Consider the following 105,076-nt stretch of genomic DNA (forward strand, 5'->3'; position numbering starts at 1 on the left):
GCCTGACCCAGCGCGACAAACTGCGCTTTTTGCGGGGTTACTTCCAGCGCCCACTGCGGCAAATCCTGAAGGACGAAGCCCGTTTGCTCGCCTGGCTGGACCGCAAGGCGCAGAAACTCTATGACCGCAAGCAACGCTATGGGGATGCACTCTGATGGCGGGTTGGACACTGGCGCCAGGCTATGAACACCTGGCGGCGGACTTCGGCAGCCTCGATGCGGTATTTGCCCTCCAGGGCGAGCGCCTGACCCGCGACCCGCTCAGCGAGGTGGTGCGCATCGAGCGTGACGGGGTCAACTACTACGTCAAACGCTACACTGGGGCCGGCAAGCACATGCGCCGCTACTTGGGCCGACCACGCATCAAGGCCGAATGGCAGAACCTCAAGCAGTTCGCCAAGTGGGGTATTCCCACTGCCGAAGTGGTGGCGTGGGGGCTTGAGCGCAATGGCCTGGCTTTTGGCCGTGGGGCGATGATCACCCGCGAGCTGCCGCGCACCGAAGACCTGTCGGCGCTGGCTGAACGCAACGATGCACGCTTGGCCGACCGGGCCTGGGTCGATCACCTCAGCCGCCAGCTGGCGCGCCATACCCGGGTGATGCACGAGCACCGCTTTGCCCATAACGACCTGAAGTGGCGCAACCTGCTGGTCGATGACCAAGGCACGCTATTCTTCATCGACTGCCCTACCGGCGACTTCTGGCGCGGCTTCATGTGGCGGCACCGGATGATCAAGGACCTGGCCTGCCTGGACAAAGTGGCCAAATACCACCTGTCGGCCACCCAGCGCCTGCGCTTCTACCTGCAATACCGTGGCCGCGACCGGCTGAATGTGCGTGACAAGAAGCGCATTCGCCAGGTGCTGGGCTTTTTCGAGGGAAGGGAATGACCGATTACCTGGCCAGCGCGGACCTCGCGCTGCTCAAACGCCATGGCCTGGACGACTTCGAGGCGCTGTGGGCGCTGCAACTGGATGCCGTGGACGAACCCAACACGGGCCGTGGCGGCTGGAGCAGCGTGTTCCGCCTGGAACTCGAAGGCAAGGGCTACTACCTCAAGCGCCAGAGCGACTACCTGACCCGCACCCTGCACCGACCGTTCGGCGAGCCGACCTTCGCGCGAGAATTTCGCAACATCAGCCGCTACCAGAAGCTGCACATTCCGGCCTTGCAGGCGGTGTTCTATGGTGAGCGCAAGCAAGGCGGCAAACACCGGGCCATCCTGATGACCCGTGCCCTGGACGAATGGGCCGACCTCGACAGCCTGCTGGCCCAATGGCCGCAGCTAGGCGATGGCGAACGCACCGGCATCCTGCAGGCGTGTGGCCAGCTGGCGCGCACCCTGCACAGCGCCGGCCAGGTGCATGGCTGCTTCTACCCCAAGCACATCTTCCTGCGCCAACGCCGCGATGGCTGGGACGCGCAACTGATCGACCTGGAAAAGACCCGGCCTTTGCTGTTCGGCATGCGCGACCGCCTCAAGGACCTGGAGCCGCTGCTGCGCCGCGCCCGGGCCTGGAGCGAGGCCGATGTGCGCACGCTGCTGGCGACCTACCTGGCGCAGCCGGCTGACAGCACACTGGTCGACACCTGGCGGCAACGCCTGACGCAACGCCGTCGTGAAAAAGAGGCCCGCTGATGCGTTTGTCTGAACTGAAGGACGCCGGGCGAAGCCCGTCGTTACCCCTGAGTATCACCCTGGCCGACGCAGCCGGCAGCGCCGACCTACAACTGCTCAGCCTGTTGCGCGTGCTGCCGGGCCAGCGCTATGTGGGCGCTGGCGTCTGGCGCGGTACCCCGGTGCTGGCCAAGTTGCTGGTAGGCGGTAGCGCCGCCCGGCATTTCCAGCGTGAGCTACAAGGCGTGAAGCTGCTGGCCGAACAGGGGCTGACCACGCCGAAGCTGCTGGCTGACGGCCTCAAGGAAGGCGAGGGTGGCTGGCTGCTGTTCGAATTCCTCGACGGCGCCGAAAGCCTCGCCGATGCCTGGGCTGCGGTGGAAAACCTGCCGGTGCTATCTGACGAGCAACACCTGGTGCTGGGCGAAGCGCTAACGGCTGTCGCGCAGATGCACGCTAAGGGCCTGTGGCAGGAAGACCTGCACCTGGACAACTTGCTGCGCCACGGCGGTAAGCTGTACCTGATCGATGGCGCTGGCATCAAGGCCGAAACGCCTGGCCAGCAGCTGTCGCGCCCACGCGTGCTGGAAAACCTCGGCGTGTTCTTCGCCCAGCTACCCAAGCGCCTGGAGCCGTTCATCGAAGAACTGCTGGTGCATTACCTGCTGGCCAATGCCGAACATGCACTGCCGATGGAGGCCTTGCAGAAGCAGGTGGACAAGGTGCGCAACTGGCGCCAGAAGGATTACCTGGAAAAGGCCGGCCGCGAGTGCAGCCTGTTCAGCGTCGAGCGCACCCTGTCGGGCTTGCAGGCGATTCGCCGCAGCGAGGTCGATGCCATGCAACCTGTGCTGGCGCAGGCTGATGCGTTGATCGACCAGGGCCACCTGTACAAGACCGGAGGTGCTGCCAGCGTGGCGCGGATCGAGGTCAATGGCCGCCAGCTGGTGCTCAAGCGCTACAACATCAAGAACACGGCGCACTGGTTCAAGCGCTTCTGGCGCCCGAGCCGTGCCTGGCATTCGTGGATCGAAGGCCACCGCCTGGAATTTCTCGACATCGCCACACCCAAGCCGCTGGCGGTGCTGGAACAGCGGGTGATGGGCCTGCGCAGCCGCGCCTACCTGGTCACCGAGTATGTCGATGGCCCGGACCTGACGGCCTGCTTCGCGCCCTATGTGGAGAGCGGCGAGGCCCCCGAGGAACAGGTGGATGCCCTGGTGCACGTGATGCAGCAGCTGATTCGCGAACGCATCAGCCATGGCGACTTCAAGGGCCATAACCTGTTCTGGGACAACGGCCAGTGGTCATTGATCGACCTGGATGCCATGTGCCAGCACGCCACCCAGCTCAGCTTCGCCCCGGCCTACGCCCGGGACCGGGCGCGGCTGTTACGCAACTGGCCGAGTGGCAGCGCTTTGCATCAGCGGCTGGACCGGCTGCTGCCCAAGCTGGCCGAATAGCCCGAGGGTAACGCCAGCCAGTCGCTGCCGCGGCCGGTCTGGCGAACCCGGATGCGCCATTCACCCTCCTGGTGGCGCAGCACCGCCCAGGCAGGCACGACACCAGACAAGCCAGCGGGCAACACCAGGTGATAGTGGCCAGGCAGCAGGTGGCGGCGTACTGGCAACTGATGGTTATGCAGTTGCAGGTACTGTGTGCTGTCGTGGTTGAACAGGTGTTCGTCTTCAATCGCTACGGTGCCCTTGAGCGGTGTTGCTAGCCGGCACTGTTCGAGCAGTTGCGTGATGTCTGGCAAACCGTCATGCCAGCGTACGGGAGAGTCCACTACCCAGTTGCCATCCTGACTGCGCTTGATCGGCAGTTTCAGGTACGCATAAGGCTGGTCGGGATCGGTGGCTCGCCAACGGGTGCCGTCAAAACTGACATTGAAGTAGCGGCCCAGGTTATCCCGCACGAAGTACTGGGTCAGCCCGGGGCTGGCCGACAGTTGTTCATAGACGGCCTCACCATGTACCGAGTCGATCCGGTAGCGCAACCTGGCAAGGTCCGGCGCGGTTTCGTAGTGTTTAGGTAGCGGTATCGGCGGCGGTTTGGGCAGCCCCCGCAAAGCACGGCGCATCAAGCTGGAACCTGCCATATCGTTCAGCCCGGCGGTGGCATGGCCGAGAGCAGCCACGGCATGGTGCAAGGCGCCCGCATGGTCGTCGTGGTCGAACGCTTCGAAGCCATCCCATATGGAAATCGCCATACGGCCAAATGCCAAGGCGACCAAAGTCCGTTGCGGCAGTACGAAGGTGACAATGTCCAGCACCAGCCGCAGCACATTGACCGAGAACTCCCCTAGCAGCTCCTGATTGCTGCGGGTGACGGAGTCGGTGTGCGCGATCAGATTTCTGACCTCGGCCCGGTAGAGTGCCTGATACAGATCGCCAGTGATGGTTTGCCGTGTAATGGATGCACCACCTACCCGCCCCTTGAGCAACCGCGCCTTGAGCTTTTTGCTGCTGGCCTGCGGCAGGCGCTGGACCAGGTAGTCCTGCAACCTCAGGTCACCGCGAATAGCCCGGATCAACGCTTTGATGTCGCGGTACTCACGCCAATAGCGCCTGTCCGGGACGTCAGGGCAATGAACGACGATTCGATTCGAGTTCTCTGGCGAGACGAGCAGCAAAACCCCCATCAATGTATCGCCGTGTACGAGCAGTTGCTGAACGATCACCTGTTGCTCGTTGTAATGTGGGCGTGCATGGCTGTCGGGGTTGCGGATGAGCGTACTGGCCCAGCCATACCCCTGCGCGAAAGTGTCGGCGAGAAAATGGCCTACATAGCGCGCTTTTACCGCTTCGGCATTCAGGCGGGCGCGGTAGACCTGTGTGTATGCCGCCTGGCGCCATCGGCCCTCTGGCGAGTCGAGCAATTGCGTGTGCAGGTAAGCCTTGTAACCGCTGCCGGCATTCAGGCGCCGTACGATCTGTTTTACCCGCAATGGCGTGAGCGCGGGCAAGGGTTGATCACCGTGAAGATAGACCCGGGCAGTCAGCCAGTAGTCCACATCGAACCAGCTGATGTTCAGCAGCGCCAGTTCGTCGAGGCGGTAGGTGTGATTCACCAGTTCGACGGTACCGCCCACCTGTTGTCGGCTGACCACCGGAATGTAGCCCACTGTGCTGCCCAGCGGGAGAGGGTTCACGATCGGCCCTACCTGGCGGGCAAGGGTGACGCTGATGGTGATATCACGCGGATCGCAGTCCAGGCCCGGGTCACGTTGCAGGTACTCGCGCAGGCGCACGTTTACCCACTGCAGCAGCGAATGCTGCTGGCTGAACTGTTCCAAAGTCAGAATGCCAGGCGCACTGGCCGCTTCGATGGCCATCACCTGTTCTTGCATGGCCTGCATGATGTGAGCGACACCTTGCTGCGATGCGGTGCGCAGCCAATTGGGCATGTGCTTCTCCAGCAGCAGGCCGTAGCGGTTGGCCAGTGGGCCACGGCTACCGACGGCTCTGCGTATGTCGAGTGCTGGGGCAAGCGCGTTGTCCAGCTGCTCGATATCACGCTGCTTGCCTTGCTTCCATGCAAGTTGCCAGGCATGGCTCAAGTGCCTTGATTGGGCGTCACGCAAGGTAGAGGCCAGGTAGCCGGCCACGTCCTCGGTATACCAGTCATAACGTAAACGCGCCGCGCAACGCGCGCTTTGCTGGTCAGCAGGGGTAATCATGAGCTTGAGCAGGTGCTCGCTCTGCTGCGGATCTTCCAGGCGCTCGCATACCTCCTTGTGGAGATCGTTCAGGTTGTCGAAGGCTTCGATGCCGTGAGCGATACTGCACAATAGTGCTCGGCCAACCGGTTCAGGGTGCTCAAGCGTACGTCCTTCAGCCCCCTGCTCGGTAATCACCAGAAAACCCGGCACATGGCTGCGCCAGTTGGGGTCAGTGCTGGTTAGCAACAGGCGGTAGACCTGAGGGCGTGCGGTGACGGGCAAGTGCCGCCGCTGCCAAGGTTGTGGCAGTTCCAGGCATGTCCTGAGCAGTTGGGCATGCGCTGCAGACAGGGTCTGATCGGTAGTGCGCAAGCGAATTTCCGCATCCAGCTGGTCGCGGAACAACACTGCCAGGCTGACAGCACGCGTCAGCCCTTTGCTGTTGCGCTCCAGCCAGTACGCTGCCTGGCGCGCATGCAGTTGCTGACGAATGGTTTGGCAGAAGCTGCCGATACGGCTGCTGAAATCGGGAGGTAGGCTAAGTGCCGGGTAGTCGACATGCCTGATGCGGCTACCCGCAGGCAGACGAAAAGTGCCACCGTCGAACAGATGGAATCCCACCAGTTGCAATAGGTGATGCGTACCGAAAAACAGCGTGCGCGCACTGATGGAGAGGCCCGGGAACAGTTGGGCAAGCGTCAGATCAAGGCTGTGCTCGACGCCATGAATGGGGGGTAGCAGTGCATCAAGCTGGTTATCCAGCGTGTGAAAATGCGGCTGGGTGGTCATGGTCCGGCTCCTGTTGCGAAGGCGGACCATGCTGCGCCAGGGCGCCAGGATGGCGGTGTTAGCCGGCTACCTCAGCGGCGCCACAGGCCGCGTATCGAGAACCATGCCGGTAGGCCGAGCCCGAGCCAGGATAGCCCATCCCACCAGCCATCACCCAGCAAGGCGGCGAACAGCCCCAGGGCTCCCAGCAAGGCGATCAGCGCCGGCCAGGCAAAAATGCGCAAGGCGGGTTGCGACGAGTGGCTCATGCGCGTGCCTCCTTGGGTTTGCGTTGCTTGCCCCACCACAGGTACAGGCCGCTGCCGAGCACGATGATGGTCAGCACATCGAGCACCGCCCAGAGGAGTTGCATCGGGCGCCCGCCGTAATCGCCAAAATGCAAGGGTTGCGACAGGCCCATGGCGTCCATGTACCAGGGGCGTTCGCCGACCGCTGTAACTTCCAGGGTACGGGCATCGATCAACACGGGTGTGAACAGGTGCGAGCTTAGGTGCGTGGCACCGTTCATGAACACGGCATAGTGGTGTTCACTGGAAAAGCGTGTGCCGGGGAAGGCGATGAAGTCCGGGCGCATGCCGGGGGCAGCCTGTTCGGCAATCTCCAGCAGGCGTGTGGCGGGCGCGCGCTCGGTGAGCGGCGGGGCGTCGCGGTAAGGCGCCACCATGGCGGCCAGGCTGTCGTTGCGCCAGGCGGCGATGACCAGGTCGGACAGGGCGCTGATTACGCCGGTCACGCCTACCGTGAGTGCCCAGGCCAGGGTTACCACGCCGATCAGGTTATGCAGGTCGAGCCAGCGCAGGCGACGGGATTTTTCGTGGCGTACCGTGCCGAAGTCCAGACGGCGCATGAACGGCGCATAGAGCACGGTGCCGGAGACGATTGCGAGGATGAACAGTACGCCCATGAAGGCTAGCAGCAGCTTGCCGGGCAGGCCGGCGAACATGTCCACATGCAGGCGCAGCATCACCATCATGAAACCGCCATTGGCGGCCGGCATGGCCACGGCTTCGCCGGTGCGGGCGTCGAGCATGAAGGTGTGCGACAAGTTGGGGTCGGTGCCAGCAGTGGCGGCGGTGATGGCGACCACGCCATTGGGTTCGTCTTTGTCGTAGCCGAAGTACTGCATGACCTCGCCGGGGCGGTGCTGCTCCGCTTTCAGTACAAGCTGTTGCAGGTCGAGGTGTGGGGTACCTGCGGGCATTTCACGCAATTGCGGGGCGTCGCCAAGCAGATGTTCGAGTTCGTGGTGGAAAATCAGCGGCAGACCGGTGAGCGCCAGCAACAGCAGGAACAGGGTGCAGACCAGGCTGCTCCAGGTGTGGATCACGGACCAGCGGCGGATGGTCGGGCTTTTCATCACGGTACCGTTTTTTGTCTGTTGGAACAGGGGGCCGCAAAGCGGCCCCCGTTCACTCAGAACTTGTAATTGACGCTGGCGACCACGTTGCGTTCGTCGCCGTAGTAGCAGTAGTACCCGTCGCACGTCGACAGGTAGTCCTTGTTGAACAGGTTTTTCGCATCTACGGCCACGGTGACACCTTTGAGTGTGCTGTTCAGGCGGCCCAGGTCGTAATGTACGGAGGCGTCGTACACAGTGTACGAGCCCACATGGCCCCAGTCGGTGTTCGTGGTGTTGCCGTAGGTGTCGCCCACATAGCGCACGCCAACGCCTACGCCAAAGCCGTCCAGCGCCCCGCTGTGCCAGGTGTAGTCGGCCCAGGCAGTGGCCTGGTTACGCGGAACCTGCGCCATGCGCTTGCCTTTCTCTTCACGGGTGCCTTTGGTGATTTCGCTGTCGTTGTAGGTGTAGGAGCCCACCAGCTTGAGGTTTTCGCTCACATCCGAAGTAGCCTCAAGCTCAAGGCCTTTCACGCGCACTTCGCCAACCTGGCGGGTGACGCCACCCTCGGTCACCGACATGTTCTGCTGCGTCAGGTCGAATACCGCTGCGGTGAACAGGCTTTTGCTGCCTGGCGGTTGGTATTTGATACCCAGCTCGTACTGCTTGCCTTCGGTCGGCTTGAATGCATCGGTGCTATTGACGGTTGACCCGGTAGCGGCCTGGAACGACTCGGCATAGGAGATGTATGGCGTCAGCCCGTTATCGAATACATAACTGAGCGCTGCGTTACCACTGAACTTCTTGTCGCGCTGGGTATTGGTGGCGTCGCCCTGATTGTGGAAGGTGGTGCCGGTATGCACCCAGTCCTCACGACCACCCAGGGTCAGGCGCCAGTTGTCCAAGGCCATCTGGTCTTGGGCGTACAGGCCGGTCTGCTGGGTTTTCTGATCGTAGTCGTACATGTCGAAGTACTGAACGTTCGAGAAATCCTGGCCGTATATCGGGTTATGGATATTGCTTGATGGCACGCCGGCCGAGCCCCAACGCCAGCGAGCGTTGCTGTCCGAGCGCTGATGGTCGAGGCCCAGCAGCAGGGTATGGGAGAGTTGGCCAGTCTGGAAGTCGGCCTGGAAGTTGTTATCCACTGCGAACTGGGAGATATCTTCTTCGACGATACCGGCAGTACGTTGCACGGTGCCATCGGCGCTGACGGCCTCGTCCGGTCCGGCTGGCCAGATCGAGCCACCGGCGGTAATGCCCTTGAAGTCCAGTTCGTTGCGCGCATAGCGCAGGTTCTGGCGGAACTGCCAGGTGTCATTCAGGCGGGTTTCGAACGCATAGCCGAGGTGGTAGTAGGTGCGGTCGTAGGACTCCCAATCTGGATCACCCAAGTTCTTGTGGTGAGAAATCTTGCCCGCCGGGCTGTCCAGCTTGGTGCCTTGCAGAGGCAAGAACTGGCCAGTAATACCCGTATCATCGCGGGTGTACTGGGAGATGAAGGTCAGCTTGGTGTCGTCGTTGATGTTCCAGGTCAGGCTGGGCGCGATGTTATAGCGCTTGTCCGGTATATGGTCGATCGGCGAGCCGCTGTCACGCACGGTACCGCTCACCCGGTACAGGAACTGGCCTGCATTGTCGAGCTTGCCGGTGCTGTCAAAATTGATCTGCTTGTGATTGTTGCTGCCAACCTGGGCTTCGATTTCATGGCTGCTTTCCAGTTGCGGCCGACGGCTGGTCATGTCCAGCAACCCGCCTGGCGGGGTCTGGCCGTACACTGATGAAGCCGGGCCGCGCAGCACGGCGATGCGCTCCAGGTTCCAGGGTTCGATTTTGGGGGTGGCGTAGTTCCCCTTGGGTAATGGCAGGCCATCGAGGAACTGGGTGGGCACAAAACCACGTACCAGCAACCAGTCGCTGCGCGAGTCGGAGCCGTAGCCGCTGCTCTGCACGCCTGCCGTATAGCGCAGGGCATCATTCAGGCTGAGTACTGGCCGATCTTCCATCTGCTGCCGGGTGATCACGGTTACCGAGCGGGGTAGTTCGGCGATGGCAGTGTCTGTCTTGGTGCCTGCTGCCGTGCGGGTTGCGGTGTAACCCTCAACCGCCCCCCAGGCGCTTTCATAATTGGCTGTAGCGTTGATCGCTGTTTCTGGTAACGCCAGTGTCCCTTCCGGCGTAGCCACCAGGCTGTAGCTGCCCACGCTGCTTTGTTGCAGTTGCAGGCCAGTGCCGCGCAAGGCGGCTTGCAGGGCACCTAGGCCGTCGTACTGGCCGGTCACCGGGGCCGAGGAGCGGCCGTTGACCAACGCCGGGTCGATGGCCAGGGCGATACCGGCCTGGCTGGCGATCTGGTTCAGGGTGGTGGCCAGCGGGGCGCTGGGCAGGTCATAGGCGCGCGCAGCGGATTGCTCGGCGGCGCACAGGACAGGGCTGGCCAATGGCGCGGCTACGGCGATGGCAAGGGCCATCAGGCTAGGGCGCAAGATACGATCAACAGCACGGGACATGCAGTGGCTCCTGGACGGATAAGTGCTAACTGCTTCCTTGCCGAGCGAGATTTGAAAAGTGACAGGGCTGATCTGAAAATTATCGAGCAGTATTTTTGGCTTTCGGCCTTACTTCCGTACCACGTTCACCCACCACTGGGTATGCCGCTCGATTTTCACAGGCAAAGCCGGCACCAGTGATGCCAGCGCCAGGTCGGTGTCGGTCAGTGGGAAGCTGCCGGTCACGCGCAGGTCGGCGACCTTGGCGTCCACCCCGAGGTGGCCACTGCGGTACTGGCCCAGCGCGGCCAGCAGGTCGCCCAGGCGCACGTTGTCGACCACCAGCATGCCCCGGGTCCAGGCATCGGCACCGGCGGGCACCGTGCCGATCTGGCCAAGGCCGTTGGCGTTCATCAACACTTGCTGGCCTTCACGCAGCACCTGCTCGTCGCCACTGTTATGCGGCATGGCCGCAACCGAGGCTTGCAGCACTTCCAGGCGCGTACCGTCGGCCTCGCGGCGTACCAGGAAGCGCGTGCCCAGTGGCCGCAGGCGACCATCGTCGGTGCGTACCAGCAGCGGACGCGGGTCCTGGTGGCCGGTTTCGACCGAAATTTCGCCTTGGTGCAGCACGATCACCCGTTGCTCGCCTGCGTAGTCGATATCCACGGCGGTGTGGGTGTTCAGGCTCAGCAATGTGCCGTCTTGCAGGCGCAAGGTACGCAACTCGCCAGTCGCGGTGCGCTGGTCGGCCAGCCAGTAGCTGGGTGCCAGCGACGGGGCGCCGACCCAGGCCAGCAGTGAACCGAGCAGGAACATCCCGGCCAGTCCGCCGCCAACCTTGCCGATTCGGCGCCGCATGCTGACGCGCGACTGCAGCAGGGCCTGGCGTGCCGGGCCGGCCGCCGCGCTGACGCGTTGGTCCATGGCGCCGAGCTGGCGCCAGGCCCGCGCGTGTTCTTCACTGGCGGCATGCCATCGCGTGAATTCGTTGCGTTCATCCGGTGTGCCGCTGGCGTCGCCGAGGCTGAGTTTCCAGGCGATGGCGGCTTCAAGTACCCGGGACGAAACCGGCGCGTTGCTCACGTCGGCTCCCCGTACAGGGCCACGTAGCACTGGCGCATGCCTTGGGCGATGTACTGGCGCACCCGCGATACCGAAACGCCCAGGCGCTCGGCGATCTCCGCATGGCCCATACCGTCCAGACGGTTGTGCAGGAACGCCGCGCGGGCCTTGCTCGACAGCTTGCCCAGCAGGCGGTCGATGGCCTTGAGGTCTTCGAGGATCAGGTGCTGCACTTCGGGCGAGGGCTGTTCGGCTTCCGGGATCAGCGCCAGCTCGGCCAGGTAGGCCTGTTCCAGCGCCGCACGGCGGAAGTGGTCGAACATCAGCCCCTTGGCCACGGCGGCGAGGAAAGCGCGGGGTTCGCGGGGGGTGTCCAGCTGCTCGCGGCCGAGCAGGCGCACGAAGGTGTCCTGGCTCAAGTCTTCGGCACGTTGGCGGCAGGCCATGCTGCGTTGCAGCCAGGCGAGCAGCCAGCCGCGATGGTCGCGGTACAGCGCACCGACCAGATCGGCGTGTGGGCTCTGTGCAGAAGACAAGCAGCGTCCCCCCGGAACGTATGCATTAACTAACGATAATTATTCGCGATTGTTGCAGAGGGGAGGGGGTGGGTGCAATGGACGCTTATCGGATTGCCATCATGGAAAAGGCTGATGGCCCAATCGCCGGCAAGGCCAATACAAATCTACAGACCGTGACTGTGCACGTTGCGCCTACGCCACCCACGCAACCGCTGCTCCAGCTGCAAAGGGCTGTCCAGCTGCTGGCGCCGGGCCTGGCTGAACAAAATCAGCGCCAGTTCAGCCGTAACCTGAGCATCGGCACTGGCATGGTGGCGCTCTTCCACCTGCAAGCCAAACCGCGCGACCCAGTCATCCAGCCCGGCCTCGCGCAGCACGGTGTCGGGGTTAAGCATCGGCGCCAGTTCGGCCACATCGAGGAACGGTGACTGCAAGCGGTAACCCAGGCTTTCCTTCAGCGCCCGCGCCAGCATGCGTTGGTCGAATGGCGCGTGAAACGCCAGTACCGGGCTGCTGCCAATGAAATCGAGCAAATCCAGCAAGGCCTCGGCCGGGTCGCAACCGGCGGCCAAGGCACTAGGGCCCAGGCCGTGAATCAGCACGCTGGCGTTGATTTTCTGCAAAGGCCTGTGCAGGGTACGTTCGAACTGTTGCGCAAAGTCGATGGCACCGTCCTCGATAGCCACCGCCCCGATCGACAACACCTGATCACGGTTGGGGTTAAGCCCGCTGGTTTCCAGATCCAGCACTACCCAGCGCTGCTCACGTAAACTGCACACACCCAGCGGTGCGGGCTTGGGCAGCCGGGCCAGGCGCTGACGCATGGCGTGGTCCAGCTCGGGCGCGCTGGGGCGCAGCCAGGCAAACAGGCTCATAGCTGATACCGCAAGGCCAGGCTGCTTTGCAGGCGTTGGGCCTGGCGCAGGGACTCGCGCAGGATGCGCCGGTCCAGGTGGTTGAGGCTGTCCGGGTCGAGCCGGTTGGAGTACGGCAGGTTGTCGCGGGTCTGGCGCTGATGCTGCTGCATGCGGGTCTGCTGGATGAAGTGATAAGCCTCTTCATAGGCAGCGCCGTCCAGTGGCTCGATCACGCCATTGGCCACCAGTTGGCGCAGGCGCTCCAGGGTATTGCAGGCGCCAATGCCATTGGCCAGGGCCAGCAAGCGTGCGCCATCGACGAAGGGCGTCAGGCCCTGGACCTTGAGGTCGAGGGTGGCGGCCTTGTCGTTGCCCTGGCGGGTCAGCACGAATTCGCGCAGGCGGCCTACCGGTGGGCGCTGGCGCAGGGCGTTGTCGGCCAGCATGCGCTGGAAGAGGCGGTTGTCGGCTATTTGCTCCAGCAGGCGCTGGCGCAACTGCTCGCAGCCTTGCTCGTCGCCCCACACCACGCGCAGGTCGAAATAGATGCTGGAGCCCAGCAGGTTCTCCGGGCTGGCTTCGCGGACAAAACCGGCAAAGCGCCGTGCCCACTCGCTGCGCGACAGGCACAATTCAGGGTTGCCGGCCATGATGTTGCCCTTGCACAGGGTAAAGCCGCACTGTGCCAGGCACTGGTTGATGTACTGCGCCAGCGGCAGCAGGCGCGCACGGATGCTGTCGGCCTCGGCGCTGTCGGCGGCCTCGAAGAGGATGCCGTTGTCCTGGTCGGTGTGCAGGGTCTGCTCGCGCCGCCCTTCGCTGCCGAAGCACAGCCAACTGAATGGCACGCCCGGGTCGCCGCGCTCGGCCAATGCCAGCTCGATCACTCGGCACACGGTGTGGTCGTTGAGCAAGGTGATGATCTGGGTGATCTGCGTGGACGATGCGCCGTGGGCGAGCATGCGCTCGACCAGCTGGCTGATTTCACCGCGCAGCGAAACCAGGGTGTCCAGCCGAGGTGCATGGCGGATGGTACGCGCCAGGTGCACCAGGTCGACCCGTTGCAGTGAGAACAGGTCACGCTCGGAAACCACCCCGCACAGGCGTCGGTTTTCCACCAGGCACACGTGGGCGATATGCCGTTCGGTCATGGCCATGGCCGCGTCGAAGGCGCTGGCCTGGGGGCTGAGGTAGAACGGCTTGGCGGTCATGTGCCGCTCGATGGGGGCGCCCAGGTCCGCATCCATCGACGCCACCACCTGGCGCAGATCGCGCAGGGTGAAGATGCCGACAGGGTAGCGCTGCAGGTCGATCACCACGATGCTGCCGACCTGCTGTTCGTGCATCAGCCGCACGGCATCGCGCAACGGTGTATCGGCGCTGCACACCACCGGGTGACGCATGGCCAGCTCACCCAGCGGGGTGTTCAGTGAGTACTGGGTCCCGAGGGTTTCCACCGCGCGCTGGCGAACCTGTTGGTTGACCTGGTCGAGCAGGCTGCTGACCCCACGCAAGGCAAAATCCCGAAACACTTCAGACATCGAGAACACGCGGATGAACGCGGCTTTGTTCAACTGCAGGCAGAAGGTGTCTTCACCGGCCAGGTGCTCGGTGCGGGTCGCCCGTTCGCCCAGCAGTGCGGCCAGCGGGAAGCATTCGCCACTGGTAATTTCGAAGGTGGTCTCAACGCCCGGTTTGACCAGGTGCTGGCGCTCGCCAACCACTCGCCCCTGCTTGACGATGTAGAAGTGCTCCACCGGCCCGTCGGCAGGTTTGACGATGCTTTCGCCGCTGGCATAGAAGCGCAGCTGGCACTGTTCCACCAGGAAGGCCAGGTGGCTGTGCTCCATCTGGTTGAACGGCGGGAAGCGCTGCAGGAACTGCAGGGTGCCCTGGATGTTCTGCAGCACTGCCGTCCTGCCCGCCTGGCTGTAGGCGTCCTTTTTGCTCATGAAACTGACCGTATCGCTATGCCGAACTATATATATCTATATATAGGTGCCGGCCCTGTTGTTCTCTGCCTCCATGGTCGGCTTGCGGCGGGGTGGTGCCCATTGGACGTAAGTCTATGAGCACTCCTGTCAAAGACCCGACGAAAGGCGCACCGGGTTACGCAAGTAAAGTGGTCCTACTGCTGAAGCGGAATTTTTTTGACGAGATGACCATGCCTGAGCAAACCGACATCCTGAGCGACGCCGAGCGCGAGGCATTGGCCGTGGTGAGTGCGCCTGTGGCGCCCAGGCCATTGGTGCTGGTGGTGGATGACAACGCGGTGAACAGGGAGGCATTGATCCTCTACCTGAAAAGCCGTGGGATTGATGCGGTGGGTGCGGACGGGGCCGAGGAGGCCAGGCTATACCTGCATTATCAGCAGCGTATCAGCTTGATGATTACGGATTTGCGCATGCAGCCTGAGGATGGCCTGGACTTGATACGGACCATTCGCGAGTCGGAGCGGGCGGCGTTGTCGATCATCGTGGTGTCGGGCGACACCGATGTGAAAGAGGCGGTAGACGTGATGCACCTGGGGGTGGTGGATTTCCTGCTCAAGCCGGTGGACCTGGGCAAGCTGCTGGAGCTAGTGAAGAAAGAACTGAAACTAGAGTGATACGGAAAGGGGCCGCCAAGCGGCCCCTTACGATTTACAGCCCGTTACGCGCCTTGAACTCACGGCGACGACGGTGCAGCACCGGCTCGGTGTAGCCGTTCGGCTGCTTGCCACCTTCCACCACCAGCTCGACAGCGGCCTGGAACGCGACGTTGTCGTCGAAGTTCGGCGCCATCGGGCGGTACAGGGCGTCGCCGGCGTTCTGCTGGTCAACCACCACGGCCATGCGCTTGAGGCTTTCCAGCACTTGCTCCTGGCTGACTACGCCATGGCGCAGCCAGTTGGCCAGCAACTGGGCCGAAATACGCAGGGTGGCGCGGTCTTCCATCAGGCCGACGTTGTTGATGTCCGGCACCTTCGAGCAACCCACGCCCTGGTCGATCCAGCGCACCACGTAGCCGAGGATGCCCTGGGCGTTGTTGTCCAGCTCGTTGCGGATTTCTTCGGCAGACCAGTTGGTATCGGCAGCCAGCGGGATTGCCAGGATGTCGTCTACCGACGCTGGGGTGCGCGAAGCCAGTTCACGCTGGCGCGCCTGTACGTCCACCTTGTGGTAGTGCAGGGCGTGCAGGGTGGCGGCAGTCGGCGACGGCACCCAGGCGGTGTTGGCACCGGCCAGCGGGTGGGCGATTTTTTGCTCCAGCATGGCAGCCATCAGGTCGGGCATGGCCCACATGCCTTTGCCGATTTGCGCACGGCCTTGCAGGCCGGTGGCCAGGCCAACGTCGACGTTGTTGTTTTCGTAGGCGCCGATCCACTTCTCGTTCTTCATGGCGCCCTTGCGCACCACGGCGCCGGCTTCCATCGAGGTGTGGATTTCATCGCCCGTGCGGTCGAGGAAACCGGTGTTGATGAACGCCACGCGCTCGGCGGCTGCCTTGATGCAGGACTTGAGGTTGACCGTGGTACGGCGCTCTTCGTCCATGATGCCGACCTTGACGGTGTTGCGCGGCATGCCCAGCAGGTCTTCGACCTGGCTGAAGATCTCGGCGGCGAACGCCACTTCTTCCGGCCCGTGCATCTTCGGCTTCACGATGTACACGCTGCCGCTGCGGGTGTTCTTGCGGGTGGTGTTGCCGTTGAGGTTGTGCAGGGCGATCAGGTTGGTGAACAGGCCGTCCTGAATACCTTCAGGAATTTCGTTGCCTTGGGCATCGAGAATCGCCGGGTTGGTCATCAGGTGGCCAACGTTACGCACGAACAGCAGCGAACGGCCATGCAGGGTCACGCTGCCGCCGTTTGGCGCGGCGTACTCGCGGTCCGGGTTCATGGTGCGGGTGAAGGTTTTGCCACCCTTGCTCACGCTTTCGGCCAGGTCGCCTTTCATCAGGCCCAGCCAGTTGCGGTAGACGATCACCTTGTCGTCGGCATCGACGGCGGCAACCGAGTCTTCGCAGTCCATGATGGTGGTCAGTGCCGATTCCATCAGGATGTCTTTCACACCCGCAGCGTCGGTGCTGCCAACCGGGGTGCTGGCATCGACCTGGATTTCGAAGTGCAGGCCGTTGTGCTTGAGCAGCACGGCAGTCGGCGCGGCGGCATCGCCGTGGAAGCCGATCAGTTGCGCGTCATCACGCAGGCCGCTGTTGCTGCCGCCTTTGAGGGCCACAACCAGTTTGCCGCCTTCGATGCGGTAGCCGGTGGAGTCGACGTGCGAGCCGGCGGCCAGCGGCGCGGCTTCGTCGAGGAAGGCGCGGGCAAAGGCGATGACCTTGTCGCCACGAACCTTGTTGTAACCCTGGCCTTTTTCGGCGCCGCCTTCATCGCTGATGGCGTCGGTGCCGTACAGGGCGTCGTACAGCGAACCCCAACGGGCGTTGGCGGCGTTGAGGGCGAAGCGGGCGTTCATCACCGGAACGACCAGCTGTGGGCCAGCCATGTGGGCGATTTCTTCGTCCACGTTCTGGGTGGTGGCCTGGAAATCGTCGGCTTGTGGCAGCAGGTAGCCGATTTCCTGGAGGAATGCTTTGTAGGCTACGGCGTCGTGGGCCTGGCCTTTGCGTGCCTGGTGCCAGGCGTCGATCTTGGCTTGCAGCTCGTCGCGCTTGGCGAGCAGGGCTTTGTTCTTTGGAGCGAGGTCATTGATGATCTTCTCTGCACCCGCCCAGAACTGCTCGGCGACGATGCCGGTCCCGGGGATGGCTTCGTTGTTCACGAAGTCGTACAGGACCTTGGCGACCTGAAGGCCACCGACTTGAACGTATCCAGTCATTGCTTGCCTCACTCTGCTCAGCTATTTCGCTCTTCTGTATTAAGCCTGTAGCGCTTCTCTAAACACGGCACCAGTGCATGCCCCCGGGTTGCGCCGGACGCGGCTGGGTGCGGCCTTCCAGACTGGCTGGCGGGCAGTGTGCGTATTTTCACAGGCGCCTTGGCAGACATCCAAACGACGTTTTGTAGTCCGCGCCACGGGATACTACATGAAGCAGTAGGCGGGGCAAAATCAGACTAAAAGCGCCGTTATGCGACCCGTTGGTCGCGTATGGTCACGCTGGGAGTGGGTATGTTCGCAAAAAACAGGTGGATTGTTCCAGATAAATCTTGAAACAGTACACGATTGGTCGTGCGGATTGCCCTGCGGCAGGTTGCCGCGCCTTGCCTATACTGAGTCGATCCCCCGATTTTCTGCCGCCCGGCGCGGTCCGACACGAGGAAGGGCTTGTGGATCATCTTGTACTGACGGTAATTGCCCCTGACAAGGCCGGCCAGGTCGAACGTATTGCCCAATGCATCGCCGACCACAGTGGCAACTGGCTGGAAAGCCGCATGTCGCGTATGGCCGGGCAGTTTGCCGGCATCCTGCGGGTGGCGGTGCCGGCTGAAAACTACGATGAGCTGGTGGCGTCGCTGCAGGGGTTGGTCAGGTATGACATTCGGGTGCTGATTGCCGAGAGCGGGATTGAGCCTTCTTGCACATGGAAACCGATTGCCATGGAACTGGTGGGTAACGACCGGCCAGGGATCGTGCGCGACATTACTCGTTTGCTGGCTGAGTTGCAGGTGAACGTCGAGCGGTTTTCCACAGAGGTGCGGCCTGCACCGATGAGCAGCGAGCCGCTGTTTCATGCCGATGCGCTGCTGGCGCTGCCGTTGACCTTGCCGCTGGATGTGCTGCAGCACAAGCTGGAGAGCCTGGCGGATGACTTGATGGTGGAACTGCACTTGCGGGCCGAGGATTGATTCGAGACTGGCCCTTGCGGTTATCCCGATATCACGGGGAAGGCCCTGTGGATAACCTGGGGGTTCCCCTCTCCAGCCCAGGCCGCGCGTGCCTTGCACAGCTTTGATCAAAAAACACCCAAAAATCAGCACCTTGTGCACAAAGCACGGGGACGAGGGTGTGGATAACCTTTGGAGATGTCTCTGCAGGCCACGCATCACCTGGCCTGCAGAGATTTGATCGTTTTTTGATCAGCTGCGCTTGCGCAAACTTAACCAGGCGTCGACGCTGTAAATGGCCAAACCTGCCCAGATGAACATGAACGCCACCAGGTTGCTCGACGACAGGTGCTCATCGAACAGCAGCACTGCTTGCAGCAACACCAGCGTGGGTGCCAGGTATTGCAGGAAGCCCAGCGTGGTATACGGCAGGTGCCGCGCCGCTGCGTTGAAGCACACCAACGGTATCAGCGTCACCGGCCCGGCAGCCATCAGCCACAGCGCCTCGCTGCTGGTATAGAACGCCGCTTGGGCACTCATCGCCGCCGGGTGCAGCAGCAGCCAGCCAAGGGCCAGCGGCACCAGCATCCAGGTTTCCACTACCAGGCCCGGCAATGCCGCCACTGGCGCCTGTTTGCGAATCAGCCCATAGAAGCCGAAGCTCAGCGCCAGCACCAGCGACACCCAGGGCAGGCTACCCACTTGCCACACCTGCTGGGCCACGCCCACTGCGGCCATGCCCACCGCCAGCCACTGCAGGCGGCGCAGGCGTTCGCCAAGAATCAGCATGCCCAACAGCACATTGATCAGCGGGTTGATGTAGTAGCCCAGGCTGGCTTCGAGCATCCGGCCGTTGTTCACCGACCATACGTACGTCAGCCAGTTACCGGCGATCAGCGCACCGCTCAGGGCCAGGATGCCCAGCCGGCGCGGGTTGTCACGCAGTTCGCGCCACCAGCCGGGGTGCTTCCACACCAGTAGCAGCAGCGAGCCGAACAATGCCGACCAGAGTACCCGGTGGACAATAATCTCCACCGCCGGGACGCTCTGGATCGCCTTGAAGTACAGGGGGAACAGGCCCCAGATGATGTAGGCACTGAGGCCCAGTAGGTACCCGCGACGCGGGTTTGCGGCGTGCATGCAGAATCCTTGCTTAGGTAGCTAAATAAAGCGACGCCTATTGTAGACAGAGGCGGGCGTGCTTCTAGAACAATTTCAGCGGTGCTTCATCCAGTGCCGCCATTTGTTCGCGCAGGGCGAGAATCTGGTCGCCCCAGTAGCGGGGCTGGCCGAACCACGGAAAGCTTGGCGGGAACGCCGGGTCGTCCCAACGCCGTGCCAGCCAGGCGCTGTAATGCAGCTGGCGCAGGGCGCGCAGGGGTTCGATCAGGGCAAGCTCGCGCGGGTCGAAGTCGTGGAACTCGTTGTAGCCGTCGATCAGCTCGGCCAACTGCCCCAGGCGCTCTTCGCGGCTGCCGGCCAGCATCATCCACAGGTCCTGGACGGCCGGGCCCATGCGGCAGTCGTCCAGGTCGACCACATGGTAGACGTCGTCGCGGTGCATCAGGTTGCCGGGGTGCAGATCGCCATGCAGGCGGATCACATTGTGAGGGGTGCGTTCGTAGGCATCTTCGACCCGCTTGAGCAGGTCTCGGGCAACCGATTCGTAGGCAGGCAGCAGCTCTCGCGGTACGAAGTTGCCCTCCAGCAACGTGTTCAGTGACGCGTGGCCAAAGTTGTCCACCGCCAGCGCTTCTCGATGTTCGAACGGGCGTGTGGCACCGACCGCATGAAGCCGGCCGAGCAACTGACCAAGGCGGTAGAGCTGGTCGAGGTTGCCCGGCTCCGGGGCGTGGCCGCCGCGGCGAGGGAACAGGGTGAAGCGGAAGCCCTGGTGCTCGAACAAGGTGCGGCCGTCGTGCTGCATCGGCGCAACCACCGGCACTTCACAGTCGGCGAGCTCGGCGGTGAAGCTGTGTTCTTCAAGGATGGCCGCATCGCTCCAGCGGCCTGGGCGGTAGAACTTGGCGATCAGCGGCTGCGCGTCCTCGATGCCCACCTGATAGACGCGGTTCTCGTAGCTGTTCAGTGCCAGCACCCGTGCATCGCTGAGAAAGCCGATGCTTTCCACGGCGTCCAGGACCAGGTCGGGGGTGAGTGTGTCGAAGGGGTGGGACATGGTGACTCCGGAGGGTAAGCAGCGTGGGGCCATGGTAGCGCGTTCCGCCTGCGCCGGCCTCTTCGCGGCTATAGCCGCTCCCACAGGTTTTGTGCAAATGCCTCAGGCGGCGCAGTTTTTGTGGGAGCGGGCTCACCCGCGAACCGCGCTGAAGCGCGGCCAGGCTATGCAGGAACCCCGATCAGCACATAGGACGGATGAAACTGCGCCCGTACCGAACTACCAGCTGCCACCGATTGCCCGGCCAACCAATCCGCCTCGGCAATGGCGCACAGCGTCTGCCCGTTGCCCAGCGCCAGCCGGACCTCACCAGGCCCATCATCCTCGCTCAGCACGTCTTCCACCGTTGCGCTCAAGCAATTGCTGCCCGCTTCGACCTCTTCCCCCTCCGCCAACAACCGCACCCACCCAGCCTTGAGCAGCGCCACCACCATCGCCCCCAGTGTCAACTCCAGCCGCGCGGTACTGTCGTGCGTGATCAGCGCATCAATTTCCAGCCCACCGCCCAATGCCAGGCTGACACGGTCATACCGGCCTTCACGGCGCAGGCCGCTGACCTGGCCTTGCAGCTGGTTGCGTGCACTGGTGCGCAGCATCAGGCGGCCGAGCAGGTCGAGGTCGCTGGACTCTTCGGCGGCCTCGAGGATTTGCGCCTGCAAGGCCTGCAGCCGCTGATACAGGCGCAGCACCCGCTCGCCTTCCGGCGACAAACGCGCACCGCCACCGCCACGGCCACCTGTGCTGCGCTCCACCAAGGGCTGGCTGGCCAGGTTGTTGAGCTCATCAATGGCATCCCAGGCTGCCTTGTAGCTGATGCCCGCAGCCTTGGCGGCGCGGGTTATCGAGCCTTGCTCGGCAATGTGCTGCAGCAGCGCAATGCGCTGGGGGCGGCGGGCGATGTGCTGGGTAAGCAAAGTAGGCAGCGGCATGAGCATTGAGTCGTTGTAGGTGAAGGGCCTGAAGGTGGATTGTGTAGGACTGTGCAGTGTCATGCATACCCCGGCTTGGGCGTGCGCGCCAGGCAATACACATCCACACGCTGCGCGCCGGCCTTGCGCAGCACTTCGGCAATGGCCTGCACGGTGGCACTGGTGGTTACCACATCATCGACAATGGCGACATGCTTGCCTGTCAAATCGCCCGTGACCGCAAACGCCTGACGTAAATTGCGCTGCCGTGCCTTGGCGTCCAGCTGTTGTTGTGCAGGCGTCTCGCGCGTGCGCACCAATAACCGCTCGTCGCAAACCAGTCCAAGTTGCGAAGCCAACCAACGCCCAAGCATCCCCGCCTGGTTGAACCCTCGTTCGCGCAGTCGACGCCTGGCCAAGGGAACGGGCAACAGCAGGTCAGGGCGGGCTAACCCTTCGGCAAAGCGGTGCAGCAGCCCATGCCCCAGCAATTCAGCCATCAACCGCCCCAAGGGCCACTGTCGGTTGTGCTTGAAGCGGCTGACCAGCGTATCGACCGGAAAGCCGAATTGCCAAAGCGCAAACACCTGGTCGAAGGCCGGCAGGCGGCGACAGCACTGAGCGCAGGTCAGGCCCGCCATGGGCAGCGGCAGGGCGCAGCGCAGGCAATGATCACCTAGCCAAGGTAATTCCTGCTCGCAGGCAATACACAGGGGGTAGGCCTGCTCGGCAGGTTCATCACACAACAAACATGATTGATTAATAAATGAGCATTTGTAAACCAGTGTTTTCCAGTATGGTTGACAGTTCATAGGCCTTCCATGAGTATGCGAGCTATCCGTGATGCGCTGGCGGGCTTTCCTGTCCCGGCGCCAGCTACAGCCTAAACAAGGAAACGCCGATGAGCGCCAGCACAACTGCAACAACACGTCACGACTGGTCCCTGGCCGAGGTCAAGGCGCTGTTCCAGCAACCGTTCAATGACCTGTTGTTCCAGGCGCAGACCGTGCACCGCGCGCATTTCGACCCGAACCGCGTGCAGGTTTCGACCCTGCTGTCGATCAAGACCGGCGCCTGCCCGGAAGACTGCAAATATTGTCCGCAGTCCGGCCACTACAACACCGGGCTGGAAAAACAGAAGCTGATGGAAGTGCAGAAGGTGCTGGAAGAGGCCGCGCGCGCCAAAGCCATCGGCTCCACCCGTTTCTGCATGGGCGCGGCGTGGAAGCACCCGTCGGCCAAAGACATGCCCTATGTGCTGGAGATGGTCAAAGGTGTGAAGGCCATGGGCCTGGAAACCTGCATGACCCTCGGCAAACTCGACCAGGAGCAAACCGTGGCCTTGGCCCAGGCGGGCCTGGACTACTACAACCACAACCTCGACACCTCGCCGGAGTTCTACGGCAGCATCATCACCACCCGCACCTACAGCGAGCGCCTGCAAACCCTGGCCTACGTGCGAGATGCTGGTATGAAGATCTGCTCTGGCGGCATCCTGGGCATGGGGGAGTCGCTGGACGACCGCGCCGGCCTGCTGATCCAGTTGGCCAACCTGCCCGAGCACCCGGAGTCGGTGCCGATCAACATGCTGGTCAAGGTGGCCGGCACGCCGCTGGCCGAGGAAGAGGATGTGGACCCGTTCGACTTCATCCGCATGCTGGCCGTGGCCCGCTTGCTGATGCCCAAGTCGCACGTGCGCCTGTCCGCCGGCCGCGAGCAAATGAACGAGCAGATGCAGGCCTTGGCTTTCATGGCTGGCGCCAACTCGATCTTCTACGGCGAAAAACTGCTGACCACCGCCAACCCGCAGGCCGACAAGGACATGCAACTGTTCGCGCGCCTGGGTATCAAGCCCGAAGCGCGTGAAGAGCACGCCGACGAAGTGCACCAGGCGGCCATCGAGCAGGCGTTGGTCGAACAGCGCAGCAGCGAGATGTTCTACAACGCTGCATCGGCCTGACATGGCCTTCGACCTGGCGGCGCGCCTGGCCGAACGGCGCGCCGCAGACCTGTATCGGCAGCGGCCACTGCTGGAAAGCCCGCAGGGGCCGGAAGTGGTGGTCGACGGCCAGCGCTTGCTGGCTTTCTGCAGCAATGACTACCTGGGCCTGGCCAACCATCCTGAAGTGATCGCCGCCTGGCAGACCGGCGCCAAGCGCTGGGGTGTGGGCGGCGGCGCTTCGCACCTGGTGGTCGGCCACAGCACGCCGCACCATCAGGTTGAAGAGGCGTTGGCCGAACTGACCGGGCGCCCGCGTGCGCTGCTGTTCTCCACCGGCTACATGGCCAACCTGGGTGCTATCACCGCATTGGTGGGGCAGGGCGATACCGTGCTGCAGGACCGCTTGAATCACGCGTCCCTGTTGGATGGCGGGTTGCTCAGTGGCGCCCGCTTCAACCGCTACCTGCACAACGACCCGGCCAGCCTGGCCAGCCGCCTGGACAAGGCCGTCGGCAATACCCTGGTGGTGACCGATGGCGTGTTCAGCATGGACGGCGACCTGGCCGAACTGCCGGCACTGGCCGATGTCGCCCGGGCGCGTGGTGCCTGGCTGATGGTCGACGATGCCCATGGTCTGGGTACCTTGGGTACGCAGGGGGGCGGTATCGTCGAGCACTTCGGCCTGGGCGTGGAGGACGTGCCGGTGCTGATCGGCACGCTGGGTAAGGCCTGCGGTACTGCCGGTGCCTTTGTTGCCGGCAGCGAAGAGCTGATCGAAGCGCTGGTGCAATTCGCCCGCCCCTACATCTACACCACCAGCCAGCCACCTGCACTTGCCTGTGCCACGCTAAAGAGCCTGGAGTTGCTGCGCCGCGAAACCTGGCGGCGTGAGCATCTGACTGCGTTGATTCGCCAGTTCCGCGAAGGCGCGCAGCAGATCGGGCTGCAACTGATGGACAGCCCAACGCCGATCCAGCCCATCGTGATCGGCGACAGCGCACAGGCCCTGCGCCTGTCGCGCATGCTGCGCGAGCGCGGCTTGCTGGTGACTGCCATACGCCCACCCACCGTGCCGGCAGGCAGTGCGCGCCTGCGGGTGACCCTGAGCGCCGCGCACAGCAAAGCGCAGGTGCAGCTATTGTTGAATGCATTGGCCGAGTGTTATCCACAGTTGGAGAACGCCGATGCGTAATCGCCTTGTACTGCTGCCCGGCTGGGGCCTGGGCACTGCTTCACTGGAGCCGCTGGCCGCCAGCCTGCGCGCCCAGGACGCCCGCCTGCAGGTGGAGTTGATGCCCTTGCCGGAACTGGCCGACAGCGATGTTCAGGCCTGGGTCGACCACCTGGATCGCAAGCTGCCGAACGACGTGTGGCTGGGCGGCTGGTCGCTCGGCGGCATGCTGGCCAGCGCCTTGGCACACAAGCGCGGTGACCATTGCTGTGGCCTGCTGACCTTGGCCAGCAACCCTAGCTTCGTGGCCCGCCCGGACTGGCCCCATGGCATGGCCGAAGACACCTTCGGCACCTTCCTCGATGGCTGCCGCAGCCATACCCAGGTCACGCTCAAGCGCTTCCGCACGCTGTGCAGCGATGGCGCCCAGCAACCGCGCACGTTGCTGCGGCAACTGGGTGTCGGCGTGCCGGATACCGACCCGCTGTACCTGGCCACAGGCCTTGAAGTGCTGGCCAGGCTTGATACCCGTGAAGCCCTGCAGGCCTACGCCGGCCCGCAGTTGCACCTGTTTGCCGGTAGCGATGCACTGGTGCCGTCAGAGGCGGCAAAAGCGTTGAGCGAGTTGTTGCCCGATGTGGAAGTGGGCCTGGTCGAAGACAGTTCCCACGCATTCCTGCTGGAGTATCCGCAGGAGCTGGCGGCGGGCATCAAGAGTTTTCTGCATGAGAGTGGCGATGACTGACCTTTCCCGTCCGACTTTACCCGGCGCGCTGCCCGACAAGCGCCAGGTGGCCGCTTCGTTCTCCCGCGCTGCCGCCAGCTACGACAGCGTGGCAGCCTTGCAGCGCGCTGTAGGTTTAAGCCTGCTGGAGCAGTTGCCGACTGGCCTGCAGCCGTCGCGCTGGCTGGACCTGGGCAGCGGCACTGGCCATTTCAGCCGTATCCTGGCGCAGCGTTTTACCCTGGCCAGCGGCGTGGCGGTGGATATCGCCGAAGGCATGCTGCGCCATGCCCGTCATGAACAGGGTGGGGCGCAGTATCACGTGGCAGGTGATGCCGAGCGTTTACCGCTGCGTGACGGCAGTGTCGACCTGGTGTTTTCCAGCCTGGCTGTGCAGTGGTGCGGCCAGTTCGCCAGCGTGCTGGCAGAGGCCTCGCGTGTGCTGCGCCCCGGCGGTGTGCTGGCCTTCAGCAGCCTGTGCGTGGGCACCCTCGACGAGCTGCGGACCAGTTGGCAGGCAGTGGATGGCCTGGTGCATGTGAACCGCTTCCGCCGTTTTGAGGATTATCAGCGCCTGTGTGCTGGCAGCGGGCTGGAACAGCTTCAATTGCAGCGTTGCCCGCACGTGCTGCACTACCCGGATGTACGAAGCCTGACCCATGAACTCAAGGCGTTGGGGGCACACAACCTGAACCCCGGGCGACCTTCCGGGCTTACCGGTCGGGCGCGCATGCAGGGCCTGTTGCACGCCTATGAGGCATTTCGCCAGCCTGCGGGGCTGCCAGCCACCTATCAAGTGGTCTATGGTGTGTTGCGCAAGCCACAGGCGTAAGGGGAGCACGATGAGCCAGGCCTATTTCATCGCCGGTACCGATACCGATGTCGGCAAGACCACCATCGCCGCCGGGCTGTTGCATGCGGCGCGGTTGCAGGGCATGAGCACGCTGGGCGCCAAGCCGGTGGCCTCGGGCTGCACGATGACGCCGAAAGGGTTGCGCAACAGTGATGCCCAGGCGCTGATCGATGAAAGTACGATCAAGTTGCCGTATGAGCAGGTCAACCCGTTCGCCTTCGAGCCGGCGATTGCGCCGCATGTCGCGGCGCGCGAGGCGGGGGTGACGCTGGCCGTGCCGGCGCTGTTGGCAGCGATGCGCAATGTGCTGCAACAAAATGCCGATTTCACGTTGGTTGAAGGTGCGGGTGGCTGGCGTGTGCCGTTGTCGGGGTTGGAGAACCTTTCGGACCTTGCCGTTGCCCTTAAATTGCCAGTGATACTGGTTGTGGGCGTTCGCTTGGGTTGTATCAGCCATGCCTTGCTCAGCGCCGAGGCGATTGAGCGTGACGGGCTGCAGTTGGCCGGGTGGGTAGCGAACATCATCGAGCCGCGTACTTCGCGGCTGGAAGAAAACCTGGCCAGCCTGGCCGAGCGCCTGCCGGCGCCTTGCCTGGGGCGGGTACCCAAACTCAAGCAGGCCAGTGCCGATATGGTGGCTGAACACCTGCAACTGGATCTTCTGGATTAGTGGCTTCCTGGCCTGACGGTTTGGCGTGTAGGAATACCCAAGGCCTATCAGCTGGCACCAGGCCATTAGGGATTTAAACGGGCCTTTTCACGGCAGGCCTGCTTTAATTGAGCCTGTTCGTCATCCAGCGTCAATGGAGTCCTGACATGGAAATCACCGGTAGCTCCGCCTACTACGCGGGCCTGAGCGCAATCCAGACCGGCCAGAACCGCGTCGATCAGGCCGCCGGCCAGATCGCCAACACCACCGCCGAACGTACCGCCACCAGCCAGTCCAGCGACTTTCAGGCTGAGCGTTTGCGCGCGGTCGACCGCAGCCAGCAGATGGACCTGGCCACCAGCACCGTGCAGATGGCCTTGGGCAAAACCGAAGTCGGGCTTGGCGCAAAGGTGGCCAAGGCATCCGACGAAATGCTCGGCCGGATTATCGACACTTACGCCTGACAGTTCGCCCCTTCGAATTTAACCCAGCCCCGGTGGGAGCGGGCGTGCCCGCGAAAGCGTCAGGTCAGGCACCTTAATGGCCTGATCGGACGCTTTCGCGGGCACGCCCGCTCCCACAGGAGCATTGTTTTCTCTAGGTTTGGCGTATTTGCCATTTTTCGTGGCGTAAATGGCACCATAGTCCATCCTTGACAGAACGCGGTGCTAAACGTAAGTTTCAAACAACTGTTTGATAAGACGGCCGCCAAGAGCTGGTCACCCCACAGAACTGACTCAGAGGTTCATCGCAATGCCTGATTACAAAGCCCCCTTGCGTGATATCCGCTTCGTTCGCGACGAGCTGCTTGGCTATGAGGCGCACTATCAGAGCCTGCCGGGCTGCCAGGACGCCACGCCTGACATGGTCGACGCGATCCTCGAAGAAGGCGCGAAGTTCTGTGAGCAGGTGCTTTCGCCGCTGAACCGTGTGGGTGACCAGGAAGGCTGCACCTGGAGCGAATCGGGCGTTAAGACCCCGACTGGCTTCAAGGCAGCCTACGAACAGTTCGTCGAAGGCGGCTGGCCGAGCCTGGCCCATGACGTCGAGCACGGCGGCCAGGGCCTGCCAGAGTCGCTGGGCCTGGCCCTGAGTGAAATGGTCGGTGGTTCGAACTGGTCGTGGGGCATGTACCCAGGCCTGTCCCATGGTGCGATGAACACCATCTCTGCGCACGGCACCCCCGAGCAGCAGCACACTTACCTGACCAAGCTGGTGTCCGGTGAGTGGACCGGCACCATGTGCCTGACCGAGCCACACTGCGGCACCGACCTGGGCATGCTGCGCACCAAGGCCGAGCCACAGGCTGACGGCAGCTATAAGGTGTCGGGTACCAAAATCTTCATTTCGGCCGGTGAACACGACATGGCCGACAACATCGTCCATATCGTCCTGGCCCGCCTGCCGGACGCACCGGCCGGTACCAAGGGTATTTCGCTGTTCATCGTGCCGAAGTTCCTGCCTAACGCCGAGGGCGGTGTGGGTGAGCGCAACGGCGTGAGCTGCGGCTCCATCGAACACAAGATGGGCATCCACGGTAACGCTACCTGCGTGATGAACTTCGATGCGGCCACCGGTTACCTGATCGGCCCGGCGAACAAAGGCCTGAACTGCATGTTCACCTTCATGAATACCGCTCGCCTGGGTACCGCGCTGCAAGGCCTGGCCCACGCCGAAGTGGCGTTCCAGGGTGGCCTGAAGTACGCCCGTGAGCGCCTGCAGATGCGCTCCCTGACTGGCCCGAAAGCGCCGGACAAGGCTGCTGACCCGATCATCGTCCACCCGGACGTGCGCCGCATGCTGCTGACCATGAAGGCCTTCGCCGAAGGCAACCGCGCGATGGTGTACTTCACGGCCAAGCAGGTGGACATCGTCAAGTACAGCCAGGACGAAGAAGAGCGCAAGAAGGCCGATGCCCTGCTGGCGTTCCTGACCCCGATTGCCAAGGCGTTCATGACCGAAGTCGGCTTCGAGGCCGCCAACCATGGTGTGCAGATCTACGGCGGCCACGGCTTTATCGCCGAGTGGGGCATGGAGCAGAACGTACGCGACAGCCGTATCTCCATGCTGTACGAAGGCACCACCGGCATTCAGGCGCTGGACCTGCTCGGCCGTAAAGTGCTGATGACCCAGGGCGAAGCACTGAAGGGCTTCACCAAGATCGTGCACAAGTTCTGCCAGGCGCAGGAAGGTAACGAAGCGGTCAAGGAGTTCGTCGAGCCGCTGGCGGCAATCAACAAAGAGTGGGGCGAGCTGACCATGAAAGTGGGCATGGCCGCCATGAAGGACCGCGAAGAGGTGGGTGCGGCCTCGGTCGATTACCTGATGTATTCCGGCTATGCCTGCCTGGCCTACTTCTGGGCCGACATCGCCCGCCTGGCGGCCGAAAAACTGGCAGCCGGCACCAGCGAAGAGGCGTTCTACACCGCCAAGCTGCAAACGGCGCGTTTCTACTTCCAGCGCATCCTGCCGCGCACCCGTACCCATGTGGCGACCATGCTGTCGGGTGCCAACAACCTGATGGCGATGGACGAAGAAAACTTCGGCCTGTCGTACTGATCCTACCGCTGTACACGGAACCCGCCTGCCCTCACCGGCAGGCGGGTTTTTCGCATCTGGGGCCAATTGACCCAACGGCAAATTCAACTGTTCATGTGCACTGCCGATGAACTAAGGGCACAATGCCACTATTGATCTGCCGGGTTGGAGATTACCCTTGTTTCGTCTTAATGCTGTTCGCGCAAGCCACTTCCTGCCTTCGCTGTTCTTGTTGCTGGCAGGGCTCGCCGCAGCCTATGTGAGAGACCTCAGCGTCTTTTTCACATCGCTGTTCAATGTCTTGCCTACTTTGGTTCTGCTGCTGGGCGGCGCCTACTGCGCCGTGTATCGCCGGCAACGTGAGCTGTTCCTGATGCTTACGGTGTACATCGCCTACTTTCTGCTCGACACCCAGACCGACTTCTACCGTGACCATGGCCGCGTGCGCGAGGACGCGGCGGTAATCTTCCACCTGGTGTGCCTGTTGCTGCCCACGCTGTTCGGCTTGTATGGCGCCTGGCAGGAACGTACCCACTTGCTGCAGGACCTGGTTGCCCGCGGCGCTGTGCTGTTTGCCGTGGGCAGCGTGGCGGTGGCCCTCGAACAAAGTTACCCCGAAGCCCTGTTGAGCTGGTTGGCGGAAATCCGCTGGCCAGCCTTGCATGGCCAGTGGATGAGCCTGATCCAGATGGTTTACCCACTGTTCCTCGTAGTGTTCATCCTGCTGGTAGTGCAATACCTGCGTGCCCCCAGGCCGCTGCATGCTGCGCAGTTGACCGGCCTGCTGGGCATTTTCTGGATGCTGCCGCAAACGTTCATCCTGCCGTTCACCCTTAACATCATGTGCAGCCAGGTGATGTTGATGATCGCCGCAGCGGTAGCGCACGAGGCCTACCAGATGGCCTTCCGCGACGAGCTGACCGGTCTGCCGGGGCGCCGCGCGCTGAACGAGCGCATGCAGCGCCTGGGGCGCAACTATGTGATCGCCATGACCGACGTGGACCACTTCAAGAAATTCAACGATACCCATGGCCACGACGTGGGTGACCAGGTGTTGCGCCTGGTGGCCAGCCGTTTGTCCAAGGTGACTGGCGGCGGCCGGGCCTACCGATATGGCGGCGAGGAGTTCGCCCTGGTGTTCGCGGGCAAGACAGCCGAGGAGTGCGTGCCCCACGTGGAAGCGGTGCGTGAGGTGATCGCCAACTATGTGATGCACCTGCGCGATCAGTACAACCGCCCGCAGGACGATACGGCCGGGCGCCAGCGCCGGGCGGGCAGCAGTGGCGGCACGGTGTCGGTCACCATCAGTATCGGCGTGGCCGAGCGCCAGGCCGATCATCGCAACCCCGAAGCGGTGCTGAAATCCGCCGACCAGGCGCTGTACAGCGCCAAAGGCGCGGGACGCAATTGTGTCATGGTGCATGGGCAACAATCGCAGCGAGGGGCCGTACGCACCGCGTGACCATGCAATACTGTATGGTCAATTGATGACCCTATGTCTCGTAAAAGTTGTTCGGTTACACTGCCAGTAACCCCTGTGTCGCGGTTCCCCGAGACCGCCCCGACCCGACTAGCGAGAGGTTGTCATGGCTGACTATAAAGCGCCCCTGCGCGACATGCGCTTCGTACTGAATGAAGTCTTCAACGTGGCCGAGCAGTGGGCGCAGTTGCCCGGGCTGGCTGACGTTGTCGATGCCGACACCGCTCTGGCCGTGCTGGAGGAAGCCGGCAAGGTCACCGCCAAGTCCATCGCGCCGCTCAGCCGTGCCGCAGATGAAGAAGGTTGCCACTGGGACAACGGCGCTGTGCGCACCCCCGCCGGTTTCATCGAGGCCTACAACACCTACGCCGAAGGCGGTTGGGTCGGCGTGGGTGGCGACCCGCTGTTCGGAGGCATGGGCATGCCCAAGGCCATCTCGGCCCAGGTCGAGGAAATGGTCAACGCCTCCAGCCTGGCCTTTGGCTTGTACCCGATGCTGACCGCCGGTGCCTGCCTGTCGATCAACGCCCACGCCAGCGAAGCGCTGAAGGAAAAGTACCTGCCGAACATGTATGCCGGCGTATGGGCCGGTTCCATGTGCCTGACCGAGCCGCACGCCGGGACCGACCTGGGCATCATCCGTACCAAGGCCGAGCCCCAGGCCGATGGCAGCTACAAGGTCAGCGGCACCAAGATCTTCATCACCGGTGGCGAGCACGACCTGACCGAGAACATCATCCACCTGGTGCTGGCCAAGCTGCCGGACGCACCGGCGGGGCCGAAAGGTATTTCGCTGTTCCTGGTGCCCAAATTCCTCGTCAACGAAGATGGCAGCCTCGGTGCACGCAACCCGGCCACTTGCGGTTCGATCGAACACAAGATGGGCATCCAGGCCTCGGCTACCTGCGTGATGAACTTCGACGAAGCAGTCGGCTATATCGTCGGTGAGCCGAACAAGGGCCTGGCGGCCATGTTCACCATGATGAACTACGAGCGCCTGGGTGTTGGTATACAGGGCCTGGCCTCGGCCGAGCGCTCCTACCAGAACGCCGTGGAATACGCCCGCGACCGCCTGCAGAGCCGTGCCCCTACTGGCCCGCAGGCCAAGGACAAGGCCGCCGACCCGATCATCGTCCACCCGGACGTGCGCCGCATGCTGCTGACCATGAAAGCGCTGATCGAGGGCGGCCGCGCCTTCTCCACCTACGTAGCCATGCAACTGGACAGTGCCAAGTACAGCGAAGATGCCAGTGTGCGCAAACGCAGCGAAGAGCTGGTGGCGCTGCTCACGCCGGTGGCCAAGGCCTTCCTCACCGACCTGGGGCTGGAGTGCGCGGTGCATGGTCAGCAGGTGTTCGGCGGGCATGGCTACATTCGCGAATGGGGGCAGGAGCAGTTGGTGCGTGATGTGCGCATCACACAGATCTACGAAGGCACCAACGGCATCCAGGCCCTCGACCTGATGGGGCGCAAGGTGGTGGCCAGTGGTGGCGCGTACTACCGGTTGTTCTCCGACGAGATCCGCCAGTTCATTGCCAGCGCAGGTGGCGAGCTGGACGAATTTGCCAAGCCGTTGGCGGCCAGCCTCGACCAGCTCGACGGGCTGACTGAGTGGGTGCTGGAAAAGGCCAAGGGCAACCCGAATGAAATCGGCGCGGCTTCGGTCGAGTACCTGCATGCGTTTGGTTATGTGGCCTACGGCTATATGTGGGCACTGATGGCACGGGCGGCCAAGGCGGGTGAGGGCGACGAGGCGTTCTACTTGGGCAAGCTGGGTACGGCGCGGTTCTACTTTGCGCGGTTGCTGCCAAGGGTGGATTCGCTGGTGGCGTCGGTGAAGGCGGGCAGTGAATCGCTGTACCTGCTGGATGCCGAGCAGTTCTGACGTATTTAGGGGCCGCGCGGCGGCCCCGATTTTCGGTATGTCTGGGAATGAATCCCCTTTGTAAGCTTTTTCCTACACGACGTGGTGACTTTTCACCACTGTTCTCAGATTGGATCCACGGTTAATCTTTACCCCATGGACGTTGCGCAGGAAGCGCAAAGGACAGATCAAGGAAGACGACGAAGGACCACCTGCCAGGATGGCGGGGCGATACGGATGTCACAGGGAAACAGTCTGGAAAACCCCGCTTCGGCGGGGTTTTCTTTGTGTGCGTGTTTTTCAGGCCAGCACATCCAGCGGTGATGCGCCCAACAGGCGGGCGTCCGTCTCTTCTTCCAGCAGCGTGCGCAGTAGCTCCACAGAGGCCTGCTGGCGCTGGGCATCGCGGAACACCAAGCCAACCTTCAGCGGCACCCGTGGCTCGCTCAATGGTTTCCACAACAGCCCCTGATCATCTTCGGCGGCCTCCTTGGCCCGCCCCGGCAGGATGGTTGCCAGCGCCGTGTGCGCCAGGCTGTCGAGAATACCCGCCATGTTGTTCATCTCAGCCTGAACCTGCGGTCGACGGCCCTGGCTGGCCAGTTGCGCCTGCCAGATCTGACGGATCTGGAATTCTTCGCCAAGCATCAGCATGGGCAATTCGGCAGCCTGGCGGATAGACACCTTCTTGAAATCCTTCAGCGGGTGAGTATCTGGGATGACCAACTGCAGCTCGTCTTCATACAGCAGCAGGCCATGCAACCCGGGCTGGCGCGGTGGCAGGTAGCTGATGCCGATGTCCAGGCTGCCGTTGAGCAGGCGCCGTTCGATCTCCAGCCCCGACAACTCGTAGATCTGCACGACAAGGTGCGGCTGTGCCTTGCGTAGCCGTTCGAGCAGCTGTGGCACCAGGCTCGGTCGCACGGTCTGCAGCACGCCGATGGCCAGGGTGCGTAACGACTGGCCCTTGAAGTTGCGCATGGCTTCGTGGGCGCGCTGTAGGCCGTCAAGCAAGGGCAAGGCATGGTTGTACAGGGTATGGGCAGCCAAGGTGGGCAACAGGCGCTTGTTGCTGCGCTCGAACAGGCTCAAATCAAGGCTGTGCTCCAGTTGCCGGATCTGCTGGGAGAGTGCCGGCTGGGACAGCGACAGGCGTTCTGCAGCGCGGCCCACGTGGCCTTCTTCATACACCGCGACGAAATAACGCAGTTGGCGGAAATCCATAAGTAACACTTATCGAAAATGCTGGAAAAACGAAATGGTCGAAAACCCTTGCGAAGCCTAGTCTATCGCCGTATTCCAACGGGTTACAGCGATGAATCGTTCGATTGTTACCCCGGATGAAAAACACTTTTGATAGGCAAGGCAAAATATCGAGTGGCGGCACCAAGACCGCACCGTTGCCGCCCCTTACCGTGATTGGTTGGAGCCCTGATGAACCTGTTCAACCTGCGCCGCTCGGCCCCTGTCGCTGCCGCTGAGCCCAAGCGTGCGCCGGTGATCGTGCCGCAAGCCGATGAGCTGTCGCGTGATCGCCTGATGCCCAGCGCCGAGCGCGCAGCGCAGGTGTTCGTGCGCGGCCAAGGCTCCTGGTTGTGGGACAGTGAAGGGCATGCCTACCTGGACTTCACCCAAGGCGGCGCGGTCAACAGCCTGGGCCACAGCCCCAGCGTGCTGGTGAAAGCGCTGAGTAACCAGGCCCAGGCGTTGATCAACCCGGGGTCGGGTTTCCATAGCCGTGGCTTGCTGGGGTTGGTGAACCGCTTGTGTCAGAGCACTGGCAGCGACCAGGCCTACCTGCTCAACAGTGGTGCCGAGGCCTGCGAAGGCGCGATCAAGCTGGCGCGCAAGTGGGGCCAACTGCACCGCAACGGCGCCTATCACATCATCACGGCCAGCCAGGCCTGTCACGGTCGCAGCCTGGGTGCTCTGTCGGCGTCCGACCCGCTGCCATGCAACCGCTGCGAGCCTGGGCTGCCGGGGTTCAGCAAGGTGCCGTTCAATGACCTGGCGGCACTGCACGCCGAGGTGGATTCACGCACCGTGGCGATCATGCTCGAGCCGATCCAGGGCGAGGCGGGCGTGATTCCGGCAACCCAGGAATACCTCAAGGGTGTGGAAACGCTCTGCCGCGAACTAGGCATCCTGCTGATCCTCGATGAGGTGCAGACCGGTATTGGCCGCTGTGGTGCGCTGCTGGCCGAGGAAACCTACGGCGTGCGTGCCGACATTATCACCCTGGGCAAGGGCTTGGGCGGTGGGGTGCCACTGGCCGCCTTGCTGGCTCGGGGTACGGCGTGCTGCGCCGAGCCTGGCGAACTGGAAGGCAGCCACCACGGCAATGCACTGATGTGCGCTGCCGGCCTGGCGGTGCTGGACACCGTGCTTGAGCCTGGCTTTTTCACGCAAGTGCAGGACAACGGCCGTCACCTGCGTGAAGGCCTGAGCCGGCTGGCCGGGCGCTATGGCCAGGGCGAAGTGCGTGGGCAAGGCCTGCTGTGGGCATTGCAACTCAAAGAAAACCTGGCCCGTGAACTGGTGGCTGCGGCGCTGCACGAAGGCCTGCTGCTCAATGCGCCACAAGCGGATGTGGTGCGTTTTTCACCTGCGCTGACCGTGAGCAAGGGCAACATCGACGAAATGCTGCTACGCCTGGCACGCGCTTTTGCCCGCCTTCATGCCCAGCAGCAGGCCCGCCGCGAAGTGCCGGCCTGACTGTGTAGCAACACTGAGAATTCAACGAACCGTCTGGCGTTCCTGCGCATCGCCCCTGGCCTGTTTCATTCGGCCCGGGGCGTTTTTTTTGCCTGTGGAACCTCTGCGTAGAGCGGCTAGTCTGTGAGATAACACCTTCAGGAGAGACTTGCATGGACTTTATTCGCATCATCATCGCCATCATCCTGCCGCCGCTTGGCGTGTTCTTGCAGGTGGGGTTTGGCGGGGCGTTCTGGCTGAATATTCTGCTGACCTTGCTGGGCTACATTCCGGGGATCGTGCATGCGGTGTACATCATCGCCAAACGGTGAGGTTTTCCGGGGCCGCCAAGCGGCCCCGGTATTTCAACCTTTCAACACCCGGCAATAGAACTTCCACTCTTCTTCCAGCGCATGCGCCAGGTTCTCTGCCTTGCGGAACCCATGCCGTTCCCCCGCATAGAAGTGCCCCTCGGCCTCAATCCCGTTAGCCTGCAGCGCCGCCAGCATCGACCGCGTCTGTTCCGGCACCACCACCGCGTCCAGCTCACCCTGGAAGAAAATCACCGGCACCTTGATCTGCCCCGCATGCAGCAGCGGCGTGCGCTGGCGGTAGCGCTCGGCATCCTGTTGCGGATCGCCGATCAGCCAGTCCAGATAATCGCCCTCAAACTTGTGCGTGGCCCGGCCCAGGGCAACCGGGTCGCTGACCCCGTACAGGCTGGCACCGGCGCGGAACACGTCGTGGAAGGCCAAGGCACAGAGGGTGGTGTAGCCACCCGCGCTTCCGCCACGGATGAACGCCTTGCGTTTGTCGACCAGGCCCTGAGCCGCCAGGTACTCGACCGCCGCGCAGGCATCGGCCACATCGCTTTCGCCCCAGCGCAGGTGCAATGCCTGGCGGTATTCCCGGCCATAGCCGGTGCTGCCCCGGTAATTCAGGTCGGCCACGGCAAAGCCGCGCTGGGTCCAGTACTGGATGCGAGGCTCGAGCACCGGATAACAGGCCGAGGTCGGCCCGCCGTGGATGAACACCACCAGCGGCGTGGCGCCTTGTGAGTGCGCTGCGGGGTAGAAGAATCCGTGGGCCCGCTCGCCGTCACTGCCATAGTGAATCGACTGCGGCAGGCTGATTTGCCCTGCCGGCAGTATCTCGGCCCCCCCGGCAAGCACACGTACTTCGTGGTTACTGCGGTCGATGGCAATCACTGCAGGCGGGCTGATGGGCGAGGCGGCAATGGCATAAAGGTGATCGCTGTCCATGGCCAGGCTGCGAAAGCGCGTGTAGCCACTGGCGAAGCGCTCCATACGTCCATCGGTGTTACGCAGCCCCAGTTGCCCGAAGCCGTCTTTGAACCAACTCGCCAGATAGCTTTGCGGCCCCAGTGCCAGCCAGGTGCAGGTACCCAATTGCCAGGGCGCAGCAGCATGGTCCGCAGTCTCGGCAGGCAACGCCTGCCAGTGGCCATCGACCTCGCCCCAGGGCTGCCAGAAGCCATTGCGGTCGGACAGGCCGTAGAGTCGGCCTTGGGCATCGAAACGCGGTTGTTGCAGCGATTCATCATCGCTTGCCACGCATTGCACGGGGCCCCAGTGGCCACTGCTGTCGCGTGAGCGGCACATCAATCGGGTGATAGTCCAGGGCTGTGCCGGCCGGTCCCATTCGATCCATGCCAGGCGCATGCCATCTTCACTCACTGTGGGTGAGGCGTAGAAATCGGCGCCCTCGGCGAGCACCACCCGGTCGCTCTCACTCAACGCGACAAGCCGATGCTCCACCTGCTCGGCATGGCGTTCCTCGACGGCCAGCACATGGCCATCGTGCCACTGCACATCGCCGTAGCGGCAGCTGACATCCTGGGTCAGCGCACGCGGTTGCGAATCGTCCAGCGGCTGGGTGTAGACCTGCTGGTCCTTTTCGTTGACGAACACCAGCCCGTCGCCACCCAGGCAGAAGCTACCACCGCCGTACTCGTAGACCCGGCTGCGCACGCTGAAGCCATCCGGCGTCAGGCAGCGGGCCTGGTGGTACAGCCAGTGCCAGATACGGCAAGCACCATCGGCCGGGCGGAACTCGATCCAGAACAGCCCGTCGGCGCTGGCTTTGAGTTCGGCGAAGTCGGTGCCGGCGGCAACGGCCTGGGCCGCGCTGAATTCAGCCACGGGCGATGACACGGGAGTTTCGTTCATTGCGGAAGGTCATCTGTTCAATGGCGAGCTGGGCGCTTTCAGCCTCCTCGCGGGCCTTGAGGATGATGCGGTGGTCGGCCGACTTGGCACACACCGGGTCGGCGTTGCTGGCATCACCGGTCAGCATGAAGGCCTGGCAGCGACAGCCGCCGAAGTCCTTTTCTTTTTCGTCACAGGAGCGGCACGGTTCGCGCATCCACTCGTAACCACGGAAGCGGTTGAAGCCAAACGACTCATACCAGATGTGGTGCAGGTCGTGGTCGCGGACATTGGGGAACTGCACCGGCAGCTGGCGGGCGCCGTGGCAGGGCAGCGCGGTGCCGTCCGGGGTAATGGTGAGGAACAGGTTGCCCCACCCATTCATGCAGGCCTTGGGACGCTCTTCGTAGTAGTCCGGGGTGACGAAGATCAGCTTGCACGGGTTGCCCTCGGCCTTGAGTTTGTCCCGGTATTCGTTGGTGATGCGCTCGGCCCGCTCAAGCTGCGCACGGGTCGGCAGCAGGCCCAGACGGTTGAGGTGCGCCCAACCGTAGAACTGGCAGGTGGCAAGCTCGACGAAGTCTGCTTCCAGGGCGATGCACAGCTCGATGATGCGGTCGATCTTGTCGATGTTGTGCCGATGGGTAACGAAGTTGAGCACCATCGGGTAGCCGTGGGCCTTCACGGCGCGGGCCATCTCCAGCTTTTGCGCAAAGGCCTTCTTCGAACCGGCCAGCAGGTTGTTCACCTGCTCGTCGCTGGCCTGGAAGCTGATCTGGATATGGTCCAGGCCGGCCTTCTTGAAGTCAGCGATACGCGCTTCGGTCAGGCCGATGCCCGAGGTGATCAGGTTGGTGTAGTAACCCAGCCGGCGGGCTTCGCCGATCAGCTCAGCCAGGTCCTGGCGAACTAGCGGTTCACCGCCGGAAAAGCCGATTTGCGCCGCGCCCATCTCCCGCGCCTCGGCCATGACCTTGAACCACTGCTCGGTGCTCAGCTCCTGGCCCTGGGCGGCAAAGTCCAGCGGGTTGGAGCAGTACGGGCATTGCAGCGGGCAGCGGTAGGTGAGTTCGGCCAGCAACCACAGCGGCAGGCCGACCTGCGGCGTGGGCGGCAACTCAGGCGAGGACGATCCAGTGTTCGGCACGGGCCACCTCCATGAACTGCTCGATGTCGTCGGCGACTTCCGGGACATCGGGGAATTGCTGTTCGAGTTCGCTGATGATGGCGGCCACGTCACGTTGGCCGTCGATCAAGCCGCCAATCAGGCTGGCGCTGTCGTTGAGCTTGATCATGCCTTCGGGGTACAGCAGCACATGGCCTTTCTGCGCCGGTTCGTACTGGAAGCGGTAGCCGGGGCGCCAGTTCGGCACCTGATTGCGGTCGAAACTCATAGGGTGATCCCCTTGTGCCACACCCGTTCCTGGGTGACGGAATGATAGGGCGGGCGGTTCAGCTCGTAGGCCATGCTCATGGCGTCGAGCATGCTCCAGAGGATATCCAGCTTGAACTGCAGGATCTCCAGCATACGCTCCTGGGCCGCGCGGGTGGTGTAGTGCTGCAGGGTAATCGCCAAGCCGTGCTCTACGTCACGACGAGCCTGGCCCAGGCGGGTGCGGAAGTATTCGTAGCCGGCCGGGTCGATCCACGGGTAGTGCTGTGGCCAGCTGTCCAGGCGCGACTGGTGGATTTGCGGGGCGAACAACTCGGTCAGCGAGCTGCTGGCCGCTTCCTGCCAGCTGGCGCGGCGGGCGAAGTTGACATAGGCATCGACGGCAAAACGTACGCCGGGCAGCACCAGCTCTTGCGAACGCAGCTGGTCCGGGTCCAGGCCGACAGCCTGGACCAGGCGCAACCAAGCTTCGATGCCGCCGTCCTCGCCGGGCGCGCCGTCGTGGTCGAGCAGGCGCTGGATCCACTCGCGACGTACTTCGCGGTCCGGGCAGTTGGCCAGGATCGCGGCATCCTTCATCGGGATGTTGACCTGGTAATAGAAGCGGTTGGCTACCCAACCCTGGATCTGCTCACGGGTGGCGCGGCCCTGGTACATCGCCACGTGGTACGGGTGATGAATGTGGTAATAGGCGCCCTTGGCGCGCAGGGCCTGCTCGAATTCGGCAGGTGACATTGGCAATGCGTCGCTCATCAGGCCTCCTTACAACTCAATGCTCATTCCGTCGAAGGCAACTTCGACACCGCGGCGCTGGACTTCGGCGCGCTCCGGGGAGTCTTCATCGAGGATCGGGTTTGTGTTGTTGATGTGAATAAGCACTTTGCGCTGACGCGGGAAAGCGTCCAGCACTTCGAGCATGCCGCCCGGGCCGTTCTGCGCCAGATGGCCCATTTCGCGGCCCGTGCGAGTGCCCACGCCACGGCGTTGCATTTCATCGTCTTCCCACAGCGTGCCGTCGACCAGCAGGCAGTCGGCGCCGTGCATCATCGCCAGCAGCTTGTCGTCCACCTGGCCCAGGCCTGGGGCGTAGAACAGCTTGCCGCCGGTGCGGGTGTCTTCGACCAGCAGGCCCAGGTTGTCGCCCGGGTGCGGGTCGAAGCGGTGCGGCGAATAAGGCGGTGCGGCGCTGCGCAGGGGGAATGGGGTGAACTTGAGGTTTGGGCAGGCCTCGATAACGAAGCTACCTTCCAGCTCGATGCGGTTCCACTGCAGGCCACCGTTCCAGTGGCTGAGCATGTTGAACAACGGGAAGCCGGTGGTGAGGTCCTGGTGGACCATGTCGGTGCACCACACCTGGTGCGGGCAGCCTTCACGCAGGCTGAGCAGGCCTGTGGTGTGGTCGATCTGGCTGTCCAGCAGCACGATGGCGTTGATGCCGGTGTCGCGCAGGGCCCGGGCTGGCTGCATCGGCGCGAAGGCCTGGAGCTGGGCGCGGATGTCGGGCGAGGCATTGCACAGCACCCAGTGTACGCCGTCGTCGGACAGGGCGATGGACGACTGGGTGCGCGCGGTGGCCCGCAGGGTGCCGTCACGAAAGCCCTTGCAGTTGATGCAGTTGCAGTTCCACTGCGGGAACCCGCCACCGGCGGCGGAGCCGAGAACCTGGATGTACATGGCCACTCTCTATGCAGAAAACCGGATCGGAAAAACGAAAACGCCCCGGCAGGCCGAGGCGTGGAACCCTAAGCCGGGCTTAGCGGTTAGCGAAGTACATGGTGACTTCGAAGCCGATACGCAGATCAGTGTATGCAGGTTTGGTCCACATGGGATTACTCCTTCCGGATGGGTTTGGGGTTGCTCAGTTACTACTTGGGTACCACCGCGCAAAGGCGGTTCCCGGAACTGGGATTGCGCTATCTTACAAGAAAAATTTGTACTGGAAGGTTAATTATTCGAAAAGTGCCGTTGCATGTTGCGTAACAATCACGGGCCTGGATCACTTCCACGTAGGGGTTGGCGCGGCAGCGTTGGCCAAACACAACCAGGAGGCGTCTGCATCGAGCAGGTTACCCAGCAGGTTGTCCAGATCCGTCTGCCGCGTGTTCAGAATAGCCCTGCGCAACGTATCCAGCCTGCCGGGTTGTGTAGCCAGGTGTGTCTGCCACGCCCATTCGGCGACATCGGCGTTGGCCATGGCCGGTTCATCGAATTGACTGGCCAGGGCTTGTTGGGTGCCTGGGTCAAGGGTGACACCCTTGTTGAGTAGCGTGAGCAGGTGGTCGAGGATTTGTGCCTGGTGGGTATGAGGCGATTGCACCCCGAACAGCAGGCCGCCGACCCCCTCTATCTGACGAAAGGTACTGAATACCGCATAGCCGAGTTGCAGTTCCACCCGCAGCCGCTGGTAAACCGGCCCTTGCAGCAGTTGCGCGAGCAGGCGGCCGCTGGCTTCGCTGGCGGCAGGTAGCGGGCAGAACAGCAGCATGGCGTGTTCGCTGCCCGGTACTTCGGCATGCTGCCAACGGCGTTTGGCCCAAGTGGGCAGGGGGCTAGGCAGCGAGCCGCGCCCCGGGCAGTGCTGTAGCGCAGTGCCCAGGGCGCTCAGGGCTGAATCGTCGAAGCCTGCGACCAGGCCGTGCCAGCGTGTGTGCTGCCACAGCTTGTCGAGTTGCTGCTGCTCCAGCGTACAGGTAGGGCCAGTTGGGGGCGGGGTGCCGAGCACCGCGTCGGGCAGTTGCTTGAGCAAGGCCCTGATGGGGATCAGCGCCGCTGTTGGCGTTGTGCAAGGCAACCAGCATCTGGCCGGGGGGGTGACCATCAACGCCAAGGCCTGCGTCACTGCCCGCAGCACCGCTGCCGGTAGCCCGGCGCAGCGTAACTGCCAGTATTCCCCGGCAGCCGTGAATTGCAGTTGTACCGAGGCGCGTTCACAGCGCTCCTGCAGTGGCGCCAGGGCCTGTTCGAGCACACCCTGCAAACGTTGGCGCAACGGTGAGGGTACGTGCCAGCGCAGGTAGAGCGCTGCGTATTGGCGGGCACCAGGGAGCTGCTCACTGACCCTCAGCGCTGCCGGTAGCGGTATGGCATTGGCCTGGGGCAGATCAGCCATCAGCAAGGGGTCGACCAAGGGCATGTGCCATTGGCCATACACGTTGCATGGCAGGCCTTGCAGCACGGCTTGAAGGGCCTGCAAACCGTGCGCATCCAACTGGGCAAACGGCTGCCCCGTGCTGTCACGGCGGGCCAGTTCAAGTGCACTGGCGCTGCGTTCGCGGCTGTGCTGCAACAGGCCGAATTCGCGGTTCAACAGCTCAAGGTCGGCCTGGCGGATGAAGCTGAACCAGCCGTGCAACAGGGCGCTGGCTTCGTCTGGGCAGGCGTCGGCGCTGAGCTTGAGGTCGAGGTGCCACAGCAACTGGCCGGCAAAGGCATACAGTGTTTCGGCCTTGAAACGTTGCAGCCAGCCACGCTCGCGAAGTGCACCCAGCCAGGTACCCGGGCGGCTGTCGCCGAGGCAGGCGATCAGCAGCTCCAGCGCTTGCTCGGCACCTGCCGGGAGGTTTTCGTGAGTGAAGGCCAGTGGTGTAGCCGTCGCCGACAATGGCGGCGGTTTGATTTGCGGCACATGCTTGCCTGTGGCGAACAGCGTCGCATGCTGCCGGCCAAATTGCTCCAGCTCATCCAGCGGCTGCGGCCCGCACAGGCTCAAGACGATCTGGCCGCCCTGGTAGAAGCGTTGGTGGAAGCCCGTCAGTGCTTGCTGAAAGGCAGGGGCCTGCAGGGCCAGGGTATACCGGTTGCCGGCATGAAATGCGCCCAGCGGATGGCCTTGCGACACCGACTGCAACAAGGCGAATTGCTGCTGGGCCTGCGGGTTGCGTGACCAGGCAATGAACTCGGCGTGGATCACTTCACGCTCGCGGCGTTGGCGCTCGATGCCCAGATCCGGTTCGGCCAGCATCTGGCAGAGGCGCTCAAGGCCCCCGGCCAACGCATTGGGCGGGACTTCGAAGAAAAAGTCGGTGGTGCGTTCCCGGGTGCTGGCGTTGACCTGGCCGCCCAGGGTCTGCACGTAACGCATCAGGCCGTCGTCCAGCGCAAAGCGTGGGGTGCCGAGGAAGAACAGGTGTTCGAGGAAGTGGGCCAGGCCCGGCCATTTGCCCGGTGCGTCGTGGCTGCCCGCATGCACCCGCAGTGCGGCGGCCGAACGTTTCAGGCGCGGGGCGTGGCGCAGTGTCAGTTGCAGGCCGTTGGCGAGAGTGAGGTGGCGGATGGCGTCAGGCATGGGGGCTCCGGTTGCTGCTGTCCATGCTAACCCATTTGTTTGCAGGCCCGGCCCTTTCGCGGGCTTGCCCGCGAAAGGGCCATCAGCCTTTACGCATGTGCAGTTCCTGACGCAAATCGTTCAGGTACGGGAATGCCTCCCGCCCCTGCACAACCTGCTCATGTTCCAGCTCGGCCAGCAACAGGCATTCATCCCGCCCGCCCATGGCCAGCAAACTACCATCCGGGCCGATGATGCTGCTCTGCCCGCAATACTGGATCTCGTCTTCCGCGCCGCAATAATTGGCATACACCAGGTAGCACTGGTTCTCCTGCGCCCGTGCCCTTACGGTCACCTGGCAGATGAAGTCATACGGCGCCATGTTCGCCGTCGGCACCAGAATCAGCTCGGCACCCGTCAGCGCCAGGCGTCGGGCGTTTTCCGGGAACTCGATGTCGTAGCAGATCAGCAGGCCGACTTTCCAGCCTTCAAGCTCTACCACCGGAAAGTGGTCCGGGCCTGCGCTGAACATCGAACGGTCCAGTTCGCCAAACAGGTGGGTCTTGCGGTAGTTGCACAGGCTGCGGCCATGGGCATCGATCAACTGCACGCTGTTGTAGATCGCGCCATCGTTCGCCCGCTCCGGATAGCCATAGACAAGGGCAATGCGGTGCGCCTGGGCGATTTCCGCTACCTCCATGGCCGCCGGGCCATCGTCAGCTTCGGCCAGGCGCTCGACCCGGGGCAGGCCGATGTTGTAGCCGGTCAGGAACATCTCCGGGCACACCAGCAACTGTGCGCCGCGCTCGGCTGCCAACTGCGCCTGATGGCGCAGCCGTTGCAGATTGCCGGGCACATCCAGTGGCTTGGGTGCGCCCTGGAACAAAGCGATGCGCATGACGCCTCCTTGATTCAGTCTGCCAGGGCAATAGGGCCGATTTCATCGAACACATCGCCTGGGCCTGGGTTGTCCGGGTGGGTGTGGCCACCGAAGTGGTTCATGATACCCCACACCGCATTCAGCGATGTTTGCACTGCGCCCTCCACCCAGGCGGGTGTCCACGATACATCGTCACCGGCGATGAACATGCCGCGCTGCTCGGCGGGCATGTCCTGCTGCATGAAGTGTGCGTACATGCGCTGGTTGTAGCGGTAATGACCCGGCAGTGCGCCCTTGAAGGCGCCCAGGAAGTGCGGATCAGCCTCCCACGAAATGGTGATCGGGTCGCCGATGATGTGCCCGGCGATATCGGTTTTCGGGTAGATCTTCTTCAGCGCATCCAGGGCCAGCTGCACGCGCTTTTCCACCGGATGCGGCAGCATTTTCAGCGCATCGCTCATCCACGCATAGGACAGGCAGATCACCCCCGGCTTGTCGTCGCCGTTGTCGAACAGGTAGGTGCCGCGGGTGAGGCGGTCAGTGAGGGTCATGCTCATCAGGTCACGACCGGTTTCCGGGTCTTTGTCCTTCCAGAATGGCCGGTCGACCATGACGAACGTCTTCGATGACTGCATGTAGCGGGTGCGGTCCAGGGCCATCCACATCTTTTGCGAGAACAGTGATTCCTCGCAGTCGATCTGGGTGGTCAGCAGCCAGGTCTGGCAGGTGGCGAGCACGGCGCCGTAGTGGCGAGTGTCGCCCCAGTTGTCGGTAACCGCCAGGCGGCCGTCAGCAGCGCGGGCGATGCGCTTGACCCCGGTACGCGGTGCACCGCCATGCAGGCCGCTCAGGCTTGTGCCCTCCGGCCAGTGGGCGCAGCGCTCCGGCACATGGCGCCAGATCCCTTGCGGTACCTGCTCCACACCGCCGACGACCAGGTGTTGGTGGTCGTCGCAGTTGGTCATCACCACGCGGAAAATTTCCAGCATCGAGTTTGGGAAGTCCGAGTCCCAGCCACCGGTGCCGAAGCCAACCTGGCCGAACACTTCGCGGTGCTGGAAGCTCAGTTTGGCGAACGAACGTGAGGTGGCGACGAAGTCGTAGAACGTGCGGTCGTCCCACAGTGGGACCAGCTTGTTCCACAGCGCTTTAAGGCGCGGTACATCCCGATCGCGGATGGCTTGCTGGATGTCGGCGAACTGGGCACCGCTTTCCAGCGCATCGGCCCAGGCGTCGGCCACTTCGTGGAACAGCTTGGGCAAGTCGGTGGTTTTTTCGGCGTAGTAGGTCTGGCCTTCAAGGTCGATCACGGTGCTGCCCGAGGCTGGGGTCAGCGGGTTGGGGAAAGGCTTGGTTTCCAGGCCCAGCTTGTCCACGTAGTGGTAGAAGGCAGTGGACGACACCGGGAAGCGCATGCCGCCCAGCTCGGCGATGATCCCGTCGGTGCCATTGAAGGCTTGCGAACGCAGCCGGCCGCCCAGCTTGGAGGCCTCGTACACCACCGGCTTTAGGCCTAGCTTCATCAGCTCGTAGGCCGCTACCAGGCCGGCAATACCGGCACCCACGATGGCCACTTCTTCACCCTGGCGCTCAGCCGGAATACTGCCCAGGCCTGCGGGGTGCTCCAGCCAGTCATCGAAAGCGAAGGGGAAGTCCGGGCCGAAGATGGTGATGGGCTTTTTGCCGTCGGCGGGGTGGCGGTTTTTCTTGTTCATGAAATGACCTTGCCAGAGGGGCTGCGCGGGTGGCGGAGCCTGAGTATAGGAGATGGCTGGAGGTCATTTTAAGGAGTAGGGGAATCGTAATTAAGGTGCATATTGGTGTCTTAATGTATTGCTTTTCGTCGAAAACATAAGTTTAAAGTTATTTATGACGAAGTGTTTGTAGTGCGATTTGCTGCGCCTATCAGATCGAGCGCCGCCCGCGCGGCGCTCGATCTGATAGGCGCAGTAAATTGCAAGACAAGCACCTGGGCCTCACGCGGCCTCTCCGGCGGGCATAAGTACACGTTGGACGGGGTGTGAGCAGCTAGAGGCGCACTGCTAAGGCAGCTGTGCGCGGGCAGGCTTTGCCTGGCCGGGTATGCGCCTCCAAGTTCGCCGGTTCTCACCTCGCGCATGGCTGCCACCCAATTCCCGTGAGAAGGGAGCGATTGGCCGCCAGTCATCCCTGTGATCTGGAGGCTATACCATGACTGACCGTTTGCCCGATCAACCTGTAAAACTGCAAGCCACCGCTGAAAAACCCTTTTGTAACTGCGAATCCAGCCACCCGCCGTTATTTGCCATCCGTCCTGGCATCGACCCCGCCGACGCTCTAGTCCACGCCTGCCTGCTGGCCCGTGGCCTCAACCAGATTGTCACTGACTACGCCCAGCACCACGCCCCCGAGCGTAGCCGAGACATCGTCTGGTCGATGCAGCATTCTGCCGAGAGCCTTTCGGCGATTCTGGAGGGGCTGCTCGACGGCCAGGAGGCCTGATTGATCAGAGCGGCTGCCCCCGGTCCACCTTGCTGCTGAGAATGATCGACGTGGTGGTCTTCTCCACCCCGTCGACACTGCCGATCTGGTCGAGCAACTGGTCCAGCTGTTCGGGTGAATCCGTAAGCAGCCAGGCCACGTAGTCGAACTCGCCGCTCACTGCGCACAGCTGCTGCACTTGGCCCATGGCACTCAAGCGCCGCACCACTTCCTTGCCGGAGCGCGGCTGCACCTTGATCCCCACATACGCCTGCAGCCCGCCTCCCAGCACCCGCTGACCCAGACGTACGCCATAACCGGAGATGACCTTGTTCTTCTCCAGACGCTCCAGGCGCGAATTGACGGTGGTGCGGGCGATACCCAACTGGCGGGCGAGGGTGGCGACGCTTTCGCGGGCGTTGATTTGCAGCAGGGCGATCAGCTGGCGATCGATTTCATCCAGCGTGATGGAGCGGGAATCCGACATGGCGAGTCTCTACGGTTGGCCTGCTAGCCTATCGAGCGACTGCCAATCAGGGCAAGACCGCATCTACAGCGACCGCGCTGGCCTGAAGGCTGGGCCTTCGGCATGATGAAACGCTAGTCCAACGAGAACCTGAGCGTGAACCTCGACAACCTGCTCGAATGCTGGCGACTGGAAGTCTCCAACAAGAAAAGGCCAGGACGCCGTATCAGCCTGCTGTTCAACGTACTGCGCCGCGCACGCAAGGACAACAAACTGCGCTTTCTCTTTGCCTACCGCCTGGCCCAATACCTCGATGCTCGCGGCGGCCTGGCCCGGCGTCACGCTCGGCGCATGCAACAACGGCTCAACCTCAAGTACGCGGTGGACATCGACATCGGCGCACAAATCGCGCCCGGCCTGCGCATCGCGCACCTGCCGGGGGTGGTGATTACCCGGCATGTCAGCATCGGGCGCAATTTCTTCATTCGCCAGAACTGCTCTATCGGCATCAAGACGCTCGGGCTGGAGGAGTACGCGCTGCGCATTGGCGACAACGTGAGCATGGGTGCGAACAGCTGCATCGTTGCTGATCGCATCGTTATTGGTGACGACGTGGTGATTGGCGCGATGTCGCTGGTTACGCGGGATATTCCGACTGGGATGGTCTTCTACAACCAGAGGCAGGTCGAGATGCGGCCGATAGGCGAGTAAGGGCTCACAAAATCTAACGATTAATCCCTGCGGTATTAGCCGTTGTAAGGTCGAGAATGGTCCGCTCATGAGGCGGAGTTCGGAACCGAACCCATGATCACCAATCATTTTCAGTAGAGCGAGGTCGTTGCTACGCCCGCGAGTACCTTGCGACTAACCTTTGCGGACAGGCAGCAACTCACTGTGGCTCTGGATGAAATCATCCGGAACACGCATCTTTGGCTCCTCTTGCCGACCCTAAGGTATTCGCACCGGCTGCAATGGGTGAGTGCAACGACACGATCATCCGGGCAGGTGACGACAATCTTGAGCTTGCTGCCGCCAACCTGCGCGTACGCGCGGTCGAACAAGCAGGGGAGTGTTCGCATGAGCTTATCTGGAACTGGATGGCCCAGCATGGGTTGACGTTGGATCGTGCAGCTCAGGAGCTGGGTTTGAGCTGGCGCCTGCTGGCTTACTACCGAAGCGGCGAGAAGCCTGTGCCTAGGACAGTCGCCCTGGCAATGAAGGGGGGAAGCGTTGCGGATGGCTGATGTGGTAAGCGCAGCGGCAGGACATGCCTCGAAGAAACGGGCGCGATACCTAAAAAGACAACGGGCACAAAAAAGCCGCGCAATTGCGCGGCTTTTTCATATCTGGTGGGCCCACACGGACTCGAACCGTGGACCAAAGGATTATGAGTCCTCTGCTCTAACCGACTGAGCTATAGGCCCTCAGTAAGTGGCCGGATTATAACGAGGGTTTCGCACCTGTGCCATCTGAAAGATCCGATAGTGCTATGCGAAGAAACGCGGCCGCAAATTCCTCGGGTGGCAGTGGCAGGCTGACGATGTAGCCCTGGATCTGCTCGCACCCCTCCGCTGCCAGAAAACGCTGCTGGGCCTGGTTTTCAACACCCTCGGCAATGATCGCCAGTTGCATGCTGCGGCCCAGGGCGATGATCGCACGGGCGATGGCAGCGTCGTGTGGGTCGTCAGGCAGGCCACGGATGAACGATTTGTCGATCTTGAGGATGTCCAGCGGCAGGCGCTTGAGATAGCTCAGTGATGAGTAGCCGGTGCCAAAGTCGTCGATGGCCAACTGCACGCCCAGTTTTTTCAGCTGGTACAGCACGGCCAAGGCCTCTTCTGCCTGGCTCATGATGAAGTTTTCGGTGATTTCCAACTGCAAGTCGCCGGCCTTGAGCTGGTGCTGCTTGAGCAGTTGCTCGATGCGTCGGGCCAGGTGTGGGTGGCGTAGCTGGGCGCCGGCGAGGTTGATCGACAGCGGGCCGAACGGTTCGTAGTGTTGCTTCCAGGCCTGCATCTGCCGGCAGGCTTGCTCCAGCACCCAGTCGCCGAGCTGGAGAATGGTGCCGTTCTCTTCCGCCAGGTGGATGAAGTGCTCTGGCGGTACTTCACCAAAGGTGGGGTGGCTCCAGCGGATCAGCGCCTCGGCGCCTACCAGGCTTTGGGTCTTGAGGCTGAGCTTGGGCTGGAAGCACAGGCTCATTTCGTTGCGTTCGACGGCGCGGCGCAGCTCGTGCTCAAGGGCGATGCGCTCGCTGGCCTGAGCGGTGAGGTCGCGGGTGTAGGCTTCGACGCGGTTGCGGCCTTTGGCCTTGGAGCGGTACATGGCCGCGTCGGCGTTGCGGATCAGTGTCGCGACATCAGTGCCGTCCTGTGGGTACAGGCTGATGCCGATACTGGCGCTGGTGAAGAACTCGTGCTCACCGGCCTGGAACGGCGCGACGAAGCAGGCCAGCAGCTTGTTGGCGATGGTGCTGGCGTCACTGGGCTTGTGCAGGCCAGGTAGCAGGATGATGAACTCGTCGCCGCCCAGGCGGGCCACGGTGTCGACGTCACGCACCTGCTCCTTCAGGCGCTGAGCGATGCCTTTGAGCAGCAGGTCGCCGACCGGGTGGCCCAGGCTGTCGTTGATGTGCTTGAAGCGGTCGAGGTCGAGGAACAGCACCGCGCCCTGGCGGTTTGATACTTGCGCGCAGGTAAGCACGGCCTGCAGGCGGTTCTCGAACAGGGCACGGTTGGGCAGGCCGGTCAGCGGGTCGTGGTGGGCCTGGTAGTCGAGCTTGGCCTGGGCGTGCTTGAGGCTGGAAATATCGGCAAACACGGCCACGAAATGGGTGATCTCGCGCTCGTTGTTGCGCACCGCACTGATGGTCAGCCAGCCGGGGTACAGTTCGCCGTTCTTGCGCTTGTTGTAGATCTCGCCTTGCCAGTGGCCTTCGTCGGTAAGCTGGTGCCACATGGCGGCGTAGAAGGCACTGTCGTGTTGGCCGGAAGCGAGCAGGCGCGGGGTTTGGCCAAGGGCTTCGATTTCGCTATAGCCGGTGATTTCGCTGAAGGCGCGGTTGACGGCACTGATACGTTGGTCGATGTCGGTGATCAGCACGCCTTCGGCGGTGTTTTCGAACACGGTGGCCGCCAGTTGTAGCTTTTCCTGCATCAGATGGCGTTCGGTGATGTCGCGGGCAATGGTCAGCATGCAATCGACGCCGGCAATCGGCAGGGGCCTGGCGGATAGCTCGCAGAGGCGGATCTGCCCGTCACTGCGGCGGATGTGGCAGGTGAAGTCGCGCACGAAGCCGTCGCGGTTGAGCTGGTCGACCAGGCGCTTGCGCTCGTTGAGGTCGACCCAGATACCCAGGTCCAGCGAGGTCTGGTCGATGGTCGGGTTGAGGTCATAGCCGGTGAGGCGGCAGAAGCCCTCGTTCACCTCCAGCAGCAAACCGTCGCTCTGGCGCGACAGTAACAGGCCGTCGGGCGAGGCGTGGAAAGCTTTGGCGAACTTCTCTTCCGAGGTTTGCAGCTGTTCCTGGGTTTCCTTGAGCTGGCTGATATCGCGTACTGCCACCACCAGCGCCGGGGTGCCGTCGAGCTCGAAGGTTTCGGCCGAGGTAAGGCCGGTGAACAGTTGGCCGTTGCTGCGGCGGAAGCTCATTTCAAGGTTACGGATACCGCCCTGGTGCAGGCGTTCGAGCACCCGCGGGCCGCTGCCTTCGACACCCCACAGGTTGAGGTCGGTGGCGGTACGGCCAATCACCTGGCCTGGGGTCAGGCCGATCTGTTCTTCGAAAGCTTCGTTCACCTCCAACAGGCAACCGTCACTGTGACGGGCGATTAGCAAAATATCGGGGCACTGCTGGAACACCGAGGCGAACTTCTGTTCGGACAAACGCAGGGCATCTTCGGTGCGCTTGGTTTCGCTGATGTCGATCATCAGCCCGCGCATCACCGGTTGGTGGCCGTGTTTGATCATGCTGACGATGTTGCGTACCCAGAGGGGTTGTCCGTCGGCCCGGATTACCCGGTAATCCAGGCTGTGGTCGCGCCCGGCTGCAGTTTCGCTGTCGCAGTAGGCCTGGGCCCAGAGGGCGTCTTCCGGGTGCAGAATGCTGCGCCAGAAGCCAGGCTTGAGCCAGTCATTCAGGGGGTAGCCGAGCAGGTCTTCGGCATGCGGCGAAACGTAGCTGTAGGTGAAGTCGTTGGCATCGGCTTCCCAGGCGATGGCCGACAGGCTTTCTATCAAGCCGCGGTAGTGGTATTCGCTGCTGCGCAGCTCCTGCTCCAAGGCAATGCGCCGTGAAATTTCCGAACTGAGGCGGCGGTTGATGCGGATCACCACGGCCAGTACGGCCATCAGCAACAACACCGTTGGCAGGCCATACACCAGCAGGTCGGACCAGAACATCCGCTGGTCGACCACATTGCCTACCCAGCGCTGTTGTATCTGGCTGACTTCGCTGCTGCTCATGTCGGCCATCACTTTGTCGAGAATACCGACCAGTACGTGGTTGCTGCGGGGGACGGCCATCGCCAGTTGGTAGCGATAGGGCGTTTCGCCACTGACGTAGAGGCCGTCGAGCTTGAGCTGGCGCAGGCTCCAGATGCTGGAAGCGAGGTCGCCGACGACGGCATCTACCTGATCGGTGGCCAAGGCCTGCAGCGTGGAGCTTACATTGGGCAGTGCGACCAGGTTGAGGTCCGGGTGGTGGGTGCGCAGCAACTCGTGGGGGGCGTAGTTTTCGACCACAGCGATTTTCAGGCCGTACAGGTCCTCCAGTTTGCGCGGCTGTGCGCCGCCTTTGTGGGCAAGGATGACAATGGGAAAGTCGAGGTATGGGCGGGTGAAAGCCAGGTAGCCCTGGCGTTCAGGGGTAGACATGATGCCGGGCAGCAGGTCGATACGGCTTTCGCGCGCCTGCGCCAATACCTCGGTCCAGCTACTGGGTTCGACCGGTTTTAGCGTCACACCCAGACGTTGCTGGATCATGGCGATGTAATCGGCGGCCAATCCCTGGTACCGGCCCTCCTGGTCGCGAAACTCGAACGGTGGCCAAGAGGCGTCGACACCCAGGCTTAGCTGCGGGTGGGCAGCCAGCCAGGCTTTTTCCTCGTCTGTCAGGGTCAGGGCGCCGGCCGTTGTGTTCCACAGCATCAGGAGCAGCAACAGAATGGCCGGCTTCAAGGACATGGCAGCCTCGCATTCAGGTGGTCTGAAGTCGAGTGTAGACGGGCATTGCGGCAGATGTGCAGTGGAAGCCGGGCTTTATGTTTCGGGCCACTAAAGAAAAACCCCGGCCTGGGCCGGGGTTTGTCTTCACTCGTCGAGGAAGGAGCGCAGGTGCTCGCTGCGAGTCGGGTGGCGCAGTTTGCGCAACGCCTTCGCTTCGATCTGACGGATACGCTCACGCGTTACGTCAAACTGCTTGCCCACCTCTTCGAGGGTGTGGTCGGTGTTCATGTCGATACCGAAACGCATGCGCAGCACCTTGGCTTCGCGTGCGGTCAGGCCCGAGAGCACGTCGCGGGTGGCTTCCTTGAGGCTTTCGACCGTGGCAACGTCGATCGGGGACTGCATGGTCGAGTCCTCGATGAAGTCGCCCAGGTGCGAATCTTCGTCGTCACCGATCGGGGTTTCCATGGAGATCGGCTCTTTGGCGATCTTCAATACCTTGCGGATCTTGTCCTCAGGCATTTCCATGCGCTCGCCCAGCTCTTCCGGGGTCGGTTCACGGCCCATTTCCTGCAGCATCTGGCGGGAAATACGGTTGAGCTTGTTGATCGTTTCGATCATGTGCACCGGAATACGGATGGTGCGTGCCTGGTCGGCGATCGAACGGGTGATCGCCTGACGAATCCACCAGGTGGCGTAGGTCGAGAACTTGTAGCCGCGACGGTATTCGAACTTGTCCACCGCTTTCATCAAGCCGATGTTGCCTTCCTGGATCAGGTCGAGGAACTGCAGGCCACGGTTGGTGTACTTCTTGGCGATGGAGATCACCAGACGCAAGTTCGCCTCGACCATTTCTTTCTTGGCGCGGCGGGCCTTGGCTTCACCGATCGACATGCGACGGTTGATTTCCTTGATCTCGGCAACGGTCAGGCCGGTTTCGGTCTCAAGGTCGATCAGCTTCTGCTGGCAGGCAACGATGGCGGCGTCCTTTTCACCCAGGGCAGCAGCCCACTTGGTGTTGCGCTTGGCCAGGTCACCGCTCCAGGTCTGGTCGGTTTCGTTGCTTGGGAACATGCGCAGGAAGTCGGCACGCGGCATGCGGGCGTCACGCACGCACAGCTGCATGATGGCGCGTTCTTGCTGGCGCAGGCGGTTCAGGGCATCACGTACACGCTCGACCAGTACCTCGAACTGCTTCGGTACCAGCTTGATGGGCATGAACAGGTCGGCCAGGGCCTGCAGGGCCTCGACGCTTTCCTTGTGGGTACGACCGTTTTTCTTCAGGACCTTGGTGGTCGCCTGAAGCTGCTCGGATACCGCACCGAAACGCTGGGCTGCGACGACCGGGTCAGGGCCGCTTTCGGCCTCTTCCTCGTCGTCACCGCCTTCGGACTCTTCTTCGTCGTCGTCGGCCTCTTCTTTCGCAGCGGCGGCCTTGGTGCCAGGGATCGGCACTTCTTCGGTCGGTGCAGCGATGTTGTCGTCAGGGTCGATGTAACCGCTGAGAACGTCCGACAGACGGCCACCCTCGGTGGTGACGCGGTCATATTCGCCGAGAATGTAGTCGACAGTGCCCGGGAAGTGGGCGATGGCGCCCATGACTTCACGGATGCCTTCCTCGATACGCTTGGCGATTTCGATTTCGCCTTCGCGGGTCAGCAGCTCGACGGTACCCATTTCGCGCATGTACATGCGCACCGGGTCGGTCGTGCGGCCGATATCGGTTTCAACTGCCGCCAACGCAGCAGCGGCTTCTTCGGCCGCGGCTTCGTCGGTGTCGGCTTCCGCCAACAGAAGGGCATCCGCATCCGGAGCACTCTCGAATACGTTGATCCCCATGTCGTTGATCATGCGGATGATGTCTTCCACCTGTTCCGGATCTGAAATATCCTCAGGCAGGTGGTCGTTGACCTCCGCGTAAGTCAGGTAGCCCTGCTCACGACCGCGGGTGATCAACTCTTTGATACGAGACTGCTGTTGCGCTTTTCCGGACATAACACCCTATCCACTGAAGGTCTTGGCGGGCAAAAAACAAGCCGAGGATTATACCCGAGCATGGGCCTCACGCGCCAGATGAGGTCGGCGTTTGTGCGGGAACATTCCGGCTCAGCAGGGCGAGGAGCTGGGTTTTTTCCTCGCTGGTCAATTCGCTTTGACGTGATTTCCTGAGCAGTTGTTCCAGGCTGCGCTCGCGTTGGCGGGCGGACAAGCTAGTTATAGTGTCGAAAAACTGTTGTTCAAGGTTGTCGGCCACGATCAGCCATTCCTTTTCTGCCAGCGCCCGCAGCAGGCGGCCCTGTTCGGTGCCGTGCCAACGTGCGATCAACTGCATTGAGCTTAGCCCAGGATTTTTCTGCGCGGCTTCGATCAGCGCCACCAGCAGCTGGCTGTACAGATGTTCTTCGTCGGCAAAATGGCTGGCGTCTTCCACCTTGCCGGCCAGCAGCGGGTGGTGCAGCAGGGTGCGCAAGGCCGCCAGGGTGGGTGGCTCGACCGGGGCCGGTACGCGTGGCGGCGCTTCGTCGCGTTGCTGCCAGGGTTTGCCGCCTTTGCGGTTCTTGTCCCAGGGCTTGTCGCTCCATTGCTTCTTGCCGCCGCCCTTGTTCGGCTTCCACTCCTGTTCCTGATGAACAGGGGCGTAGTCGTGCTGCGGCATGTCGCCGAAGTCGGGGGTGTAGCTGGCCATGGCGTCGTAGTCGTAGCCAGGGTCGTAGTCCGGCACGCTGTTGGCCGCGGGTGCCTGTTGCGCCAGTTGCTCGACCTGCTGCGGGTCGAGGCCGGTGATTTCCTTCAGACGGTTGCGCATCAACTGGCGCAGGTTGGCGCCAGGGATCTTTTCGATCAACGGTGCGGCCAGGGTCGCCATGTGCGCCTTGCCTTCCAGTGAGCGAGGGTCGGCTTCGACACTCAGCTGTTCGAAGAAGTAGTCGGCCAGGGGCTGGGCGTGCTGGTTGATACGGGCCATGAAGGCATCGGTGCCTTCGGCGCGCACCAGGCTATCCGGGTCTTCGCCTTCGGGCAGGAACAGGAAGCGCGCGCGGCGGCCGTCCTGCAGGTTCGACAGGGTCGACTCCAGCGCACGCCAGGCGGCCTTGCGCCCGGCCTGGTCGCCGTCGAAGCAGAACAGCACGCTGGGCACCACGCGGAACAGCCGCTTGAGGTGCTCTTCGCTGGTGGCGGTGCCCAAGGTGGCCACGGCATTGCGCAAGCCTTGCTGGGCCAGGGCGATGACGTCCATGTAGCCCTCGACGACGATGATTTCGTCGAGGTTGCGGTTGTGCTTGCGCGCCTCGTACAGCCCGTACAGTTCCTGGCCCTTGTGGAACACCGGGGTTTCCGGGGAGTTCAGGTACTTGGGCTTGTCGTCGCCGAGTACCCGGCCGCCGAAGGCGATGATGCGCCCACGGCTGTCGCGGATCGGGAACATCACCCGGTCGCGGAAGCGGTCGTAACGCTTGCCGCTTTCGGCGTTCTCGATCAGCAGGCCGGCGTCGATCATCACTTTCTGCTGCAGGGTGTCGGCACCCAGGTGCTTGAGCAGGTTGTCCCAGCCTGGCGGGGCAAATCCCAGGCCGAAGTCGCGGGCAATTTCCCCGGACAGGCCGCGGCCTTTGAGGTAATCCACCGCCGCCTTGCGGGTCGGGTGGCTGCGCAGGGCCTGGCGGTAGAACTCCGAGGCGGCATCCAGTAGCGGGTACAGTGGCGAGTCGGTGGGCTGGCGCGGCTTGTGGTCGCGGCGGCCCTGTTCGCGGGGCACTTCCATGCCGGCTGCGCGGGCCAGTTCCTCGACGGCCTGGGGGAAGTCCAGGTTGTCGTGGTCCATGACGAAGCCCAGGGCGTTGCCGCCTGCGCCGCAGCCGAAGCAGTAGTAGAACTGCTTGTCGGGGCTGACCGTGAAGGAGGGGGTTTTCTCCTTGTGGAACGGGCAGCAGGCGGAGTAGTTCTTGCCGGTTTTTTTCAGCTGGACGCGCGAACTCACCACATCGACGATGTCGAGGCGGTTGATCAGGTCGTCAATGAAGCTCTGGGGAATCAGCCCGGCCATGGCAGTCTCGTCATCTGGCAACTGGCAAGTCTAATCGCTCACGCGCCGAATGGGGCGAGTGTTGCTTGGGGAAGTGCGAGGGAGTGTGCTCGTCGCCGGCCCTTGAGGGCCCGTCAGTCGGACGTGCACGTCTGGTCATACAGCAAGAAGGACCAGCTCTGACGTTTCAGGCAGGTTGCCCATGTGCAGTTCGCATGACGCTTGTGCAGGGCCTTGAGCTAGCTGCTCAAGTTTGAAGCGACCACTGCCATCGCCCGGCGGTTAGCCGGGCAGGGCAGAAGCTTTGCGTTGAACGCCTGTATTAGTACAGACGAACGGCGCGGCGCTGTTCGCGCTGAACTTTCTTGGCGTGACGCTTAACAGCGGCAGCTGCTTTGCGCTTACGCTCTGCGGTCGGCTTCTCGTAAAACTCGCGGCTACGAACTTCAGCCAGTACACCGGCTTTTTCGCAGGAGCGCTTGAAACGACGCAGAGCTACGTCGAAGGGTTCGTTCTCTTTAACTTTGACGGCTGGCATCCAGGGCTACCTTAATTCATTACCGGGGTAGACGTGCTCCTGGCAAAACAAAGGTGTGCTGGAGAACGTCGGTTTTCAAGGGTTGCGGATGTTAACCCTTAGCAAGCCGGAATGCAAAGCCTCTGATCGAAAACCGCTGGTCGGCATCCGACACGGGGACTATCATGCGCGGCTTCGAATTCAGCCCCCACAAGGGACGAACCCATGCTAGTACTGGGATTGGAAACATCCTGCGACGAAACTGGTGTCGCATTATACGATAGTGAACGCGGTTTGTTGGCCGACGCACTGTTCAGCCAGATCGACCTGCACCGCGTGTTTGGCGGTGTGGTGCCCGAGCTTGCCTCGCGTGACCACGTCAAGCGCATGCTGCCGCTCATCCGCCAGGTGCTGGACGAGGCCGGTTGCGTCGCCACCGAGATCGACGCCATCGCCTACACCGCAGGCCCTGGCCTGGTCGGTGCATTGCTGGTGGGTGCTTCCTGCGCCCAGGCACTGGCCTTTGCCTGGGACATTCCGGCAATTGGCGTACACCACATGGAAGGCCACTTGCTGGCGCCCATGCTGGAAGAAAACCCACCGGAGTTTCCGTTCGTCGCTTTGTTGGTTTCCGGCGGGCATACCCAGTTGGTTCGGGTCGATGGTATCGGCCAGTACGAACTGATGGGCGAGAGCCTGGATGACGCTGCCGGTGAGGCGTTCGACAAGACCGCCAAGCTGATCGGTCTCAACTACCCCGGTGGCCCGGAAATCGCGCGCCTTGCTGAAAAGGGTGTGCCTGGGCGTTTCGTTTTCCCACGGCCGATGACTGATCGCCCGGGCCTGGAGTTCAGCTTCAGCGGCCTGAAAACCTTTGCCCTCAACACCTGGCAGCAATGCAAGGATGCTGGCGACGACGGTGAGCAAACCCGTTGCGACGTGTCCCTGGCATTCCAGCAGGCGGTGGTGGAGACTTTGACCATCAAGTGCAAGCGGGCGCTCAAGCAGGCTGGCCTCAAGCGCCTGGTCATCGCCGGTGGCGTGAGTGCCAACAAGGCGTTGCGGGCCTCCCTCGAGGACATGCTCGGCAGCATCAAGGGCAACGTGTACTACGCGCGGCCACAGTTTTGTACCGACAATGGCGCGATGATCGCTTACGCCGGCTGCCAGCGCCTGTTGGCCGGGCAGCAGCAGGACCTGGCCATCAGCGTGCAGGCACGCTGGCCGATGGAACAGTTGCCGCCGCTGTAGGTTTCAGAAGTGCCGTTCGCGCCCGGCAAACAGGTCGCGCAGGTTGCTGCGGTGGCGCCACACGATCATCACCGTCAGCACGGTGATCGGTAGCAGGGCTTCCGGCTCGCGCCAGGCCAGCAATGGCAAGGTCAGTGGCGTGGCAATCAGCGCCGCCAGCGAGCTGGTACGGGTAAGGTAAAACGTCAGTAGCCAGGCGCCGATGGCCAGCAGCGCGGCCGGGAAGTACAGGCCCATGAGCATGCCGGCGGCGGTGGCTACGCCTTTGCCACCGCGGAAGCAGAAATACAGCGGGAACAGGTGGCCCAGCACCGCACATACGCCTACCCAGGCTTGCGCGTGCAGGTCCAGCCCGGCAAAGCGGGCAAGCAATACCGGCAAAAGGCCCTTGCACAGGTCGCCAAGCAGGGTCAGGATCGCCAGTTTACGGCCTGCCAGGCGTAGCATGTTGGTGGCGCCGGCATTGCCTGAGCCGCTGGAACGCGGGTCCGGGCTGCCCGAAAGGCGGCTGAGGACAATGGCGAAGGACAGCGAGCCGAGCAGGTAGGCGAGCAACGCCAGTAACCAAAACATGCTAACTATTCCGGGCGAGGACGCCCTGATTCTAACGGCGCCAGTCGCCCTTGTCGTGCTGTGGAGAGAAGTGCTTGGACAGAGTGTTCATCGAAGGCCTGGAAGTCGATACCGTCATCGGTGCCTATGACTGGGAGCGGGATATTCGCCAGTGCTTGCGCCTGGACCTGAGCTTTGCCTGGGACAACCGCCCGGCGGCGGCGGGTGACGACCTGAGCCTGGCGCTGGACTATGCCAGCGTGTCGGCGCGCGTCCAGGCGTTTGCCGAGCAGGCGCGCTTCGAGTTGGTGGAAACCTTTGCCGAGCGCCTGGTGGCCACTTTGATGGAAGAGTTCCAGATCCCGTGGGTGCGGTTGAAACTGACCAAGCCGGGGGCGGTGCCGGCGGCCCGAGGTGGTGTAGGCGTGGAGATCGAGCGCGGATGTCTCTGAGCACGGTTTACCTGGGCCTTGGCAGCAACATCGACCGCGAGGCGCATTTGTGCGCCGGGCTCGATGCCCTGGCGGGCATCCTGACCGACATGCGCTGCTCACCGGCGTTCGAAAGCCAGGCGGTGGGGATCAAGAGCGGGCCATTCATCAACTTTGTGGTGACCGGGCAAACCGCGTTGCCCTTGATAGAGCTGGACCGCCGGCTGAAGTTCATCGAGGCCGACAATGGCCGCTATGCGCCGGACCGTAAAGGGTTGCCGCTGGATATCGACGTGCTGATGTATGACGATTTGCACGGTACGTTCGATGGGCTGGTGCTGCCCAGGGCCGAGATCCTGAAGAACGCGTTTGTGCTGTGGCCATTGTCGTTGCTGGCGCCTGAGCTGGTGCATCCGGGGGCGGGCAAGACCATGGCGAAGTTGTGGCAAGAGGCGCAGATCGATCAGATGTTGGCGCCGGTCGCCTTTGAATGGCGTGGGTTGCAGTTGACACCGGCATAAGTCTGTACTGGCCCTTTCGCGGCTTTAGCCGCGAAAGGGCCAGTACGGGCAGCCGAAAAATCACCCTTCTGCAACACCGATGTAGGCTTCAATCGCCTTCAATCGCTCAGCCTTTAGCGCCTCGCCCAGTGCCTGGCCCGTCAGCCCGGCCTGCACCAAGGGCTTCACATCCACCGCTCGCGCTGCGGTGGATGCACCCCGCAGATAAGCTGCCTGTGGATAACCCTCCTTGCCATCACCCAGCGCCACCATCTCGCACGTGGCAATGAAGTCCTCGAACCGCTGCGGTCGCCGATACACATCGAACTTTTGCAACAGCTCCAGCAGTGCCGCAGCAGGTAAATCCAGCGCATGATTGCCCTGTGCCAGGCATTCCCCTGTCAGCAGTGCCAATTCCTGGCATTCCCGCGGCGCCTTGAGGCGCTGGTTGACGGCTTTGATCGATGCTGGTTCCAGCCCATGCAGCAGGCAGGCCCAGCGTATGTGCAGTGGCTGCTTGTGTAAACCTGCTTGCTCCAGCGCCGCCAGGGCCTGGGAATCGTCTAGAAGCTCGGGCAGTTGCTCCTGTAGGGCATCGCACGCGCGCAGCACCTGGAAGAACACCTGCGGTTGGGCTTCCATCAGCGCCCGCTCGATTTCCTTCCAGCTACGTTCGGCAGTCAAGGCCTGCAGCTCGCCAGAGGCACTGATCTGACGCATCAGCTCCAGGGTTTCGTCGGCAACCCGGAAACCCAGTGGTGCATAGCGGGCAGCAAAGCGGGCAACGCGTAGCACACGCAAAGGATCTTCGGCAAACGCCGGGGAAACGTGGCGTAAAAGGCGTTGATCGAGATCGTCCTTGCCGTGGAAAGGGTCGTACACCGTGCCCGCCTCATCCTCGGCCATCGCGTTGATGGTGAGGTCGCGGCGGATCAGGTCTTCTTCCAGGGTCACGTCAGGGCTGGCGTGAAAGGTGAAACCGCCATAGCCGCGCCCGCTCTTGCGCTCGGTGCGCGCCAGCGCGTATTCCTCGCCGGTTTTCGGGTGCAGGAACACCGGGAAATCGGCGCCGACCGGCCGATAGCCTTTGGCGAGCATTTCTTCGACGGTGGCGCCCACCACCAGCCAGTCGATATCGCTGACCGGGCGGCCGAGCAGGCGGTCGCGCACGGCGCCGCCGACTTTGTAGATGTGCATGTGCAGCTCTCCATAACTGCCGACAGGATAACCTGTCGGCCGTCATGGCGTTGCACTAGAGGTGGTGGATGACCGCCAGGTCCATGCGCCCGTAGTCCGCGCTTTCGCCATGCTCGCCACGCGGCGGCATGTGATGGGTCTTCATCACCTGCTCACCTTGCACGGTTTCCAGGTGGATATCGAAGCCCCACAGGCGGTGCAGGTGCTTGAGCACTTCATCGGTCGAGTCGCCCAGCGGTTTGCGGTTGTGCTGCTGGTGGCGCAGGGTCAGCGAGCGGTCGCCACGGCGGTCGACGCTCCAGATCTGCACGTTCGGTTCACGGTTGCCCAGGTTGTACTGTGCTGCCAGTTGCTCACGAATCACCCGATACCCGGCTTCATCGTGAATCGCGGGCACCAGCAGGTCGTCGCGCTGGTCGTCATCGAGAATGCTGAACAGCTTGAGGTCGCGCATCACCTTGGGTGACAGGTACTGCAGGATGAAGCTTTCGTCCTTGAAGCTGCTCATGGCGAACTTGATGGTAGAAAGCCAGTCACTGCCGGCAATGTCGGGGAACCAGCGGCGATCTTCCTCGGTCGGGTTTTCGCACATGCGGCGGATGTCGGTGTACATGGCAAAGCCCAATGCGTACGGGTTGATGCCGCTGTAGTACGGGCTGTCGAAGCCAGGCTGGAACACCACGCTGGTGTGCGACTGCAAGAACTCCATCATGAAGCCTTCGGTAATCAACCCCTCGTCGTACAGGTCGTTCATCAGGGTGTAGTGCCAGAACGTCGCCCAGCCTTCGTTCATTACCTGGGTCTGGCGCTGCGGGTAGAAGTACTGGGCTATCTTGCGCACGATGCGCACCACTTCGCGCTGCCAGGGTTCAAGCAGCGGGGCGTTTTTCTCGATGAAATACAGGATGTTTTCCTGAGGTTCGGCGGGGAAACGCCCGTCATCGCGGTCGTTACCCTTTTCCGCGCTTTTCGGAATGGTGCGCCACAGGTCATTGATCTGGCGCTGCAGGTGCTCCTCGCGCTCCTGTTGCCGACGCCGCTCTTCCTCGGCAGAAATGGGGTAGGGCCGCTTGTAGCGGTCGACACCGTAGTTCATCAGGGCATGGCAGGAGTCGATCAGGTCTTCCACTGCATCAATGCCATGACGCTCTTCGCACTGGGCGATGTACTGCTTGGCGAACACCAGGTAGTCGATGATCGAACTGGCGTCAGTCCAGGTGCGGAACAGGTAGTTGCCCTTGAAGAAACTGTTATGCCCGTAGCAGGCATGGGCGATCACCAGTGCCTGCATGCACATGGTGTTTTCTTCCATCAGGTAGGCGATGCACGGGTCGGAGTTGATCACGATCTCGTAGGCCAGGCCCATCTGGCCACGGCTGTACGACTTTTCTGTGCTGAGGAACTGCTTGCCGTAGGACCAATGGTGATAGCCCAGCGGCATGCCGACCGAGGCGTAGGCGTCCATCATCTGCTCGGCCGTGATCACCTCGATCTGGTTGGGGTAGGTGTCCAGGGCGTAACGCTCGGCCAGGCGGCTGATTTCCCGATCGTAGGTCTGGATCAGCTCGAACGTCCACTCGGACCCGGTGGAAATGGGTTGGCGTCTCTGTGCTCTGGCGGTCATGTGGCTAACCTGCGCTGGAAGAGTTCACGGAAGACCGGGTAGATGTCGCCGGCCGATACCAGCTGCTGCTGAGCGAACGTATCGGGGTAGGCTTCACCGATGCGTTCGTATTCATACCACAGCGCCTGGTGCTCACGGGGAGTGATCTCGACGTAAGTGTAGTACTGCACATGCGGCATGATCTGCTTGGAGAGGATCTCGCGGCAGATGGGCGAGTCGTCGTTCCAGTTATCGCCGTCGGAGGCCTGCGCGGCATAGATGTTCCAGTCGCTGGCCGGGTAGCGTTCAGCCATGATCTCCTGCATCAGCTTGAGTGCGCTGGAAACGATGGTGCCGCCCGTTTCCCGCGAGTAGAAGAACTCTTCCTCGTCGACTTCCCGGGCGCTGGTGTGGTGGCGGATGAACACCACTTCGATGCGGTCGTAGTTACGCTTGAGGAACAGGTACAGCAGGATGAAGAAGCGCTTGGCGATGTCCTTGGTGGCCTGGGTCATCGAGCCGGACACGTCCATCAGGCAGAACATCACCGCCTTCGAGCTGGGGTTGGGCTGCTTGACCAGCAGGTTGTACTTGAGGTCGAAGGTATCGAGGAAGGGCAGGCGGTTGATGCGCGCCTTCAAGCGTTCGATTTCCTGTTCGACTTCCTGGATATCGGTGAAATTGTCCGGTTCTTCGACCCGCAGGCGGGCGAGTTCCTTTTGTGCTTCGCGCAGCAGTGCGCGGCTGCTTCCGGTCAGGGCGATACGCCTGGCATGGGCCGAGCGCAGGGTACGCACGATATTGATGCGCGATGGGTTACCTTCATTGGCGATACCGGCGCGCACGGTCTTGAAGGTGTCGGCGCCTGTCAGGTGACGCTTGACCAGGTTGGGCAGTTCGAGGTCTTCGAACATGAATTCGAGGAACTCTTCCTGAGTGATCTGGAAGACGAATTCGTCCATGCCTTCGCCGGAATTACCGGCCTTGCCACGGCCACCGCCGCCACCCCCACCGCCTTGCGGCCTTGGGATGTGTTCACCTGCAGTGAATTCCTTGTTGCCGGGATGCACGATGGTCTGTTTGCCCCCGCGACCATGGTGCAGCACCGGTTCGTCGATGTCGCGACCGGGAATACTGATCTGCTCGCCATGTTCCATGTCCATGATGGAACGGCGGCTCACCGCCTCTTCGACGGCCTTCTTGATGTGTTCGCGGTACCGCCGCAAAAAGCGCTGGCGGTTGACCGTGCTCTTGTTCTTGCCGTTCAGGCGTCGGTCGATAACGTAGCTCATGGTCCCTCCGGTAGCTGGGAACAGCTGCACGCTTCAAGCTACGAGCTGCTGCACGTCATGGCAGCAAAGCAGCTGCCGCCGCCCAAGGCCGGCATGGCAGCCTTGGGCGCGCGGTGTATAGCTTGTCGCTTTATTGCGATTTCCTGACCCGCAGGTACCATTCCGACAGCAGGCGCACCTGTTTGTCGGTGTATCCACGCTCCACCATCCGGGTGACGAAGTCGTTGTGTTTCTTCTGGTCCTCTTTGCTGGCCTTGGCGTTGAAGCTGATGACGGGCAGCAGGTCTTCGGTGTTCGAGAACATTTTCTTCTCGATCACGACCCGCAGTTTTTCATAGCTCAGCCAGCTTGGATTCTTGCCGTTGTTGTTGGCGCGTGCGCGCAGTACGAAGTTGACGATCTCGTTGCGGAAGTCTTTCGGGTTGCTGATGCCGGCCGGTTTCTCGATCTTTTCCAGCTCCTCGTTGAGGGCGATGCGGTTGAGGATTTCGCCGGTTTCCGGGTCGCGGTATTCCTGGTCCTGAATCCAGAAGTCGGCGTACAGCACATAGCGGTCAAAGATGTTCTGGCCGTATTCGCTGTAGGACTCCAGGTAGGCCGTCTGGATTTCCTTGCCGATGAACTCGATGTAGCGTGGTGCCAGGTATTCCTTCAGGTAGCGCAGGTAGCGTTCGCGCACTTCCGCCGGGAACTGTTCCTGTTCGATCTGCTGTTCCAGCACGTACAGCAAGTGCACCGGGTTGGCGGCAATCTCGTGTGGGTCGAAGTTGAACACCTTGGACAGGATCTTGAAGGCGAAGCGGGTCGAAAGGCCGTTCATGCCTTCATCAACGCCAGCGGAGTCACGGTATTCCTGGATCGACTTGGCCTTCGGATCGGTATCCTTGAGGTTCTCCCCGTCGTAAACGCGCATCTTGGAATAGATATTGGAGTTTTCCGGCTCTTTAAGGCGGGAAAGCACCGTAAATTGAGCCAGCATCTTGAGTGTATCCGGCGCGCAATGGGCCTTGGACAGCGAGCTGTTGACCAGCAGTTTGTCGTAGATCTTGATCTCATCGCTGACGCGCAGGCAGTACGGCACCTTCACGATGTAGATCCGGTCGATGAACGCTTCGTTGTTCTTGTTGTTGCGGAAGGTGTGCCACTCCGATTCGTTGGAGTGCGCCAGCAGGATACCGGTATAGGGAATGGCCCCAAGGCCTTCGGTACTGTTGTAGTTGCCTTCCTGGGTGGCAGTGAGCAAGGGGTGCAGGACCTTGATCGGCGCCTTGAACATTTCGACGAATTCCATCAGGCCCTGGTTGGCCCGGCACAGCGCGCCCGAGTAGCTGTAAGCATCGGCGTCGTTCTGTGGGTACTCTTCAAGCTTGCGGATATCGACCTTGCCGACCAGGGCCGAGATGTCCTGGTTGTTCTCATCGCCGGGCTCGGTCTTGGCAATGGCGATCTGGTTGAGAATCGACGGGTAGAGTTTCACTACCTTGAACTTGGAGATATCGCCGCCAAACTCCTGCAGACGCTTGGTGGCCCATGGCGACATGATGGTGTTCAGATAGCGCCGTGGGATGCCGTACTCTTCCTCGAGAATGGCCCCATCTTCGGTGGCGTTGAACAAACCCAAGGGCGACTCGAACACCGGTGAACCCTTGATGGCGTAGAACGGCACCTTTTCCATCAGCTGCTTGAGTTTTTCGGCCAGCGACGACTTGCCGCCGCCCACCGGGCCCAGCAGATAGAGGATCTGTTTCTTCTCTTCCAGGCCTTGGGCGGCGTGACGGAAGTACGAAACGATCTGGTCGATGCACTCTTCCATGCCATGGAAGTCGGCAAAGGCCGGATAGCGGCGAATAACCTTGTTGGAAAAGATGCGCGACAGCCTGGAGTTGGTAGAGGTGTCGATCAGCTCTGGCTCACCGATGGCCAGCAACAGCCGTTCGGCCGCCGATGCGTAGGCACTGCGATCCTCTTTGCACAGCTCGAGGTACTCCTGCAGCGAGAGTTCTTCCTGGCGCGTAGACTCGAAACGTTGTTGGAAGTGGCTAAAAATACTCATGACGTCACCTCGCTCGATACGTGGAGACGACGCCGGATCAGTCAGCTGATGCTGGCATGCAACCGGGTTCGCCGATTGCTGTAAACCCCCCAGAACACCCTGTAACGCTACCGATGACCCGCACGCCGGTGTACCGGCTCTCCCCTTTTTTGGATGGCCTGAGCTTAAGCGTAGTTGGTTATCTGCAAGGTCAAGGGGCGAGGTGGGCAGAAGTTACGAACGACCGTTCGTCAGATAAGCCGCAAGCCCGCACGGGGCGCGGGCTGCAGGAAAAATGAAAATATTTATTCGGCGCTGCCTTGGGCGGTCTCGGCCGGGTAGGTGGCGCGCCACAGTTCGAAGCCGCCGTCCACGCTGTACACGTTGGAGAAGCCTTGGCCTACCAGGTAGGCGGCAGCGCTCTGGCTGGAGTTGCCGTGATAGCAGACCACCAGGGTCGGGGCGTCGAGGTCGGCATTGCGGATGAACTCGGCAACCGAATGGTTATCCAGATGCTGGGCACCGGTGATGTGGCCGGCGGCGAAGGCCTGCGGGTCGCGAATGTCGACGACGACCGCACCTTCTTGCTTGCGAAGCTCCAAGGCCTGCTCGGGAGGGATGCGCTTGAATTCGCTCATGGGTACTACTTCCTTCAGGTGTGGTCGTTGAGTGTAGTGGGTTGTGTCGGCTGGCGCAGGGTGCCGTCGTCGGCGCAGTCGCAGCGGTGGTATTCGCCGCTGTCGACGTTGTACAGGGTCATGGCGCCGCCCCACACGCAGCCGGTGTCCAGTGCGATGACGCCTGGCGCGTCTGCGCGGCCTTCGAGGGCGGCCCAGTGGCCGAAGATGATCTTCACATGCCGCGAGCGGCGGTCCTTGTGTGCGAACCAGGGCTTGTAGCCCTTGGGTGCGGTGCCCAGGCCCTCTTTGCTCTTGAGGTCGAGCTTGCCCTCGGCGGTGCAGAAGCGCATGCGGGTGAAGTAATTGGTGATGACCCGCAGGCGTTCGACGCCGGTGAGGTTCTTGCTCCACTTGTTCGGCTCGTTGCCGTACATGCCGTCGAGGTAGAGCTTCAGTCGGCCATCGTCGCGCAGTACTTCTTCCACCTCAGCCGCCAGACCAAGTGCCTGGCCGAGCGTCCACTGTGGCGGGATGCCGGCGTGCGCCATGGCAATGCCGCGTGCCTCGTCGTAATGCAGCAGCTTTTGCTGGCGCAGCCAGTCGAACAGCTGATCGGCATCCGGCGCTTCGATGATTTCGCGCAGGGTGTCGCTTTTCTTGAGGCGCTCGACGTTGTGCCAAGCCGCCAGCAGGTGCAGGTCATGATTACCCAGCACGCAGACCAGCGACTGGCGGATCGAGTACAGGAAGCGCAGGGTTTCCAGCGACTCGGGGCCGCGATTGACCAGGTCGCCGACCAGCCACAGGCGGTCGACGGCCGGGTTGAAATTGACGCGTTTAAGCAGGCACTTGAGAGGTTGCAGGCAGCCTTGCAGATCGCCAACGGCGTAGGTAGCCATCAGTGCAGCGCCCCGGGCACCGCCAGGCGGAAGGGCTCGATTTCGGCGTCGAAGCGCTTACCGTCTTCGGCGAACATCTGGTAGCTGCCCTGCATGGTGCCCACGCGGGTGCTGATAACTGCACCACTGCTGTAGGTGTGGCTCTGGCCCGGGTCGATGTTGGGTTGCTGGCCAACCACACCGGCGCCGCGCACTTCCTCGACTTCGCCGTCACCATTGGTGATCAGCCAGTGCCGCGACAACAGCTTGGCTTTGAGCGAGCCGTTGTTCTGCACGGTGATGGTGTAGGCGAACGCGAAACGACTGTTTTCGGGGTCGGATTGTTCTTTCAGGTAGCGGGTCACGACGCTGACGTCGATTTGATAGCGGGGGTCGGACATGCAAGGGCCTTGGGCGAGCTTACGCAATAATGCAGTCTAGGCCATTGGGAGGGGGAAGGGCCAGCGCCGAGGGGGCTTGAGGGCTAGGTTGGATATGCCGGCCTCTTCGCGGGCAAGCCCGCGACGAGGCCGGTACAGGCGAAATCAGGCTTGCTGGTCAGCCAACTGATCGGCCAGGCGCACAAAGGCCGCCAGGTCCAGCTGTTCAGGGCGCAGGCTGCCATCCACGCCGGCAGCTTCGATGGCCGCGCTGTCGAGCAGGCCCTTCATGGTATTACGCAGGGTCTTGCGGCGCTGGTTGAATGCCTCGCGTACCACGTGCTCCAGCAGCTTGGCATCCTTGGCCGGGTGTGGCAGCACTTCGTGCGGTACCAGGCGGACGATGGCCGAGTCCACTTTCGGGGGCGGGTTGAAGGCGCCAGGGCCTACGTTGAACAGGTGTTCGACCCGGCAGTGGTACTGCACCATGATCGACAAACGCCCCCAATCACCACCACCGGGGCCGGCAGCCATGCGCTCGACCACTTCCTTCTGCAGCATGAAGTGCATGTCACGGATCAGCCCGGCATGGCTGAGCAGGTGGAAGATCAGTGGGGTGGAAATGTTGTAGGGCAGGTTGCCCACCACCTTTAGGCTGCGCGGCGGCACGCCGAGCTGGTTGAAGTCGAACTTCAGGGCGTCACCCTGGTGCAGGCGGAAGTTGCTGCGGTCAGCGAACTTGTGCTGCAGGATCGGCACCAGGTCTTTGTCCAGTTCCACCACATCCAGCTGTGCACCGCTGCCCAGCAGGCCTTCGGTCAGGGCGCCCTGGCCCGGGCCGATTTCCAGCAGGTGTTCGCCGGCCTTGGCGTTGATGGCGCGCAGGATGCGGTCGATGATGCCGGCGTCGTGCAGGAAGTTCTGGCCGAAGCGCTTGCGCGCCCGGTGTTGGTATTGCTCGTTCATGGTCGGTTCTCGGCCATCTGGTAGGCGGTTTCCAGCGCGACGCGCAGGCTGCCGGTGTCGACCTTGCCGGTGCCGGCCAGGTCCAGGGCGGTGCCGTGGTCGACCGACGTGCGGATGATCGGCAGGCCCAAGGTTACGTTGACCGCAGCGCCGAAGCCTTTGTACTTGAGTACGGGCAGGCCCTGGTCGTGGTACATCGCCAGCACCGCGTCGCAGTGCTCCAGATATTTGGGGGTAAACAGGGTATCGGCCGGCAGTGGCCCGCGCAGGTCCATGCCTTCGGTGCGCAGGCGGGCCAGGGTCGGCTCGATGATGTCGATTTCTTCGCGGCCAAGATGGCCGCCCTCGCCCGCATGCGGGTTGAGGCCGCACACCAGAATGCGCGGGTTGGCGATGCCGAACTTGTCGCGCATGTCGGCATGCAGGATACGGGTTACACGCTCCACGCGCTCGGCAGTGATGGCGTCGGCAATATCACGCAGTGGCAGGTGTGTGGTCACCAGGGCCACACGCAAGCCACGGGTGGCCAGCATCATCACCACCTGTGCGGTGTGGGTCAGTTCGGCAAGGAACTCGGTATGCCCGGAGAAGGCGATACCGCTTTCGTTGATAACACCCTTGTGCACCGGGGCGGTGATCATCCCGGCGAAGTGCCCGTCCAGGCAGCCTTGGCCTGCACGGGTCAGGGTCTCCAGCACGAACGCGGCGTTGGCTTTGTCGAGCTGGCCTGGCGCTACCGGGGCAGCGAGGGGGGTATCCCAGACGTAAAGGCTGCCTGCGGGTGCCGGCTGGTCGGGCCATTGGCCCGGGGCTACCGGCAGCAGGCTGACAGCCAGCCCCAGCAGCGTGGCCCGCTCGGCGAGCAGGTCACGGCTGGTGATGGCGATCAGGGGGTGGGGCTGGGCGTCTGCGGCGAGCAGCAGGCACAGGTCGGGACCTATACCGGCTGGTTCGCCGGGAGTGACGGCGAAGCGCAGGGGCTTCACTGGGCGGCCTGGTCAGCGCCAGGCAGCTTGATTTCAACGTAGGCTTCGTCGCGGATCTGGCGCAGCCAGGTTTGCAGCTCTTCGTCGTACTTGCGGTTACGCAGAACGCTCAGGGCCTGCTGTTCGCGAGCCTGCTCGGTGCTGTCGGTGGCACGGCGGCCCAGCACTTCCAGCACATGCCAGCCGTACTGGGTCTTGAACGGCTTGGTTACAACGCCTTGTTGGGCGTTGGCCATCTGTTCACGGAACTCCGGTACCAGGCTGTTCGGGTCTACCCAGTTGAGGTCGCCGCCGTTAAGCGCCGAGCCTGGGTCTTCCGAGAAGCTCTTCGCCAGTTCGCCGAAGTCTTCGCCGTTCTTGATGCGGTCGTACAGGCGCTCGGCCAGTTGCTCGGTAGCCGCATCGCTGCGGATCTCGCTTGGCTTGATCAGGATGTGGCGTACATGCACTTCGTCACGCAGCACGTTCTCGCTGCCCCCGCGCTTCTCCTCGAGCTTGAGGATGATGAAGCCGTTAGGGATGCGGATAGGCTGGGTGATTTCGCCGACCGGCATGCTGCTGAGCATCTTGGCGAAGTCGGGTGGCAGCTGGCCGGCTTTACGCCAGCCCATTTCGCCGCCTTCCAGGGCGTTTTCGCTGGCGGAGCGGGCAATGGCCAGTTGGCCGAAGTCGGCGCCTTGCTTGAGCTGCTGGTACACATCGCCAACCTGGCGCGCCGCCGCCTGGATGGCTTCCGAGTTGGCGCCTTCCGGGGTCGGGATCAGGATGTTGGCCAGGCGGTACTCTTCCGACATCTGCATCTTGCCCATGTCGGAGTTGAGGAAGTTCTTCACTTCCTGCTCCGACACCTGGATGCGCTCGGCCACACGGCGCTGGCGCACGCGGCTGATGATCATCTCGCGCTTGACCTGCTCGCGGGCGTCGTCGAACGACAGGCCGTCGTGGGCCAGGGCAGCACGGAACCGGTCCAGCGACATGCCATTGCGCTGGGCAATGGTGCCGATGGCCTGGTTCAGCTCTTCGTCGGTGATGCGGATGCCGGAACGTTCGCCGATCTGCAGTTGCAGGTTTTCGACGATCAGGCGCTCCAGTACTTGCTGTTCCAGGGCACCGGTCGGCGGCACACCGCCGCCGCGCTTGGCGATGGTTTGCTGTACCTCGTGGACACGCTGGTCCAGCTGGCTTTGCATGACCACGTCGTTGTCGACGATGGCCACCACGCGATCAAGAGGTTGCACCGCGGCATGCACCGCGCCACTCAGCAATGCAACGCCCAGCAACGCCGGGCGCAGTCGATCAATAAGCTTGGTCTTCACGTTCACGGTAACCTTGAATGCCTTGGTCGAGGAAAGATTCGACCTTGTTGCCAACTACGCCACCGAGGCCTTTCAGGACGATCTGAAGGAAGACACCGTGGTCGCCTTTTTCGTTCGCCGGGAGGGCTTGGCTGAAGTCGTCGTAATCGATCCAGTAGCGGTTGATCAGGCGCAGCTTCCAGCAGCAGTTGTCGTACTCGAAACCGCCCATGGCTTCCAGGGTGCGGTTGCGGTTGTAGTCATGCTGCCAGCGAGCGATAACGTTCCACTGCGGAACGATCGGCCAGATGACCGAGAAATCGTGCTGCTGGATCTTGTAGTAATCCTTGATGTAGTTCGCGCTACCAGGAACACCGTAGTCGCCACCGCCCACTTTCCAGGTACCCGTCGTGGAATCGTAGGAGATGGTGTCGTTACGGTAGCGATAACCGAGGTTGAGCACCTTGTTCGGGTTGTCTTCAGGCTGGTAGTGGAACATCGCGCTGCCCGAGCGGGTGCTGCGGCTGTCCGGGTCCCAGTTGAAGTCCGAATTGAAGCGCCAGTCACGGTTGAAGAAGTAGTTGTACATAAGCGCGTACGGCGACACATCGGATTGCGAGTCGCTGCGAGTGCGGTAGTCGATACCCGGCAGCTGGACCTTACGATCCTTGAAGTAGTACGCCTGACCGATGCTGAAGTTCTGGCGCTCGAAGCCGTTGTCTTCGATCCAGCGGGTGGTCACGCCCAGCGACAGTTTGTTCTCGTCGCCGATGCGGTCGGTGCCGCTGAAGCGATTGTCGCGGAACAGCGAGTCGTAACTGAACAGGGTTTCGCCCGAGTCGAACAGCGGAATGTCCTTTTGGTCCTTGTACGGGACGTAGAGGTAGAACAGGCGCGGTTCGAGAGTCTGTTTGTAGTCGGTACCGAACAACGACGTCTTGCGGTCGAAGTATAGGCCGCTGTCGACGCTGAAAATAGGTACATCGCGGTTCAGCGAGCTGTTGTAGCTGCCATACGCCGGGTTTGCCGACTGCGCAATGGCCTGGGCTTTACCCTGGCTGTCCAGGTCCAGATCGTAGTGGGTGTATGCATACTTCAGCTTGGGCGTCAGGTAACCGTAGCTGGCTTCCATCGGCAGACTGATCGACGGCGCAACGTTGTAGCGGTTGCCGTTTGCACGGGCAATGCCGCTGACGTTCTGGTCCAGGCGACGGCCAGCGGCGCCGGCGGAGAAGTCGGGGTTGCCGTCTTTATCCAGGACGAAGTCGTCTTTCAGATCACGGTCGAAGCGAACAGCCTCGGTTTCGTAGGCAATGTTCAGCCCACCCGGCTCGTACGGCAGCTTACCGTTGAAGGTGATTTGCGGCAGGCGATCGTACGGGGTGATCTTCGAGATGGTTGCCATCTCGTAGGCATGCACATTCAGGCGCGCGGTGTAGCTGTCGCCACGGTAGGTCAGTGCACCCTGCTGGTTCAGCAGGTCCTGGCTTTCAACACCGATCTGGTCGGACTCCAGGTCCTGGAAGTAGAACGGGTCGCTGATGTCGGTGTAGTCCACCTCGGCCATCAGGCGCTCGTCCAGCCCGCCCTTGTGCTGCCAGTTGACCATCCAGCGCTGATCTTTGTAGTCAGTCTGGTCTTTGCGGTCGTCGTTCTTGTCGTTCAGATACGCACCGCCGAACTGGCCTTCGCTCGAAGGCGTCAGGTAGCGGAACTCGCCTTCCATCAGCAGGCCGCGCTTGGCCATGTAACGCGGGTACAACGTGGCGTCGTAGTTAGGCGCCAGGTTGAAGTAGTACGGCGTCACCAGCATGAAGCCGGTGTCGCTGCTGGTGCTGAACGATGGCGGCAGGAAGCCGGACTGGCGACGGTCGTCGATCGGGAAGTAGATGTACGGTGTGTAGAACACCGGGAAATCCTTGACCCGCAGCGTCACGTTGGTCGCGGTACCGAAACCGGTGGCCGGGTTCAGGGTGATGTTGTTGCCCTTCAGCTGCCAGGCGTTGCTGCCCGGTTCGCAGGTGGTGTACGTACCGTCCTTGAGGCGGATGATGGCGTTTTCGCCACGCTTGGCGTACAGGGCACTGCCGCGGATGTGCGACTTGTGCATCACATATTCGGCGTTATCGACCTGGGCTTCGCCCGTGTCGAGCTGAATCTGTGCCTCGTCACCGACCACCAGCGAGCCGTTGTCACGGATCTTGACGTTGCCCTTGAGCTCGCCACGGTTTTCGGTCTGGTAGAGGTTGGCCTCGTCGGCTTCGGCCTGCATGCTGCCTTGGCGCATCACCACGTCACCGGCGAGGGTAGCGATCTGCTGCTCCTGCTGGTACTTGGACACCTTGGCGTTGATGTAGGTCGGCGACTCGTCCTTCGGCGTGGTGTCGGCCATGCCCGGGCGGGTTGGCTCGATGTACGCACCCCCGCAGTACGGGCCGGTTTCGGCCAGCTGCGCGGCGGTGAGTTTTTCACGCGGAACCCAGTCCAGGTGGCTGTAGTCTTCGCTGCGCGACTTCAGGGCGCGGCCTTTGGCCTCGGTGACCAGCATTGGCCGGTCCGCGGTTTCGCCTTCGCTCGCGGCTTCGGTGCCGGTGCTGACAGCAGCACCCTCATGCACCGGGCGCGGCGGCAGGTTGTTGACTGGGGCCTTGGGCTTGCAGTCCCAACCACCGGCAGCGGACACTTGGCAGTCGAACTGTTCGGCTGCCACCACATACGACGTGGCCAGAGGTTGCAGGGCCAGCAGACCGCCGGTTACCAGCAACGGAAACTTTCTACGAAACGCGGGGGATTTCAATGCCATCTTATTAGTCCGGGCTTCCTGCGTGCCATCTGCCCGCGTGTGGGGCCGCACGCCTCTCGATGGTCTGAAAAAGATGCTGGATAATAAAGCATGACCCGCTTGACGGCTAGGGCCGTCGGAGACCCTTGTAATGCCTGAACACGATGTACGCTTGCAACAACTGACGGTCTGGCTCGATGAGCAGCTCAATGATCTTTTCCGCAACAACGCCTGGGGCGAAGTGCCGGACGGCAGCCTGACTGCGGCCAGCAGCGACGCCAGCTTCCGCCGCTACTTCCGCTGGCAGGGCGCCGGCCACAGCTTTGTGGTCATGGACGCACCGCCTCCGCAGGAGAACTGCCGACCGTTCGTCGCCATCGACCATCTGCTGGCCAGCGCTGGCGTGCATGTGCCGCTGATCCACGCCCAAGACCTGGAGCGCGGCTTCCTGCTGCTGGGTGATCTGGGCCATCAGACATACCTTGATATCATTGATGCCGACAACGCCGACGGGCTGTTCGCAGATGCTATCGATGCACTGCTGGCCTTCCAGCGCCTGCCGATGGACGCGCCACTGCCCAGCTACGACGACGCGCTGCTGCGCCGTGAAGTGGAATTGTTCCCGGAGTGGTACGTGGGCCGTGAACTGGGCCTGACCTTCACCGATGCCCAGAAGGCTGCCTGGCAGCGTATCAGCCAGATGCTGATCGACAGTGCCCTGGCTCAGCCCAAGGTGTTGGTGCACCGCGACTACATGCCGCGCAACCTGATGCAGAGCACCCCCAACCCCGGCGTGCTGGACTTCCAGGACGCGGTGTACGGCCCGGTCACCTACGACATCACCTGCCTGTTCAAGGACGCCTTCCTCAGCTGGCCTCAGCCACGGGTCGAAGGTTGGCTGCGTGACTACTGGCAGAAGGCGCAGGCTGCCGGCATCCCGGTACAGGCCGATTTCGACGCGTTCCAGCGTGCCAGCGACCTGATGGGCGTGCAGCGCCACCTGAAGGTGATCGGCATCTTCGCCCGTATCTGCCACCGCGACGGCAAACCCCGTTACCTGGGCGACGTGCCGCGTTTCTTCGCCTATATAGAAGAAGTGATCAGCCGCCGGCCCGAATTGGCGGAGCTGGGTGAACTGATCGCGCAGTTGCAGGCCGGAGCGCGTGCATGAAGGCAATGATCCTGGCAGCAGGTAAAGGCGAGCGCATGCGCCCGCTGACCCTGCACACCCCAAAACCGCTGGTCCCGGTGGCCGGTCAGCCGCTGATCGAGTACCACCTGCGCGCCCTGGCGGCGGCAGGCGTTACCGAGGTGGTGATCAACCATGCCTGGCTGGGACAGCAGATCGAAGACCACCTGGGTGATGGCAGCCGCTTTGGCCTGAGCATCCGCTATTCGCCCGAGGGCGAGCCGCTGGAAACCGGTGGTGGCATCTTCAAGGCCCTGCCTTTGTTGGGTGACGCGCCATTTTTGCTGGTGAACGGCGATGTCTGGACCGACTACGACTTCGCACGCCTGCAAGCCCCCTTGCAAGGGCTTGCTCACCTGGTGCTGGTCGACAACCCGGGCCACCATGGCCGAGGTGACTTCCGCCTGCTGGGCGAACAGGTTGTCGATGGCGATGAGGCGCCGGGCACGCTGACTTTCAGTGGCATTTCGGTGCTGGACCCTGCGCTGTTCGAAGGCTGCCAACCGGGTGCCTTCAAGCTGGCACCGCTGTTGCGCCAGGCCATGGCGGCAGGGCAGGTCAGTGGCGAACACTACCGTGGGCACTGGGTGGATGTCGGCACGCTCGAACGCTTGGCCGAAGTCGAGCGCCTGATTGGCGAGCGCGCCTGACATGTGGTGGCCAGGGACACTGATTGGCGCCGGCGCCGGCTTTGCCGTGGCCAGCATTCCGGGCGCTTTGCTGGGCCTGTTGCTTGGGCAGGCCCTTGACCGCCGCTTGCGCCTGGAAGGCTGGGAAGACATGCGCGAGCGCCTGGGCGGGCGCCCGGCCTTGCGCGATGACGAGTTGCTGTTCGTGATGCTTGGGCGCCTGGCCAAGTGCGATGGTCGGGTGGGCGAGCAGCACATCCAGCAGGCGCGTCAGGAGATGGTGCGCCTGGACCTGGCCGAAGCGGCCCGGCTACGCGCTATCAATGCGTTCAACCGTGGCAAGGCGGGCAAGGACCGGCTTGGCAGGCACCTGCGGCGAATTCGCCAGCAGCCACATGCGGCGGAAGGTACCTTGCGTGCCTGTTGGCGCATGGTCTGGGCCGACGGCAAGATGGGCAACAAGGAGCGTGAGCTGCTGCTGGACTGGGGGCAGAAACTGGGCCTGAGCCGGCGGCAGGTGCAGGCCATGTCGCTGGAGTACGAGCCACGCAAGGCTACGGGCGCGGAAGGTGTCCCCATGACCTATGCGGCTGCCTTGCGCTTGTTGGCGGTGGAGGCGGACACCGAAGGCGACAAGGTCAAGCAGGCCTATCGTCGGCTGGTCAGCCGTCACCACCCGGACAAGCTGGCGGGCACCGGCGCCAGTGAGGCGCAGGTGCGGGAAGCGACCGAGCGTACCCGTGAGTTGCACCAGGCGTATGCCATGATCCGTAAGCGGCGGGGCCTGTAAAAAACAGGGCCGCAAAGCGGCCCCATCGATTTCAGCTCAACCCTGTGGGCTCATCCACCCCCGCACCCGGCGGAACAGTTGCTCCTGCTCCGCCGCCTTGTTCCCCGGCATGGCAATCAGCGACAACTGCCGGTACTGGCTGTCCTTCTGCCGCTTGCTGGCCTGCAGCCGCTGTTGGGCTGCGCTGCGGTCCTGGCTGCGGGTGGCGTAGTAGATATCGGCTGTAGGCACCTTCAAGGTTGGCGCCAGGCTTTCCAGGTCATGTTCCACCCGTGCTGGCGTCTGCGCCGCCACCATTACCAGTTTCTGCACGTGCGGTGGCTGTTTTTCGCTCAGGTAGCGGGCTGCCCAGTACGCACCGCTGCCATGCCCGATCAGCACGATGCTGCGGGCATTGTGCTGCTGGGCAAACGCCACAGCAGCGTCCAGGCGGGCGAAAATGCGCTCGGCGTCGGCCGTGTCTGTCTGCTCGCTGGCCTGTTCGGCGTCGGTACTTTCCGCCGTGTCGGCATCGGCAGCAGTGGCCTGGGCGACATTGGCATTGGCGTCAGCGGGTACGTCCTTGGCTGGCGCACTTTCACCCTTGGTTTTTTCGGGTTCGGCAGCCGGCTTGGCCTCGACCCGCGCCTGCGGGCTGTCGGCCAGCAGATCCGGCAGGCTCAGGCTCAGGCTGTGCCAGCCGACATCTGGGAATTTTTGCCGCAGGGGGCCTACGGCATTAGGCCAGTCGGCCGTTTCACCAGCACCCGGGACGATGATCACTGCCCCTTGCGGGTCGCTGTCGTTGGCCGGCTTCCACAAGGCCAGGAAGCTGTCGGCGCCCGCTTGCAACGTCTGTTGCTCGGCCCTGGGTACCAGCCGCTCCAGGGCCAGGGCGTCTTCCTGGCTGCGCTCCAGCAGGGGCGGGCGAGGGGCTTCGGCAGCGGGTGCCTCGGTTGTGGCGGGTGCTTTTTCTGCATCGGCGGCCAAGGAGGCGAGCGGAAGGATCGAGGCCAGGCAGCACATTGCCAGCGTCGTGCGATAAAGTGTGGACATGCGTCAACCCAAGGCCAGAATGATACCGGCAGCCTAATAGTATTTGCCCGTGACGGCCATGCTGCATGGCCGCTTTTGCCAAGACGAGCGTGTAGATGAAGCGAGTGCGTCGCCTGTTGGTTATCGGCTGCTTGTGGCTGCCCTTGATAGCTTTGGCCAGGATCGAGGCGGAGCCCACGGTTGTACTGGAACCTGCGCAGCAGCAGTGGCTGGACAGCCATCGCAGTCTGCGCGTCGGCCTGGTGCTGCAGGCGCCTTACGCCCAGTTCGACCGGCGCCTGCAGCAACTGTATGGGGCCAACGTAGAACTGGTGAACAGCCTGGCGCAGGCACTGCGCCTCGACCTTACCTGGCGCAACTTCACCGACCAAGCCAGCCTTGAACATGCCCTGCAGGCCGGGGAAATCGACTTTGCCCCAGGCCTTACCCAGACGCCAGCCAGCCTGCGCCTGTGGTTGTTCAGTGACCCGTACATGCGCGTGCCGCAACTGGTGGTGGGGCCGCGCACCGGGGCCATGGCGGTGGAGCTGGAAAAGCTCGAAGCCGAGCAGCGTGTGGCGGTGCGCATGCCCAGCCAACTGGCGGATTATCTGCGTGGCAACTACGGCAACCTCAACCTGCAGGGGGTACCCAACGAGCGTGAGGCCTTGCAACTGGTGGTAGGTGGCCAGGCCAGTTTCGCCGTGCTGGATGAAGCCCAGCTCAGCCGCCTGTCGCGTGAGAGCGAGTTCAGCGAGCTGGCGGTGGTTGGCGATATAGGCCTGCCGCAGCTACTGCGCATTGGTTCTCGGCGCGACTGGCCACTGCTGGCCGACGTGCTGGAGCGTGGCCTGCAGGCATTGCCGGCCAAAGAGCTGGAGCAAATGCACCAGCGCTGGTTGCAACCGAAGTACCCACGCCTGAGCGAGTCGCCTGGCTTCTGGCAGAACCTGGCCTTGCTGTTCGGCATGCTGCTGTTGTGCGCGCTAGCCACGCTGGTGTGGCAACGCCGGCAGCAGCGCCAGCTGGAGCGCAGCCTGTTGGCCACGCGGGAAAGCCTGGTGGAGCGCCAGGTGCGCGAAGAGGCGTTGCGATTGAGCCAGTTCGCCATCGACCAGAGCACGGTGGGGATCCTCTGGGTCAACTGGGACAGCCACGTGCGCTACGCCAACCACGCTGCCGAGCGCATGCTGGGTTACGCCGAGGGGGAGCTGCTGGAACGGCCGCTGGGTGACTTCGAGCCAAGCCTTGACATGGACCGCTGGCTGGAGCTGTGGAAAGGCGCGCGTACGGGGGCAACGGGTATCGGCCAGTTCGAGACGCAATGCCGACGGGCCGACCACAGCCTGCTGCCGGTCGAACTGTCGCTGAGCTTTCTGCGCTTTCGTGATTCCGAATACCTGGTGGTCTACCTCGCCGACGTCACCGAGCGCCACCGTGCCCTGGCGGCACTGCGCGAAAGCGAGGCGCGGCTGAAGGGCATTGCCGGCAATGTGCCGGGGCTGGTATTTCGTCTGGAACGCGACCCGGCCGAGGGCGATCTGGAGTTTCCCTACATCAGTGAAGGCAGTGAGGCGCTGGTGGGCTATACGCCCGGCGAAATCCAGCACCCGCAGATGGGGCTGCGTAACCTGGTGCACCCTGAGGACCGCGCCGATTACCACCGGGTGCAGGACCTGGCCCTGGCCAGTGACCAGGACTGGTCCTGGCAGGGCCGCATCCTCACCCGCCAGGGCGAACAGCGTTGGGCCGACATCAAGGCCAGTACCCGGCGCCTGGGTAACGGCCAGGTGGTGTGGGACGGCGTGGTGTGGGACATCACCCAAGGCAAGCGGGCGGAAATGGCACTGGCCAAGTCCCAGGAGCAGCTACGCGAGCTGTCGGCCCATCTGGAAAGCGTGCGTGAAGAAGAGAAAGCCCGCATCGCCCGGGAAGTGCATGATGAGCTGGGGCAGATGCTGACCGTGCTCAAGCTGGAAGTGTCGATGTGCGAGCTGGCCTTTGCCGAGCTGGACCCGGGCCTGAACGAGCGTCTGGGTAGCATGAAACGCCTGATCGCCCAGCTGTTCCAGTTGGTGCGCGACGTGGCCACGGCCTTGCGCCCGCCAATCCTCGATGCCGGCATTGCCTCGGCCATCGAATGGCAGGCACGGCGTTTCGAGGCGCGCACGCAGATCCCGTGCCTGGTACAAGTGCCGGATAATCTGCCAGCATTGAGCGATGCCAAGGCTATTGGGTTATTCCGTATCCTCCAGGAGGCACTGACCAACGTGATGCGTCATGCCCAGGCGCACAGCGTGGAGATCGAGCTGGTGCTTGCACAGGGGCAATTGCGCATGACGGTCAGCGATGATGGCCAGGGCTTTTGCCGCGAGCAGACCCGGCCCACCTCGTTTGGCCTGGTGGGCGTGCGTGAGCGGGTGCTGATGTTGGGGGGCAGCATGACGCTGGACAGCGAGCCGGGCGAGGGCACCAGCCTGAGCGTGGCCATACCGTTGGAGTAGGAGAGCGATCGTGATTCGAGTGCTGGTGGCCGAAGACCACACCATTGTCCGTGAAGGGATCAAACAACTGATTGGCCTGGCCAAGGACATGCAGGTGGCGGGGGAGGCCGGTAACGGCGAGCAGCTGCTCGAAACCTTACGCCACACGCCTTGTGAGGTGGTATTGCTGGATATCTCCATGCCGGGTGTGAATGGCCTGGAGGCGATCCCGCGGATACGTGCGTTGTACGATGCCCCGGCGATCCTGATGTTGTCGATGCACGACGAGGCACAAATGGCGGCGCGGGCGCTGAAGGCCGGAGCGGCAGGTTATGCTACCAAGGACAGTGACCCGGCGCTGTTGCTGACCGCGATTCGCCGGGTGGCGGGTGGCGGGCGTTACATCGACCCGTCGCTGGCTGACCGCATGGTGTTCGAAGTGGGCCTGACTGAGTCGCGGCCGTTGCACACGCTGCTGTCGGAGCGCGAGTTTTCGGTGTTCGAGCGCCTGGCCCAGGGCGCCAACGTCAACGACATCGCCCAGCAGCTGGCGCTGTCGAGCAAGACCATCAGCACCCACAAGGCGCGCCTGATGCAGAAGCTGAAAGTGAACTCGCTGGCGGAGCTGGTGAAGTACGCCATGGAGCACAAGCTGGTCTGATTGCGACATGCGCTATCGGTGAACCTGTCGACGTCCCTGTGGGAGCGGGCGTGCCCGTGAAAGGGCCTGACCTGCTGATCTCCATGGCTGTGCCGGCCTCTTCGCGGGCACGCCCGCTCCCACAGGTTCGGTGGAGTGTTCGCAAGGGCATTCCAATCCCGCCATCCTTGTAGGGCAATCCCTACAACAAATCTTCCATCCGGATGATGGCATTCTCTCAGCACCCCCGATTTTCGGGCGCTTGCGCCTCTTCTACTCTTTTGCCTACGCAGTCATCCAACAAGAAGGTGCAGGCATGAGCGAGGCGAAGTCGAACGCTGCAACCAGCGAAACGCTGGTCAGCTTCCGTGGTGTGCAGAAGAGCTACGACGGCGAGTCGCTGATCGTCAAAGACCTCAACCTGGAGATTCGCAAGGGCGAGTTCCTGACCCTGCTCGGCCCTTCCGGCTCGGGCAAGACCACCAGCCTGATGATGCTGGCCGGCTTCGAAACGCCCACCGCTGGTGAAATCCAGCTGGCCGGGCGCTCGATCAACAACGTGCCGCCGCACAAGCGCGACATCGGCATGGTGTTCCAGAACTACGCGCTGTTCCCGCACATGACCGTGGCCGAGAACCTGGCCTTCCCGCTGACCGTGCGCAACCTCAGCAAGACCGACATCAGCGAGCGGGTCAAACGCGTGCTGAACATGGTGCAGCTCGATGCCTTCGCCAAGCGCTACCCCGGCCAGCTCTCGGGTGGCCAGCAGCAGCGCGTGGCCCTGGCCCGGGCGCTGGTGTTCGAGCCACAGCTGGTGCTGATGGACGAACCGCTCGGCGCGCTGGACAAGCAACTGCGGGAACACATGCAGATGGAGATCAAGCACATTCACCAGCGCCTTGGTGTGACCGTGGTGTACGTGACCCACGACCAAGGCGAAGCACTGACCATGTCCGACCGTGTGGCGGTGTTCCACCAGGGCGAGATCCAGCAGATCGCCGACCCGCGCACGCTGTACGAAGAGCCCTGCAATACCTTCGTCGCCAACTTCATCGGCGAGAACAACCGCATCAACGGCACATTGCTGGCCAGCGACGGCAAGCGCTGCCAGGTGCAACTGCCGCGCGGTGAGCGGGTAGAGGCGCTGGCGGTGAATGTCGGTCAGGCCGGCGAGCCGGTCACCCTGTCGATCCGCCCCGAACGCGTGCGCCTGAACGGCCACAGCGAAAGCTGCGTGAACCGCTTCTCTGGCCGGGTGGCTGAATTCATTTACCTGGGCGACCACGTGCGGGTGCGCCTGGAAGTTTGCGGCAAGGGCGACTTCTTCGTGAAACAGCCTATTGCCGAGCTCGACCCGGCGTTGGCCGTGGGCGATGTAGTACCGCTGGGCTGGGAGGTGGAGCACGCCCGCGCGCTCGATCCGATTGCCGAAGCCCATTGATGGATTGCTTCACCAACCCTGTACTGTGGAGAGAATAAGAATGCGCAAGCAGTTGAAACTGACCGCCCTGGCCTTGGGGCTGTTCGCCGCTGGCCAGGTCATGGCCGCAGACCTCACCGTGATCTCGTTCGGGGGCGCCAACAAGGCGGCCCAGGTAAAAGCGTTCTACGAGCCATGGGAGAAGGCGGGTAAGGGCAAGATCGTCGCCGGTGAGTACAACGGCGAAATGGCGAAGGTCAAGGCGATGGTCGACACCAAGAGCGTGTCGTGGAACCTGGTAGAGGTTGAGTCGCCAGAGCTGGCGCGTGGTTGCGATGAGGGCATGTTCGAAGAGCTCGACCCAGCCCTGTTTGGCAATGAGAGTGACTACGTGCCGGGTGCCATCCAGCCGTGCGGCGTGGGCTTCTTCGTCTGGTCCACGGTCATGGCCTACAATGCCGACAAGCTGAAAACCGCACCTACCAGCTGGGCTGATTTCTGGGACACCAAGAAATTCCCGGGCAAACGCGGCCTGCGCAAAGGTGCCAAGTACACCATGGAATTCGCACTGATGGCCGATGGCGTTGCGCCCAAGGACGTCTACAAAGTGCTGGCCACCAAGGAAGGCCAGGACCGCGCGTTCAAGAAGCTCGATGAGCTCAAGCCCAGCATCCAGTGGTGGGAAGCGGGTGCACAGCCACCGCAGTTCCTGGCCTCGGGTGACGTGGTCATGAGTTCTGCATACAACGGCCGTATTGCCGCTGTGCAGAAAGAGAGCAACCTCAAGGTGGTGTGGAACGGCGGCATCTACGACTTCGATGCCTGGGCCATTCCGAAAGGCGCCAAGGATGCCGAAGAAGCGAAGAAATTCATCGCTTTCAGCGTGCAGCCCGAGCAGCAGAAAACCTACTCCGAGAACATCGCCTACGGCCCGGCCAACGCCAAGGCTGTGAGCCTGCTGTCGGACGAAGTGAAGAAGGACATGCCGACCACGCCTGAAAACATCGCCAACCAGGTGCAGATCGACGTGGCCTTCTGGGCCGACAACAGCGAGCAGCTGGAGCAACGCTTCAACGCCTGGGCGGCGAAGAAGTAAACGTCCAGTGTGCGGGGCTGCATCGCAGCCCCCATTTCAGCCTGTATTGCGGAGTTCGCCATGGCCATTGCAGTGCCCCTCAACGAAGGCGCAGGTCCAAGTCTCAAGCAGCGCCTCAAGCACGCCGAGCGGGTCAACCGCTGGAAGGCGCAGGCGTTGATCGCGCCGCTGGCGCTGTTTCTTCTGCTGGTGTTCCTGGTGCCGATCGCGGCGCTGCTGTACAAGAGCGTCGGCAACCCGGAAGTGGTCGGCGGCCTGCCACGCACGGTCGAAGTCATCAGCCAGTGGGATGGCAAGAGCCTGCCCGGCGAAGATGTGTACAAGGCGCTGAGCCAGGACCTGGCCGAATCGCGCAAGAACCAGACCCTTGGCGACCTTTCCAAGCGCTTGAACATGGAGCTGGCCGGTTACCGCAGCTTGTTGACCAAGACCGCCCGGGCACTGCCATTCAAGGCTGAGCCTGCCTCTTATAAGGAGGCGTTGCAGGCCGTCGACGAGCGTTGGGGTGATCCAGCCTACTGGCAGGCGATACGCCGCAATACCAGTTCGGTGACGTCGTTCTACCTGCTGGCCTCTGTCGACCATCGCATCGATGACCTTGGCGAACTGGCCAAGGCCACCCCGGACCAGGCCATTTACCTGGACATTTTTGCCCGTACCCTGTGGATGGGGGTGGTGATCACCGCCATCTGCCTGGTGCTGGCCTACCCACTGGCCTATTTACTGGCCAACCTGCCGACCCGGCAGAGCAACCTGCTGATGATCCTGGTGCTGCTGCCGTTCTGGACTTCGATCCTGGTGCGGGTGGCGGCGTGGATCGTGCTGCTGCAGTCGGGCGGCCTGATCAACAGCGCGCTGATGGCCATGGGCATCATCGATCAACCGCTGGAACTGGTGTTCAACCGTACCGGCGTTTACATCTCGATGGTGCACATCCTGCTGCCGTTCATGATCCTGCCACTGTACAGCGTGATGAAGGGCATTTCGCCCAGCTACATGCGTGCGGCAATTTCGCTGGGCTGCCACCCGTTCGCCAGCTTCTGGAGGGTTTACTTCCCGCAGACTTACGCCGGTGTAGGTGCGGGTTGCCTGCTGGTGTTCATCCTGGCCATCGGCTACTACATCACCCCGGCACTGCTGGGCAGCCCGAACGACCAGATGGTCAGCTACTTCGTTGCCTTCTACACCAACACCAGCATCAACTGGGGCATGGCCACCGCGCTGGGCGGGCTGTTGCTGCTGGCGACTGTGTTGTTGTACCTGATCTATAGCTGGCTGGTCGGCGCCAGCCGCCTGCGCCTGAGCTGAGGAGCCTTGTGATGTTGAGCCCATACATGTCGCCCGTGGAGCGGGTCTGGTTCTACAGCCTGCGCATTCTTTGCGGTTTGATCCTGCTGTTCCTGATCTTGCCGGTACTGGTGATCGTGCCGCTGTCGTTCAACAGTGGCAGCTTCCTGGTGTACCCGCTGCAGGGCTTCTCACTGCAGTGGTACCAGGACTTCTTCGGCTCGGCCGAATGGATGCGGGCGCTGAAGAACAGCATCATCGTCGCCCCGGCAGCCACGGTGCTGGCCATGGTGTTCGGCACCCTGGCGGCCATCGGCCTGACCCGTGGCGATTTCCCCGGCAAGTCGCTGGTGATGGCGCTGGTGATTTCGCCGATGGTGGTGCCGGTCGTGATTATCGGTGTAGCCAGTTACCTGTTCTTTGCACCGCTGGGGATGGGCAACAGCTTCACCTCGCTGATTCTGGTGCATGCGGTGCTGGGTGTACCGTTCGTCATCATTACCGTGTCGGCCACCTTGCAGGGCTTCAACTACAACCTGGTGCGCGCGGCGGCCAGCCTGGGCGCGTCGCCACTGCTGACCTTCCGTCGGGTGACCCTGCCGCTGATTGCGCCCGGGGTGATTTCGGGGGCGCTGTTCGCCTTTGCCACGTCGTTTGACGAGGTGGTGGTGACCCTGTTCCTGGCAGGGCCCGAGCAGGCGACCCTGCCGCGGCAGATGTTCAGTGGTATTCGCGAAAACCTGAGCCCGACCATTGCAGCGGCAGCGACCTTGCTGATTGCCTTCTCGGTGATATTGCTGCTGACCCTGGAGTGGTTGCGTGGGCGTAGCGAGAAGCTGAGAACCCAGCAGCCTGCCTGATTGTCAGTTTTCTGTACCGACCTCTTCGCGGGCAAGCCCGCGAAGAGGTCGGTACAGGTTGAAACAGCTGGTCGACACGGATTGATACCAATCAGCCTCTACCCGTTTGCCTGAGTTACAATGCGCGCCACCGTGATTCTGCCAACAGGTGCGCCATGCAGCCCTACGCTATTGCCCCCTCCATTCTTTCCGCCGATTTCGCCCGCCTGGGTGAGGACGTCGACAAGGTTTTGGCTGCGGGTGCCGACATCGTTCACTTCGATGTCATGGACAACCACTACGTTCCCAACCTGACCATCGGCCCGATGGTGTGCACTGCCCTGCGCAAGTACGGCGTCACCGCGCCGATCGACGTGCACCTGATGGTCAGCCCGGTCGACCGCATCATCGGCGACTTCATCGAGGCTGGCGCCACCTACATCACCTTCCACCCGGAAGCCACCCAGCACATCGACCGCTCGCTGCAGTTGATCAAGGACGGGGGCTGCAAGGCCGGCCTGGTGTTCAACCCGGCCACCAGCCTGGACGCCCTGAAGTACGTGATGGACAAGATCGACATGGTGCTGCTGATGAGTGTCAACCCAGGCTTCGGCGGGCAGAAGTTCATCCCCGGCACCCTCGACAAGCTGCGCGAAGCGCGTGCGCTGATCGACGCCAGTGGCCGTGATATCCGCCTGGAAATCGACGGCGGCGTCAACGTCAACAACATCCGCGAGATCGCTGCCGCTGGCGCCGACACCTTCGTGGCCGGCTCGGCGATCTTCAACGCCCCGGACTACCAGGAAGTCATTGCCAAGATGCGCGCCGAGCTGGCTCAGGCCCGCCCATGAGTGGCTTCGAGCAGCTGTTCCCGGGGACGCTGCCCAGGCTGGTGATGTTCGATCTGGACGGTACCCTGATCGACTCCGTGCCAGACCTGGCCGCCGCCGTGGACCGCATGCTGCTCGAACTTGGGCGCCCGCCTGCGGGCCTTGAGGCGGTGCGCCATTGGGTTGGCAATGGCGCCCAGGTGTTGGTGCGCCGAGCACTGGCGGGCGGTATTGAGCATGACGCTGTGGATGATGTGCTGGCCGAGCAGGGCCTGGCGCTGTTCATGGAAGCCTATGCCCAAAGCCATGAGCTCACCGTGGTTTATCCCGGCGTGAAAGACACCCTGCGCTGGCTGCAGAAGCAGGGTGTGGAAATGGCACTGATCACCAACAAGCCGGAGCGCTTCGTCGCCCCTTTGTTGGACCAGATGAAGATCGGCCGCTATTTCCGCTGGATCATCGGCGGCGACACCCTGCCGCAGAAAAAACCGGACCCGGCGGCGTTGCTGTTCGTCATGCAGATGGCCGGCGTTACCCCGCAACAATCGTTGTTCGTCGGTGATTCGCGCAGTGACGTGCTGGCGGCCAAGGCGGCTGGCGTGCAATGCGTGGGGCTGACCTACGGCTACAACCATGGCCGGCCGATCCACGACGAAACCCCCAGCCTTGTGATCGATGACCTGCGCGCCTTGCTGCCCGGTTGCGAAGACCCGGCCACTGGGATAACGTTGGCGGACCTTCAAGCCTCACAAGACAGAGAGTCCACCGTGGCGGTTACTGGCAAATTCTGGATGAAAGTCATCAAGGCTCTGGCCCGTTGGCGTTGGCGCGCCTGACTTCTGCCTGCCGGCGTGTGCCGGCCCATCCGTTTGCCTGACTTATTGCTGCTTGCCACGAGGCTACTCATGAACCGCGAAGAATTCCTGCGCCTGGCCGCTGTCGGCTACAACCGCATCCCCCTGGCCTGCGAAACCCTGGCCGACTTCGACACGCCGCTGTCGATCTACCTGAAACTGGCCGACCAACCCAACTCGTACCTGCTCGAGTCGGTGCAGGGCGGCGAGAAGTGGGGCCGTTACTCGATGATCGGCCTGCCGTCGCGCACCGTGATGCGCGTTCACGGCTACCACGTCAGCATCTTGCATGATGGCGTCGAGGTGGAAAGCCACGATGTCGAAGACCCGCTGGCGTTCGTCGAAAGCTTCAAGGACCGTTACAAGGTCGCCGACATCCCCGGCCTGCCGCGCTTCAACGGCGGCCTGGTCGGCTACTTCGGCTACGACTGCGTGCGTTATGTGGAAAAGCGCCTGGGCGCCAGCCCCAACCCGGACCCGCTGGGTGTGCCGGATATTCTGCTGATGGTGTCCGATGCCGTAGTGGTGTTCGACAACCTGGCAGGCAAGATGCACGCGATCGTGCTGGTCGACCCGGCTGAAGAGCAAGCCTTCGAACAGGGCCAGGCACGGCTGCAAGGCCTGCTGGAAACCCTGCGTCAGCCGATCACCCCGCGCCGTGGCTTGGACTTGAGTGGCCCGCAGGCCGCCGAGCCGGAATTCCGCTCCAGCTACACGCGTGAGGACTACGAGAACGCAGTCGGCCGTATCAAGGAATACATCCTGGCCGGTGACTGCATGCAAGTGGTGCCGTCGCAGCGCATGTCCATCGACTTCAAGGCAGCGCCTATCGACCTGTACCGCGCGCTGCGCTGCTTCAACCCGACGCCCTACATGTACTTCTTCAACTTCGGTGACTTCCATGTGGTTGGCAGTTCGCCCGAGGTGCTGGTGCGTGTCGAGGACAACCTGGTTACCGTGCGCCCGATTGCCGGTACTCGCCCGCGTGGAGCGACCGAAGAGGCCGACCGTGCGTTGGAAGACGACCTGCTGTCGGACGACAAGGAAATCGCCGAGCACCTGATGCTGATCGACCTGGGCCGTAACGACGTGGGCCGTGTGTCCTCGACCGGCAGCGTGCGGCTGACCGAGAAGATGGTGATCGAGCGTTATTCCAATGTTATGCACATTGTCTCCAACGTCACCGGCCAGCTGCGTGAAGGGCTGACGGCGATGGATGCGCTGCGGGCGATTTTGCCGGCTGGCACCTTGTCGGGCGCACCGAAGATTCGTGCGATGGAGATCATCGACGAACTGGAGCCGGTCAAGCGTGGGGTTTACGGTGGTGCCGTGGGGTATTTTGCCTGGAATGGCAACATGGACACCGCGATTGCCATCCGTACTGCCGTGATCAAGGACGGCGAACTGCATGTGCAGGCCGGTGGCGGCATCGTTGCCGACTCGGTGCCGGCGCTCGAGTGGGAAGAAACCATCAACAAGCGCCGCGCGATGTTCCGTGCGGTCGCCTTGGCTGAGCAGACTTCCGCCAAGTAAATGGATTGGGGCCGCCAAGCGGCCCCATCTATTCAGAAGTCCACGCTGATCCCCAGGCTCACCCCCTGCTGGGTCAATTCATCACTCTTGCGCCAGTTGTAGTTTCCGCGCAAATGCACCCCTGCCACCACTTCATGGCTTACCCCCAGGCTCGCCCGGGTCAGGTCGCTGTGCGGCGTATACCCGGTCAGGGTGAAGTCATTCGCCGGCAAGCTGGTGAGGTGCATGGTCACATCCTGCCGGTCATCCTCGAACTCATGTTCCTGCGCCACTTCTGCGAACAGCCGGGTACTCGGCAGCACCTGCACACTGCCCTGCAAACCCAGGCCCAGGCGGCGTGACGTGCGCGCCTGGTCATCGAAGCCCAGCGCCGTCGAACGACCACTCTTCTCGTCGTAACCATCCACCTTCACGCGCGCATAGTCGGCACTGATGAAGGGTGCCAGCTGCCAGTTGCTGCTGTCGGCTGCCAGGTTGTAGCCCAGCCGCCCGGATATCGCCCAGGCCTCGCCATCAGTGTCGCCTTTTTCGCTGCGGTCATTCACGCCAAGGGCGAAGGTGCGCTTCAGGTCGCTGTAGTCCAGGTGCCCGGCGGTCAGCGCGGCATCCGCCCACCAGCGGTCCTGGCGGTATTGGGCAAAGGCGCTGGCCAGATAGCTGTTCAGCGTGTAGTCCGAGTCGTGTCCGCCGGCTTCCAGTTTCTGCCGGTATACGCCTCCCGCCAGGCCCAGGCGCCAGGCGTCGTTCAGGCGATAGCTGCCCCCCACGGTCAGGTTGTAGCCGCGGCCATCGCCACTGGCCGCGCTGCTCTGGCCGTCGAAATCCAGGTCCTGGGCGCCGCTGGCGACAAAGGCTTGCCACTGGCCAACGGCCTGCCAGGGTGTCTGCCACTGGTTGCGCAGTTCGTCCTGGTGGGCACGCAGGCTTGTGTGGGCCATTTCCGGAAGCAGGGTCAGTTCCCATGGTGCGGAGAGGATCGAGTAGGCGTAATCGGCGATCAGTTGCTGGCCAGCGATGGTCGGGTGCACCAAGTCGTTGAACAGCAGCTTGGTCGGGTCTGGTGTTGTGCCGTTGATGCCGTACACCGGGTTTTCCACGCAACCTTCGCCGCTGTAGCAGGTACCCACCAGGTTCTGGCCGGTGGCCAGGCCGAACTGGCTGGGGCTGGCCAGTGCCTCGCTCAGCAGCATGGGCACGTTCAGCGGGATGATCTCGGCGTCAATTTGCCCCAGTTGGCTGAGCAGCGACTGGTTGAAGACACCAGACAGTAATGACAGGGGGGGCTGCTGCGGCGTGCCGCTGAAGTTCGGTGTTTGGCCAAGGTCCGGGAGCAGCCAGACCATGATGTAGCGGGCGCCACCTTGTTGCAGGGCCTGGGCGCTGGCGGCCAGGCGGGCACCGGCGGCTGCGGCATCGGCGGGGCTGTTGACCAGGCCCTGCAGGAAGTCATTACCACCACCAGTCAGGTAGTACAGTGCATTAGGGTCGGCGCGCAGGCCGTTAGCCAGGTAGCCTGGCTTCTCCCGTAATACCTGCCCGGCGCCGGGGCGTCCTGGCGGGATGACCGTCTCGGAAGTGCTGATGATCGAATCCAGGATCTGTTGGGTGGTGTAGCCACCGACTGCCCAGTTATTGCCGTCGGGAAGCCCCAATACCGGATTGAGAGGGGAGGTGGAAGGGCCAAGCTCGGTCGGGTTCACACCCAGCTGCCCGCCGAGGATCATCGGTGACACTGGCGCATAGTTGCCATTGGCATCGAGGTTGGTGAAGCGCACGCCGCCAAACTGCCCGGCATCGCTGAGGCTGTCGCCAAACACAATCATGCCGGAGTAGGGCGAGGGTGCCGCGAATGCCTGGCTGCAGGCTAATGCCAATGAGGCGAGGGTAAAGCGCAATAACGGGGCTTTTCGCATCAGGGAACATCCTTTTCTTTGTTTTTATGAGGTACTGCCCGATCGACCTTAGCAAATCGCCGTGCATCCCTCCCAAGTCCATTCGTTTCCCCGTGTTTACAGGCATATTGCGCCCGCCGCCCCGGTAAGCTACTGTGCCGGGACGTATGAGCGAGACCTATCCTGTGTTGATCGTCAGCAAACTCTTGATGCGCGTAATCAAGGCCCACGCCCGTTGGCGTTGGCGCACCTGACTTTATCTCTTGCCGGCCCGTCCGGCCCGTCCCCGTTTGCCTTCTTCATTTTCTGCCCTTTGTGGCGAAGCCGTGCCCGTGACGGCAGCAGGAAGGTTCGAATTCTGAAGTCAGTAAGTCCAAGAGGTTTAACACCATGTTACTGATGATCGACAATTACGACTCATTCACTTACAACGTCGTGCAGTACCTGGGCGAGTTGGGGGCCGAGGTGAAGGTCATTCGCAACGACGAAATGACCATCGCCCAGATCGAAGCACTCAACCCTGAGCGCATCGTCGTATCCCCAGGCCCGTGCACACCGAGCGAGGCCGGTGTGTCCATCGAGGCCATCCTGCATTTTGCCGGCAAGCTGCCGATCCTGGGCGTGTGCCTGGGCCATCAGTCCATCGGCCAGGCCTTTGGGGGGGACGTGGTGCGTGCCCGCCAGGTGATGCACGGCAAGACCAGCCCGGTGCATCACCGCGACCTGGGTGTGTTCACCGGGCTCAACAACCCGCTGACCGTTACCCGATACCACTCGCTGGTGGTCAAGCGCGAAACCTTGCCCGACTGCCTGGAAGTCACCGCCTGGACGGCGCTTGAAGACGGCTCGGTCGATGAAATCATGGGCCTGCGCCACAAGACGCTGAATATCGAAGGGGTGCAGTTCCACCCCGAGTCGATCCTGACCGAACAGGGCCACGAGCTGTTCGCCAACTTCCTCAAGCAGACCGGCGGCCGCCGCTAAGGATCGAGCATGGATATCAAGAGCGCGTTAAGCCGTATCGTCGGCCAGCTGGACCTTACTACCGAAGAAATGCGCGATGTGATGCGCCAGATCATGACTGGCCAGTGCACTGAAGCGCAGATCGGTGCCTTCCTGATGGGCATGCGCATGAAAAGCGAAAGCATCGACGAAATTGTCGGTGCGGTTTCGGTCATGCGTGAACTGGCCGACAAGGTCGAACTGAAAAGCCTCGATGGCGTGGTCGACATCGTCGGCACCGGCGGTGATGGCGCCAACATCTTCAACGTGTCCACCGCTTCGTCGTTCGTCCTGGCGGCGGCAGGCTGCACCGTGGCCAAGCACGGTAACCGCGCGGTGTCGGGCAAGAGCGGTAGCGCCGACCTGCTGGAAGCCGCCGGTATCTACCTGAACCTGACGCCCACCCAGGTGGCCCGCTGCATTGACAGCTTAGGCATCGGCTTCATGTTCGCGCAAAGCCATCATTCGGCCATGAAGCATGCTGCCGGCCCGCGTCGCGACCTGGGGCTGCGTACCCTGTTCAACATGCTCGGCCCGCTTACGAATCCGGCCGGAGTGAAGCACCAGGTGGTCGGCGTGTTCGCCCAGACCCTGTGCCGCCCGTTGGCCGAGGTACTGCAGCGCCTGGGCAGCAAGCATGTGCTGGTGGTGCATTCGAAGGACGGCCTGGATGAGTTCAGCCTGGCTGCCCCTACTTTTGTTGCCGAGTTGAAGAACGGCGAAATCACTGAATACTGGGTCGAGCCGGAAGACCTTGGCATGAAGAGCCAGAGCCTGCATGGCCTGGCTGTCGAGAACCCGCAAGCGTCGCTTGAGCTGATCCGCGATGCGCTGGGCCGGCGCAAGACCGAAAACGGCCAGAAGGCCGCTGAAATGATCGTGCTCAACGCGGGGGCTGCCCTCTATGCCGCCGATCACGCGATGACCCTGGCTCAGGGCGTGGAACTGGCCCACGATGTACTGCACACCGGCCTGGCCTGGGAAAAGCTGCAGGAGCTGGGTGCCTTTACTGCAGTATTCAAGGTGGAGAACGAAGCATGAGTGTGCCGACGGTGCTGGAAAGGATCATTGCCCGCAAGTTCCAGGAGGTGGCCGAGCGCAGCGCGCGCGTCAGCCTTGCCGAGCTGGAACGCCTGGCCAAAACTGCCGATGCCCCGCGTGGCTTCGCCAATGCGCTGATCGAGCAGGCCAAGCGCAAGCAGCCAGCCGTGATTGCCGAAATCAAGAAGGCTTCGCCTAGCAAGGGCGTGATCCGTGAGCATTTCGTGCCGGCGGAAATCGCGGTTAGCTACGAGAAAGGCGGCGCTACCTGCCTGTCGGTGTTGACCGATGTCGATTATTTCCAGGGTGCCGATGAATACCTGCAGCAGGCCCGCGCGGCGGTATCGCTGCCGGTTATCCGCAAAGACTTCATGGTCGACCCTTACCAGATCGTCGAAGCCCGGGCCTTGGGTGCGGACTGTGTGCTGTTGATCGTGTCGGCACTGGATGACGTGAAGATGGCCGACCTGGCGGCTACGGCCAAGGATGTCGGCCTCGACGTGCTGGTGGAAGTGCACGACGGTGATGAGCTGGAACGCGCGCTGAAAACCCTGGATACGCCGCTGGTGGGGGTGAACAACCGCAACCTGCATACCTTCGAGGTCAGCCTGGAAACCACACTCGACCTGCTGCCGCGTATTCCGCGTGACCGCCTGGCAATTACCGAGAGTGGCATTCTCAACCGGGCCGATGTGGAGCTGATGGCGATCAACGAGGTTTACTCGTTCCTGGTGGGCGAAGCGTTCATGCGCGCCGAGCAGCCTGGGCTGGAGTTGCAGCGGTTGTTCTTCCCGGAGCAGGTGAAGAAGACTGTTCAGCCACTGGACTGAATAAATGAAGCCGGCGTTTATGCCGGCTTTTTTGTATGCCTGTCATGGCCTCTCGCGCCGGACCGCCGCGAAGAGGCCATCAATAACAACATCAAAGGTGGATCAATGACCGATCAACCCCTGGCCCTGACCGTCGAACAAGGCCTGCACGCCGAACAGGAACTGCTGGCCGCCGTGTGCCGCGGCGAACGCGACAGTGGCGTGCTGTTCTGGCGCCCCACCGACCATGCCCTGGTCATGCCCCGGCGCATGAGCCGTCTGGACAACTTCGAGGCCGCCTGCTCGGAGCTGGCGATTGCCGGCTGGCCGGTGCTGCTGCGTGAGACGGGCGGTGAACCGGTACCGCAGTCGCATTCGACCGTGAACGTTGCACTGGTCTATGTCGCCCCGCGCAGCGAAGGTGATCATGGCCGCATCGAGAATGCCTACGAACGTTTGTGCCTGCCGCTGTGCGATGTGCTGCGTGAGTGGGGTGGGGTGGCGTCGGTGGGGGAAATCGACGGGGCGTTCTGCGATGGCCGCTACAACGTCAACCTCAATGGCCGCAAGCTGGTGGGCACTGCCCAGCGCTGGCGCCAAGGGCTGGGCGGCAAGCGCCCGGTGGTGCTGGTGCACGGTGCGTTGCTGCTGGACAACGAACGGGAGTCGATGGTGGCGGCGGTCAACCGCTTCAATGAATGCTGCGACCTGGAGCAACGCTGCCGCGCCGACGCGCACATCGCCTTGCATGAAGTGGCACCCGAGGCGCCCTGGTTCGAGCGCCTGTCACAGGCTTACGCCAAGGTGCTGGCAGACCTGCCCAAAGACTAGCGGGTACCGTAGACCACCATGGTCTTGCCCTTGACCTGCACCAGGCTGCGCTCTTCAAGGTCCTTGAGGACGCGGCCGACCATTTCCCGGGAGCAACCGACAATACGGCCGATTTCCTGACGGGTAATCTTGATCTGCATGCCGTCGGGGTGGGTCATGGCATCAGGCTGCTTGCACAGCTCCAGCAGGCAGCGGGCAACCCGCCCGGTCACGTCGAAAAAGGCCAGGTCGCCGACTTTGCGCGTGGTGTTGCGCAGGCGCTGGGCCATCTGGCTGCCCAGCGCGTAGAGGATTTCCGGGTCCTGGCGCGCCAGTTCGCGAAACTTCTCGTAACTGATCTCGGCCACTTCGCATTCGGTCTTGGCCCGTACCCAGGCACTGCGCTGCTGTTCACCTTCAACGGGTTCGAACAGGCCCAGCTCGCCAAAGAAATCGCCATTGTTGAGGTAGGCAATGATCATTTCATGCCCGTCGTCGTCTTCGATGAGGATGGTCACCGAACCCTTGATGATGAACGACAGTGTCTCGGCCCGGTCGCCGGCGCAGATGATGTTGCTTTTGGCGGTATAGCGTCGGCGCTGGCAGTGCACCAGCAGCTTGTCGATATTCTTGATCTTGGCGGGTAGGGCGGAGGCAACCATCACGAAATCCTGTTCGATACGACGCATAGGCTTTTTATAGAGGTTGGCTGGCGGCGAGCGCCAGTCATTTGGCGCCAGCTTATCAGACACTACAGGATGTTTCGGTACTAAACCGACACCTCTCGTACTTTTCCCACAGCCGCACAAGGTCTAAGCTGACACCCTTTTCCGAAAATTAGGAGTCCGGGTAGATGAAGGCACGTATCCAGTGGGCCGGTGAGGCCATGTTCCTCGGCGAATCGGGGAGTGGCCATGTCGTCGTGATGGACGGCCCGCCCGAGGCCGGCGGCCGCAACCTGGGTGTGCGCCCGATGGAAATGCTGCTGTTGGGCCTGGGTGGCTGCAGCAGCTTTGACGTGGTGAGCATCCTGAAGAAATCGCGCCAGGCGGTGGAAAGCTGCGAGGCCTTTCTGGAAGCCGAGCGTGCCAGCGAAGACCCGAAGGTGTTCACCAAGATTCACATGAATTTCGTGGTGAAAGGCCGTGCGTTGAAAGAAGCCCAGGTCAAGCGGGCGGTGGAGCTGTCGGCGGAGAAGTACTGCTCGGCTTCGATCATGCTCGAGCGTGCCGGGGTTGAGATTACCCATGGTTACGAGATTGTTGAGCTGGGTTGACTTAGAGAAACCGGGGCTGCAAAGCAGCCCCGGCAATATCAGCGCCGAAGCGCCGGCAGTGCAGCTTGCATCCACCCTGGCAACCATCCTCGCATCACGTGGCTCAACCGCTCCCGCCGCTTCTGGTAAACCAGCCCCAGCCCGATAACCCCCAGCCCGATCAGGGTCAACACCACCGGGAACAGCAGCGATTCGGCAAACACCTCGTACGACAGGTACCCCAGGTAAGCCGCCACCCCCAGCGCCCCAAATACCATGAATACCGGCCTGCGCAACAGAACCGCCGTGCCCATCAACGCTACGTTGATGAGGCAGTACATGGCCTTGCCCAACTCACTGCCGCTGTCCAGCAGCGTCAACCCGCCCCAGAATGCGGCCAGCCCGGCCAGGTAGCCCCAGCGGGCGTAGTCCTCTCGCGTGCGACCGTCTATCACCAGGAATACCACCAGCAAACCCAGCCCGAACCACAACGAAACCTCGCGGCGCTGCTCCCAGCTGAACGGCGAGCCGAAGAACCATTCGCTCAGGTCCATCGACATGAACCACAACGCCACAGCCATTGGCATGACAATGAACGGGTAGGGGATCAGCCGCAACATCAGTAGCCCGGCAAGCACCGTGGCCGCTTCCATCGCCAACCAGCCGCCCTGCACGTAGGTGTAGTACTGGTGATAGTTGGCTTGCGCGTCGTCCAGTGGCCACCAACCGGCCAGGCGTTCGATGGCGAACACTGCCAAGGGCACGATGCTGACGGCCACCGCGGCCAACACCCCGGCAGCGACAGGCTGGGCGCGCCGTTGCAGGTTGAGGGCGAACACTGTGAGCAACAGGATGTACAGGCTGGTGATGACCAGCAGGGCGATGTCACCGATGCGCATCCACGCCTCGGTGAGCAGCCAGCCCATGGCCGCCATGATCAGCATGGCGCCAAAGTAGAAGGCGACATGGGCCAGCTGGAAGCTGCCCCGGTGCGCCGGTTGCTGGCGCAGGAATGCAAGCAGCGCCTGGTCCTGGCCCGGCTGGAGAATGCCGGCTTGCACGGCGCGCGCCAGGTCCTTGGCGTCGAAACGGTCCGTCATGGTGATGCCTTCAGATGCGGTAAGTGCTCTTGGTCATGACCTTGGCCAGCAAGCTCATGCCAAAGCGGACCGGCGCCGGGAAGCGATAGCCGCCGGCTTCCAGGGCAGACTCGGCGTGCTGCTCTTCGTCGACGCGCATTTGTTCGAGAATGGCCCGGGATTTTTCATCTTCGTGCGGGATCTGCTCCAGGTGCTCGTCGAGGTGCTTGCACACCTGGTGCTCGGTGGCGGCGACGAAGCCCAGGCTGACCTTGTCGCTGACAAGCCCGGCGAGCGCGCCGATGCCGAACGACATGCCGTAAAACAGGGGGTTGAGCACGCTCGGGTGGCTGTTCAGCTGGCGAATGCGTTGCTCGCACCAGGCCAGGTGGTCCACTTCTTCCTCGGCGGCATGCTCCATGGCCTTGCGCACTTCGGGCAGCTTGGCGGTCAGGGCCTGGCCCTGGTACAGCGCCTGGGCGCACACTTCACCGGTGTGGTTGATACGCATCAGCCCGGCGATGTGGCGGGTCTGCTGCTCGTCGAGGTCGACGTCTGGCTGGACGATGGCCGGCGATGGCCGGGCGGGTTGGCCGCTGAAGGGCAGCAAGGTGCGCATGGCGGTATCGGCCTGCAGCAACAAGCGGTCGAGCGGCGAGTAGTGACGTTCGGTAGCCATCGGGCACCTCCGCAAGAATGTGCCCGACAGTTTACCGCAATAGCGGCGGGGTCGCTTGCCGTGGATCAGCCCGGTGGCCAGTTCATCTGGCGCTGGCCAAGCACATGCATATGGATGTGGTAGACAGTCTGGCCGCCTTTCGGGTTGCAGTTCATGACCACGCGGAAACCTTCCTCGCAGCCTTGCTCGACTGCCAGACGCTGGGCAGTGAACAGGATGTGGCCAGCCAGAGCCTTGTCTTCTTCGGTCAGGTCATTCAGCGTGCGGATGTGCTTTTTCGGGATGACCAGAAAATGTACCGGTGCCGCGGGTGCAATGTCCTTGAAGGCCAGGATCTGGTCGTCTTCGTAGATGATATCCGCCGGGATTTCCCGGTTGATGATTTTGAGGAAAAGATCGTCCACAGCACTTGCTCCATGGTGAGGGTCGGGCCGAGTGTACTCAGCCGGGCGCCGCTCGCCCAGTGGCTATTCCATGCCGACCGGGCAATAGCGGCGGTGGATGGCCCCGGCGAGCTTGCGCAGCAGCCAGCGTGGCAGCAGGCGTGGGGCAAATGCCAGCCAGCGGTTGCGCCGGCCGGGCAGGATCAGTGCGCGGTTCTTGTCCAGCGCACGAACGGTGTACAACGCCACTTCCTCGGGGCTCAGGCAGCGTGGTTTGCCATCGAGCCGCGGTATGCGTCGGCGTGAGGAGCGGACCGGGCCGGGGCATAGCACCGAAACCTTGATGCCGGTGCGCTTGAGTTCTTCGCGCAGGGCCTGGGAAAAACTCAGTACATACGCCTTGCTGGCAGCATAGGCTGCCATCCATGGGCCAGGGGCGACCCCGGCCAGGCCCGCGACGTTGAGGATCTGCCCGCCGCCCTGTACGGCCATCAGGTTGCCGATCGCGTGACACAGGCGGCTCAGGGCCAGTACGTTGACCTCCAGCAGGTCCTGCTCGTCGGCCCACTCATGGGCCAGGAACGGCCCGTAGGTACGCAGGCCGGCGCAGTTCACGAGCAGGTCGATACGCCGCTCGCCTTCTTCCAGCTCCAGCACGAAGCCAGACAGGCGTAGCGGCTGGCTGAGGTCGCAGGCGCGAAACAGTACCTCGACACCAAAGCGTTGGGTCAGCTCGATGGCTACCGGTTCCAGCGTTTCTCGCTGGCGTGCCACCAGGATCAGGTTGCGCCCGCGCCGTGCCAGGGCTTCCGCCAGGGCCAGGCCCAGGCCGCTGGAAGCACCGGTGATCATGGCGTAACGGGTCATGCAAGGCTCCTGGGGCCGGAAGAGGGCGCCTAGTGTACAGCTTGGCCAGGCAAGGTGTTGCCTTTTGCTACAAGGTGCGGGCGCGCAGGGCCTGGCAGCGTTCCAGTGCCTCCCGGTACTCGCTGTGCAGGCGCTCGATCAGGGCGCGGGCACTGGGCAGGTCGTCTATACCACCGACGCCCTGGCCCGCCGACCAGACGGTCTTCCAGGCTTTGGCTTCGTCGTCGATCGGTTTGAGCTTGCCCTGTTCATGGCTGCTCTTGAGGGCATTCATGTCATAGCCGGCCTGCTCCAGGCTCGGGCGCAGGAAGCTGGCAGGGATGCCGGATACTGCCGGTGTGTGGATGATGTCTGCCGCGTGGGCGCTCAGCAGCATCTGCTTGTAGGCGTTCTGGGCGTGGCTTTCTGCCGTGGCGATGAAGCGCGTGCCCATGTAGGCCAGGTCAGCGCCCAATAGTTGCGCAGCCAGGATCTCATGGCCGTGGTTCATGCAGCCGGCCAGCAGCAGGGTCTTGTCGAAGAACTGGCGAATCTCCGCAGCCAGGGCGAACGGGCTCCAGGTGCCGGCATGGCCACCCGCACCAGCGGCGACAGCGATCAACCCGTCCACGCCTGCTTCAGCAGCTTTTTCGGCGTGGCGGCGGGTGGTGACATCGTGGAACACCAGCCCACCGTATCCGTGCACCGCATCGACCACCTCCTTCACTGCGCCAAGGCTGGTAATGACGATTGGTACGCGGTGCTCTACGCACAAGGCCAGGTCGGCCTGCAGGCGCGGGTTGGTCGGGTGAACGATCAGGTTGACCGCGTAGGGCGCGGGTGTCTGAAGTTGTGCCAAGCCTGCCTCGATCTCTTCCAGCCACGCCTTGAAGCCGGCGCTGTCACGCTGGTTCAGGGCCGGAAAGCTGCCCACCACGCCGTTGGCGCAGCAGGCCAGCACCAGTCGGGGGTTGGAGATCAGGAACATCGGTGCGGCAACCACGGGCAGGCGCAGGCGTTGTTCGAGCGAGGCGGGTAGCGACATGGCAAAGCTCCTTGTGCGGGTGGCTATGTCAGAACGGTTTGACCACCACCAGAATTACGATACCCAGCAGGAACAGCACGGGTACTTCGTTGAACCAGCGATAGTAGACGTGGCTGCGGGTGTTGTTGCCGCTGGCGAAGCGTTTGCGCTGGGCGCCACACATGTGATGGTAGCCGGTCAGCAGGATGACCAGGGTCAGCTTGGCATGCAGCCAGCCCTGGCTCAGCCAGCCTGGGGTGAGGTACAGCATCCACGCGCCGAACACGTAGGTGGCGATCATCGCCGGGTTCATGATGCCGCGGTACAGCTTGCGCTCCATGGTCACGAAGCGGTCCTGGCTGATGCTGTCTTGGCTTTGGGCGTGGTAGACGAACAGCCTGGGCAGGTAGAAAAGGCCGGCGAACCAGCAAACCACGCTGACGATATGCAGCGCTTTGATCCATAGGTAGAGCATGGAGGGAGTTCCTTCAGGTATTCACGGTCGTCAGATAGTAGTGGTCAAGCGCCCGAAGGGTCACCCGAAGAGTTGTTACAGGCGCCTTGCGCCCCTATTATCGTGCGCTTTCCAGACGGCTCGTTGATAAGGGGCAAGCGTTATGATCAAGGTCGGTATCGTCGGCGGCACGGGTTACACCGGCGTCGAACTGTTGCGTCTGCTGGCACAGCATCCACAGGCCGAAGTGGCGGTCATCACTTCGCGCTCCGAGGCGGGTGTGGCGGTGGCGGACATGTACCCGAACCTGCGCGGCCACTATGACGGGCTGGCGTTCAGCGTGCCGGACAGCAAGACCCTGTCTGCCTGTGACGTGGTGTTCTTCGCCACCCCGCACGGTGTCGCCCATGCACTGGCCGGTGAACTGCTGGCAGCCGGCACCAAGGTGATCGACCTGTCGGCCGACTTCCGCCTGCAGGATGCCACCGAATGGGGCAAGTGGTACGGCCAGCCGCACGGTGCTCCAGAGCTGCTCAAGGACGCGGTGTACGGCCTGCCTGAGGTCAACCGCGAGAAAATCCGCCAGGCGCGCCTGATTGCAGTGCCGGGTTGCTACCCGACCGCCACCCAGCTGGGCTTCCTGCCGCTGCTGGAAGCGGGCCTGGCCGACCCGTCGCGGCTGATCGCCGACTGCAAGTCGGGTGTCAGCGGTGCTGGCCGTGGTGCGGCAGTGGGTTCGCTGTTCTGCGAAGCCGGCGAAAGCATGAAGGCCTACGCGGTCAAGGGCCATCGCCACCTGCCGGAAATCAGCCAGGGCCTGCGCCTGGCCGCTGGCAAGGACATCGGCCTGACCTTCGTGCCGCACCTGACGCCGATGATCCGTGGTATCCACGCCACCCTGTACGCAAATGTCGTCGATACCTCGGTCGACCTGCAGGCGCTGTTCGAGAAGCGCTACGCCGATGAGCCGTTCGTCGACGTGATGCCAGCGGGCAGCCACCCGGAAACCCGTAGCGTGCGCGGCGCCAACGTCTGCCGCATTGCGGTTCACCGCCCGCAGGGTGGTGACCTGGTGGTGGTGCTGTCGGTGATCGACAACCTGGTCAAGGGCGCGTCGGGCCAGGCGGTACAGAACCTGAACATCCTGTTCGGCCTGGATGAGCGCATGGGCTTGTCCCACGCTGGCTTGCTGCCGTAAGCATCCTTGCTTTGAAAAGGCCCGCGTCGTGCGGGCCTTTTTGTATGTCGCGACTAAAGCCGCACAATTCTTGACCGATTTTCTCGGGAAAGCGGATAATGCGCGTCATCGAGTTTTAAGACGGCTACCGCGCCGGGAGAATCAACATGAGCGTCGAAACCTTCACCCCTACCGGTCTGGAATTCACCCATGGGGCAGCCCAGAAAGTGAAGAACCTGGTCAATGAGGAAGGCAATGAACGTCTGAAGTTGCGGGTGTTCGTGACCGGTGGCGGTTGCTCGGGCTTCCAGTACGGCTTCACTTTCGATGAGGATGTGGCCGAAGACGACACCATCGTCGAGCGTGAGGGCGTGTCGCTGGTGGTCGACCCAATGAGCTTCCAGTACCTGGCCGGCGCCGAAGTGGATTACCAGGAAGGCCTGGAAGGCTCGCGTTTCGTGATCAAGAACCCGAATGCCGCCACCACTTGCGGTTGCGGGTCTTCGTTCTCGATCTGAGGCCTGGCCCTATGAAAACGCCGCGCAATTGCGCGGCGTTTTGCTTTCTGGCGTAGCGGTTAGGCCGGGTAGATTGCGCCCAGTATGCGCAGGCCCTTGGCGGCAGTGACGCTGGGGCGGTTGGCGGGGATGCCTTCCAGGCAGCAATGGGCCAGCCAGGCAAAAGCCATGGCTTCTACCCAGTCAGGGTCAACGCCGTGAGTGCCAGTGCTGGTGACGCGGGCTTCAGGTAACAACTGGCCGAGGCGGGCCATCAGTGCACCGTTGCGTGCGCCGCCACCACATACCAGCAGTGCTTCGGTGCCTTGTTGGGCATTGACCAGTGAGTCGATGATGCTGCGTGCGGTCAGCTCAAGCAGTGTCGCCTGTACATCCTCATCGCGGTAGGCAGGCAGGCGGGCCACGTGGCCATCCAGCCAAGCCAGGTTGAACACCTCGCGGCCCGTGCTCTTCGGGCCGCTACCGGCGAAGAACGGGTCGGCCAGCAATGCGTTGAGCAAGCCGGCCTGCACCACTCCAGACGCTGCCCAGGCACCATCGGCATCATAGGCCTGGCCGTGCTTGCGCTCGATCCAGGCATCCAGCAACACGTTACCGGGGCCGCAGTCGAAACCGTGGACTGGCTTGTCTTGCTCGATCAGGCTGAGGTTGCTGAAACCGCCCACGTTCAAGACTGCCAGATGCTTGCCGAGATGGCCGAAAAGGGTTTCGTGGAAGGCCGGCACCAGCGGCGCACCTTGACCACCGGCAGCCACATCGCGCCGGCGAAAGTCGGCGACCACGCTGATGCCGGTAAGCTCGGCGAGCAGTGCCGGGTTACCGATCTGAACGGTAAAGCCGCGCGCAGGCTCGTGGCGAATGGTCTGGCCGTGGCTGCCGATGGCGCGGATGGCATCGGCCTGCAGGCCCTGGCGAGCCAGCAGTTGGCGGATGCCTTCGCCTGCCAGGGTGGCCCAGCGATTTTCCGCCAGTGCCGCACGAGCGATCTCGTCAGGGCCGCTGCTACATAGCGCAAGCAGTTCCTGGCGCAGGTCGCCGGGCATGGGCAGGTAATGGGTGGCGAGCAGTTCAGGCTGCTCGCCTTGTTCGATCAGGGCGATGTCCAGGCCATCGAGGCTGGTGCCGGACATTACCCCCAAGTAGAGCGCCATGGCTTAGCGCTTGTTCGCTGCGAGCAGGGTGGCCTTTTCCTGATCCATGCGGGCGATCAGCGGCTGACTCTGCTGCAGGAAGCGCTGGCGCTCGTTCTTGGCGATCGGGTCGGCCATCGGAACCTTCTGGCTCAGCGGGTCGACGTGCACGCCATTGACCTGGAACTCGTAGTGCAGGTGTGGCCCGGTGGACAGGCCAGTGGTGCCGATGTAACCAATGATCTGACCCTGCTTCACGGTGCTGCCGGTCTTGATGCCTTTGGCAAAGCCCTGCATGTGGCCGTATAGCGTCTTGTAACGGTTGCCGTGCTGGATGATCACGGTGTTGCCGTAACCGCCACGGCGCCCGGCCAGTTCGATGCGGCCGTCACCCGCTGCCTTGATTGGCGTACCGCGTGGGGCGGCGTAGTCGACGCCTTTGTGGGCACGGATCTTGTTCAGGATCGGGTGCTTGCGGCCGGCGGAAAAGCGCGAGCTGATGCGGGCAAAGTCCACCGGGGTACGGATGAATGCCTTGCGCAGACTGTTGCCGTCGGCGGTGTAGTAGGTAGTGTTGCCCTGCTTGTTGGTGTAGCGCACGGCAGTGTAGGTTTTGCCCCGGTTGGTGAAGCGGGCGGACAGGATATTGCCGGTGCCGACGACCTTGCCGTCCATCACCTTCTGCTCGTAGACCACGTCGAATTCATCGCCTGGGCGAATATCCTGGGCGAAGTCGATGTCGTAACCCAGCACGCGGGCCATGTCCATGGTCATGCTGTGAGACAGGCCGGCGCGCTGGGCCGAAGCCGACAGCGAGCTTTTGATCACGCCATGGGCATAGGCGGTACGCACGACCGGCTTGCTGATTTCACGGTTGAAGGTATAGCCCTTGGCGGTTTTGGTCAGGCGAATGGTTTCGAGGTTGCTGACTTTGCTGTGCAGGCTGGCCAGCTGGCCGTCCTTGTCGAGTTCGAACTGCAGCACCTGGCCGTGCTTGAGCTGGCTGAACTGCTTGGCCTGCTTGTTGCTGGCCAGCAGGTCATGCACTGCATTGGCCGGCAGGCCAACCTTGGCAAAAAGGGTGGACAGCGTGTCGCCACGGGCCACGGTGACTTCGCGGTGGCCAGGTTCCTTGGCTGCTTCGGCGACCGGCTCGTCGGCAGGGGCTTGCTGTTCGGCCTTCTGTGTCTCGGGGGGAGTGTCTTCGATCTGGGCGAAGGGCGAGCCTTGCTCATCTTGTGCCTGCACCAGAGGCGCAGCGCGGGATTCGTCTTTCAATTGCTCGGCAGGGCTTTCCAGCTCGAGGTTGAGGGTGGTTTTCTTGGCTTCCACTTCGCTGGAGGGAAATACCAGCAAAGCCAGGCTGAGCAGGGCGGCGATGCCGCTGGCGGCCAACAGATGGCTCTTCGGATAAAGCGGGGGCGCTTTAGGCGGTTCGTTGGTCATGGGCAAGGTGACTTTGAAAAAGGTGAAATGGAAAAGATGAATGACATGATGAAGATGAAATAACTGTATAAAATATAACCAAATCCATTTTCACGCAAGGGCGCGTAGACGCCGCAACCCCGTGTTCGGGTCACATTCCTTTGCGAAACTTGTAATTGACGGCCGATCTTGTATGGTTGGCTCCCCCTGAATCTGAGCCTTGCGGGTTTGTCTATGAAGTCGGTTGAAGAGCAGCTTGCGCTTATCAAGCGCGGTGCGGAAGAAGTACTGGTCGAGTCGGAACTGGTGGAGAAGCTCAAGCGCGGCCAACCTCTGCGCATCAAGGCCGGCTTCGACCCGACCGCGCCCGACCTGCACCTTGGCCACACGGTGCTGATCAACAAGCTGCGCCAGTTCCAGGAGCTGGGCCATCAGGTCATCTTCCTGATCGGTGACTTCACCGGCATGATCGGTGACCCGAGCGGCAAGAGCGCCACGCGCCCGCCGCTGACCCGTGAACAGGTGCTGGACAATGCTGAGACCTATAAGCAGCAGGTGTTCAAGATTCTCGACCCGGCCAAGACCGAGGTCGCGTTCAACTCTACCTGGATGGACAAGCTGACCCCGGCCGACTTCATTCGCCTGGCGTCGCAGTACACCGTGGCGCGCATGCTGGAGCGCGACGACTTCGACAAGCGCTATACCACCAACCAGCCAATTGCCATTCACGAGTTCCTTTATCCGCTGGTGCAAGGCTATGACTCGGTGGCGCTGAAGGCGGACGTCGAGCTGGGTGGTACCGACCAGAAGTTCAACTTGTTGATGGGGCGCGAGCTGCAGCGCGCCTATGGCCAGGAAGCGCAGAACATCGTGACCATGCCGCTGCTCGAAGGGCTCGATGGCGTGAAGAAGATGTCCAAGTCGCTGGGCAACTATGTCGGCATCCAGGAAGCGCCGGGCGTGATGTACAGCAAGCTGGTATCGATCCCGGATACCTTGATGTGGCGCTACTTCGAGCTGCTGAGCTTCCGTTCGATGGAAGAGATCGAGCAGTTCCGTGCCGATGTCGCCAACGGTGCCAACCCGCGTGACATCAAGATCAAGCTGGCTGAAGAGATTGTGGCGCGCTTCCATGGTGAAGAGGCTGCAGCCAATGCTCACCGTGCTGCGGGTAATCGCATGAAGGAAGGTGAGCTGCCTGAAGATCTGCCGGAGATCGAAGTGGCTGCGGCCGAAGACTTGCCAATTGCTGCCGTGCTGAACCGGGCTGGCCTGGTGAAGAACTCGGCACAGGCGCGGGACCTGCTGAGTGGTGGTGCGGTGAAGGTTGATGGCGCAGTGGTCGACAAGGACTTCATCTTTGTTCTCGGTGCCACTCACGTGTGCCAGGCGGGCAAGAAGTCGTTTGGCCGGGTTACTCTCAAGGCTGAGTGATCGTCTGATGGTGTAGCTATATAGAAGCGGGGAGGCCGGCAGGCCTCCCCGCTTTGTTTTTCCGCAATATTAAGGTTTCTTGAAATTAAGGGTTGACGCGCTTTTGAATCCCCTTATAATGCGCCCCACTTCCAGCGACATCGGAACGAAAAACTCTTTGATATTCAATGAGTTAAATAGTTAAGGTGGTGTTGAAAGGGCTACGATCAAATGATCGCAAGCGGTTGAAATGGTGGTTGACAGCGGTTTTAAACGCTGTATGATTCGCCTCCCGCTACGAGAGATCGCAGCGAGCCAAGTGTTT

Annotated in this window: 94 protein-coding genes and 1 tRNA gene (1 of these 95 cut by a window edge); 43 read left to right on the forward strand and 52 right to left on the reverse strand. The window is 62.5% G+C overall.

The genetic code is table 11. From position 1 onward, the window contains the following. The 4 genes in view from rfaP to FHW75_RS22015 are tightly spaced (each overlapping or abutting the next) and all read left to right on the forward strand, a layout consistent with a single transcriptional unit that may run on beyond the window. Window positions 1-155: the 3' portion of a lipopolysaccharide core heptose(I) kinase RfaP gene (gene rfaP, locus FHW75_RS22000; RefSeq protein ID WP_016714544.1), read on the forward strand. It extends 652 nt beyond the left edge of the window; the window shows 155 of its 807 coding nt (coding positions 653-807); its start codon lies beyond the left edge, outside the window; the stop codon is at window positions 153-155. After that, window positions 155-889: a lipopolysaccharide kinase InaA family protein gene (locus FHW75_RS22005; RefSeq protein WP_016714545.1), complete on the forward strand. Its 735-nt coding sequence runs from the start codon at window positions 155-157 to the stop codon at window positions 887-889. Before rfaP ends, FHW75_RS22005 begins: the two co-directional genes overlap by 1 nt. Next, a complete protein-coding gene (locus FHW75_RS22010; protein ID WP_019096918.1) occupies window positions 886-1,638 on the forward strand; it encodes a lipopolysaccharide kinase InaA family protein in 753 nt (250 codons plus the stop codon). Before FHW75_RS22005 ends, FHW75_RS22010 begins: the two co-directional genes overlap by 4 nt. Further along, window positions 1,638-3,080: a lipopolysaccharide kinase InaA family protein gene (locus FHW75_RS22015; protein ID WP_019096917.1), complete on the forward strand. Its 1,443-nt coding sequence runs from the start codon at window positions 1,638-1,640 to the stop codon at window positions 3,078-3,080. The genes FHW75_RS22010 and FHW75_RS22015 overlap by 1 nt, the downstream gene beginning before the upstream one ends. Here the strand turns inward: FHW75_RS22015 and FHW75_RS22020 are convergent. The 8 genes from FHW75_RS22020 to FHW75_RS22055 all read right to left on the reverse strand — a co-directional run bounded on the left by FHW75_RS22020 (window position 3,041) and on the right by FHW75_RS22055 (window position 14,290). Further along, a complete protein-coding gene (locus tag FHW75_RS22020) occupies window positions 3,041-6,070 on the reverse strand; it encodes a dermonecrotic toxin domain-containing protein (RefSeq protein ID WP_027615924.1) in 3,030 nt (1,009 codons plus the stop codon). The genes FHW75_RS22015 and FHW75_RS22020 overlap by 40 nt on opposite strands. A 71-nt stretch (window positions 6,071-6,141) precedes the next feature. Further along, the gene (locus tag FHW75_RS22025) at window positions 6,142-6,318 is read right to left on the reverse strand and encodes a hypothetical protein (protein ID WP_174244660.1); all 177 of its coding nucleotides are present in this window, start codon (window positions 6,316-6,318) and stop codon (window positions 6,142-6,144) included. Next, window positions 6,315-7,427 (reverse strand): PepSY domain-containing protein, encoded by a 1,113-nt coding sequence (locus FHW75_RS22030; protein ID WP_019096914.1) that lies wholly within the window; start codon window positions 7,425-7,427, stop codon window positions 6,315-6,317. The genes FHW75_RS22025 and FHW75_RS22030 overlap by 4 nt, the downstream gene beginning before the upstream one ends. Before the next feature lie 56 nt (window positions 7,428-7,483). Next, a complete protein-coding gene (locus FHW75_RS22035; protein ID WP_183674566.1) occupies window positions 7,484-9,919 on the reverse strand; it encodes a TonB-dependent siderophore receptor in 2,436 nt (811 codons plus the stop codon). Window positions 9,920-10,027: 108 nt separating this feature from the next. Beyond that, complete coding sequence (locus tag FHW75_RS22040; protein WP_183674569.1) at window positions 10,028-10,984, reverse strand: FecR domain-containing protein; 957 nt, start codon at window positions 10,982-10,984, stop codon at window positions 10,028-10,030. Continuing rightward, the gene (locus FHW75_RS22045) at window positions 10,981-11,499 is read right to left on the reverse strand and encodes an RNA polymerase sigma factor (RefSeq protein WP_019097171.1); all 519 of its coding nucleotides are present in this window, start codon (window positions 11,497-11,499) and stop codon (window positions 10,981-10,983) included. Before FHW75_RS22045 ends, FHW75_RS22040 begins: the two co-directional genes overlap by 4 nt. Window positions 11,500-11,645: 146 nt before the next feature. Next, complete coding sequence (locus tag FHW75_RS22050) at window positions 11,646-12,356, reverse strand: PolC-type DNA polymerase III (protein WP_025754045.1); 711 nt, start codon at window positions 12,354-12,356, stop codon at window positions 11,646-11,648. Further along, window positions 12,353-14,290 (reverse strand): DUF294 nucleotidyltransferase-like domain-containing protein, encoded by a 1,938-nt coding sequence (locus FHW75_RS22055; protein WP_019097169.1) that lies wholly within the window; start codon window positions 14,288-14,290, stop codon window positions 12,353-12,355. Before FHW75_RS22055 ends, FHW75_RS22050 begins: the two co-directional genes overlap by 4 nt. A gap of 116 nt (window positions 14,291-14,406) precedes the next feature. Between FHW75_RS22055 and FHW75_RS22060 the strand changes: the two genes are divergently transcribed. Next, window positions 14,407-14,946: a response regulator gene (locus tag FHW75_RS22060; RefSeq protein WP_019097168.1), complete on the forward strand. Its 540-nt coding sequence runs from the start codon at window positions 14,407-14,409 to the stop codon at window positions 14,944-14,946. Between the two features lie 34 nt (window positions 14,947-14,980). Here FHW75_RS22060 and FHW75_RS22065 read toward each other — a convergent pair whose 3' ends face one another. Beyond that, the gene (locus tag FHW75_RS22065) at window positions 14,981-17,158 is read right to left on the reverse strand and encodes a malate synthase G (protein ID WP_016714557.1); all 2,178 of its coding nucleotides are present in this window, start codon (window positions 17,156-17,158) and stop codon (window positions 14,981-14,983) included. A gap of 449 nt (window positions 17,159-17,607) precedes the next feature. On the opposite strand from FHW75_RS22065, the gene FHW75_RS22070 reads away from it, so the two are divergent. Beyond that, window positions 17,608-18,126 carry a glycine cleavage system protein R gene (locus tag FHW75_RS22070; RefSeq protein ID WP_019097167.1) on the forward strand — a complete coding sequence of 173 codons (519 nt, stop codon included), beginning with the start codon at window positions 17,608-17,610 and terminating at the stop codon, window positions 18,124-18,126. Window positions 18,127-18,357: 231 nt separating this feature from the next. Here FHW75_RS22070 and rarD read toward each other — a convergent pair whose 3' ends face one another. The 4 genes from rarD to FHW75_RS22090 all read right to left on the reverse strand — a co-directional run bounded on the left by rarD (window position 18,358) and on the right by FHW75_RS22090 (window position 22,004). Further along, on the reverse strand, window positions 18,358-19,245 hold the full coding sequence (rarD, locus tag FHW75_RS22075; protein WP_016714559.1) for an EamA family transporter RarD: 888 nt from the start codon (window positions 19,243-19,245) through the stop codon (window positions 18,358-18,360). Between the two features lie 64 nt (window positions 19,246-19,309). After that, complete coding sequence (locus FHW75_RS22080) at window positions 19,310-20,284, reverse strand: serine/threonine protein kinase (RefSeq protein ID WP_183674572.1); 975 nt, start codon at window positions 20,282-20,284, stop codon at window positions 19,310-19,312. Between the two features lie 164 nt (window positions 20,285-20,448). After that, window positions 20,449-21,213 carry a TOBE domain-containing protein gene (locus tag FHW75_RS22085; protein WP_183674575.1) on the reverse strand — a complete coding sequence of 255 codons (765 nt, stop codon included), beginning with the start codon at window positions 21,211-21,213 and terminating at the stop codon, window positions 20,449-20,451. 59 nt (window positions 21,214-21,272) lie between these two features. Beyond that, window positions 21,273-22,004 carry a ComF family protein gene (locus FHW75_RS22090; protein WP_025754042.1) on the reverse strand — a complete coding sequence of 244 codons (732 nt, stop codon included), beginning with the start codon at window positions 22,002-22,004 and terminating at the stop codon, window positions 21,273-21,275. A gap of 89 nt (window positions 22,005-22,093) precedes the next feature. Here FHW75_RS22090 and bioB point away from each other — a divergent pair, with 89 nt between their 5' ends. The 9 genes from bioB to FHW75_RS22135 all read left to right on the forward strand — a co-directional run bounded on the left by bioB (window position 22,094) and on the right by FHW75_RS22135 (window position 32,434). Then, entirely contained in the window at window positions 22,094-23,152 is a 1,059-nt protein-coding gene (gene bioB, locus FHW75_RS22095; protein ID WP_016714563.1) for a biotin synthase BioB, read from the forward strand. Window position 23,153: 1 nt separating this feature from the next. Beyond that, window positions 23,154-24,326, forward strand: a complete 1,173-nt coding sequence (gene bioF / locus FHW75_RS22100; RefSeq protein WP_025754041.1) for an 8-amino-7-oxononanoate synthase — start codon at window positions 23,154-23,156, stop codon at window positions 24,324-24,326. Continuing rightward, entirely contained in the window at window positions 24,319-25,050 is a 732-nt protein-coding gene (locus FHW75_RS22105; protein WP_019097161.1) for an alpha/beta fold hydrolase, read from the forward strand. The genes bioF and FHW75_RS22105 overlap by 8 nt, the downstream gene beginning before the upstream one ends. Next, on the forward strand, window positions 25,043-25,861 hold the full coding sequence (gene bioC, locus FHW75_RS22110; protein ID WP_019097160.1) for a malonyl-ACP O-methyltransferase BioC: 819 nt from the start codon (window positions 25,043-25,045) through the stop codon (window positions 25,859-25,861). The genes FHW75_RS22105 and bioC overlap by 8 nt, the downstream gene beginning before the upstream one ends. A gap of 10 nt (window positions 25,862-25,871) precedes the next feature. Continuing rightward, window positions 25,872-26,552 carry a dethiobiotin synthase gene (bioD, locus tag FHW75_RS22115; protein WP_019097159.1) on the forward strand — a complete coding sequence of 227 codons (681 nt, stop codon included), beginning with the start codon at window positions 25,872-25,874 and terminating at the stop codon, window positions 26,550-26,552. Between the two features lie 146 nt (window positions 26,553-26,698). Further along, window positions 26,699-26,995 (forward strand): hypothetical protein, encoded by a 297-nt coding sequence (locus FHW75_RS22120; RefSeq protein ID WP_019097158.1) that lies wholly within the window; start codon window positions 26,699-26,701, stop codon window positions 26,993-26,995. Window positions 26,996-27,284: 289 nt separating this feature from the next. Further along, the gene (locus tag FHW75_RS22125) at window positions 27,285-29,090 is read left to right on the forward strand and encodes a phenylacyl-CoA dehydrogenase (RefSeq protein WP_019097157.1); all 1,806 of its coding nucleotides are present in this window, start codon (window positions 27,285-27,287) and stop codon (window positions 29,088-29,090) included. Window positions 29,091-29,247: 157 nt separating this feature from the next. Continuing rightward, window positions 29,248-30,531: a diguanylate cyclase gene (locus FHW75_RS22130; RefSeq protein WP_019097156.1), complete on the forward strand. Its 1,284-nt coding sequence runs from the start codon at window positions 29,248-29,250 to the stop codon at window positions 30,529-30,531. Between the two features lie 124 nt (window positions 30,532-30,655). Then, complete coding sequence (locus FHW75_RS22135) at window positions 30,656-32,434, forward strand: acyl-CoA dehydrogenase C-terminal domain-containing protein (RefSeq protein ID WP_019097155.1); 1,779 nt, start codon at window positions 30,656-30,658, stop codon at window positions 32,432-32,434. Window positions 32,435-32,713: 279 nt separating this feature from the next. Here the strand turns inward: FHW75_RS22135 and FHW75_RS22140 are convergent, their stop codons facing one another. Continuing rightward, window positions 32,714-33,637: a LysR family transcriptional regulator gene (locus FHW75_RS22140; protein ID WP_012270171.1), complete on the reverse strand. Its 924-nt coding sequence runs from the start codon at window positions 33,635-33,637 to the stop codon at window positions 32,714-32,716. Between the two features lie 210 nt (window positions 33,638-33,847). Between FHW75_RS22140 and FHW75_RS22145 the strand changes: the two genes are divergently transcribed. Then, a complete protein-coding gene (locus tag FHW75_RS22145; RefSeq protein ID WP_019097154.1) occupies window positions 33,848-35,128 on the forward strand; it encodes an aspartate aminotransferase family protein in 1,281 nt (426 codons plus the stop codon). 152 nt (window positions 35,129-35,280) lie between these two features. Then, window positions 35,281-35,439 (forward strand): YqaE/Pmp3 family membrane protein, encoded by a 159-nt coding sequence (locus FHW75_RS22150; RefSeq protein WP_009681539.1) that lies wholly within the window; start codon window positions 35,281-35,283, stop codon window positions 35,437-35,439. Between the two features lie 33 nt (window positions 35,440-35,472). Here FHW75_RS22150 and FHW75_RS22155 read toward each other — a convergent pair whose 3' ends face one another. The 9 genes from FHW75_RS22155 to FHW75_RS22195 form a co-directional block, all read right to left on the reverse strand. Continuing rightward, a complete protein-coding gene (locus FHW75_RS22155; protein ID WP_183674577.1) occupies window positions 35,473-37,296 on the reverse strand; it encodes a S9 family peptidase in 1,824 nt (607 codons plus the stop codon). Beyond that, window positions 37,262-38,422, reverse strand: coding sequence for a pyrroloquinoline quinone biosynthesis protein PqqE (gene pqqE, locus FHW75_RS22160; protein ID WP_019097152.1), 1,161 nt, complete (start codon window positions 38,420-38,422; stop codon window positions 37,262-37,264). Before pqqE ends, FHW75_RS22155 begins: the two co-directional genes overlap by 35 nt. Further along, window positions 38,394-38,669 (reverse strand): pyrroloquinoline quinone biosynthesis peptide chaperone PqqD, encoded by a 276-nt coding sequence (gene pqqD / locus FHW75_RS22165; protein ID WP_003255595.1) that lies wholly within the window; start codon window positions 38,667-38,669, stop codon window positions 38,394-38,396. The genes pqqE and pqqD overlap by 29 nt, the downstream gene beginning before the upstream one ends. Next, window positions 38,666-39,421 (reverse strand): pyrroloquinoline-quinone synthase PqqC, encoded by a 756-nt coding sequence (gene pqqC, locus FHW75_RS22170; RefSeq protein ID WP_183674580.1) that lies wholly within the window; start codon window positions 39,419-39,421, stop codon window positions 38,666-38,668. Before pqqC ends, pqqD begins: the two co-directional genes overlap by 4 nt. Before the next feature lie 9 nt (window positions 39,422-39,430). Then, on the reverse strand, window positions 39,431-40,342 hold the full coding sequence (gene pqqB / locus FHW75_RS22175) for a pyrroloquinoline quinone biosynthesis protein PqqB (protein ID WP_019097150.1): 912 nt from the start codon (window positions 40,340-40,342) through the stop codon (window positions 39,431-39,433). Window positions 40,343-40,421: 79 nt separating this feature from the next. After that, window positions 40,422-40,493, reverse strand: a complete 72-nt coding sequence (gene pqqA, locus FHW75_RS22180; protein WP_003243383.1) for a pyrroloquinoline quinone precursor peptide PqqA — start codon at window positions 40,491-40,493, stop codon at window positions 40,422-40,424. A gap of 171 nt (window positions 40,494-40,664) precedes the next feature. After that, window positions 40,665-42,953, reverse strand: a complete 2,289-nt coding sequence (gene pqqF, locus FHW75_RS22185) for a pyrroloquinoline quinone biosynthesis protein PqqF (protein ID WP_183674583.1) — start codon at window positions 42,951-42,953, stop codon at window positions 40,665-40,667. Window positions 42,954-43,035: 82 nt separating this feature from the next. Beyond that, entirely contained in the window at window positions 43,036-43,830 is a 795-nt protein-coding gene (locus FHW75_RS22190) for a carbon-nitrogen hydrolase family protein (RefSeq protein WP_027615915.1), read from the reverse strand. Window positions 43,831-43,844: 14 nt separating this feature from the next. Then, window positions 43,845-45,527 (reverse strand): NAD(P)/FAD-dependent oxidoreductase, encoded by a 1,683-nt coding sequence (locus tag FHW75_RS22195; protein ID WP_016714578.1) that lies wholly within the window; start codon window positions 45,525-45,527, stop codon window positions 43,845-43,847. Between the two features lie 475 nt (window positions 45,528-46,002). Here FHW75_RS22195 and FHW75_RS22200 point away from each other — a divergent pair, with 475 nt between their 5' ends. Then, window positions 46,003-46,293 carry a hypothetical protein gene (locus FHW75_RS22200; RefSeq protein ID WP_183674587.1) on the forward strand — a complete coding sequence of 97 codons (291 nt, stop codon included), beginning with the start codon at window positions 46,003-46,005 and terminating at the stop codon, window positions 46,291-46,293. A gap of 4 nt (window positions 46,294-46,297) precedes the next feature. Here the strand turns inward: FHW75_RS22200 and FHW75_RS22205 are convergent, their stop codons facing one another. Next, window positions 46,298-46,759, reverse strand: a complete 462-nt coding sequence (locus FHW75_RS22205) for an Lrp/AsnC family transcriptional regulator (RefSeq protein WP_016484597.1) — start codon at window positions 46,757-46,759, stop codon at window positions 46,298-46,300. Between the two features lie 135 nt (window positions 46,760-46,894). Here FHW75_RS22205 and FHW75_RS22210 point away from each other — a divergent pair, with 135 nt between their 5' ends. Both FHW75_RS22210 and FHW75_RS22215 read left to right on the forward strand, forming a co-directional pair. Further along, window positions 46,895-47,449, forward strand: a complete 555-nt coding sequence (locus tag FHW75_RS22210; protein ID WP_027610117.1) for a serine acetyltransferase — start codon at window positions 46,895-46,897, stop codon at window positions 47,447-47,449. A 218-nt stretch (window positions 47,450-47,667) separates the two neighbouring features. Continuing rightward, a complete protein-coding gene (locus tag FHW75_RS22215) occupies window positions 47,668-47,982 on the forward strand; it encodes a hypothetical protein (protein ID WP_260308832.1) in 315 nt (104 codons plus the stop codon). A gap of 103 nt (window positions 47,983-48,085) precedes the next feature. Here the strand turns inward: FHW75_RS22215 and FHW75_RS22220 are convergent. The 5 genes from FHW75_RS22220 to rpsU all read right to left on the reverse strand — a co-directional run bounded on the left by FHW75_RS22220 (window position 48,086) and on the right by rpsU (window position 56,466). Beyond that, a tRNA-Ile gene (locus FHW75_RS22220) sits at window positions 48,086-48,162 on the reverse strand. A 16-nt stretch (window positions 48,163-48,178) separates the two neighbouring features. Then, window positions 48,179-51,922: a bifunctional diguanylate cyclase/phosphodiesterase gene (locus FHW75_RS22225; RefSeq protein ID WP_027610116.1), complete on the reverse strand. Its 3,744-nt coding sequence runs from the start codon at window positions 51,920-51,922 to the stop codon at window positions 48,179-48,181. A gap of 126 nt (window positions 51,923-52,048) precedes the next feature. Beyond that, window positions 52,049-53,899 (reverse strand): RNA polymerase sigma factor RpoD, encoded by a 1,851-nt coding sequence (rpoD, locus tag FHW75_RS22230; RefSeq protein WP_019097143.1) that lies wholly within the window; start codon window positions 53,897-53,899, stop codon window positions 52,049-52,051. A gap of 67 nt (window positions 53,900-53,966) precedes the next feature. Then, window positions 53,967-55,949 carry a DNA primase gene (gene dnaG, locus FHW75_RS22235; RefSeq protein WP_019097142.1) on the reverse strand — a complete coding sequence of 661 codons (1,983 nt, stop codon included), beginning with the start codon at window positions 55,947-55,949 and terminating at the stop codon, window positions 53,967-53,969. Window positions 55,950-56,250: 301 nt separating this feature from the next. Beyond that, entirely contained in the window at window positions 56,251-56,466 is a 216-nt protein-coding gene (gene rpsU / locus FHW75_RS22240) for a 30S ribosomal protein S21 (RefSeq protein ID WP_003255575.1), read from the reverse strand. A gap of 204 nt (window positions 56,467-56,670) precedes the next feature. On the opposite strand from rpsU, the gene tsaD reads away from it, so the two are divergent. Continuing rightward, window positions 56,671-57,696, forward strand: coding sequence for a tRNA (adenosine(37)-N6)-threonylcarbamoyltransferase complex transferase subunit TsaD (tsaD, locus tag FHW75_RS22245; RefSeq protein ID WP_019097141.1), 1,026 nt, complete (start codon window positions 56,671-56,673; stop codon window positions 57,694-57,696). Between the two features lie 3 nt (window positions 57,697-57,699). Here tsaD and plsY read toward each other — a convergent pair whose 3' ends face one another. Further along, entirely contained in the window at window positions 57,700-58,269 is a 570-nt protein-coding gene (gene plsY / locus FHW75_RS22250; RefSeq protein WP_016715760.1) for a glycerol-3-phosphate 1-O-acyltransferase PlsY, read from the reverse strand. Window positions 58,270-58,343: 74 nt separating this feature from the next. Here plsY and folB point away from each other — a divergent pair, with 74 nt between their 5' ends. Both folB and folK read left to right on the forward strand, forming a co-directional pair. Further along, window positions 58,344-58,700 (forward strand): dihydroneopterin aldolase, encoded by a 357-nt coding sequence (folB, locus tag FHW75_RS22255; protein ID WP_016715761.1) that lies wholly within the window; start codon window positions 58,344-58,346, stop codon window positions 58,698-58,700. Continuing rightward, a complete protein-coding gene (gene folK, locus FHW75_RS22260; RefSeq protein ID WP_025754032.1) occupies window positions 58,691-59,200 on the forward strand; it encodes a 2-amino-4-hydroxy-6-hydroxymethyldihydropteridine diphosphokinase in 510 nt (169 codons plus the stop codon). The genes folB and folK overlap by 10 nt, the downstream gene beginning before the upstream one ends. 60 nt (window positions 59,201-59,260) lie before the next feature. On the opposite strand, the gene FHW75_RS22265 is transcribed toward folK, so the two are convergent. The 11 genes from FHW75_RS22265 to FHW75_RS22315 form a co-directional block, all read right to left on the reverse strand. Next, window positions 59,261-60,376 (reverse strand): hypothetical protein, encoded by a 1,116-nt coding sequence (locus FHW75_RS22265; protein WP_025754031.1) that lies wholly within the window; start codon window positions 60,374-60,376, stop codon window positions 59,261-59,263. A gap of 55 nt (window positions 60,377-60,431) precedes the next feature. Continuing rightward, a complete protein-coding gene (locus FHW75_RS22270; protein ID WP_019097138.1) occupies window positions 60,432-62,000 on the reverse strand; it encodes a SpoVR family protein in 1,569 nt (522 codons plus the stop codon). After that, a complete protein-coding gene (locus FHW75_RS22275) occupies window positions 61,997-63,271 on the reverse strand; it encodes a YeaH/YhbH family protein (protein WP_025754030.1) in 1,275 nt (424 codons plus the stop codon). Before FHW75_RS22275 ends, FHW75_RS22270 begins: the two co-directional genes overlap by 4 nt. A gap of 130 nt (window positions 63,272-63,401) precedes the next feature. Continuing rightward, complete coding sequence (locus tag FHW75_RS22280) at window positions 63,402-65,324, reverse strand: PrkA family serine protein kinase (protein ID WP_019097136.1); 1,923 nt, start codon at window positions 65,322-65,324, stop codon at window positions 63,402-63,404. A 284-nt stretch (window positions 65,325-65,608) separates the two neighbouring features. Then, window positions 65,609-65,941: a thiosulfate sulfurtransferase GlpE gene (glpE, locus tag FHW75_RS22285; protein ID WP_016715767.1), complete on the reverse strand. Its 333-nt coding sequence runs from the start codon at window positions 65,939-65,941 to the stop codon at window positions 65,609-65,611. A 14-nt stretch (window positions 65,942-65,955) separates the two neighbouring features. Further along, entirely contained in the window at window positions 65,956-66,822 is an 867-nt protein-coding gene (locus FHW75_RS22290) for a symmetrical bis(5'-nucleosyl)-tetraphosphatase (RefSeq protein ID WP_025754029.1), read from the reverse strand. Then, window positions 66,822-67,202: a Co2+/Mg2+ efflux protein ApaG gene (apaG, locus tag FHW75_RS22295; protein ID WP_019099225.1), complete on the reverse strand. Its 381-nt coding sequence runs from the start codon at window positions 67,200-67,202 to the stop codon at window positions 66,822-66,824. Before apaG ends, FHW75_RS22290 begins: the two co-directional genes overlap by 1 nt. Window positions 67,203-67,346: 144 nt before the next feature. Continuing rightward, complete coding sequence (gene rsmA / locus FHW75_RS22300) at window positions 67,347-68,147, reverse strand: 16S rRNA (adenine(1518)-N(6)/adenine(1519)-N(6))-dimethyltransferase RsmA (RefSeq protein WP_019099224.1); 801 nt, start codon at window positions 68,145-68,147, stop codon at window positions 67,347-67,349. Further along, a complete protein-coding gene (gene pdxA, locus FHW75_RS22305; RefSeq protein ID WP_025754028.1) occupies window positions 68,144-69,133 on the reverse strand; it encodes a 4-hydroxythreonine-4-phosphate dehydrogenase PdxA in 990 nt (329 codons plus the stop codon). The genes rsmA and pdxA overlap by 4 nt, the downstream gene beginning before the upstream one ends. After that, entirely contained in the window at window positions 69,130-70,449 is a 1,320-nt protein-coding gene (surA, locus tag FHW75_RS22310; protein ID WP_409347973.1) for a peptidylprolyl isomerase SurA, read from the reverse strand. Before surA ends, pdxA begins: the two co-directional genes overlap by 4 nt. After that, window positions 70,430-73,231 carry an LPS-assembly protein LptD gene (locus FHW75_RS22315; protein ID WP_025754026.1) on the reverse strand — a complete coding sequence of 934 codons (2,802 nt, stop codon included), beginning with the start codon at window positions 73,229-73,231 and terminating at the stop codon, window positions 70,430-70,432. Before FHW75_RS22315 ends, surA begins: the two co-directional genes overlap by 20 nt. Window positions 73,232-73,361: 130 nt before the next feature. Here FHW75_RS22315 and FHW75_RS22320 point away from each other — a divergent pair, with 130 nt between their 5' ends. Genes FHW75_RS22320 through FHW75_RS22330 form a run of 3 tightly spaced genes read left to right on the forward strand, consistent with a single transcriptional unit; the run spans window position 73,362 to window position 75,818 of the window. Next, window positions 73,362-74,381, forward strand: coding sequence for an aminoglycoside phosphotransferase family protein (locus tag FHW75_RS22320; RefSeq protein ID WP_025754025.1), 1,020 nt, complete (start codon window positions 73,362-73,364; stop codon window positions 74,379-74,381). After that, on the forward strand, window positions 74,378-75,049 hold the full coding sequence (gene murU / locus FHW75_RS22325; protein ID WP_025754024.1) for an N-acetylmuramate alpha-1-phosphate uridylyltransferase MurU: 672 nt from the start codon (window positions 74,378-74,380) through the stop codon (window positions 75,047-75,049). The genes FHW75_RS22320 and murU overlap by 4 nt, the downstream gene beginning before the upstream one ends. 1 nt (window position 75,050) lies before the next feature. After that, window positions 75,051-75,818 (forward strand): TerB family tellurite resistance protein, encoded by a 768-nt coding sequence (locus FHW75_RS22330; protein ID WP_016715776.1) that lies wholly within the window; start codon window positions 75,051-75,053, stop codon window positions 75,816-75,818. Window positions 75,819-75,854: 36 nt separating this feature from the next. Here FHW75_RS22330 and FHW75_RS22335 read toward each other — a convergent pair whose 3' ends face one another. Beyond that, window positions 75,855-76,853: an alpha/beta hydrolase family protein gene (locus FHW75_RS22335; RefSeq protein WP_183674593.1), complete on the reverse strand. Its 999-nt coding sequence runs from the start codon at window positions 76,851-76,853 to the stop codon at window positions 75,855-75,857. Window positions 76,854-76,948: 95 nt separating this feature from the next. Between FHW75_RS22335 and FHW75_RS22340 the strand changes: the two genes are divergently transcribed. From FHW75_RS22340 to trpE, 9 genes are all read left to right on the forward strand, one after another. Continuing rightward, entirely contained in the window at window positions 76,949-79,336 is a 2,388-nt protein-coding gene (locus FHW75_RS22340; protein ID WP_183674596.1) for a PAS domain S-box protein, read from the forward strand. A gap of 7 nt (window positions 79,337-79,343) precedes the next feature. After that, window positions 79,344-79,976, forward strand: coding sequence for a response regulator transcription factor (locus FHW75_RS22345; protein ID WP_183674613.1), 633 nt, complete (start codon window positions 79,344-79,346; stop codon window positions 79,974-79,976). 295 nt (window positions 79,977-80,271) lie between these two features. Then, the gene (locus FHW75_RS22350; RefSeq protein WP_016715779.1) at window positions 80,272-81,396 is read left to right on the forward strand and encodes an ABC transporter ATP-binding protein; all 1,125 of its coding nucleotides are present in this window, start codon (window positions 80,272-80,274) and stop codon (window positions 81,394-81,396) included. Window positions 81,397-81,436: 40 nt separating this feature from the next. Beyond that, the gene (locus FHW75_RS22355) at window positions 81,437-82,471 is read left to right on the forward strand and encodes an ABC transporter substrate-binding protein (protein ID WP_019099216.1); all 1,035 of its coding nucleotides are present in this window, start codon (window positions 81,437-81,439) and stop codon (window positions 82,469-82,471) included. 60 nt (window positions 82,472-82,531) lie between these two features. After that, a complete protein-coding gene (locus FHW75_RS22360) occupies window positions 82,532-83,779 on the forward strand; it encodes an ABC transporter permease (RefSeq protein WP_019099215.1) in 1,248 nt (415 codons plus the stop codon). Window positions 83,780-83,790: 11 nt separating this feature from the next. Then, complete coding sequence (locus FHW75_RS22365) at window positions 83,791-84,618, forward strand: ABC transporter permease (protein WP_016715782.1); 828 nt, start codon at window positions 83,791-83,793, stop codon at window positions 84,616-84,618. 155 nt (window positions 84,619-84,773) lie between these two features. Continuing rightward, a complete protein-coding gene (gene rpe / locus FHW75_RS22370) occupies window positions 84,774-85,448 on the forward strand; it encodes a ribulose-phosphate 3-epimerase (RefSeq protein ID WP_016484625.1) in 675 nt (224 codons plus the stop codon). Continuing rightward, window positions 85,445-86,263, forward strand: coding sequence for a phosphoglycolate phosphatase (locus tag FHW75_RS22375; protein ID WP_025754022.1), 819 nt, complete (start codon window positions 85,445-85,447; stop codon window positions 86,261-86,263). Before rpe ends, FHW75_RS22375 begins: the two co-directional genes overlap by 4 nt. Window positions 86,264-86,332: 69 nt before the next feature. Further along, window positions 86,333-87,814, forward strand: a complete 1,482-nt coding sequence (gene trpE, locus FHW75_RS22380) for an anthranilate synthase component I (RefSeq protein ID WP_025754021.1) — start codon at window positions 86,333-86,335, stop codon at window positions 87,812-87,814. 32 nt (window positions 87,815-87,846) lie between these two features. Here trpE and estP read toward each other — a convergent pair whose 3' ends face one another. Next, window positions 87,847-89,727, reverse strand: a complete 1,881-nt coding sequence (estP, locus tag FHW75_RS22385) for an esterase EstP (protein ID WP_183674600.1) — start codon at window positions 89,725-89,727, stop codon at window positions 87,847-87,849. A 369-nt stretch (window positions 89,728-90,096) separates the two neighbouring features. Between estP and FHW75_RS22390 the strand changes: the two genes are divergently transcribed. From FHW75_RS22390 to FHW75_RS22405, 4 genes are all read left to right on the forward strand, one after another. Further along, complete coding sequence (locus FHW75_RS22390; RefSeq protein ID WP_159265827.1) at window positions 90,097-90,690, forward strand: aminodeoxychorismate/anthranilate synthase component II; 594 nt, start codon at window positions 90,097-90,099, stop codon at window positions 90,688-90,690. Between the two features lie 9 nt (window positions 90,691-90,699). Continuing rightward, window positions 90,700-91,749, forward strand: coding sequence for an anthranilate phosphoribosyltransferase (gene trpD / locus FHW75_RS22395; protein WP_019097608.1), 1,050 nt, complete (start codon window positions 90,700-90,702; stop codon window positions 91,747-91,749). Further along, entirely contained in the window at window positions 91,746-92,579 is an 834-nt protein-coding gene (gene trpC / locus FHW75_RS22400) for an indole-3-glycerol phosphate synthase TrpC (RefSeq protein WP_183674603.1), read from the forward strand. The genes trpD and trpC overlap by 4 nt, the downstream gene beginning before the upstream one ends. 105 nt (window positions 92,580-92,684) lie before the next feature. Then, on the forward strand, window positions 92,685-93,389 hold the full coding sequence (locus tag FHW75_RS22405; RefSeq protein WP_019097609.1) for a lipoyl protein ligase domain-containing protein: 705 nt from the start codon (window positions 92,685-92,687) through the stop codon (window positions 93,387-93,389). Here FHW75_RS22405 and crp read toward each other — a convergent pair. Then, window positions 93,386-94,030, reverse strand: a complete 645-nt coding sequence (crp, locus tag FHW75_RS22410; protein WP_012270218.1) for a cAMP-activated global transcriptional regulator CRP — start codon at window positions 94,028-94,030, stop codon at window positions 93,386-93,388. The genes FHW75_RS22405 and crp overlap by 4 nt on opposite strands. Window positions 94,031-94,221: 191 nt before the next feature. On the opposite strand from crp, the gene FHW75_RS22415 reads away from it, so the two are divergent. After that, a complete protein-coding gene (locus tag FHW75_RS22415; protein ID WP_016715792.1) occupies window positions 94,222-94,644 on the forward strand; it encodes an OsmC family protein in 423 nt (140 codons plus the stop codon). Window positions 94,645-94,682: 38 nt separating this feature from the next. On the opposite strand, the gene FHW75_RS22420 is transcribed toward FHW75_RS22415, so the two are convergent. From FHW75_RS22420 to hemJ, 6 genes are all read right to left on the reverse strand, one after another. After that, window positions 94,683-95,723, reverse strand: a complete 1,041-nt coding sequence (locus FHW75_RS22420; RefSeq protein WP_183674607.1) for a DUF2157 domain-containing protein — start codon at window positions 95,721-95,723, stop codon at window positions 94,683-94,685. Window positions 95,724-95,733: 10 nt separating this feature from the next. Continuing rightward, a complete protein-coding gene (coq7, locus tag FHW75_RS22425) occupies window positions 95,734-96,381 on the reverse strand; it encodes a 2-polyprenyl-3-methyl-6-methoxy-1,4-benzoquinone monooxygenase (protein WP_016715794.1) in 648 nt (215 codons plus the stop codon). 65 nt (window positions 96,382-96,446) lie between these two features. After that, window positions 96,447-96,785, reverse strand: a complete 339-nt coding sequence (locus FHW75_RS22430; RefSeq protein WP_003255518.1) for a histidine triad nucleotide-binding protein — start codon at window positions 96,783-96,785, stop codon at window positions 96,447-96,449. 63 nt (window positions 96,786-96,848) lie between these two features. Then, window positions 96,849-97,631 carry an SDR family oxidoreductase gene (locus FHW75_RS22435; protein WP_016715795.1) on the reverse strand — a complete coding sequence of 261 codons (783 nt, stop codon included), beginning with the start codon at window positions 97,629-97,631 and terminating at the stop codon, window positions 96,849-96,851. A 67-nt stretch (window positions 97,632-97,698) separates the two neighbouring features. Beyond that, window positions 97,699-98,655: a nitronate monooxygenase family protein gene (locus tag FHW75_RS22440; RefSeq protein ID WP_025754020.1), complete on the reverse strand. Its 957-nt coding sequence runs from the start codon at window positions 98,653-98,655 to the stop codon at window positions 97,699-97,701. A 28-nt stretch (window positions 98,656-98,683) separates the two neighbouring features. Then, window positions 98,684-99,109, reverse strand: a complete 426-nt coding sequence (gene hemJ, locus FHW75_RS22445) for a protoporphyrinogen oxidase HemJ (RefSeq protein ID WP_016715797.1) — start codon at window positions 99,107-99,109, stop codon at window positions 98,684-98,686. 142 nt (window positions 99,110-99,251) lie between these two features. Between hemJ and argC the strand changes: the two genes are divergently transcribed. Together argC and erpA are read left to right on the forward strand one after the other, a co-directional pair. Next, window positions 99,252-100,286, forward strand: a complete 1,035-nt coding sequence (argC, locus tag FHW75_RS22450; protein WP_084297291.1) for an N-acetyl-gamma-glutamyl-phosphate reductase — start codon at window positions 99,252-99,254, stop codon at window positions 100,284-100,286. Between the two features lie 146 nt (window positions 100,287-100,432). Further along, window positions 100,433-100,783 carry an iron-sulfur cluster insertion protein ErpA gene (erpA, locus tag FHW75_RS22455; protein WP_003255511.1) on the forward strand — a complete coding sequence of 117 codons (351 nt, stop codon included), beginning with the start codon at window positions 100,433-100,435 and terminating at the stop codon, window positions 100,781-100,783. Between the two features lie 59 nt (window positions 100,784-100,842). Here the strand turns inward: erpA and FHW75_RS22460 are convergent, their stop codons facing one another. Together FHW75_RS22460 and FHW75_RS22465 are read right to left on the reverse strand one after the other, a co-directional pair. After that, window positions 100,843-101,934, reverse strand: a complete 1,092-nt coding sequence (locus tag FHW75_RS22460; RefSeq protein ID WP_025754019.1) for an anhydro-N-acetylmuramic acid kinase — start codon at window positions 101,932-101,934, stop codon at window positions 100,843-100,845. 3 nt (window positions 101,935-101,937) lie between these two features. Next, entirely contained in the window at window positions 101,938-103,359 is a 1,422-nt protein-coding gene (locus FHW75_RS22465) for a peptidoglycan DD-metalloendopeptidase family protein (protein ID WP_019097613.1), read from the reverse strand. A 213-nt stretch (window positions 103,360-103,572) separates the two neighbouring features. On the opposite strand from FHW75_RS22465, the gene tyrS reads away from it, so the two are divergent. Further along, on the forward strand, window positions 103,573-104,772 hold the full coding sequence (gene tyrS, locus FHW75_RS22470) for a tyrosine--tRNA ligase (protein WP_016715801.1): 1,200 nt from the start codon (window positions 103,573-103,575) through the stop codon (window positions 104,770-104,772). Window positions 104,773-105,076: the final 304 nt, after the last annotated feature.

Origin of the sequence: Pseudomonas sp. OG7 (assembly GCF_014192825.1) — a bacterium.
Classification (GTDB): Bacteria; Pseudomonadota; Gammaproteobacteria; order Pseudomonadales; family Pseudomonadaceae; genus Aquipseudomonas; species Aquipseudomonas monteilii.

Bases quoted from the DNA above. Each gene is read 5' to 3' on its own strand.
- FHW75_RS22010 (WP_019096918.1), top strand. From the start codon at position 886: ATGACCGATTACCTGGCCAGCGCGGACCTCGCGCTGCTCAAACGCCAT.
- FHW75_RS22275 (WP_025754030.1), bottom strand. From the start codon at position 63,271: ATGAGCTACGTTATCGACCGACGCCTGAACGGCAAGAACAAGAGCACG.
- FHW75_RS22050 (WP_025754045.1), bottom strand. From the start codon at position 12,356: ATGAGCCTGTTTGCCTGGCTGCGCCCCAGCGCGCCCGAGCTGGACCAC.
- FHW75_RS22140 (WP_012270171.1), bottom strand. From the start codon at position 33,637: ATGGATTTCCGCCAACTGCGTTATTTCGTCGCGGTGTATGAAGAAGGC.
- FHW75_RS22355 (WP_019099216.1), top strand. From the start codon at position 81,437: ATGCGCAAGCAGTTGAAACTGACCGCCCTGGCCTTGGGGCTGTTCGCC.
- FHW75_RS22440 (WP_025754020.1), bottom strand. From the start codon at position 98,655: ATGTCGCTACCCGCCTCGCTCGAACAACGCCTGCGCCTGCCCGTGGTT.
- pqqC (WP_183674580.1), bottom strand. From the start codon at position 39,421: ATGAGCGACGCATTGCCAATGTCACCTGCCGAATTCGAGCAGGCCCTG.
- FHW75_RS22320 (WP_025754025.1), top strand. From the start codon at position 73,362: ATGCCTGAACACGATGTACGCTTGCAACAACTGACGGTCTGGCTCGAT.
- FHW75_RS22145 (WP_019097154.1), top strand. From the start codon at position 33,848: ATGAACCTGTTCAACCTGCGCCGCTCGGCCCCTGTCGCTGCCGCTGAG.
- FHW75_RS22060 (WP_019097168.1), top strand. From the start codon at position 14,407: ATGAGCACTCCTGTCAAAGACCCGACGAAAGGCGCACCGGGTTACGCA.
- rpoD (WP_019097143.1), bottom strand. From the start codon at position 53,899: ATGTCCGGAAAAGCGCAACAGCAGTCTCGTATCAAAGAGTTGATCACC.
- FHW75_RS22405 (WP_019097609.1), top strand. From the start codon at position 92,685: ATGACCGATCAACCCCTGGCCCTGACCGTCGAACAAGGCCTGCACGCC.
- FHW75_RS22360 (WP_019099215.1), top strand. From the start codon at position 82,532: ATGGCCATTGCAGTGCCCCTCAACGAAGGCGCAGGTCCAAGTCTCAAG.
- FHW75_RS22290 (WP_025754029.1), bottom strand. From the start codon at position 66,822: ATGGCTACCTACGCCGTTGGCGATCTGCAAGGCTGCCTGCAACCTCTC.
- FHW75_RS22270 (WP_019097138.1), bottom strand. From the start codon at position 62,000: ATGACCGCCAGAGCACAGAGACGCCAACCCATTTCCACCGGGTCCGAG.
- pqqB (WP_019097150.1), bottom strand. From the start codon at position 40,342: ATGTACATCCAGGTTCTCGGCTCCGCCGCCGGTGGCGGGTTCCCGCAG.
- FHW75_RS22390 (WP_159265827.1), top strand. From the start codon at position 90,097: ATGTTACTGATGATCGACAATTACGACTCATTCACTTACAACGTCGTG.
- rsmA (WP_019099224.1), bottom strand. From the start codon at position 68,147: ATGAACGAGCAATACCAACACCGGGCGCGCAAGCGCTTCGGCCAGAAC.
- rpsU (WP_003255575.1), bottom strand. From the start codon at position 56,466: ATGCCAGCCGTCAAAGTTAAAGAGAACGAACCCTTCGACGTAGCTCTG.
- FHW75_RS22005 (WP_016714545.1), top strand. From the start codon at position 155: ATGGCGGGTTGGACACTGGCGCCAGGCTATGAACACCTGGCGGCGGAC.
- bioF (WP_025754041.1), top strand. From the start codon at position 23,154: ATGGCCTTCGACCTGGCGGCGCGCCTGGCCGAACGGCGCGCCGCAGAC.
- FHW75_RS22085 (WP_183674575.1), bottom strand. From the start codon at position 21,213: ATGCCGCTGCCTACTTTGCTTACCCAGCACATCGCCCGCCGCCCCCAG.
- trpD (WP_019097608.1), top strand. From the start codon at position 90,700: ATGGATATCAAGAGCGCGTTAAGCCGTATCGTCGGCCAGCTGGACCTT.
- FHW75_RS22055 (WP_019097169.1), bottom strand. From the start codon at position 14,290: ATGAGCAAAAAGGACGCCTACAGCCAGGCGGGCAGGACGGCAGTGCTG.
- hemJ (WP_016715797.1), bottom strand. From the start codon at position 99,109: ATGCTCTACCTATGGATCAAAGCGCTGCATATCGTCAGCGTGGTTTGC.
- trpE (WP_025754021.1), top strand. From the start codon at position 86,333: ATGAACCGCGAAGAATTCCTGCGCCTGGCCGCTGTCGGCTACAACCGC.
- erpA (WP_003255511.1), top strand. From the start codon at position 100,433: ATGAGCGTCGAAACCTTCACCCCTACCGGTCTGGAATTCACCCATGGG.
- bioB (WP_016714563.1), top strand. From the start codon at position 22,094: ATGAGCGCCAGCACAACTGCAACAACACGTCACGACTGGTCCCTGGCC.
- plsY (WP_016715760.1), bottom strand. From the start codon at position 58,269: ATGTTTTGGTTACTGGCGTTGCTCGCCTACCTGCTCGGCTCGCTGTCC.
- crp (WP_012270218.1), bottom strand. From the start codon at position 94,030: ATGGTTGCCTCCGCCCTACCCGCCAAGATCAAGAATATCGACAAGCTG.
- FHW75_RS22155 (WP_183674577.1), bottom strand. From the start codon at position 37,296: ATGAACGAAACTCCCGTGTCATCGCCCGTGGCTGAATTCAGCGCGGCC.
- FHW75_RS22135 (WP_019097155.1), top strand. From the start codon at position 30,656: ATGGCTGACTATAAAGCGCCCCTGCGCGACATGCGCTTCGTACTGAAT.
- glpE (WP_016715767.1), bottom strand. From the start codon at position 65,941: ATGAGCGAATTCAAGCGCATCCCTCCCGAGCAGGCCTTGGAGCTTCGC.
- FHW75_RS22365 (WP_016715782.1), top strand. From the start codon at position 83,791: ATGTTGAGCCCATACATGTCGCCCGTGGAGCGGGTCTGGTTCTACAGC.
- argC (WP_084297291.1), top strand. From the start codon at position 99,252: ATGATCAAGGTCGGTATCGTCGGCGGCACGGGTTACACCGGCGTCGAA.
- FHW75_RS22265 (WP_025754031.1), bottom strand. From the start codon at position 60,376: ATGCACATCTACAAAGTCGGCGGCGCCGTGCGCGACCGCCTGCTCGGC.
- FHW75_RS22350 (WP_016715779.1), top strand. From the start codon at position 80,272: ATGAGCGAGGCGAAGTCGAACGCTGCAACCAGCGAAACGCTGGTCAGC.
- FHW75_RS22195 (WP_016714578.1), bottom strand. From the start codon at position 45,527: ATGAACAAGAAAAACCGCCACCCCGCCGACGGCAAAAAGCCCATCACC.
- murU (WP_025754024.1), top strand. From the start codon at position 74,378: ATGAAGGCAATGATCCTGGCAGCAGGTAAAGGCGAGCGCATGCGCCCG.
- trpC (WP_183674603.1), top strand. From the start codon at position 91,746: ATGAGTGTGCCGACGGTGCTGGAAAGGATCATTGCCCGCAAGTTCCAG.
- FHW75_RS22065 (WP_016714557.1), bottom strand. From the start codon at position 17,158: ATGACTGGATACGTTCAAGTCGGTGGCCTTCAGGTCGCCAAGGTCCTG.
- FHW75_RS22080 (WP_183674572.1), bottom strand. From the start codon at position 20,284: ATGTCCCACCCCTTCGACACACTCACCCCCGACCTGGTCCTGGACGCC.
- FHW75_RS22280 (WP_019097136.1), bottom strand. From the start codon at position 65,324: ATGAGTATTTTTAGCCACTTCCAACAACGTTTCGAGTCTACGCGCCAG.
- rarD (WP_016714559.1), bottom strand. From the start codon at position 19,245: ATGCACGCCGCAAACCCGCGTCGCGGGTACCTACTGGGCCTCAGTGCC.
- FHW75_RS22465 (WP_019097613.1), bottom strand. From the start codon at position 103,359: ATGACCAACGAACCGCCTAAAGCGCCCCCGCTTTATCCGAAGAGCCAT.
- FHW75_RS22030 (WP_019096914.1), bottom strand. From the start codon at position 7,427: ATGAAAAGCCCGACCATCCGCCGCTGGTCCGTGATCCACACCTGGAGC.
- FHW75_RS22035 (WP_183674566.1), bottom strand. From the start codon at position 9,919: ATGTCCCGTGCTGTTGATCGTATCTTGCGCCCTAGCCTGATGGCCCTT.
- bioD (WP_019097159.1), top strand. From the start codon at position 25,872: ATGAGCCAGGCCTATTTCATCGCCGGTACCGATACCGATGTCGGCAAG.
- FHW75_RS22150 (WP_009681539.1), top strand. From the start codon at position 35,281: ATGGACTTTATTCGCATCATCATCGCCATCATCCTGCCGCCGCTTGGC.
- folK (WP_025754032.1), top strand. From the start codon at position 58,691: ATGTCTCTGAGCACGGTTTACCTGGGCCTTGGCAGCAACATCGACCGC.
- FHW75_RS22225 (WP_027610116.1), bottom strand. From the start codon at position 51,922: ATGTCCTTGAAGCCGGCCATTCTGTTGCTGCTCCTGATGCTGTGGAAC.
- tsaD (WP_019097141.1), top strand. From the start codon at position 56,671: ATGCTAGTACTGGGATTGGAAACATCCTGCGACGAAACTGGTGTCGCA.
- FHW75_RS22415 (WP_016715792.1), top strand. From the start codon at position 94,222: ATGAAGGCACGTATCCAGTGGGCCGGTGAGGCCATGTTCCTCGGCGAA.
- rpe (WP_016484625.1), top strand. From the start codon at position 84,774: ATGCAGCCCTACGCTATTGCCCCCTCCATTCTTTCCGCCGATTTCGCC.
- FHW75_RS22335 (WP_183674593.1), bottom strand. From the start codon at position 76,853: ATGTCCACACTTTATCGCACGACGCTGGCAATGTGCTGCCTGGCCTCG.
- estP (WP_183674600.1), bottom strand. From the start codon at position 89,727: ATGCGAAAAGCCCCGTTATTGCGCTTTACCCTCGCCTCATTGGCATTA.
- FHW75_RS22120 (WP_019097158.1), top strand. From the start codon at position 26,699: ATGGAAATCACCGGTAGCTCCGCCTACTACGCGGGCCTGAGCGCAATC.
- FHW75_RS22435 (WP_016715795.1), bottom strand. From the start codon at position 97,631: ATGACCCGTTACGCCATGATCACCGGTGCTTCCAGCGGCCTGGGCCTG.
- FHW75_RS22020 (WP_027615924.1), bottom strand. From the start codon at position 6,070: ATGACCACCCAGCCGCATTTTCACACGCTGGATAACCAGCTTGATGCA.
- tyrS (WP_016715801.1), top strand. From the start codon at position 103,573: ATGAAGTCGGTTGAAGAGCAGCTTGCGCTTATCAAGCGCGGTGCGGAA.
- FHW75_RS22205 (WP_016484597.1), bottom strand. From the start codon at position 46,759: ATGTCGGATTCCCGCTCCATCACGCTGGATGAAATCGATCGCCAGCTG.
- FHW75_RS22105 (WP_019097161.1), top strand. From the start codon at position 24,319: ATGCGTAATCGCCTTGTACTGCTGCCCGGCTGGGGCCTGGGCACTGCT.
- pqqD (WP_003255595.1), bottom strand. From the start codon at position 38,669: ATGAGTTTCGACCGCAATCAGGTGCCGAACTGGCGCCCCGGCTACCGC.
- FHW75_RS22315 (WP_025754026.1), bottom strand. From the start codon at position 73,231: ATGGCATTGAAATCCCCCGCGTTTCGTAGAAAGTTTCCGTTGCTGGTA.
- apaG (WP_019099225.1), bottom strand. From the start codon at position 67,202: ATGTCCGACCCCCGCTATCAAATCGACGTCAGCGTCGTGACCCGCTAC.
- bioC (WP_019097160.1), top strand. From the start codon at position 25,043: ATGACTGACCTTTCCCGTCCGACTTTACCCGGCGCGCTGCCCGACAAG.
- dnaG (WP_019097142.1), bottom strand. From the start codon at position 55,949: ATGGCCGGGCTGATTCCCCAGAGCTTCATTGACGACCTGATCAACCGC.
- FHW75_RS22190 (WP_027615915.1), bottom strand. From the start codon at position 43,830: ATGCGCATCGCTTTGTTCCAGGGCGCACCCAAGCCACTGGATGTGCCC.
- FHW75_RS22340 (WP_183674596.1), top strand. From the start codon at position 76,949: ATGAAGCGAGTGCGTCGCCTGTTGGTTATCGGCTGCTTGTGGCTGCCC.
- FHW75_RS22420 (WP_183674607.1), bottom strand. From the start codon at position 95,723: ATGACGGACCGTTTCGACGCCAAGGACCTGGCGCGCGCCGTGCAAGCC.
- FHW75_RS22460 (WP_025754019.1), bottom strand. From the start codon at position 101,934: ATGGCGCTCTACTTGGGGGTAATGTCCGGCACCAGCCTCGATGGCCTG.
- FHW75_RS22125 (WP_019097157.1), top strand. From the start codon at position 27,285: ATGCCTGATTACAAAGCCCCCTTGCGTGATATCCGCTTCGTTCGCGAC.
- coq7 (WP_016715794.1), bottom strand. From the start codon at position 96,381: ATGGCTACCGAACGTCACTACTCGCCGCTCGACCGCTTGTTGCTGCAG.
- FHW75_RS22025 (WP_174244660.1), bottom strand. From the start codon at position 6,318: ATGAGCCACTCGTCGCAACCCGCCTTGCGCATTTTTGCCTGGCCGGCG.
- FHW75_RS22200 (WP_183674587.1), top strand. From the start codon at position 46,003: ATGACTGACCGTTTGCCCGATCAACCTGTAAAACTGCAAGCCACCGCT.
- FHW75_RS22330 (WP_016715776.1), top strand. From the start codon at position 75,051: ATGTGGTGGCCAGGGACACTGATTGGCGCCGGCGCCGGCTTTGCCGTG.
- FHW75_RS22090 (WP_025754042.1), bottom strand. From the start codon at position 22,004: ATGAACTGTCAACCATACTGGAAAACACTGGTTTACAAATGCTCATTT.
- pqqF (WP_183674583.1), bottom strand. From the start codon at position 42,953: ATGCCTGACGCCATCCGCCACCTCACTCTCGCCAACGGCCTGCAACTG.
- FHW75_RS22375 (WP_025754022.1), top strand. From the start codon at position 85,445: ATGAGTGGCTTCGAGCAGCTGTTCCCGGGGACGCTGCCCAGGCTGGTG.
- FHW75_RS22015 (WP_019096917.1), top strand. From the start codon at position 1,638: ATGCGTTTGTCTGAACTGAAGGACGCCGGGCGAAGCCCGTCGTTACCC.